We start from the raw sequence: 112,464 nt of genomic DNA on the forward strand, positions 1-112,464 counted from the left end.
AACTGCCGGTGCCGCGCGCCGAGTCGACCGTTCAGGGCCTTACGGCGCCGTGCCGTGCACCGTGCTCGTGGTCGGCACAGCAGGCACCGGAACCGCGAGAACGCACCGGCCGTCACATGAGAGAGGCACCGGCCGGCGCTCCGCTCCGTCCTCGATGAGGAGACAGCCACCGCACGACCATGGGCTCCGGGGGCCCCTGACGACGTCGTCCGGGTGACGTGCGGTCGCCAACCGTACCCGTCTCGACAGGCCGATGGGGAGCCCCGCCGGGCCTTCATGCCCCGGTGGGACTCCCCATCATCCCCGGAGCGCCGCTAGTTGCGGCGCCCGGCGGGATCGTGGGCGACGGAGTCCCGGTCGGTGTCCGAGGCCGGTGCGGAACCCTGCGCGCCGATGACCGCGCCGGCCGCCGTCGCCTCGCCACGGTCCCCGTGCCCGGGCCACCAGGCCGCGTGGCCGATCAGCGCGGTCAGGCTCGGGGTGAAGAACATCGCCATGACGAAGGCGGCCACGGCGATGCCGAACGACACCGCGAAACCCATCTCCGTGAGCAGCGAGTTGCCCGCCAGCATCATCGTGGCGAAGGTCGCCGCCAGGATGAAGCCGGCCGCGGCGACCGTCGGACCGGCGTGCCGCAGCGCCATGCCGGCCGCCTCGCGCGGATCGCGTCCCTCACGGGCCTCCTCGCGCAGCCGGGCGATCATGAGGATGTTGTAGTCGGTGCCGATGGCGACCACGAACAGATACATGATCACCGGGAGCATGAACATGAGCCCGGAATGTCCCTGCCCCTTCTGGAAGATCCACACGGTGGCGCCGAGCGTGGCGCCGAAACCGAGGCCCACCGAGGCCATCAGGTACCAGGGGGCGACCACGCTGCGCAGCAGCAGGCCCAGGATGAGCATGATCAGGACCGCGGCCACCGGGAACACCGTCTTGTAGTCGTGGGTCACAGCGGTGTTGATGTCCTTGTAGATCGAGGACATACCGCCGACGACCGCTTCGGTGCCCTCGGGCGCGTCGGCGTGGGCGACGTCGCGCACCCGGCCCACGGTGTCGATCGCCTTGTCCGTCGACGCCTCGTACTTGAGCGTGACGGTGAAGTCCGCGGTGGTGCCGTCCTGGTTCAGCTGCGTCATCCGGGCGCTCGCGACGCCGTCCACGGCACCGAGCCGCCGCGCGTACGTGCCGAAGTCGGCCTTGTCCAGCGGCTTGCCGTCGGTGCTGGACAGGTACACGTCGGTGGGTGCCGCGGCGCCCGCCGAGTACGCCTTCTGCATCTGGTCCTGGACGACCATGGACTCCTTGGTCTTCGGCATGGAGCCCGACGCCAGGTCGAACGTCGCGTTGTAGCCGAAGATGCCGACCGACAGCGCGAGCAGGACGAGACCGGACAGCGCGGCGGTCAGCGCCGGGCGGCGCCGCACTCCGCGGCCGAGGGCGGCGAAGCGGGCGTTCTCCGGCTCCTTCTGCCACGACTTGGAGGGCCAGAACACCTTCGGCCCGATGAGCGAGACGACCGCCGGGATCAGGGTCAGGCCCGCGACGAGCGTGACGGCGACCGCGATGGCGAGCGCCGGGCCCATCTGCTTGAGGAAGCCCAGCGTGGACAGGACCAGCGCGAGGAAGGCGATGATCACTGCGCCGGCCGCGGAGGCGATGGCCTCACCGACCCGGCCGACCGCGTTGACCATCGCCTCCTTGGGTTCGTCACCGGCACGCAGGCGTTCGCGGTAACGGAACATCAGGAAGAGGAAATAGTCCGTGCCCACGCCGAAGAGCACGACGATCAGGATCGACGAGATCGAGCTGTTGGCCTGCAGGTCGAACAGCTTGGTGGCGTACGCGATCAGGCCGTTGGCGATGGCCGACACCAGGCCGATCAGCACCAGGGGCAGTACGGCCAGGATGGGCGCCCGGAAGATGATCAGCAGGGTCACCAGGATGATCACGAAGGTGCCGATGCCGATCAGCGCCTGTCCGCGCTTGGACGAGTCCTGCTGGTCGAGGGCCTGCGCGGCGGACCCGCCGAGCTTGACGTCGAGATGCGTGCCCTTGGCCAGCGCCTTGATGTCGTCGCGCAGCACCTTGGCCGCGTCCGCCTGTTTGGGCTGACCGGCGTTCTTGCTGTCCATCTGCACCAGGGTCAGGTCATACCTGCCGTCCTTGGACGGCAGGCCGGGGACGACCTTCTGCACCTGGTCGATGTGCTTCTTGCCCAGTTCGGTGGTGATCCGGGCGACGTCCTGCTGGTCGGCGGCGGTCAGCTTGCCGCCGTCCGTGCGCTGGTACAGCGCGATGGCGGACGGGGTGAAAGCGCTGGGGAACGCCTTCTGCTGGAGATCCGCCGCCTTGATGGACTCGTAACTCTTGGGTAGGAAGCTGCTCTCGTCACTGTTCGAGGGCAGACTCGGAGCAGTGGCGACGATCGCCACCGCGGCGATCAGCCATGCCACGATCGTCCACACGGGATGTCGGACGACTGTGTTGCCAATACGTCGGAACATGCGGAAGGTCCTCCTGGACAGGAAGATCACCGCAGCCCGGGGAGCGGTCCCTGGCATCGGCGACCCCGAACGGCACGTGGTCAACGGGCCGGTCGAATGGTTGTCTTGCGGCCACATGGTAGTGACCGATTGCGAAGATCATCTCATTGACTGGTCTGGATTCGGCCGACGCCCGAGTGCCCTGGGGAGATCGACGCACGCGGCCGCGGCACGACTGCCGCACGGCTCAGTCGAGGACGAACGGCAGCCTGGCGGCGATGTCGCCCAGCTCGGCCTCCTCCACGTCGGTCGGCGCACGGCGCCCGGTGCCGACGAGCAGCGTGTCCTCGTCGGAGAACGAGGCGGGGAACGGAGCGCCCGCGATCTTCTCCAGTGACACGCGCGCGCCGCGAGGGTCTCGGCGGGCGGCCCTGCGGCCGACGCCGGGGGCACGTGGGCGATCAGTTCGAGGTGGTGCAGGGTCCACTCGACCACGTACGCGGACAGGTAGTCACCGACGGTCAGGACTTCGTCGCGGGTGCCGACCCGGGCGGCCGGGTCTGCGAGCCCGGCGGCGCGGCCCGCCGCGGAACCGACGTCGTGCAGGTGGAACTTCAGCCACCGCGGCTCGCCGCAGGCGGCGGCCAGCCGGGGGATCAGGGCATCGAGCGGATCCTCTCCGGCCGGAGGCTCGACGAGGTTCCAGTAGGTGACGTCGTCCACGGTGGGTTCCATGTCGGCGGGCGTGACCAGGGTGATGAGCACGTCCTGGGCGTCGACGACCAGGTGGCGGACCAGGTCCCGCACCAGCCGGCCGGCACAGCCGGACGGCCGCTCGAACTCCTCGTCCGGGAGTTCCTCGACCGCCGTACGCAACGCCGTCCACGAGCGTGAGAAGAGATCCACCGCGGCAAGGTAGTTCGGGAGCGGAGTGCCGGACAAGCGAATTCGGCCGTGTCGAAAGCCGAAGGGGTGGCATCCGGCGGCCGGCTCCCGTCAGGTGCCGCTGTCAGCGGCTGCGCCGGCTCAGTGCGCGGACGGTGAGAGCCGGTAGGACGGGGCGAGGTCGCGCACCTCCACCGAGAGGAACGCCTGCTCCTCGGTGTCGTCCACCAGCAGATGCTTGGCGAGCAGCGCCAGCACGCTCTCGGACAGCCGCGCCTTCTGCGCGTCGGGACGGCCGGGCATGAGCCCGACTTCCACATGGACGAAGAGGGCCTCACCCCTCGGCTCGTGCCCGGCATACGTCTCCGCCGGGCGGAGGAGCGTCTTGCACACGCCCGAGGAACCGGATTCCCCGACCACGAGCGGATGCAACTCCTTCACCAGGGCACGGGCGTCGAAAGCTCCGGCCAGGCGGGAGGAGTAGTCGATGGTGAGGTGGGGCATGGAGGGCCTTTCACGCGATCCCCGCAGTTGTTTCTTCAGGCAACCATTTTTCCTCATGCCACCGCCCGGCTCCACCGCGCCCCCCTCGCCGGGAAGCGTGGCCGTCGCAGCGGATCCGTGGCCGGTTCGACGGCCGTGTGCGCCAGGGCGATCGGGCCGCCCAGGACCGTCCGGCCGGCTCCGGGACCGGTGCCGCGAGGGGCGCACGGCTCCGTGTGGTGCGGGGCGCCTCGGGTGTCGTGACCACGGCTGCCGGAGAGGCAGGCCCGTGCGGTCCGGCAATCAAGCGCCGACCCTGACCGAACCCTACGCCGTGAACGAGGAGTTGGCGGACACGATCGCCCGCGTCCGCGAGCAGCGCCAGGGCCCGTGTACGCGCGGTGGGAGATCGCCCGGTTCCTGCAGTCCACGTACGACTGGGGCCGGCCGGGGTCGCGGCGGCGTGACCTGTACCCGGTGCACGGCATGGCGGCGCAGCGGCCGGCCGTGTGGGCCGGACTCATCGCGGGCCCATCCCGACAGGTGAGGCAGACCGCGTTCGTGCTGGTGCGGCGGGAGATCCTCCGGCGGCCGGCCGACGAGCCGCCCCTCACGGCCGTCCACAACAGCCTGCTCGTGGCGGCGGGTGAGCTCGACGGCGGGCTCGCCATCCTCTTCGTGGGCGCACCGCCACGCGCGCTGACCGGCCAGACCCGGCGTACCCACGTCCTGACCGAGTTCGAGGACGGGATCATGTCCGCACTGGCCGAGCGCTTCGCCGAGCACGACCCCGAGGAGCGGGCGCAGCGCCGGGCCCTGCGCGCCTCCGTCCTCGCCAGGGCATCCCTCGCCGCCGTGCGCAGCGCCCTCATCATGTACACACAGGGCGACGAGGAAGCCGGTTCGCGCAGGATCGAGGACTTCCCGGCCTTGCTGGACGAGGCGTTCGCGGTGCTGCGGACGCCGGGCGGCGTGTAGGGAGGCGGGCTTTCGGCTCAGCGGCGCGCGTCCATGCGCTGCGTGCCGACGACCGGCAGCGGCCGTGGACGCCTCCTCGGACGGCGTGCCGGGGACGGCGGTGCCGAACACGACCTGCCGGTCGCGATCGGCGAGTTCGAGGGCGTGGCAGTCGGCCGTGACCGGTCCGACGAGCGGGTGCCGGAAGGTCGTGCGGAGCGCCGGTTCCCCGTCCACGTCGTGGGAGTCCCTCGACCGGGCCCGAACTCCTCGCTGCCGGAAAGGAGTTCGTGCATCATCCCGGTCACCCCGGGAGCGTTCGGGGCAGCGGGCTGCGGCCGTGCGCAGCCGGCGTTCCGCGTGACGGGCGAACGCGCCGGCGTCGGACATCCCGTACAGCCGCCGCCCCCTCGCACGGCCCGGGGGTGGCGCGGCGAGCGAGGTTGCGGTCGCGGCGCGGGAGGGCCGAGAAGTCCTCCATGAGCGCGGCGGCGGGCTCGTTCCAGGCGAGCGCCTCCAGCGCGGCCGAGATGCTCCGGCGCACCTCGCACGGGGTCCGGGCGGCGGGGCCGGGCGGGGCGCCCGTCAGGAGGCGTACCGGCTGGACGGGGCGGACCGTGCCGCGGTGGACGCCTTCTTCGCGGACTCGGGACCCGTCGACGTGACCGGCACGGTGCTCCAGGTCGACGGCGGCGCACGAGCCTGCCCCAGGGCCGCCGGTACCCGGTCAGCCGAGGCCGAGGACGCTCATGGTGCGCTCGGCCATGCGCTGCTCGCCGAGCGCGTTGGGGTGGACCGGGACGATGTTCCGCCCGAACAGGAGCGGTTCGATCCAGCGGGTTCCGACGGCCTGGCACGCGTCGTGGCCCTCGGACGCCTGGGCGAAGTCCACGTACGTGGCCCCGGTCTCCTCGGCGGCGCGCTGGACGACGGCGTTGAGATGGGCCTGCAGGGCGTGCAGGTACGGCACGTCGCCGGAGGCGATCGGCAGTTGTGCGAAACAGGACGGGTCGGCCTTGGCCGGTGTGATCCACGGGTAACCGAGCACCGCCACGCGGGCGCCCGGCGCCTTGGCCCGGACGCTGCGCAGCGCGCCCTTCAGCGCGGGGTAGGTGTTCGCGTCGATGGCGTCGTCGAAGGAGGATCCGTAGATGTCCTTGCACGGACTGCCCTGGCCTGCGCTGAGGATGCCCGCGCTGCCGCAGGCGAGCATGGCGTCGACGAAGGTGCCGTTGTCGTTGCCGCCGATCGTCAGGGTCACCAGGCCGGTGTCCGCGGTGACCGCGTCCGTCTGCGGGGCGACTCCGGGGTACTGCGACTCGGTGAAGTCCTTGGTCTGGGCCGCGCCACAGGTGACGTCGGTGAGCCGGGCGCCGGTGCGGGCGGCGACGACGTGGGGGTAGTTGGCCGTGGAGCGCAGGCAGATCAGGTTGCTCGCGTCGACGGGCAGGACGCCCGAGGCGGCGCTGTAACTGTCGCCGAGGGCGGCGTAGTTCAGGGTGGGGGCTGCGTGGGCGGGTGCGGTGGTGAGGCCGAGGGCCAGCGCCCCGGCGAGCGCGGAGGTCGAAGCGATGGCACGGCGCAGTGCGGACATGGACATGTGCTCCCTCTTCTCGGACGGGGACACCGGACAGGCGGGCACGGCGGGGCCCGACCGTGTGCCGGTGCGCGAGAATGCGGCGGCTCAGAGCGTGGGGAAAAGTACGGGCCGCCGGGGCGTGGACGCAGGGGCGCACGCAGGACGACGGCCGTGAAGTGCCTGTTCAGAGGATTACCGCTGGGTTTACTGATAGGTAATGTGAGGGCGCCGTACCGCGGAGTCAACGTTGTTGACAGAGATTCTTGAAACGCTCACACATCGCAGTGCGTCGCCGCCGCGCATCGCCGTGCCCACGGCGGAGCCCTGACGGGCGTTCAGCTCTTACGGAGTCGTGACGTACCGGACGCGTCGCCCGGTCGCGGTGGTGGCCGCGTCTAGCGTGACCCTATGCGTGTACTGGTCACCGGCGGTGCCGGGTTCATCGGGTCCCATGTCGTCGAGGCGCTGCGGGAGAGCGGGCACGAGCCGCTCGTGTACGACCTCCGCGCGGATCCCGGCGCGGACGTACGCGCCCCGGCGGCGGTCGCCCGGGCGCTGGCCGGAGTGGACGCCGTCTGCCATCAGGCGGCGATGGTCGGTCTCGGCAACGGTGTCGCCGACGCGGCTGAGTACGTCTCGCGCAATGACCTCGGCACGGCGGTGCTGGTGGCGGCCATGGCGGAGGCGGGGGTGCGGCGCCTGGTGCTCGCGGGGTCGATGGTGGTGTACGGCGAGGGCCGCTACGCGTGCCCGCGGCACGGGGTCGTACGCCCCGGTCCCCGGACGGTCGCCGATCTCGACGCGGGCCGGTTCGAGCCGTCGTGCCCGCGGTGCGGGGCGGAGTTGAGCCCCGGGCTCGTGAGTGAGGAGGCTCCGGCGGATCCCCGGAACGTGTACGCGGCGACCAAACTGGCCCAGGAGCACCTGGCCGCCGCCTGGGCCCGCAGCACGGGCGGGTCGGCGGTGTCCTTGCGCTACCACAACGTGTACGGGCCCCGGATGCCGCGCGACACCCCGTACGCCGGGGTCGCGTCCTTCTTCCGCTCGGCGCTGGCCCGCGGCGAGGCCCCCAGGGTGTTCGAGGACGGACGGCAGCGGCGCGACTTCGTCCACGTCCGGGACGTGGCGGCAGCGAACGTGGCGGCACTGGAGGCGGAGGCCGCTGCGGGTGTCCTCACGCCGTACAACACCGGCAGCGGTGAGCCGCGCACCGTCGGCGAACTGGCCCGGGCGCTGGCGGCGGCGTGCGGTGGACCGGAGCCGGTGGTCACCGGCGAGTACCGGCTGGGCGACGTACGGCACATCACCGCGGACTCCTCCCGCCTGCGCGCCGCGCTGGGCTGGAAGCCGCAGGTCGGGTTCGCTGAGGGCATGCGGGAGTTCGCCCGGGCCGCACCGCGCGAAGGCTGAACCGGAGCCGGGGCGTGGCTCCTCGAGGCCTCGGGCGGGTGCGGCGTCTGCCACCTCCCGCCGGTGCGGCCGCTGTGCCCATCGGACCGCCGGCGGCGCCACGATTCCCACGCACAGGAGGATTCCGCCCGTCAGCAGCCGGCCGAGCCCGCCGGCGTCGAGGCGGAGCAGCGCCAGTACCGAGGGTGCGACGACGGGCGGCTCTGTTCGCGGGTATCCCGGAGGCGAGGCCGATGAGAGCGGTCCCGGCCAGGCAGGCGTAGCCGGCCCGGCGCCAGGCGCGTGCCGCGGCGGTCTCGGTGTCGACGCCCCGCCCGACCCTGACCTGCAGGAAGAACACCATGAGCGCGGTTCAGGACGTCGGAACAGGCAGAGTCACCTCGAAACGGCACCCCCCGGGAATATTGCGCACACTGGCCCGCCCCTGGTGTGCCTCCACGATGCCCCGGACGATGGCCAGGCCGAGGCCCGCACCAGCCGGTGGCGTGCGGGCGTCGGTGCCGCGCCAGCCGGTGTCGAAGACGCGCGGCAGATCGTCCTCGGGGATGCCCCCGCAGCCGTCGGTGACCGAGAGGACCACTCCGTCGTCCGTGCGCTCGGCGGCGATGGCGACCGTGCCGTCGGGCGGGGTCCGGCGGATGGCGTTGACCAGGAGGTTGCCGATCACCCGGGTCATCTCCTTGCCGTCCACCTCGACCGGCACGGCTTCGACCCGGTCGCCCACCAGGCGTACCCCGTGTTCCCGGGCGAGCGGGTCGGCACCCGCCAGCGCGTCGCCGATCAGGTCGTACAGGGAGACGCGGGAGGGGTTCAGCGGGAGGGTGCCCGCGTGGATGCGGGAGAGTTCGAACAGGTCGCCGACCATCTCGTTGAGCCGCTCGACCTCGGTGCGCATCTGCTTGAAGTAGCGGTCGGGGTCGGCGGCCACGCCGTCCTCCAGCGCCTCCGACATGGCGCGCAGTCCGGCCAGCGGGGTGCGCAGGTCGTGCGAGATCCAGGCGACCAGCTCGCGCCGGGACTTCTCCAACGTCCGCTCGCGCTCCCGGGATTCGGCGAGCCGCGCGCTGGTGGCGGCCAACTCGCGGCTGACTGCCTCCAGTTCGGCGGTGGCGGGGCCGTGCGGGGCGTCGAAGGCGCCCTCGTCACCGAACGAGCGGGCGGCTTCGGCGAGTGCGCGGCTGCGGGCGCCGACCCAGCGCCCGAGGAGCAGCGCTGTGGCCAGGGAGACGACGGCCGCCATGGCGACGACGGTGGTGACCACCCTCAGGTCGTGCGAGGACAGGAACATCGCCCAGGCGACGGCGAGCGTGCCGGCGAACATGGCGCCGACGCCGACCGCCGCGACCACGGCGATGGACGCGGTGAGCGAGCGGCGCCGGATCAGTCGCAGCGCGCCCGCTCCCGCGGCCCCCGCGGCGGCGGCGCCGGCGAAGGCGTAGAGCGCGATGAGGAGGGTGTCCCGCATGGTCAGTGCACCGCCTCGCCCGGTTCGAAGCGGTAGCCGACGCCCCAGACCGTCTGGATGAGGCGGGGCCGGGCCGGGTCGTCCTCGACCTTGCCGCGCAGCCGGCGGACGTGGACGGTGACGGTCGACAGGTCGCCGAAGTCCCAGCCCCAGACCTCGCGCATCAGGTCCTCGCGGCTGTAGGCCCGGCCGGGGTGCCGCAGGAAGAAGGTGAGCAGGTCGAACTCCCGGATCGTGAGCGACAGTTCGCTGCCGTTCTTGGTGGCCCGGCGGGCGTCCGGGTCGATTCGGAGGCCGGCCGCGGCGAGCCGGTGTCCGGTGGGCGCGGGGCGGCTGCGGCGCAGCACGGACTCCACCCGCAGGACCAGTTCACGGGGGCTGAAGGGCTTGGTGACGTAGTCGTCGGCGCCCACCTCCAGGCCCAGGATGCGGTCGTCCTCGTCACCGCGGGCGGTGAGCATGATGACCGGTACGGGACCGCGGGCGCGCATCCGCCGGCACACCTCCAGGCCGTCCATGCCGGGCAGCATCAGATCGAGCACCACGAGGTCGGGCCGGTGCGCGGCGGCGCGGGTGAGGGCGGTCGGGCCGTCGTCTGCGCGGTCGACCACATAGCCGGCCCGGTGCAGATATCCGGTGACGACCTCGGCGACGGTCGGGTCGTCGTCCACGACCAGGATCCGGGCCGTCTCACCTGCGGCCTCGGCCCCTTGGGGCTCGTACAGCGATTGCATGTCCCCAGCCTCGCACCGCGCGACCGCCGTCGGCGCGCCCCGGGCCGGGCGTCCGCGTTTCGTAAGGACCATGGGTCCGATTTGCCCGATTCGAGTTCGTAGGGTGAACCCGTGACGACCACTTCAACGGACGTCGACGTGGTGCTGCCCTGCCTGGACGAGGCCGAGGCCCTGCCCTGGGTGCTCGGCCGGATCCCGGCCGGCTGGCGCGCCCTCGTCGTCGACAACGGTTCCACCGACGGCTCGCCCGACATCGCCCGCGCGCTCGGCGCCACCGTCGTGCGTGAGCCGCGGCGCGGCTTCGGCGCCGCCTGCCACGCCGGACTGACCGCGGCCACGAGCGACATCGTCTGCTTCTGCGACTGCGACGCCTCCCTGGATCCCGCGCTGCTCGTCCCCTTCGTGCGGGAGATCCGGGACGGCGCGGCCGACCTTGTCCTCGGCCGCCGGCGTCCCGAGGGCCGGGGTGCCTGGCCGGTGCACGCCCGCGCCGGCAATCTCGCGCTGGCGCGGATGCTGCGCCGTCGCACCGGACTGCGCCTGCACGACGTGGGCCCGCTGCGCGCCACCCGCCGCGAGCCGCTGCTCGCCCTCGGCCTCACCGACCGGCGCAGCGGTTATCCGCTGCAGATGGTCGTGCGCGCGGCCGACGCCGGCTGGCGCATCGCCGAACACGATGTGCCCTACCGGCCCCGCACCGGCGCCTCCAAGGTGACGGGCACCTGGCGCGGCACCTGGCAGGCCGTGCGGGACATGAGCCGCGTGCTGGCCGAGACGCCGGCCGGCGGGGGGCTCGTACGGTGACCACGCTGCTCGTCATCGCCAAGGAGCCGCTGCCGGGGCGGGTCAAGACCCGGCTCGTCCCGCCGTTCACGCCGCGGCAGGCCGCCCAGCTCGCGGAAGCGGCACTCGCCGACACCCTGCACGCCGTGGCGACCACCCCCGCGACCCGGCGGGTCCTCGTCCTCGACGGGACGCCGGGAGCGTGGTTGCCGCCCGGCTTCGAGGTGCTGCCGCAGTGCGCGGGCGGGCTGGACGAACGGCTGGCGGACGCCTTCGCGCACTGCTCCGGCCCTGCGCTGCTCATCGGCATGGACACCCCTCAGGTGACGCCGGAACTGCTCACCGTGGACTTCGCGGACTACGACGCCTGCTTCGGACCGGCCGAGGACGGCGGCTTCTGGGCCCTGGGTCTGGCCGAGCCCGATCCCGGGCTGCTGCGGGGCGTGCCCATGTCGACGCCCGAGACCGGGGCCGTACAGCGGGAGCGGCTGCTGGCGGCCGGGCTGCGGGTGCGGGAGATGCCCCGGCTGCGGGACGTCGACACCGCCGCCGACGCCCTGGCGGTCGCCGCGCTGGCGCCGCGCGGCCGGTTCGCCGCCCGGCTGGCCCGCTGCACGCCGGTCACCCGGTGATGGCCGGCTCTGTCGCCTGGTCGGCCGCCGAACCCTACGCCACCGCCTTGCGCACCGGCCGTGGCCCGCTGTTCCTGCGCCGCACCGACGGCTGGCTGCTGCCACTGGAGGTGGAGCGCTGGTGCGCCGGCGCGGACGCCGTGGACCGGGCGGTGCTGGACCGCTGCGAGGGCGCGGTGCTCGACGTCGGCTGCGGGCCGGGCCGGCTGGTCGCGGAGCTCGCCGCCCGCGGCCGTACCGTGCTCGGCATCGACGTCAGCGGGGCCGCCGTCGACCACACGATCCGGCTCGGTGGGCTCGCGCTGCGGCGCTCGGTCTTCGAGCCGCTGCCCGGCGAGGGCCGCTGGGACACGGTGCTGCTCATGGACGGCAACATCGGCATCGGCGGCGAGCCGTCCGTGCTGCTGGAGCGGGTGGCCGCGCTGCTGCGGCCCGGCGGCCTGCTGATCGCCGAAACCGTGCGGGGGCGGGTCGACGAACGCGCCCGGGTCCAGGTGGTCGACACCATCGACGCCGCGCGGACGACCGGCACTCCCTTCCCCTGGGCGCGGCTCGGCACCCCGGCCCTGCTGCGGTACGCGCGCAGGGCCGGGTGGCGGTCCGTCGCTCAGTGGGACGCGGGCGGCCGCTGCTTCGCCGCCCTGCGCACCCGCCAGGCGAGCAGCAGCGCCGACCCGGCGAAGAGGGCGGCGGTGATCAGCAGCCAGCGGGTGAGTAAGCCGTCCGGGGAGAGTCCGGTGAGCGACCGGTGACGCCGGTCCACCGCCGGGACGCGCACAACAGCGACCGGCCGAACCCAGAAGGCCCTCACCTGTGCGAGCACCCCGCACGCGTGTCACCAAGGGTGCCGGGACCGCACACCTGGCTAGGCCCTGTCGTCAATCTCCCGTCGTCCGCCCGGCGGGCGGGCCTCGCGGCGCCGGGTGCGTGCGACGAGAGTGCGTGCGTGGCGTCGCGGGGCAGGCGGGAGTTCGACGACAGGGCCTAGCGTTCGGCTGTGACCCGATCTCTCCGTCGCGACCTGTACGCCGCCGGTGCCGCCGCCCTGCTCGTGACGGTGGCCGTCCTCATCGGCCGGCACATCCAGGACACCCGCCATACCCTGTTCGTGCACTGGCCACCACTGTTCGCCGACTGGGACCCGCACGTCGGCCCCGGCACCCCCGCGGCCCTCGCGGTCGCGTCGGCCACCGTGGCGTACGGGCCCTCCGTCGCGGTCCGGCTGCCCTGGCGCGTGCTGCTCGCGGCGGCCTGGGCGAGCGCGCTGGCCTGGATCCTGTCGCTCGCCCTGATCGACGGCTGGCACCAGGGCATCGCGGTGCGGCTGACCACCCGCAACGAGTACCTCACCGTCATCGGCCGCTTCCGCGACATCCCGGCCACCCTGCGCGACTTCACCCACCACATCGTCAGCGGCACGCCCGACCCCTGGCCGGCCCACATCGCCGGCCATCCGCCGGCCGCCACGCTGACCTTCGTGCTGCTGGACCGGATCGGGCTGCGGGGCGGCGGCTGGGCCGGGATGTGGTGCGTCACCGTGGGGGCGACGGGTTGCGTGGCCGTGCTGGTCGCGCTCCGCGCGCTGGCCGACGAGGCACTCGCGCGCCGGGCCGCGCCGTTCCTGGTGCTGGCCCCGGCCGCGGTGTGGCAGGGCACCTCCGCCGACGGCTACTTCGCGGCGGTCGCCGCCTGGTCCGTGGCGCTGCTCGCCCTGGCACTGACCTGCCGGTCCCACGGGTGTGCGGCGGCCTCGGGCCTCCTGTTCGGTCTGACGTGCTACCTCTCCTACGGCCTCCTGCTGTTCGCCCTGATCGGCGCGGCGGTCGTCGCGCTCGCGCGTCGCGAACTGCGCGCACGCCCCGCCCCGTTGTTGTCCCTGCTCGCCGGACTGGCCGTGTTCCCCGTGGTGTTCACGCTGGCCGGCTTCGACTGGTGGCAGGCCTACCACCTCCTCGTCACCCGCTACTACCAGGGTGTCGGCGGTACCCGGCCCTACGGCTACTGGGTCTGGGCCGATCTCGCCTGCGCCGCCGTCATCACCGGCCCGGCCACGGCGGCGGGTCTGCGGCGGACGACCACTGCACTGCTCGGCAGGACGGGCCGCGCGGACACCCGGCTCGCGCTCCTTGTCACCGCCGCGCTGCTCGCCCTGCTGGTCGCCGACATGTCCGGCATGAGCAAGGCGGAGACGGAACGCATCTGGCTGCCCTTCGCGCTCTGGCTCCTCCCCGCCTGCGCCCTCCTCCCGCGCCCCCGGGCCTGGCTCACCGCCCAGGCGGCACTGGCCCTGCTCCTCAACCATCTGCTGCTGACGGGCTGGTGACCCGGCGGCCGGGCGCCCGGCCTCCCGCACCCGGGCGGCATTTCGCCACGCACCGCGTCACCGTGTGCGGCAACCCGCACCGGAACCATGGCCACGGCCGTGACCCGCCGCAGCGTGTGGGGCACATTTCCGCCGCGAGGAGGTGTTGCTGCCCACGCTGCTCGGCCGGACCGAGCCGACAGCTTCCCGGCGGGCCGTGGCGGTTGGCGGACGGGCCCCGGGACGACCGCGGGGCCGCCTTGGTCGCCGGACGGCAGCGGCTGACCTCCTCCTCCGAACGCGGTGGCCACGCCACGACCGGCGCCTCGTACGGGCGTCGCCGGCGGCCGGCCGCGGCAACTCACCGCTGGGGATTTCGGGGACTTCGATCCGGCCTGGTCGCCGGACGGGCGCTCACCGGTGCGCGTGCGGGCCGCCCACACCCCGCGCGGCGGCAACGACGGCGGCCCGCCGCCGGTCCGGGTAACGGCCGGTCGGCCGTCAGGCGCCCTCGGCCTCGCCCTCGGTCGCGGTGCGGCCGGCCAGCCGTTCGTAGCGCTGCCGGGCGGCCTGCGGTGTGCCGAGGCCGAGGCCGAAGGCGATCTCGGGCCAGGTCATGCCCCGGCCGCGGGCCATCCGCAGGAGCGAAACCTCCAGTTCGTCCCACTCCGCCCGGACCAGCGGGACGAGGCTCAACGCGGCCGTGACGTCGGCATGGTCCACCTCCGGTTCCCCCTCGTCCGGCAGCGCGGCGCCGCTCAGCAGGAAGGTCACGAGCCGGACTGCCTCGTGCGGCGCGAGGACCGACGGATGGGTCTGCCGACTCCGTTGCCCGTCGGTCGCGGCATGGCGCTCGGCGATGCGGAACAGCGAGGGATACACCCGTTGCGCACGTGCCTGCTCCGGCCGCGGGGGCGTGAAGGGGTCGGTGTGGTCAGCGGTCGATGACATGAGAGCAGCATGGGACCACACACGACATGACGGCAACTGATTATTGTGAACAGTCTGTTCACAGGCTGGTTCAGGGCGCCGGCGCGGTGATCTCCCGCTTGAGGATCTTGCCGCTCGGGCCCATGGGCAGCGCGTCCGCCAGCCAGAGCCGGCGCGGGTACTTGTACGCGGCGACCCGGTCCCGGACGAACCGCCGCAGCTCCTCGGTGTCCGCCTCGGCTCCCGGGCGCAGCACCACCGCGGCCGCCACCTCCTCGCCGAGCCGCTCGTCGGGCACGCCGAGGACCGCGGCGAGGGCGACGGCGGGGTGCTCGTGCAGCACCTCCTCGATCTCGCGCGGATAGACGTTGTAGCCACCGCGGATGATGAGGTCCTTCTTGCGGTCGACGATGTACAGATAGCCGTCCTCGTCCTGGCGGGCGAGGTCGCCGGTGCGCAGCCAGCCGTCGGGGATGGCGGCGGCCGTCTCCTCGGGCCGGTGCCAGTACTCCTTCATCACGTTCGGCCCGCGTACGGCCAGTTCACCGACCTCCCCCGGTGCGACGTCCCGGCCGGCGTCGTCGAGCAGCCGGACCTCCACATCGCGGATGGGGGTGCCGATGGAGCCGGGCTTGCGCGGGCGGTCGGGATGGTTGAAGGAGACGACCGGGCTGGTCTCGGACATGCCGAAGCCCTCCAGCACCATGCACCCGAAGCGCCGCTCGAACCCGTGCAGGACCTCCACCGGCAGCGAGGCGCCGCCCGAGACACACATGCGCAGACTGGACACGTCGGCCGCGGCGGCGCCCGGGTGCTGGAGCAACGCCGCGTACATGGTGGGGACGCCCTCGAAGACGGTCGCCCGGTCGCGGGCGATGGCGTCGAGCACGGCCTGCGGCTCGAAGCGGGGGACGAGAGTGAGGGACGCCCCGCTGCGGACGGCGACGTTCATGGTGCAGGTCTGCCCGAAGATGTGGAACAGCGGCAGACAGCCGACGATCACGTCGTCGGACGTCAGCCGCTGCACCTCGGTGACGTTGACCTCGGTGTTGTGGCGCAGCCCGGCGTGGGTGAGCGCGGCGCCCTTGGGACGGCCGGTGGTGCCGGAGGTGTACAGCAGCACGGCCGTGTCGTCCGCGGCGGCGGACGTCACCTCGGACGCCGGATCGAGGCGCGCCAGTTCGGCGGTGAACGCGGCCGGTTCGACCGTCAGGTGCCGCACCCCGGCGGCGGCCGCGCCGGCGGCGCCCTCGCCGGGCGCCAGGTGCCACTCGAAGAGCAGGACCGCGCCGGAGTCCCGCAGGTGGTACTCGGTCTCGCGCTCCTTCAGCAGCGGGTTCATCGGCACCACGATGCCGCCGGCGCGCAGGACGGCGTAGTACAGGACGACGAACTCGGGCACGTTCGGGAGCATCAGCGCGACCCGGTCACCGGTGCGCAGGCCCTCGGTCCGCAGCAGCGTGGCGGCCTGGGCGCTCAGCCGGTCCAGCTCGGCGTAGGTGGTGACCGTCGTTGCGAGCCGCAGCGCCGGGCGTTCCGGCAGCCGCCGCGCCGTGTCCACCAGGAATTCCGCCAGATTGGCCATGATGCCTCCTCGCACGCATGCTCCCGCCACGCTCGCGGGTCCCCGCCGCGGGCGCTCACGGCATGGTCGCGTGCGCGGTCGGGGGCGTCCATGGTGGCGCCTACAGTTCACCCGCGCCGAAGTTGTTCCCGGGGACAAACAGGGCGCCGTACGCTGCGGCTATGAGTCTGTCGAACGTGGGCGCGGCGTTGCGTGGGCGCCTTCCGGAGCTGGGCGAGCGGATGGCCGAACGCATCCGTGCGGAGGTCGAGTCGTACGCGGACGACTCGCTCATCCCCGTCGCGTCGCTCAAGGAGTCCTGCGAGGGCAACGCCGATCTGCTCCTCGGACGATTCGCCTACGGCGCCGAACCCGACGTGGGTGCCGCGCAGCACACCGGACGGCTGCGTGCCGAGCAGGGTGTGCCGCTGGCGGACACGCTGCACGCCTACCGGGTGGGTTTCGAGCTGCTCTGGTCGGAGATGGTCGAGGAGGCCCGCAGGCACCCGGACGTGACGGACGCCGAGCTGGTGGCCGGCTCCTCGGAGATCTGGGCCCTGTTCGGCCGGTACGCGGAGGCCGTGGCCGCCGCCTATCGCGAGGCCAGCGCCGAGCTGGCGCTGCAACGCGAGTCCCGCCGTTCGGCCCTGGCCGAGGCGCTGTTCACGGGCGCGCTCGCGGATCGTACGACGCCGTGGGAGGCGGCCCGGCAGCTCGGTCTGCCGGAGCGCGGGCCGTACGCGGTGGTGGCCGCGTCGGTGCCGGATCCCGGCCAGGAGCCGCTGCCCGGGATCGAGGCGGCGTTGCGCCGCTCCGGTGTGCCGTCGGTGTGGCGGCTGCTGCCGGACCAGCAGATCGGGCTGGTCTCGCTCGGGCACCGGGACGCGGAGTCGGTGAGCCTGCGGGTGCTGCGCCGCCGGCGCGCCAGGGTCGGCGTCAGCCCGCGGTTCGACTCACTGCGGGAGACCCCGCAGGCGCTGCGTTTCGCCCGGCTGGCCCTGGCGGGGCTGCCCGGCGAGGGCCCCGGGGTCACCCGGTTCGACGACAGCCCGCTGGCCATGCTGGTCGCGGCCGCGCCGGCGGAGGCGAGCCGGCTGGTGGAGGTCGCCCTGGGCCCGCTCCTCGAACTGCCGGAGGCGGAACGGGCACGGCTGCTGCAGACGCTCGGGCACTGGTTCGGCTCGGGCGGCGTGGCCACCGGGGCCGCGGAGCGGCTGTTCGTCCACCCCAACACCGTGCGTTACCGGCTGCGCCGCGTGGAGGAGTTGACGGGGCGGTCGCTGACCGACCCGATCACCGTCGCCGACCTGGGCGCCGCGCTGTACGCCCTGCGCCTGCTGCCTTCCTGAGCGTGGGTGACAGCGGTCCGCGACGGCGTGGCCGGGAGACCGGTCGAGCCGGCCGGGCATCCGCTGGATCCCCGGGGCCGCCGCCTGGACCCCGGGCCGCTGGGACGCGCCGGGCGCCCGAGCCGCCCGGCGCACGTGCTCCACCGCAAGGCCCTCTCGCCGAACTCCCGCCCGCCCCGCGACGACAGGGCCTAGCCGGGCTGTCCCGGCAGCCGGTACACCGAGACATGGGAACGGGACTCGGCGGTGAACTCGGCGCCCTCCCAGTCCGCGTGCCTGGATTCCAGCTCGAAGCCGGCCAGTCGGGCCATGAGGTCGAGCTCGGACGGCCAGATGTAGCGGTGCGGGCTGCGGTACACCCGGGCCTCCTCGGTACCGTCGAAGTGGACGTGGTGCGACACGACGCGCTGCTCGAGGACGTCGTAGGTGTCCAGCCCGATGTAACCGGGGTCGGCGCGCCACACGGTGGCCTCCTTGCCCGGGGGTAGCGTGCGCAGCTCGGGCACCCACAGCTCGATCACGAACCGGCCGCCCGGCGTGAGATGGCGGGCGGCGTTGCGGAAGCACTCGACCTGCTCGGCCTGAGTGAGCAGATTGGAGATCGTGTTGTAGACGAGGTAGACGAGGCTGTACGTCCCTGGGGCGAGCGTCGTCGCCATGTCGCCCATGACCACGGCGATCGTGGCTTCGTCGGCCTTGGTCCGGAGCTGCTCGACCATGGGACCGGACAGCTCGATGCCGGTGACGTGGACTCCGCGCTCGGCCAGCGGGACGCCGACGCGACCGGTCCCGATCGCGAACTCCAGCGCCGCTCCGCCGTCCGCCAGCTCGGCGAGGCGCTCCACCGTCGGCATCAGAACCTCCGGCGCGAACATGCCGCAGCCGGGCGTGTCGTAGCGCTGGGCGACGGCGGTGTCCCAGATCTTCTCCTGCTCCATCGCATCAACGCTGGCCGCCTGTGGAGGAGTTGTCCAGCGAATTACCCCCGCGTGCAGCGGACTCCCCCGTGCCATCGACACCTCCGCAGCACGGCAACCGACGCCACCGGCAACGGCAGGACGGCGACACCGGCGGGCGGGCCGCGGGCCGTGTCGGCGGAGCCGTGGCCCTCGACGGCGTGGACGGCCGTGTCACCGGGCGGCGGGCACGGTCGCCTGCGAGGCCGGGGGAACTCCGCCGCCGTCCTGCACCGTTGACGCACCTGCGCGCGGCCCGCCCCGCGGGCGGTGCGCCACGTCCACCGACGGCGCGGCCACGAGTGACACCTCGCCGCCGCCCTCAGGAGTCCGGATCCGAGCGCGCGCCCCCGCTCCGCAGGTGATCGGCCCGTTCGACACACCACACGGCGAGAACGGGAGCCCGACCGGCTACCCGCTCGGGGGCGTCGGCCGGTACCGCCGGCGCTTCCACCCGCCGCCGGGCTCCGGCGGCCCCGGCGCGTCGCGCTGCGCTTCGTCGGCGCTTCTCGGTGCCGGGTCCACGGGAGGGGCGGTACCCCGGAACCCGGCGTACGTGACCGGTCGGTCCCGCTAGAGGTCGCCGCCGCCCACCAACAGACCCAGGACCTCGCCGAGTTGGCGACGGGTCTCGGGATCGGTGATGACGCCGTCCGCGCCGAGCGTGTCCCGCCCCACCGGAATCCGCACGCAGGCCGGCTCCACGACGTGTGCGCCCGTGTATCCCAGAACCGTCCGCAGCGTGGTCTCCGCGCCCTGACCGCGACCAGGGGCGGCCGCGTTGACCCATGCCGCCGGCTTGTCGCAGATCTCCGTGCCGCCGACCGTCCAGTCCAGCAGGTTCTTGAACGAGCCCGGCAGCGTGCCCGCGTACTCGGGGGTGCAGATCAGGATCCCGTCGGCACGGTCCAGCGCCGCCCGCAGCCCGGCGACCGGATCCGGCAGCGGGTCGGTGTCGTCGTCGGGGTTGAAATGCGGAAGCCGGGCCAGATCCTCGTACAGGACGGTGCCCACACCCACGGTCGGCGCCACGGCCTGCGCGGTGCGCAGCACGGCCTCGTTCGTGGAGCCTTTGCGCAGGCTCCCGGAGAGCAACAGGATCATCGGCGTGGACGTCATCGTCTCAACCTATTCGACACCGGTCACGGACCAAAAGGAAACCGGCCTGGCGGTTTGGTAAAGAGCGTCAGCTCAAGACTGTGGCGAGGCCAACGACGCTACCGGCCCGAGCCGTTGGACCCGGACAGGGCCGCCGCCTTCTGCCGTACCTCCGCGATCACCCTGACTCCCCTGTCCGGCGCGGTGTCGAGGCGGACGAGGACTGCCGGAGCGGCGATCGCGGGGAGGAGATGGGTGAAGAGCGCCGACATACGGTGGTCGAGGTCGGCCCAGTTGGCCACCGCCTGCGAGACGAACTGCACGCCGATCCACGCGCCGAGGAAGACCTCCGCGGTCTCCTCGGGCACCACGTGCGGGAGCACCTCGCCGCGCTCCTTGGCCTCCGTCAGGACGGCCCCGGTCAGCTCGGCCCAGGCCGGCCACGCGCTGCCGAAGACGTCGCGACCCTGCAGGTCCGCCGAGAGCCGGACCCCCGCGAGCAGCATCGGCTCCCGGGGCAGCCGCTCGGCCAGGGTCATGCCCGCGTCCACCCACTCCTGCAGCTTCAGCTCCCGGGGGACGTGGTACTCACCGGTTATCTGCTCGCGCAGGACGCCTTGGGCGAGGGCGGCCTTGGAGTCGAAGTGGAAGTACAGGGCGCCCTTGGTGACGCCGGCCCTGTTGAGGATCTCGGCGATGGTGGCGGCGGCGTAACCGCGCTCGGCGAAGACCGCCGCGGCGGCTTCCAGAACAGCACGTCGGGTCCGGACAGCTCGCTCCTGCTGAGCCATGGACCCTCCTCAAGCTCAAAATTAAACCAAACAGCTCGTACCTTACCGCAGCGCCTGTCAACGCAAAGGTGCTCTGGGGCAGTTGCGGCGCACCTCGATTTTGAACGTGTTCAAAAGTGGGGCTACGCTGTCCCCACCGAACCGAGGGGGCTCGATGAAGGTGGTTCTGCCCGGAGGAACCGGACAGATCGGCACGATCCTCGATCGTGCGCTGACGGCAGCCGGTCATGAGGTGACGGCGCTGACGCGGCATCCGGTGCAGGCACGGCAGGTCGCCTGGGACGGGGCGACGCTCGGCCGCTGGGCCGAGGTCGTGGACGGCAGCGATGTCGTGATCAATCTGGCCGGGCGCAGCGTCTCCTGCCGCTACACCGCCGGGAACCTGCGGGCCATGATGGACTCGCGCGTGGATTCGGCGCGGGTGGTCGGGGAGGCGATCGCCGGCGCCGCGCGGCCCCCGCGGGTGTGGCTGCAGATGAGTACGGCGACGATCTACGCCCATCGCTTCGACGCCGCCAACGACGAGGCGACGGGGGTGACCGGTGGCTCGGAGGCCGGGGTTCCCGCCTACTGGACCTACAGCGTCGACATCGCGAGGAACTGGGAGCGCGCGCAGAGAGAGGCACCGACGCCGGCGACGCGGAAGGTGGCGCTGCGCTCGGCGATGGTGATGAGCCCGGACCGGGGCGGGGTCTTCGACGTCCTGTCGGGGCTGGCCAGGCTGGGGCTGGGTGGACCGGTGGCCGGCGGTGCGCAGTACGTCTCCTGGATCCACGACGAGGACTTCGTACGCGCGGTGGAGTTCCTGATCGACCGCGACGACATGGACGGACCGGTGAACCTCGCGTCCCCCGACCCGCTCCCGCAGCGGGACTTCATGCGGGCGCTGCGCGCGGCGTGGGGCGTCCCGGTGGGACTGCCCGCGACGCGGTGGATGGCCGAGCTGGGGGCGTTCGCGCTGCGCACGGACACGGAGTTGCTGCTCAAGAGCCGCCGGGTGGTCCCCGGCCGGCTGACGGAGGCGGGGTTCGGCTTCGGGTACCGGGAGTGGGAGTCGGCGGCCTCGGACCTCGTACGGCGGGTCAGGTCGTCCCGGACAGCCCGGTTTACTTGAACTCGCAAGCAAGGGCGGCCGTCTACCAGCGGGAGATCCTCGAGGGCCTGTACCGGCTGCCACGGCGACACCGGCCGACGGATCGTCGGCGAGAGCGAGCCCGCCGGGGGACGACGTGCGCTCCGCCTGCGTCGACCGGGAGGCGACCGCCGCCCCGGCTCGGCTCGCCGCGGCATCGGGATGGTGCACCCGCGCACCGCCCTGGTCGTCTCCGCGGGGGCGGCGCCTTCGGGTGGCTGCTCCCGCTGTTCCGCGTCGGCCTCGGCGGCCGGCTCGGCTCCGGAGAGCAGTACGGGCCGTTCACCTCACGCACCACTTCGCGGCGCCCCGCTTCGCCCTCGGCACCGACGAACTCTCCGGGCCCGTGAACCTCACAGTCCCCCGAACCGCTCACGCACCGCGAGGTGACCCGGGAACCGAGCCGCGCCCTGCACCGTCCGGCGTTCGCCGCCGTCCCGCGGCGAGTTCGCGGCGAGCATCACGTGCAGCGCGCGCGCCGTACCGGCCGCCCCGCACCAGGCGGGCTTCGCCTCCGCTCACCCGACGATCGAAGCAGCGCTCGATTCGGTACGCCGACCGGCCGGTTGAGAAGAGCGCTCGGCCGCAGCGGGGGACGCGGGGAACAGGTCCGGATTTCGTCCGTGGCGCGAGTGCGCCGGCGCCCGGCGCGCGGGACCATGGTCGTCCGGACGGGGCGCCGGACGACGGAGCTCGACGGAAGACGGGTGACGAGGAGAACGCCGTGTGCCGACTGTTCGGGCTGATCAGCTCCCCGCTCCGCACGCACGCCACGTTCTGGCTGCTGGACGCCCCCGACAGCCTCAGTGCGCAGAGCCACCGCGAACCCGACGGCACCGGGCTCGGGTACTTCGACGCGGCCGGCACGCCGGAGGTGCACAAGGCACCGATCGCGGCCTACGAGGACCGCCTCTTCGCCCGAGAGGCCCGGGACGTCGAGTCGGCCACCTTCCTCGCGCACATCCGGTACGCCTCGACCGGTGGGCTGGACGTGCGCAACACACACCCGTTCGAGCAGGAGGGGAGGCTGTTCGCGCACAACGGCGTGATCGAGGGGCTGGACAGGCTCGACGGCCACCTGGGCGAGGACCGTTCGCTGGTGCACGGCGACACGGACTCCGAGCGCTTCTTCGCTCTGGTCACGCGGGAGACCGCGGCGCACGGCGGAGACGTGAGCGCCGGCCTGGTGTCCGCGGCGCGCTGGGTCGCCGCGAATCTGCCCCTGTACGCCCTCAACGTCGTCCTAGTCACCGCCCAGGAGCTGTGGGCCCTGCGCTATCCCGGTACCCACGAGCTGTACGTCCTGCGGCGCCCGGCAGGCGGCCGTCACGGTTCGCGGCACCTCGACCACACCGGCCGGTACGGTCACCTGAGGGTGCGCTCGGCGCATCTGGGCGATCGTCCGTCCGTCGTCGTGGCCAGCGAGCGCATGGACGAGAGCCCGCACTGGCAGCTCATGGCGCCCGGCGAGCTGCTCCACGTCGGCCCCGACCTGCGGGTGACCTCCCGTGTCGCCCTGCCCGATCCGCCGGCCCACCCGCTGACCCTGGCCGACCTGCGCCCCGAAGCGGCGGCCTCCCAGCGGCCCGAGTAGCCGGGCGCGCGCCCTTGCCCGCACCGGGTGGGGAGGGAACGTTCCCCACGCCCTGCGGCGGTACGGTGCCGTCGAGGCGTAGTCGTGGTCGTCAATGGGCTGAGCTCCGCCGCGCGGACCCCGAGCCGTGCGCAGGTCGTCGCGGCGGTAGGCCGCCTGTTCGGCCCTGAGTCGGTGACGAGCGCCGCGGAACGCAGGTACATCAAGAGGGAACCGAGGTGACGCCGGGCGCCCCAGTGATCCGGCTCACGAGCTCGAGACTTGCGCAACCCTTAAACTCTCGGCCGTGGAGAGTACCGAAGCGACGGGTTGGGAGACCGCTGTGCTCGACGGCGGGCCGGCGGACGGACTGCGAATGAAGGTCTCCGACCGGCCACGCGTGATACAGGTCACGTACCCCTGCCAGGTCGAGGCCGCACCGCCCGGCGGCGTACGCGCGGAGGTGGTGTATCTGTACCGACGCGACTACGCCGTCACGACCGAGCCCCTGCGGTACGGCTACGACATCGCCAGCCCCTGACCGGCGTACCGCTGGTTACTCGGCCGTCCTGGTCCTGCGCAACCGTACAACTGGCGAGTGCCCCTCGCCGCCGGTCAGGCGTCCGAGTCGGGCTTGCCCCGCGCCGCCGCGTACGCCTGGGACGGTGTCATCGCGACACCGTTGAGGTTGACCGTCTTGTAGGGGCTGACCTTGGCACAGGTCTTCGCCTGGTCGGCGGTGGAGGCGTGGGCTCCGCCGACGGCGGCCTGGGTGTCGACGGGCGCCGGTGCGGAGCTGCCGCCCGGGTAGCTGGTGCCGCCGGGCCAGTCGCTGCCGATCACCAGGGTCAGGCCGGTGCCGGTGCCCTGCTTGAGGTGCGAGGTGGGCAGTCCGAGCGCCTTGGCGACCGTCTTGGCCTCCGCCTGCTGGTCCGAGCCGTAGGTGAGGGTGCTCGTCGTCGCCGGGCTCGGCGCGTTGGCCGTGGTGGTGGCGGAGCTGAAGCCCTGGTCGGTCAGGGTCGTGGCGATGGCCGAGGCACGGCCGGCGACCGTGGTGCCGTTCTCGACGGTGACGGCGATCTGCGACGCGGGGACGGCCGAAGCGGTCGCCTTGGCGGTGGCCGAGACCGCCGCGGACTTCTTGCCTGAGCCGGTGGTCAGCGACTGGTCGTTGGCGATGGTGGCGAACAGCGACTTGGCGCCCTGGCCCACGACCACCCGCTCCTTGTTGTTCGGGTCGGGGGCCGTCTGCATCGTCGTGAACGTCATCCGCTTGGTCGGCACCTTGTTCACGTCCGACGCCAGCGAGATCAGCTTATTCACACTGCCCAGGCCGTCGTCCACGGTCAGCGCCTTGGTGGCGGCGTCCGCGAGGCCGTAGACCGCCGTGGGGTCGGTGAGCGTGCCCGCGCTCTTGAACTTGCGGATCATCGCGCTGAGGAAGATGTGCTGCGAGATCGTACGGCCGAGGTCGCTGCCGTCGCCGAAACCGTGCCGGGAGCGGACGAACTCCAGAGCCGCGTCGCCCTTGAGGGTGTGGGTGCCCTTGGACAGCTTCAGGTGTGAGTAGGTGTCGTACACGTCGTCGCTGACACAGACGGATACACCGCCGATCGCGTCCGACATCTTCACGACGCCGGAGAAGTCGAGCTTGACGAAGTGGTCGATCGGGATGCCGGTGAGCTCGTGCACGGTGGCCACCTGGCAGGTGGGGCCGTACTGCAGGGCGCTGTTGATCTGGCCGTAGTAGCCGGACGTGGACTGGCCCGTCTCACTGTCCTTGCAGGCCGGGACCTGGGTCATGGTGTCGCGCGGGATGCTCATCACCGTCGCGTTGGAGCGGTCGGCGGATATGTGCACCACCATCTCCACGTCCGCGTTGCTGCCGGTCTGCACCCCGGTCTTCGAGCAGCCGCCGCCGAGCTTGCAGTCGGCCTGGCTGGTGCGGCCGTCCGAGCCCATGACCAGGATGTTGATCGGGGTGCGGCCGAACGCGTCGGCCTTCTCGGTGCCGCCCTTGCCGTCGAGCGCGACGCTGTGGATGTTGCCGTTCAGGTGCTCGTAGAACCACCAGCCCGCACCGGCCGTGACCACGATGACGACCGACAGGCCCACGCCGAGGATCTTCAGGAGCTTCCTGCCCCGGCCCACCGGACGGGCCCGGCGCCCCCTCCTGCCGCCACGCGAGCGGGCCGCCGCCCGGGCCGCCGCCCGCCCGCCCGGCGGCCGCGCCCCGTCGGGCTCGGCCGACCGCTGTCCGGGCACCCGCGCGCTACGGCTGCGCGTGGCCTGGCCGGCGGGCCCGTCCCACGGGTCGCTCATCTCCCACTCCCACGAACGGTCGGGCCCGACGGGCCGGGCCGCGGGGTGTACGGCACGGCCCGCGCGGCGATGTACGGGCGGGCGAAGCGCGCCGCTCCACCCTTGCTTGCGTAGTTGCGCAATCTAACAAATCTGTGGCCCGAACAGCACAGATACACACAGGATTCACAGGTGAGGCATCTCATGGAACCGCCGTGCGGACCGAGGCCGTACGGGAGCCGGAGTCTACGCGCCTTATATAAGAGCGCCATATGGAAATGACCGGGAGCCGCTCTCAGACACCGGTCCGCCGCCGGCGCTGAGCGGGGACGGAGCCATGCTGCGAGCGTGCGGTCAGCTGACCCACCATCACCCGCACCAGCGTCACGACGTCGGGATCGTCGATGAAGTACACCTGGCGTCGACCCTCGCGACGGGAGCGGACCAGACCGGCGAGCTTCAGCTTCGCCAGGTGCTGACTGACCGCCGGAAGCGCGCCGCCCACCCGGCCGGCGAGGTGCGTGACATCGCTCTCGCCCTGCGACAGGGCCCACATCAGGTGCAACCGGGCGGAGGAGGCGAGCAGACCGAACGCCGCGGCGGCCTCGGCCAGCACCTCGGCGGGCGGATCCCCGAAGCCGGCGGTGCGCTCCGTCACAGTTCCCTTCCCTCCCCGCCCCGTCACAGCAGACGCACATGCGCCCACCCAGTGTAGGCGTCCGGCTCCGGCGGCCGGGCGCCTTCCGGAGCAGCCGGTGCCGCCGTCGCCGGGACCGGCGCGGGCTTGCGCGGCGGCCGGGGAGGTCCGTCCTCGTACGGGAGGCTCAGTCCTCGTAGAAGTTGTTGATCTCGACGTCCGGCTCGTCGTCGTCGAACGCCTCGTTGAGCAGCGCGCCGCCGATGAGGCCGGCCGCACCGGCACCGATGAGCGCACCCGCGCCGAAGCGACGCCCGCCGCCCTGCTGGTGGTGGTCGTGGTCCACGTACGGCTGGCCGTACCCCTGCTGGGGGTAGCCCTGCTGCGGATAACCCTGCTGCGGATAGCCCTGCGGCACGGGCTGCGGATAGCCCTGCTGGGGCGGGGTGTAGAAGGGCGGTGCCGTGGTCTGCACCCGCTGCGCACACGCGCCGCAGGTCTGGACGGGCCGGGGCACGCCCCACTGCGGGGACCAGGTCACGGTCGCTGTGCCCGGGCCGTGGTTGGGGTCGAAGAAGCAGGTCACGGTGGAACTCCCGGTAGGTTGCGGGGATGTGGTGAATGCCGGGGCCGGCGGGGCGGCGACCGGCGGCTCGAGCGGGACGGGTGGCACCTGCGCGTCCGGATGCGTCCGCGGTGCGGTGAGCGGGGTCGCGGCCGGGTCCGGCGTCCGGCCCCCAGAGGTCTCCTTCAGCACGGAGACGCCGTAGTCGGCGGCGATGCCGGCGAGTCCCGAGGCATAACCCTGGCCGACCGCACGGAACTTCCAGTCGGCCCCGTGCCGGTACAGCTCGCCGAAGACCAGCGCAGTCTCGGCCGACAGACTGCCGCCCGCGAGGTCGTAGCGAGCCAGTTCGGTGCCGTCGTCCTGGTCGAGCACGCGGATGTGCGCCCGCTGCACCTGGCCGAAGGTCTGTCCACGGCTCGCGCCCCCGTCGAGGGACACCGTGAAGACGATCTTCTCCGCCCGGTCCGGGACTCTGGTCAGGTCGATCCGGATCCGCTGGGCGTCGCCGTCGACCGGACCGCCGCCGCAGTGGCTGACCGATCCCTCGGGGCTGCTCAGGTTGTCGAAGAAGACGAAGTGCTCCTCGGACAGCACCTTGCCCGACAGGTCGCACACCAACGCGCCGGCGTCCAGGTCGTCTCCGCCGTTCGCCTGCCAGCCCAGCCCGACCGTCACAGCAGTCAGACCGGGGGCCTGCTTGCTCAGCGACACATTGCCGCCCTTGGTCAGGGACACACTCATCCACGTCCTCCGCAGCCGCTCACACTTTCCGCGTCCATCTTGATCAACGTCTCCGGATCCCTCTTGGTTCCCCGGTTGCGCAATGTCCTCATCATGTAGCAGAACCTCGACGGGTCGCCTCCAGAGGCCAACGCCCCTTGCCAGGCCGTCTCTACCGCCCCCTAGGCTTGCGCAAACAGGCAAACCACATGTTCGGGGCCGACGCACGCGGATCCCGACCCGACTGGAGGACAACACCGTGGGCATCATCGGCTGGATCATCCTCGGCCTGCTCGCCGGAGCCATCGCCAAGGTGCTGCTGCCCGGCCGCGACCCGGGCGGCCTGATCGGCACCACCCTCATCGGCATCGCGGGCGCCTTCGTCGGCGGCTGGCTCTCCGCCCGCTTCCTCGACCGCCCGGTGGAGAAGCACTTCTTCGACCTCTACACGTGGGGCGCGGCGATCGCCGGCTCCCTGGTGCTGCTCATCGGCTACCGCGTCCTGTTCGGCAACTCCCGCGACTGACCCCGCTCCACCGCCCCTCGGGGCATGCGATCCAGAAGTGGACGGCCCGGACTCGGACGGCCCTGCCGACAGGCCGCTCACGGGTCCCCCGGGCCTTGGTGTGCTGGAGTCCGACCTGATGTTCCGGGCGACCGGGCCGGCCTTTCCGGCGCTGCGGTGGTCCGGTTCCAGCAGTGCGGGCAGGTCGTACCTTGCCGGGAAGTCCGGGTCCCCATCGCCCTGTTCGCCCTACGGGCGTGCGGCTGCCGGCGGGGGGGCGGGCGCCGGAGCGTGCCGTCGGCCGTGGGCTCCCCCGGACCGCCGGCGCCGTCGTGCCACGGGTTCCGGCGCCCGCCCCTCGTCGGTCGACGGCTCGCGCGGGCGGGCCGTCGAGCCTTACGGCAGTTTCACGAACGGTGCGAGGAAGGCCCGGGCGCCGGGGGTGTCGAGACGGTAGGCGACGTTCGTCGCGTAGCAGGGCGTGTCGCCGGTGATGGTGGTGGCGGCGAGGACGTTCCTGCCGTCGAGGACCGCGAAGTCGGGACCGCCGGAGTCGCCGTAGCAGGCGCCGCCGTTGCCCTGGGGAGCCGTCATGCCGAGGCGCACCCAGGCCTTGTTGAGCGCGTTGAAGGTCACGGGTGCCTTCATGCGCACCCCTCCGCCCGGGTGGGTCTGGCCGCCGGGGCCGTTGGCGGCCTCCTGGGTGCCGTACCCGGCGACGAACCAGTCGGTGGAGTTCAGGCCCTGCGGAGCGAGTGCGTCCAGTTCGTTCTCGGTCGGCAGGGTGGCCGGAGTGAAGGACCAGCGGGCGGCGACCTTCGCGGCGGGCAGTTCGACGACCGCGATGTCGTGCGGGTCGGCGGCGGGGCCCGGATAGTCGGGGTGGGTGTGCGCGGTGCCTTCGACGGCGACGGCGTTCGCCTCGGCGGCCGGGTCGCCCGGGAACTTCCGCGCGGCGGCGTCGAGTCCGGCCTGGACGTCCTGGTCGAGCGACACGTAGAACCGGACGCCGGCCGGCCAGTCGCTGGTGCAGTGCGCCGCGGTCAGGAAGGTGTCCGCGTCGATCATCGTGCCCGAACACACCCAGTCGACGCGGTCCGGGGTCGCCGGGTCGCCATCGTCGTCCCAGGTGGCCACGAGCGCCCCGACCTCGGTGCGTTCGGGTGCGGGCGTGGCGTTGTAGGAGTTGATCGCGGAGGAGGGCAGCGCGGCGGCGAGCACGGTGGCGCACGCCGCGGCGGTGACGGAGGTGACGCGCAGAGCGGTCAAGAAGAACCCCTTCACTGGGTTGTGGGACAGGTGTTCTCCTGTGGGAGGTAGGAGCATTCAAGGGGACCGGGACGTCCGGGACAAGGCCTGCCGCGTCGCGGGGTCGGCCGGCAGGAACGCCTCCAGTCTCAGCTCGGCGAGGTGACGTCGACGGCGGTGGCGAAGGTCGTCACGGTCGTCATCAGCCGCAGCTCGCCGTAGGCGGTGCGCAGGGTCAGCGGGACCGCGAAGCCGAGATGCCCGGCGGACGGCTCGAACTCCGGGAGACAGGCGATGAGTTCCTCCCGCAGCTCGGGCAGGTGGCCGAGGCGGGCGGCCAAAATGTGCCGGGCCCATTCGGCGAGATTGCCGATGCGCGGGGCCAGACCCCGTGGATGCGGTGCGAGACGGTAGACGTTCCTGCCGGGGCCGACGAGTCCCGGGTCCGCGCCCTCGGTGAGCGCCTCGAACGCCTGGTTCGCGGCGACGAGGTCCCCGAACCGGTCCACGACCGGCGCCGGACGACGGCTGGTTGCCGTACCCGCCGACCCGGCCGACTACGCCTCGGGCCTGCTGCGCGTTCGCTCGGCAGCGGTCGCCGCCGGGCGCCGCGCGCAGGACGTCACGCCGGCGCTGTTCGTCTCCGTGCGGGTCGACGAGGACGTCGAGCGCGGCCGGTACGGCCTGGACGCGTACGCGCGGGCCGTCCACGGAATGCCTCTGGCGGAGCCGGCGCGGATCCAGGCGGTCGTCACCGGCTCCGCCGAGCAGGTGGGCGAGCGACTCGCCCGGTTCGCGGCGGCCGGGGCCCGGCACGTCGTCGTGCGCCTCGGCGCCCTGGACCTGTCCTCTCAGCGCGACCAGCTCGAACGGGTCGCCGAGCTGATCCCCGCGCTGAAGGCGTCGGCGTCCGCCGCCGCGCCGGCCGTCGGGCGCGTGCAGCAGGAGACGGTGGACTGACCAGCGTGCTCTTGCATCCCTCCGAGAGACTGTGGGGCAACCACGCCGCTTTCATCCCTACGAGTGAACCCACGGATGGATGTCCGGACTCCTCCCCCTCTGCGGGGTGTGCTGAGCCGGCCGGCTCCGACGCCGTCAACTGGGCCCCGCCGTACCAGGACTGGGGGATCGGGACGTATGAGTGTCTTCGTTCTGTGCGCTTGGCTGCTGACCGCCGGACTCGGCGCGTACCTCGCCACGGTGTGGGTCCGGCACGCCGGGCTGCGGCAGCGCACGCCCGGTGTGACGCGCCTGCCGCTGTGGCTCGTGCTCGGCCATGTGGCCCTCAACGTGGCCGGACTGGGCGCCTGGACCGCCTATGTCGTGGGAGGCGTGCGAAGTTCGGCCTGGGCCGCGTGCGCGGTGGCGCTGATCGTGGCCGCGTTCGGCTTCATGATGCTGCTGCGCTGGCTGCCCAGCTCCGGACGCCACTCCCACGGAGGCGCCACGGCCGAGCGGCACTTCCCGGTCAGGGCCGTGGTCGCGCACGGTACGACCGCCGGCGCCACCGTGCTGCTGGTGCTCCTCGTCGTGCTGCACAAGGCATGAGCGGCCGTGCCGCGCAGCGGCCTGAGCGGGAGCCCGGTTCACCGCACGGCGGTCCGGCGGCGCACGGCCGCCAGCACCAGCCCGCCGACCGCCGTGGCGGCCACCGCACCCGCGGCCAGGATCGGCATGCCGTTGCCGCCCGTGGCGGCGAGGCTGCCACGGGTGCCGGCGGATCCGCCGGCACCCGACGCCTCCGACGTCGAGCCGGAGACGCCTGACGCGCCCGGGGTGCTCGTCGTGCCGGACGTGCCCGAGGTGCCTGCCGTGCCGGTCGTACCCGTGGCACCGTTCGTTCCTGTGGTGCCCGAGCCGCCGGTCGACCGGCCGTGCGGATCGTCGCCCTGACCGCCCGTACCGGCGCCGCCCTCGGAGCTCCCGCCGTCCGTGGTGCCGCCGGAGCTCGTGCCGGGGTCGCCGTCACGGGTCACGTCGACGTTCAGGTACGCGGTGTCGTCGGCCAAGTTCGTGTCGAACGCAGGATGGATGCCGTACACGGAACTGGCCGTGACCTCACCCCGGGTGTCCTGTGCCGTGCTGCCGATCCGCAGGACGAAGGTGTAGTCGAGGGACTGGCCGACCTCGATGGTGTGGTCGCCGGGCGCGCAGACGTAGGCGGAGTGGCCCGGCTCCGACGGGCCGGTCGGACCGTCGATTCCGAACGGCTCGCAGTCCTTGGGTACTTGGACGGCGGCGGTGCTCTGCGGGATCCGTACCATCAGGGCCGGCTGGTCGTCGCTCTCCTGGTTCTGGATCCAGCCGGGGCCGTCGTTGCGCAGCGTCGCGGTGACGGTCACCTCACTGCCGGGGGCGCCCTCGGTCAGGTCGCCCTGCGCCAGGAGGTCGGCCGTGCTGTCCGCGGTCAGGGTCAGCCGCCGGTAGCTGTCGTCGAAGCCCTCGCCGGGCGCGTCGCCGGTGGGGCTCGTGCCGTACTCGACGGACTCCATCAGCGCCTGGGGCAGCGCCTTGAACCGCACGGGCACGGTGAGGGAGGCGCCGGGCTGGACGACCGTGTCCAGCTCGCACAGCGCCTGCCTGATCCGGTCGCCGACGGTCGAGTAGGTGCACCCGTCGACGTGCGCCGGAAAGTCGAGGCCACGGGTCAGCCGGATCCGGAAGGCCACTCCGTCAGCGGCCGCCGTGCCCTTGTTGGTGACGGTGACGGACTGGTCGTACATCTCGCCCGGCTTGGGAGCGGCCGTCGGCAGGGTCGAGACCACCAGATCGGGGGTGGCTTCCTCGGCGTGCGCCATGGGCGCGACGAGCACGGGGAAGCCGAGGCCGATCGCGGTGGCGGCCACGCAGGTCGCCGCGGGACGAAGGGCTGAGCGCACGATGGGAATCTCCTCCGAGGTACAGCGCATGGGCCGGCCTGCCGGCCGGCTGATCATGTACTGGACATCCGGAGGGCCCCAGGGGTTGTGGATGCTCGCTCGCATGCAGCACCGCGGGGAACCGTCAATGTCCCCGGTGGGCCTGGTCCGGGCCGGAGTACGACCCCGGATGGCCGCGCGGCCTGGTGGGGCGGCGGTTTCCGTGGTGTGCTGGTAGTGGCGGGAAGGACCGAGAGCAGACGCGGGGAAGCGGCCGGGAGCCGTGCACCGCGCAATCCGGATCCGCGAGAAGTGGATGGCCCTTCCCGCCCTCCTGTCTCGCCCCCTCCCCCCGCCTTCTCCGCTCGCGCGCCTGTCGTCGTCCGCCCTCGTCCCTGGCCGCCGGGCCGCGCGGCGTCTTATGTGACGGGCGGCGAGCGGCTACCCGCCCGCGTGCCCTGGTTGGGCTGTGGCCGTGCCGGTGCGGTGTGTTCAGCCTCGTCCGCCGCTGAGGTTTCCCCAGCGGGGGCCGATCTGCTTCCATTCCTCGTCCCACTCAGCCATGCGCCGCCGGATCAGCCGGGTGCGGACCACCCATCCCGCGCCCCAGACCGCCGCACCGGCCGACGGGGCGACCAGGGCTCCGGTGAGAGCGGCCTGCAGGTCCGCCGCGGCGCCGGTGACGGGCGCGGAGACGACGCGGCCCGCGCGACTGGTCCAGACCGTCACCTGGGATCCGGCGGGAGCGCCCGGCTGGACCTTCGCCCGGTCGGTGTGCACGGCGCCGTGCGCGTCCGTCCAGCGCACCGTCGCCCAGACCCGCCCGTCGTCGTAGCCGCTGCCGGAGGCCGGGGTCGCCGCCGCGCCGTCGGTGAGCACGGCGGAGACGGCGTGCACCTGAGCCTGACGGGCGGAGAACGCCGAGCCGGCGGTCTGTGCCGCGGCGAGACCGGCGACGGCCCCGCCGAGGACGGCGAGCGCCCAGGTCACCAGCACGATCCAGGCCTCGACGACGTCGCTGTGCCGCCTGAGCGGATTGCGTCGCCAGCGCCACAGGCGTACGTGGGTGACCGTCGTGGGAGGTGTCCGGTTCATCGTCACCGCCTCCTCTCGCCCACCGGCGGCCTCGCCCCACCCACTCCACGTACCCTCGCCGGGCAGGATCGCCCCGTGCGGGCGGCGTGCGGGCTCGGGGCGGTATCCCGGACCCGGCCGTCGAGTGTCACCACACCATCGTGCACCTCAATCCGGCTGATGGCGGTCTGAGTGCGGTGGCGGAGCACGACCACTTGGCACCGGGCCCCGGGTCGACCGGCGGAACCGGGACGTCCGGCCCGGGGTGGAGGGCCGAAGGGCACTGTGCGGGCGCCTCTGGACGGAGGACAGTCGGATTCAGGAGCGGCACCGCTTCCCCCGCGGTGTCGCTCCGCTCCGGGCGCACGGCGGCGTGCCGCGCCTGAGCCGGCGAGGAGAGAGCCACGCGACCCGCGAAGAAGTCAGTCATGATCCGTAACGGCGAGCCGGCGCACCGCCGCATCGACCTGGACCCCGTCAAGGCACTGCGACTGCTGGGCAGCGTGTCGCTGGGCAGGATCGTCTTCACCCGCCAGGCGCTGCCCACCGTCCGCCCGGTCAACCACGTGCTGGACGGCGGCGACATCGTCATCCGCACCCACGAGGGCACGGCACTGACCACGCGAACGCGACAGGGCGGCGACACGGGCGTGGTGGTCGCCTATGAGGCCGACGCGATCGACCCGGACACCCACCTCGGCTGGAGTGTCGTGGTGACCGGCTACGCCCGGCTCGTCACGGACGCCACGGACCTGGCACGGGTGCGGACGCTGCTCGCGCCCTGCGAGCCGCAGGAGGGCATGGACCACGCCGTCCGCATCCGTCCGTCCCTGGTCACGGGTGTGCTGCTCACCGACACGCCCCCCGTGCCGACGAGGGGCCGCGGGCGCTGAACGACGGACCGCGCCCGCTCGCCGGAGTCGGCCGGGTACGAAGGCCTAGGACGGGGTGAGCGGCAGGTCGTCGGTGTAGGCGTTCACCGGCTGGGCGATGGGGCGGGTGTTCCGGACGTCGAGGGCCGCCCGGGCGGTTCTCGTCCCGAGGGCGCCCCGGGGGTGCCAGGTGCCGGTCACGGCGAGCCAGGTGTTCTCGGGTGGCGCCGCGGAGCCGTACACGCGGATCTTCACGGTCTGCGAGTCCGCCGCGCAGCACGTGAAGATGATGCGGGTCAGGTACCACCCGACGTGGTCCTCGGCCGGGGTGACGAAGCCCGTGAGCTGGACGATCCGGTCCTTGACGGCCCGGCTGGGGTCCTGCTGGACGCGCTCGGTGAACTCGGTGAGGGTCAGGGGCAGCGGTGAGGTCGAGGGCAGCGGAGCGAACCGCTTCTGCACCGCGACGGGCTTGGTGTTCGAGCGTGCCGCGGTGTACGCGCCCAGGGCGGGCGGAGCGTAGAAGAGCAGGCTGGTCGCCGGGAGGAACAGCAGCCAGGCGATGCGCGGGGCGCCGGAGTGGTCGTGACCGTGCTCGTGGTCGTCGTGGGCGGCGTGCCGCGGTTCGCCACGGACGGCCGCGGCGGCCAGGCCGAGCAGCAGCAGGACGACGCCGGAGACGATCAGCGGCGGTCGCAGACCGGCCTTGACGTAACGCAGGTACGTGTCGGTGAACAGGGCCGTGTGCAGCAGGCCGGTCCCGGTCAGGGTCAGGAGCAGGATCTGGACGGGGCGTCTCACAGCAGGGCGCCTCCGATCAGGACGCTCGCGGCGACCGCCACGACCGTGGTGGCCGTGCAGAACCGCCAGGCGAAGGCCCGCCCGAACGTGCCCGCCTGAAGGGCGATCAGCTTCAGGTCCACCATCGGGCCGACCACCATGAACGCGAGCCGCGCGGTCGGGGAGAACCCGGCGAGCGAGGCGGCGACGAACGCGTCGGCCTCCGAGCAGACCGCCAGCAGCACGGCGAGCCCGGCCAGGAAGAGCACCGAGAGCCAGGGTGAGCCGGAGAACGTGTCGAGGACGGGGCGTGGCACCGCGACGTTGAAGGTGGCGGCGGCCATGGCGCCGAGCACGAGGAAGCCGCCGGCGTGCAGGAAGTCGTGCTGGAAGCCGAGCCGGAACTCGTGCCGGCGGCTGCGGCCGTGCTGGTGGCCGGTGTGCCGGTGCCGCAGGGCCGGCCGCAGCCACTTCTCCTTGCCCAGCCAGAGCCACAGCCAGCCCATCGCGGACGCCGTGGCGAGGGAGGCCAGCAGCCGGGCGGCGACCATCGCGGGGTTGCCCGGGAAGGCGACGGCGGTGGCGGTCAGCACGACGGGGTTGATGGCCGGCGCCGAGAGCAGGAAGGCGAAGGCGGCGGCGGGGGTGACACCGCGCCGGATCAGGCTGTTGGCGACCGGGACGGAGGCGCACTCGCAGCCCGGCAGCACCGCGCCCGCGACCCCCGCGACCGGCACGGCGAGGGCGGCCCGCCTGGGCAGCACCCTGGTGAACAGCTCGGCCGGCACGAACGCGTTGATGGCGCCGGACAGGGCGGTGCCGAGGAGCAGGAAGGGGAGCGCCTGGACGGTGATGGCGAGGCACACCGTGCGCCAGGCCTGGACGGCCGGCCGGTCCAGCCACTGGGCGCCGCCGACGAGGGACACGGCTGCTGCGCCCGCCGCGATCGCGAGAGCGGCGCAGAGCGGCCACGGCCGGATACGGCGCACGGGCGGCGAACCGACGCGGGCGACCGCCACCCCCTCGGCCACACCAACCAGTTCATCCGTTTTTTCCATCATCACTCCGGATGTCGGTGTCTGGCCGACGATAGGCGAGGCCCCTGATCCGGCCGCGCGTACACGCCGCCGCATGACCGACCCGGGTGTGGCAATGCATCCCATTGGTGGCGTCGGTGGCTCTTCTCACAATTCGCCATGAAAAGCCTCGAACGTGACCGCCGCCACGTCGCTCGAAGCACGTTTTGTCTACGTTCGGGCCCATGCCGTCTCACCCCTCCCCCACCGCCGCACGCACGCGGGCCGGCGCTCTCCTGGCCTCCGTCGCGGCTCTCGTCTCCCTGGGCGCACTGCACCCGGCACCGGCCGCGGCAGCCTCCGCACCGGCCGCCTCCCCGCACGCCACGGCCGCCGTGCTCGATCTGGACGGAGCCGGCCGCACCCCTGTCGTGCAGGGGGAGGACAGCGCGTACGACACCGCCAGCATCGTCAAGGTCGACATCCTCGCGGCGCTGCTGCTCCAGGCGCAGGACGCCGGGCGGCAGCTGACCGCCGACGAGCGCGGCCACGCCGAGCCGATGATCGAACGCAGCGACAACACGGCGGCCGACGCGCTGTGGCGGCAGATCGGCCAGGCCTCCGGGCTGGCGGCGGCCAACAAGCGGCTCGGACTGACCTCGACGACGGGCGGTCCCGGCGTCAAGTGGGGGCTGACACGGACGACGGCGAGCGACCAGATACGGCTGCTGCGGGCCGTCTTCGACGGTGACGCGAGCGCGGCCTCCGGCTCCCCCGCGCTGACCGCCGGCTCCCGGTCCTACATCCGCTCCCTCATGGGCCAGGTCATCCCCGAGCAGACCTGGGGGGTCTCGGCGGCCGGCGGGGCGGACGCGCCGCGGGTGCTGAAGAACGGCTGGCTGCAGCGCAACACCTCGGGCCTGTGGGACGTCAACAGCGTCGGCCAGATCACCGTGAAGGGACATCGCTACCTGATCGCCGTCCTGTCGAACGGCAGCGCCTCGATGAGCGACGGGATCTCGCTGGTGGAACGGACCGCGCGCCAGGCCCTCGCGTGAGCCCGGCTCCTCGTCATCCGCCAGGCGGACGACGAGGGCGGACCGTGGTGGTGACGGTGAGCGCCGCCAGAGCGGCCAGACAGAGCCAGGGGCCGGTGACCGAGACGACCTGGAGGAGGGGCAGGTCCGCGTGCTGGGTGACGGCCAGGGAGCCGTAGGCCGTACCGAACGGGGACAGCCGCGTGATCAGGAACTCGGCGGCGGCGACACCGGCCGGGAAGACCAGGGTGGCCGGCGTGGCCGCAGCCGGTGCGCCAGCAGTCGGTCGGCGAGGGGGGGGCAGGGTCTGCAGGGCGGCCAGGACGAGGGCATTGGCGAGCACCACGGCGTTGAGCCGATCGCCGATTCCTGGGCCCGGAAGACGGCGGCCCCGAGATGGGCCGGCCAGATCCAGAGCGCGCCGGACCGGGCGCGGCTGAGCCGGGTGAAGCGCAGCAGCAGGACGGGGAAGATCCAGGCGGCGGCCGCGATGTCCCACCGGCCGCCGACCGCGAAGAGCATGGCGCCGGTGCCGAACACCAGCAGGGGCCAGGCGTGCCGATGGGCGCGGGGCGGCCGCGCGGGCGTCGGCACCGTCGGGTGGGGCGGTGCGGGTACGGCTGTGTTCGTCATGCTCGGGACGCTAGGGCGGTGCGTTCTCGACCTCGATCGTGAGGCACGCGTCGTCCCCGCGTACGGCGACCCGCACGCCGACCGGACTGGCGTGCTTGACCACGTTGGTCAGCGCCTGCCGGCCCCGGCACCGGAGCCCGCGACGCTCACCGAGCGCGAGATCCAGGTCCTCGTACTGGTCGCGCGGGGGCTGTCCAACGCACGGATCGCGACGGACCTCGGGCTCAGCGACGCGACCGTGAAGAGCCGCGTCAACCGGATCCTCACCCGGCTGGGGCTCGAAAACCGGGTCCAGGCCGCCCTGTTCGCCCACCGGGCCGGACTGGTCACGGATCCCGGCGGGGGTCCTGGGCCGGCGGTGGATTGACCCCTTCGCCGTTCCCCGTGACACGCCTGTGAGCAGGGCTGGTTCTCTGGACATCCCGACCGGGAGCCGGGCCGCTGGGCTGGGGTCACGATCGGTTGGCCGTACCGGCCGTACCGGCCGTTCCGGTGGCGGTTCCGACCGAGGGGTCCACCGCGGCGGCACGATCCCGCACGGCCGGGTGCGGGCCGTACCCCCGCACGGCCACCCCGACTCGCCGTTCCAGGCCGCACCGACACCGGGCCGACGCGCCGGCCGCGTGGAGCCGGCGGAGAAGGGAGCAGCCCACGGGTTGAGACCCGTGGGCTGCTCCGCCGGGCGCCGAGGTCGCGTGGGCCCGTTTGCGTAGTGGCCGGTCAGCCCACGGTCAGGGCGAACGGTCCGGCCAGGACCGAGTAGCCGTCGTTGGCGAGGTAGTACACGTCGTACGTACCCGCGCCGCTGAGTTTGCCGGTCGAGAAGGTCAGGGCGCCGCTGGCGTTCGGAGCGTAGGACCAGGCGAGCGAGGACTGCTTGCCGGGGGTGACGCCCGCCGGGTAGATGCCGATCCAGTTCTTGGAGTTCACCTGGGACGCCGACGGCACCGAGTAGCGGAGGGTGACGTTGCCGCCGTTCGCGACGGCGTTCAGATCGCCGGTGAGCGTCGGGACGGTGGCGGTGGACGGCGCGAACGCGGCGTTGAGCGGGGTCGCGTAGGTGTCGTTGGCGGTGAGGCCGGGCAGGCCGAGGGCGGCTTCGATGGTGCGGCCGATGCCGTAGTGGTCGTAGTGGAGCGGGCTGCTGGTGCCGGCCGGAACGGTGCCCTGGGAACCGACGAGCGTGGTGACGATGTGGTTGTAGGCCTCGCCCTGGCTCTCGTCCCAGGTCAGGATCAGCAGCGAGCGCTGCTGGGTCCAGGCGGGAGAGGCGAGGACCGGCGCCAGGGTCTGCTTCAGCCAGCCGTCCTGGGTCTTGAGGCTGGTGGCGTTGCCGTTGCCGGAGGCCTCTCCGTCGTAGTAGTCGTCGGCCGCGATCCAGGAGAAGTTCGGGGTGGTGGCCGCGGACTTCAGGTCGGTGGTCAGCTGCGTGGTGTCGAACAGGTGGGCCGCGCAGCGGGAGGCGTTGCCGCTGATGTCGGTGTAGTTGATGAAGGGAGCGTCGTCGGGCTCGTAGTAACTGTCGTTGTCGTTCTTGGTGTTGCAGGGGGTACCCATGCCCTGCTCGTAGGCCTTCCAGGTCTTGCCGGCCGTCTCCAGGGTGTCACCCAGGTTGCGCTCGGGCGAGTTGATGTCGGGGAAGTACGTGGCGCCCTTGGCGTACGTGTCACCGCCGGCGACGGCGAGGTAGTTCTCGTCGCTGGGGTGGTAGACGCCACGGAAGTCGGTGAGCGTGGCGCCCTGGCTCATGAGGCCGTGCATGTACGGAGTGTCCGCCGGGTCGTTCATGACCTCGGAGTAGTCCGTGTTCTCCATCATGACCGTGAACACGTGGTCGTAGCCGGGGACCTTGGAGACCGGCGGGGCGAGCGGGGCGGGTGCGCTGACGGGCGTGTCCAGGGTGAGGGAGAGGTTGTCGAGGTAGCCGGCCTCGCTGCTCGTCGACAGGAACTGCACCTCCACCTGGATGGAGCGGGTGCCGGCCGGGACCGCGCCGGTGGTGCTGCGCGAGAGGAACTTGGTGGCAAGGCCCCGGTCGCTCGCTGACACGGTGGGCAGCTTGGCGGTGGCGCCGATCGGGCGGCCGCCGCCGTCGTGGAAGTGCAGGCTCACCGCGACATAGCCGCCGTACGTGGTCCAGCCGCCGAGCCAGCCGGAGAGGTTGTAGTGCACTGCGCCGCCGTCGATGGCCGATGCGCCGGAGGAGACGTCTACGGTCTGGGTCATCGCGCCGTCGCCGAAGTTTCCGGGCCCGAAGAAGGCCTTGCCCGGGGTCCCGCCGTCGCTGGGCAGCCCGAAGGAGGCGACGGAGTGGCACATGACGTTCGGACCGCCGGCCTCGGTGGTCCAGCCGGGGACCGTGGTGGCGGCGGCCCAGTCGCCGGTGCAGTAACCGCCGCTCTCCGCATCGCCGTTGACGATCAGGTTGCCGCTGCTCCCGGCCGCCTGGGCGGGGGCGGGAGCGGAGACGATCAGTGCGCCGAGGAGGGCGAGGAGCCCGCCGAGGGATCTCCAGCGCAGTCGCATACGTGGTACCTCGTCCCGTTGGTGAGGATGCCGTGAAGGTGACGCCCGCACGGCCTGACTGTGCGCAACGAACGGGACATGAGTACTGTTCGTCGCTGTCGAGCGGAAGAACCACGGCCAAACTTGACCAGACAAGTTCGCGGCGGACGCGGCCTGGTCCACGGCACGGGCCGTGGCGGGCTTTTCGGCCGCCGCGGAAGGGGCACGCGGTCGGGGTACGACTTCCGAGCGGAGGGCGGTATCACCATGACCGAGTACGAATGGTCCCGCACGATGCCCGCACAGCCCGAGCAGGTCTTCGACCAGGCGGCCAACATGGGCCAGCTCGACGCGTGGCTCCCGGACGCCCTGCACGTGGATGCGGGGGACCCGCCCGCCGTCACGGTGCACGAGGAGCGCCTGGGCCAGGACATGCCCGCCCTGCTGCGGGCCGAGCCCGACCAGATGCGCCTGGAGTGGGGCACGCGGGAGCAGGGCAGCTACACCGGCTGGCTCCAGGTGTCCGGCATCGGCAGCGGGGCCAGCGAGGTGACCGTGCACCTGTCGTTCTTCGAGGCCGGACACGATCCCGGCGAGGAGGCGGTGTTCAACGCGCTGGACGGCAGTCTGCGCCGCCTGGAGCAGCAGGTCCGGATGCGCGTCGACAACGCGGCCGGTTGAGATGCCGGACCTGGTGATCTGGTATCCGCTGCGCCTGACCACGCCGGTCAAACAGCACGTCTTCGGCGGGCGCGCCCTCGCCGGCCGACTGGGCCGCACCGGTCTGCCGGAGGGCCGCATCGCCGAGACGTGGGAGGTCAGCGATGTCGACGGCGAGGGCGCGACGGTCGCCGAGGGCCCACTCGCCGGGCGCAGCCTGCGTGCGCTCATGGCGGAACACGCGGACGGCCTGCTGGGCGACCGCCGGCACGGACCTCGGTTCCCGCTGCTGACCAAGTTCATCGACGCCGCACGGCCCCTGCCGGTGCACCTGCACGCCGACGACGACACGGCCCGACGCGTCGAGGGCGAGCTTCACGGCAAGACCGAGGCCTGGCACGTCCTGGACGCCGTGGCCGGAGCCACCGCGCTGGTCGGCACCCGGCCCGGGGTCGACCGGCAGGTCCTGCGCCAGGCGCTGCTCGCGCAGGAATTCGACTCGGTCCTGCGCCGCCTTCCGGTACGCGCCGGGCAGACCGTCTACGTCCCCGGCGGGACCCTGCACAGCTTCGGGCCGGGGACGCTGGTGTACGAGATCGAGCAGACCTCCGACATCCAGCAGCACGCCATGCCCTGGCGGCTGGAGGACGGCGCGCCCCTGGACGAACGGGAGCGCGAGGCGAACATCGAACGGCTGCTGGAGGAGTGGCGGCCCGATCCCCGTCCGGAGTTCCAGCCGGGGCTGAGCCGCACACACGGCGACTCGGTGGTGTGCACGGTCCTGTGCGCGGGACCGTATTTCGCCCTGGAACGCTGGACCGCGGGCGCCGGCGCCCCCCTGACCCGCTCGTTCTCCACGGCGCAGATTCTCAGTAACGTCGGCGCCCCGGTCGCCGTCGCCGCGGGCGGCTGGACGGGCCGCCTGGACCGGGCCCGGACCCTGCTGCTGCCGGCTGCCCTCGGGGAGGTGCGGGTGGACGGGCCCGCCGATGTCCTGTTCGGTTACGTCCCCGACCTGGAGGCCGACGTCCGTGCACCCCTGACGGCCGCGGGGCACGGCGCCGCCGCGATCGCCGCGCTCGGAGAGGGCCTGGGGTGACGCACGGGCTCGGCCGGCGGTGAGCGCCTGCGGCGCAGGCTCCTCGGTCGCGAGGCGAGCAGTCGTGCGCCGCGGTTCGCCAGGTGGCGGACCGGATGCGGGTCCCGCTCGCCCGGTCCTGTGCGGCGGGGACGAGCGTCTCCCCGTGGACGGAAGGGCCGCGACCGGCTTCGGCGCGTCGGCCGACGGCTTGAGCGGCCTGGGCCGGCACGGTGGCGAACGGTCCTGGTGACGGGTGGTCCGGCGGCCGGACGGATCGAGGCCGTCCTGGTGGCCCACGTCGGCCCGAGTACCGGTGGTGGTCACGGCGAAAGGGCGGCCGGCAGCGCCGAACCGTATCGCAGGCGCCGACGGCGCGCCCCGGCCGCCCGTCAGTAGCCGGAGCCCAACGTCTGGGTCGTGTAGGCACACTCGGTGTAGATGTAGCCCGGGCGCAGCTTGGCCGTGTCGGAAGCCGGTGTCGCGGTGCTGCCGCCGTTCGGCTTGTGCACGAAGTAGGTGGTGCCCACGGGGAGGCTGATGGTGCGCTGCGGGTAGTGCCTGCCGCTGTCGGTGCACGGCTTGAAGCCGACCATCAGGGTGTCGGCGAGCGTGTACGCCTTGCAGTCGCCGCAGCCCTTGAGGGTGAAACTGCCGGTGACCGGTCCCGTGTACAGCACGGTGATGTCGTGCGGGCTGTCGTTCTTCACCGTGACGGAGATGCTGCCGCCGGAGGCGGTGGTGGGCAGCTGCTTGCCGGCCTTCGGGAGCGTCTGGGCGACCTCGGCGGCGATGGCGATCTTCTGGGCGCGGGCCCGGTTCCTGTCGTTCCTGCCGTCGGAGACGAACTGCTCCATGGTCTTCTGCGCGGCGTCGAAGTCGCCCTTCTTGTACTCGTCCACTCCGCAGGCGTACTCCCCCGCGTCGCCGCTCCTGCCGGCGCGCGCGGCGGCCTTGGCCAGCGTGCCGTCCGCGTCGCCCGTGGACTTCGACAGTCCGCCGATCCGCGTGTCCAGGTCGCGCAACCGCTCCACGGCCGTGCAGGGGTCGTGTCCGCCGACGGCGTTCTCCGCCCGCTGCACGGCGGCGTCGACGGCCGGGGAGACCTTCGTCGCCGCCGCGGACCGCGGGAAGGTGTTCAGCAGGTCACCGAAGCGCGCGTCCCAGTCCGTCCCGCCGCCCGTGAGGTGCTGGGCCCCGCACTCGTAGAGCGAGGTCGCGAGCCGGTCGTCGGGCCAGCGGGCCAGCGCTCCGAGCTGCCCCTTGGGCATGGTGTCGGGCACGGTGCGCAGATACTTCAGCGGTTCGACGGCGCCGCAGTAGTCCTGATGGCCGTACGCCGCTCCGACGGTCGTGTAGTAGGTCCGCAGGCTGTCGGGGACCCGCCGCGCCGCGCGGGAGGCGGAGTGGTGCCGGGCGAGGTCGCGGTAGACCTCCAGGGCCGCCCGGTAGTCCGACTCGGCCGCGGTGAAGGACCGGCTGCCGCTCGCCGCCACCAGGTGGTCGGCCTTGTCCAGGCGGTCGAGCAGTGCCTGTTCCACGGCCTCGTCGTGGGCGTCCTGGTACCAGAGCGCGCCGCCCGTCGGCACGGCCAGCAGCAGCACGCCCAGCAGCAGGGCGAGGGGTGCTCTGGCCGGCCAGGACAGGCGGGTGCGCAGCCCGACGACGCCGCCGTGGAGGGCGGCCGCCAGCAGGAGGGCGGCGTAGCCGACGAGCGCGGCTCCCGGGACACCGGCGGCGTCCGCGGGCAGCGCCACGAGCAGCAGCACCGCGGTCGCCACCCAGCATGCCGCCATGAGCACCCAGCGCCGCAGCAAGGCGTACCCCAGGCCGAGACCGCTCAGGTTGAGCAGGGCGACCGCGGCGGCGCGCCAAGCGTCCGGCGGCGCGGGCGGCGGGCTCGTCGGCATGGGTGGCACCGGCGGCATCCCGAAAACCTGGCTCGGACCGTACGGACCTCCGGACATGACCGCTCCCCCCGTCAGCAGCGCCCCCATGGCTGCGGACCCGCAGTGTACGGGGTGGAAGGCCGACCTGACAGAGGCTCGAACTCGGCTCCGCCTGTGGCGACTTGAACAGGCCACTGCACAACGCGGCCCAGGGCACCGCTTCCGTGCCGGGCGACGGCGGCGCACGCCTGTGCCGTCCTCGCGTCACGGCGCCCCTGCGGGGACACGGGCCGGTGCGGACATCCCCACGCGGACGTCACCCTCGGCAGCCTGTTCGTGGTCGGACTCACCCCGCCGACCGTGTCCTCGCCGTGCGCGGCGTGTGTCTGCCGGGCGAGTCGGAGGCGCGGATCGGCGGTGACTCGTACGAGGCGCTGCGCACGCCCTACGGCAGGTGGATCGTGTTCGGCGGCGTACGGGGCCAGGCCCTGTCGTCGTCGAACTCCCGTCGCCCGAACGGAGGGCGGGCCTCGCGGCGTCAGGTGCGTGCTCTCGGCGTGCCGGGCCCCGGCCCTCCTGCTCTTCCGTGAACTGGCGTACCGCGAGCCGCCGTTGTCGGCGTCGGCGGCGCAACTGGACGAGTGTGCGCGGCGGCACGTCACGGCGCTGGACGGCGCACCGGATGCGCACGGGCCCACGGTCCCCGCCCCTGCGCCCTGTTCAGGGAGCCGTTCGCGACGGCGCTGCCGGTGCGGTTCCCGCCCGGCGGGTCCGCGGCCCGGATCGTGCACTGCGGCCACCACGAGCCGTATGCCGTGGACGCGGGCGAGGTGCCGTCGTTCGAGCCCGATCAGCCCGGCGCACCGCTCGGCCTGGGCGACCTGCCGGCTGCGGGCGGCGATTGCGATCGACGAGGAGCCAACCGGCGGAGTATGAGGACCAGTTCGTGACCTTGTGACGGCGCCTGATCCGGCTGCTCGGCCGCCTCGGCGTCGACGGCGCCACGTCACCGGACACGACCGGTACGCTCCCACCGGCCACCGCCGCTCAGCCAGGCGGGTTCCCGCGTTGCGTGCGAAGGCTCGTCCCGGACGCGGGGAGGCGTCTTTCATCCGGGATGCGGGCACCTCGCCCCCGAGCGGGAGCGGTCGAACTCCCGTGTCCCGGCACCGCCCTCCCGGCGGGCGGCGCCTCGGCGGAGCGGGACGGGACACCGGCCCACCAGGGCTACGGCGCGACCGCCGGGGTCAGTGCTTCACCCCGTTCGCGCCGAGCTTCTCGACCAGGTCCTGCGCCTTGTCGACGGCCGTGTCGATCGTGTCGGTGTGTTCGCCCTCGGTCCTGTCGTCGACGAAGTCGCCGGCCTTCTCCAGGCCGTCGGAGATGGTGTCGCCGTGGGTCTCGGCGATGTCCTCGGCCTGCTCCTTCAGGTTCTTCAGGGCGTCGAACATGTCGGGTTCCCCTCCTTCACCCGCCTGAGCGGCCCCCGACCATGATCCCCGCAGGTGCCGGGGCACGGAAGGCGGCAGCCGGCGGCGCGCGAAGCACCGGGGGCGGGCGGGGCGCACAGCGGCGACCGACCGGCCACTCCTCGGTCGAGCCGCGCGCCGGCACCGGCTCGCCGTCCCCTGACCGGCGCAATGGCGGTGGGCCGGAGGGGCGAGAAGCCGTGACGGGTGTGACCGTGGTGGAAGGAGTGTGCGAGTGGAACGGTGATGAGGAGGCGGCGTGTCGGAGGGACCCGGCGAGGGCAGTGTGGCACTCGCTCCTGTGACGGACAGCGTGTCGTGCGATGCCTTCGAGGACATCGGCGCGGTCGCCGACGCCGTGCTCTACGAGGGCTACCTGCTCTACCCGTACCGCCGCTCCTCGTCGAAGAACCGGGTGCGCTGGCAGTTCGGCGTGCTGCTGCCCCGCGACTGGACGGAGCGGGACGGGCCGGTCACACCGGGGATCTCCGGCTCCGCGGACTCCTGGTACCAGCAGACCGAGTGCCTGCTGCGGGCACCGCGCCGCGACGCGGTCGTACGGGTGCGGGTGCGGTATCTGCAGATGCAGGAGAAACAGGTCGAGGCGGACGACGGAGACGGACGGCACCGCCCTGTGGAGTCGTTGCGGGCGGTCGACGGCACCACACACCTGTCGTTCGAGGAGGCGGTGCCGCGCGAGACCGAGCTGGTGGTGCCGCTGGAGGAGCTGGTCCGCGGAGGCCGTACCACCCTGGTGGGGGCGGCCGCCGGCGCGGAGTCCGAGCCCCTGCCGGGCGGTGCGGGACGAACCGTGCGGCGGCGCCGCGACGTGCGCGCCGCGACGACGGTCGTGGCCGAGCCGCTCGCGCCGGAGCTGTACCGGTTGCGGGTGCGCACCGAGAACACCGGCGACGCAACCGACCCTCGGGCCCCCCGCCATGAGGCACTGCGGCAGGCGCTGATCGCCACGCACACTCTCCTCGGCGGGGACGGCGTGGAGTTCGTCTCCCTCATCGATCCACCCGAAGGGCTGGCGGAGGAGGTGAGGGGCTGCCGGAACGCGTTCACGTTTCCCGTCCTCGGCGGTCCACCCGGGGACGGCACGACGGGCACCGTCATGCTCTCCGCTCCGATCATCCTCCCCGACCGGCCCCGGGTGGCGCCGGAGAGCCCGGGCGATCTGCACGACGCCGCGGAGATCGACGAGATCCTCACCCTGCGCACCATGCTGCTGACCGACGAGGAGAAGGCGGAGGCCCGGGCCACCGATCCCCGGGCCGCGCGGATCCTCGACCGGGTGGACACCATGCCGAGCGAGGTGTTCTCCCGGCTGCACGGCGCCATCCGTTCCCTGACACCGGTGCCCGCGCCCACCGGACGGGCCGCCTGGTGGCAGGAGGGCGGCGACGACGGGCTCTCCCCGACGACCGACGCCGTGCTCGTCGACGGGGTGCCCGTCGGCGGCGGCAGCCGCGTGCGGCTGCGCCCGCGCGGCCGGGGTGCCGACGCGCAGGACATGTTCCTGGCCGGGCGGACCGCACGGGTCGGCGCGGTCTTCCACGACGTGGACGGCAGCGTCCACCTGGCGGTCACGGTCGACGACGATCCGGCCGCCGAACTCCACGGCTGGTACGGCCGTTTCCACTACTTCCGGCCCGACGAGGTCGAACCACTCGGCCACACGGACCCGCAGGAGCCGACCGGCCCGGCGAAGTCCCCCGGGCCGCGGTCCCCACGGCCGCAGCGTCCGGCCGACCGGCCACGTGAGGGACGGTCCGATGGATGTCCTTGAGCCGCCGGCCCGCGACCACCGCACGGCCGAGCAGCTGTCGCGTGACGACGCGGCAGTCCACGCCCCACTCCGAGACCGGCAACGACGGAGGTCGCAGCAATGACCACACAGAGCGGTACCACCGATGTCCGCGGCGAGCCCAGCAGGGCCGAGGCGCGGGAGGGATTCGACGAGATCACCATCCTCTGGATCTCGGAGGGCATGAGCTGCGACGGCGACACCGTGTCGCTGACCGCCGCCGGCCAGCCGTCCATCGAGGACGTCGTGCTGGGCCTCATCCCGGGCCTGCCGAAGGTGAACCTCGTCAACAAGGTGCTTTCGCCGAGCCTGGGCGGCGAGGACTTCCTGGCCCCGTACCGGGCGGCTGCCCGGGGGGAGCTGGAGCCCTTCATCCTCGTGATCGAGGGTTCGGTCCCCAACCAGAACATCATCGAGGGCGACGGCTACTGGACGTCGTTCGGCAACGATCCCGACACCGGCGAGCCGCAGACGCTGAACTGGTGGATCGACCAGCTCGCGCCGAAGGCCTGGGCGGTGGTGGCAGCCGGGACCTGCGCCACCTTCGGCGGCATCCACGCCATGGCCGGCAACCCGACGGGCTGCATGGGCCTCGCGGACTACCTGGGGTGGGAGTTCAAGGCGCGCTCCGGGCTGCCGGTGGTCAACGTGCCCGGGTGTCCCATCCAGCCCGAGAACTTCATGGAGACCCTCGTCTGGGTCCTCCAGCACGCGGCCGGTGCCGCTCCCCCGCCGCCGCTGGACCACATGCTGCGTCCGCAGTGGCTGTTCGGGAAGACCGTGCACGAGGGCTGCGACCGGGCCGCCTACTACGAGCAGGCCGACTTCTCGAAGGACTACAACTCCCCCAAGTGCCAGGTGAAGGTGGGCTGCTGGGGGCCGGTCGTCAACTGCAACGTGCCCAAGCGCGGCTGGATGGCCGGCATCGGCGGCTGCCCGAACGTCGGCGGCATCTGCATCGGCTGCACGATGCCCAGCTTCCCGGACGCCTTCATGCCGTTCATGGACGAACCCCCGGGCGGCACGTTGTCGACCATGCTCGTCAAGCCGTACGGAGCCGTCATCCGCCGCCTGCGCGGCCTGACCAACGACGTGGTGAACCACGAGCCCAAGTGGCGCCACAACAAGCGCAAGCTGACCAGCGGCTACGACCCGCACTGGCGTGCCTGACGCCGTCCTCCCCCATCCGTCCACCGACCCGCCCGACCCGAAGCGAGGGGCAGCACCGCCAATGACCACCACCGAGTCCCGGCCCACACAACGCAAGCCGGCCCAGATCGTCGACATGTCCTGGGATCCGATCACCCGGATCATCGGCAACCTCGGCATCTACACGAAGATCGACTTCGCCAACCAGGAAGTCGTCGAGTGCCACAGCACCTCGTCGCTGTTCCGCGGCTATTCGGTGTTCATGAAGGGCAAGGACCCGCGTGACGCCGGGTTCATCACCTCGCGGATCTGCGGGATCTGCGGCGACAACCACACCACCTGCTCCAACTACGCGCAGCAGATGGCCTACGGCGTCAAGCCGCCCAAGCTGGCCGAGCACATCACCAACCTGGGCGAGGCGGCGGAGTACATCTTCGACCACACGATCTTCCAGGACAACCTGGTCTTCGTGGACTTCTGCGAGGCGATGGTGAAGGCCACCAACCCCGGTGTCCTGGCCCGCGCCGAGCGCACCGACGCGCCCCGCGGGGACGTCCACGGCTACCGGACCATCGCCGAGATCATGAAGGCCTTCAACCCCTTCGAGGGCGAGGTCTACAAGGAGGCGCTGAAGGTCAGCCGGATCACCCGGGAGATGTTCTGCCTGATGGAGGGGCGGCATGTGCACCCCTCCACGCTGTACCCGGGCGGGGTCGGCACGATGCCGCAGCCGAACACCTTCACCGACTACCTCAGCCGTCTGATGCGGGTCATCGACTTCGTGAAGAAGGCGGTGGCGATGAACGACGACGTCTTCGACTTCTTCTACGAGGCCCTGCCCGGCTACGAGGAGGTCGGCAAGCGCCGCATCATGCTGGGCTGCTGGGGCGCCTTCCAGAACCCGGACGTCGTCGACTACCGCTACGCCACGATGAACGAGTGGGGCCGGGCGATGTACGTCACCCCCGGCATCGTCGTGGACGGCAAGCTGGTCACCAACAACCTGATCGACATCAACCTCGGGCTGCGCATCATGCTGGGCAGCTCCTTCTACGAGGACTGGGTGAACGAGGATCCGTTCGTCACCCATGACCCGCTGGGCAACCCGATCGACATGCGCCACCCGTGGAACCAGACGACGGTACCGGTGCCGCAGAAGCGGGACTTCGAGGGCAACTACAGCTGGGTGATGAGCCCGCGCTGGTACCACCCGGACACCGGCGAGCACCTCGCCCTGGACACGGGCGGCGGGCCGCTGGCGCGGCTGTGGTCGACCGCGCTGAGCGGCATCGTCGACACGCCGTACGTCAAGGCGACCGGCGGCGCCATCCGCATCACCCTGCCCAAGGGCGAGAAGCTGCCGGAGACCACCCTGGAGTGGCGCATCCCGAAGTGGAGCAACACCCTCGAACGGGACCGCGCCCGGCCTTACTTCATCGCCTACGCCGCCGCCATGGCCCTGCAGTTCCTGGAGGAGGCCATGGGGATGCTCAGGAGCGGTGACACCAAGGTGTACGAGAACTTCGAGGTGCCGGACGAGTCGATCGGCTGCGGCTTCCACGAGGCGGTGCGCGGGGTCCTCTCCCACCACCTGGTGATCCGGGACCAGAAGATCGCCAACTACCATCCGTACCCGCCGACCCCGTGGAACGCCAGCCCCCGGGACATCTACGGCACCCCCGGCCCGTACGAGGACGCCGTCCAGGGGCAGCCGATCTTCGAGGAGAACGGGCCCGACGACTTCAAGGGCGTCGACATCATGCGCACGGTGCGCAGCTTCGACCCCTGTCTGCCGTGTGGCGTCCACATGTACATGGGCAAGGGCAAGACGCTCACCACGGTGCACTCGCCGACGTACGGAGCGAGTCATGCCTGACGCCGCCGTGCGGCTGGCGGACCCGGCGGTGGAGGCACGCCTCGCACATCTGGACGAGGTGCTGGCCGGGCTGGAGTCCGCTCCGGGCCCGGCGCTGGAGGCGGTGCGGCTGCTGACCGAGGTCTACGGCGAGGCCCTCGCCCGGGTCCTCGACGACGCGGACGAGCGGCAGTGGGAGCGGCTCGCCGACGACGAACTGCTCGGCCATCTCCTGGTCCTGCACGGGATCCATCCGGAGTCCCCGGAGCGCAGGGCCGCCCGCGCGGTGGAGAAGCTGCGGCCGGCGGTGCGCGAGCGCGGCGGTGACCTGGAGTGGGCCGGCGTCGACGGGCAGGTGGCGCGGGTGCGGCTGACCTCCGGCGGCGGGTGCGGTTCCGGGTGCGGCGGCGGCTCCTCGGACGTCACCGAGGCGGTTCGGGCGGCGGTGCTGGCCGTCGCTCCCGAGCTGACGTCGGTCGAGACCGTACAGGACACCGCCGGACGGCGAACGGCCCCCGCGTTCGTACCGCTGAGCACGATCAAGCGCAGGGTCGTGCCCGAGGAGGCGCGGTGAGGGTGGACGGAGCGCTCGCCCGGGTCATCCGCTCCGCGGGCCACCGTGCGGCGACGGCCGAGGCCGAGGTCTGCGAGCTGTGCGCCGCCCGCCTGGCCGTCGAACACCCCCACCTGTACGACACGGGTGCCGCGGAGGTGCGGTGCGTGTGCGGGCCCTGCTCGGTGCTGTTCGCCGACGACGGGGCGGGCGAGGGCCGCTACCGGCTCGTGCCCCGGCGCCGGCTGCGGCTGCCGCCCGTCGACACGGCGGTGCTGGGCGTCCCGGTGGGTCTGGTGTTCTTCGTGCCGCGTTCCGACGGCACGGTCACCGCGCAGGGGCCGAGTCCGGCCGGGGCCATGCGGTGGGAGGTGGACGCGGAGGCCTGGCAGCGGCTGGCCGCCGCGGTTCCGCAGCTCGCCGGCATGGCACCCGACGTGGAGGCGTTGCTCGTGAACACCGTGCGCGGGCTCGACGAGCACTGGATCGTGCCGGTCGACCACTGCTACCGGATGATCGCCCTGGTCCGCCGCGAGTGGCGGGGCCTCTCCGGTGGCGGACGGGTCTGGCCGGCCGTAGAACAGTTCTTCAGGGAGCTGACCGAGCGGTCGTAAGACCTGGAAGGAGAACCGACATGGGCACCATCCGAGTGGGCCGCCCCCAGGCGAAGCCCGACACACCGAGCCACGTGCCAGGACTGCACCAGGGGAACAGAGGCCCTTACAAGCACCAGACCGGACACCACAAGGACGGCAGCTCCGACGCGCGCCGATCCACCGGTATCCACTGGAAGCGGCATGACGCCCTGGTGAAGGACATGCCGAACATCTCACCGGGATGAGGGAGCAGAAAGTGACCGCAATGAACATTGGCATGCGGAGAAGGACCGGACGAGCGGGGGTGTCGGGACGCCAGCTGCTCGTGGCACAGGGCACGGTGGTCGGCAGCGTGCTCGCGGCCCTGTTCGTCAAGGAGCTCCCGGGCATCATGCGCGAGCTGCGCATCTACCGGATGACCGGTGGCCTGCGCGCGAACCGCCGCTACCCCTGATCCGCTGCCGTGCACGAGTTGTCGATCGCGACCGCCATCGTGGAGCAGGCCGAGGAGATCGCCCGCGCGGACGGGGCCGACGGTGTCTCGTCGGTGACCGTGCGCGTGGGCGAGCTGGCGGGTGTGGTGCCCGACGCGCTGGACTTCGCCTTCGAGGTGGTCCGGGAGGGCACGGTGCTCGCCGGGGCCCGGCTGGTCGTCGAGCAGGTGCCGGCGCAGGCCTACTGCGCACCGTGCGCCGAGGAGTTCGCGGTGGGCATGCCGCCGTTCTTCTGGTGCCCGCGCTGCGACCGGCCGTCGCAGGAGCTGCGCAGCGGGCGGGAACTGGAGATCACCGACGTCGCACCGGCCCCGCACTGAGCACGGGGCCGGGTCGGCGAGCCACATTCAGCAGATGCGGGGCAGTTGCTCGCCCAGCGGCAGGTCCACCACCCGGGTGCCCCCGAGTCCGGTCGCGGCGACGACCATCCCCGGGTGCTCCGCCACGCACTCGCCGATGCGGGCCGCGCCGCTGCCCTGCGGATGTGCCCGCATCGCGGCCAGGACCGCCTCGGCGTGCTCGGGCGGTACGAAGGCGACGAGCCGGCCCTCATTGGCGACGTACAGCGGATCCAGGCCGAGGAATCCGCAGGCGTTCGCGACCTCGTCCGGGACCGGGACGGCCCGTTCCTGCAGCCGGACTCCGGTGCCGGAGGCGCGGGCGATCTCGTTCAGGGAGGCGCCGAGGCCGCCCCGGGTCGGATCGCGCAGGACGTGGATGTCCTTCGTGACCGCCAGCATCGCCGACACGAGACCGGCCAGCGGCGCGGTGTCGGAGGCGATCTCGACGCCGAACTCCAGGCCCTCGCGCACGCTCATGACGGCCACGCCGTGCAGCCCGATGGGGCCGCTGACGAGGACGGCGTCACCCGGCCTGGCCCGCTGCGGGCGGATGTCGACCGCGTCCGGTACGAGACCGACGCCGGCGGTGGTGACGTAGACACCGTCGCCGTGCCCGGACTCGACCACCTTGGTGTCACCCGTGGCGACGGTGACGTCCGCGGCCTCGGCCGCCGCGCCGATGGCACGCGCGATCCGGCCGACGACGTCCAGTGGCACGCCCTCCTCCAGGACGAAGGCCGTGGACAGGTAGGCGGGCCGGGCTCCGCTCATCGCCAGGTCGTTCACCGTGCCGTTGACGGCGAGATCACCGAGGCTGCCGCCGGGGAAGAACAGCGGCCGCACGACGTAGGAGTCGGTGGAGAAGGCCAGCCGGGCGCCGCCCAGCTCCAGGACGGCCGAGTCGGTGAGGGCGGCCAGGGTGGGGTTGCCGTAGGCGGGTGCGAAGACCTGCTCGATCAGTTCCGCGGACAGGGCGCCGCCTCCGCCGTGTCCCATGACGACGACCGGCTGGTCGCGCAGGGGGGCGGGGCAGGTCCAGTTCGCGGGGTCAGCCGCTTCGGTAGCCAGGTCAGCCAACGGTGTTCAGCTCCTCCCGCGCGATGCGCGATCCCTGCTGCGCCGGGCCGTCGGTCATCCGGCGGTACAGGTAGTAGGCCGCGCAGGCCCCCTCGTTGGACACCATGGTGGCGCCGAGCGGGGTGCGCGGGGTGCAGGCCTTGCCGAAGGCCTCGCACTCGGTCGGCTTGATCAGCCCCTGCAGCACCTCGCCGGCGCGGCACACGGCGGGCTCCTCGGTGCGGATGCCGGCGACGTCGAAGCGGTGTTCGGCGTCGTGGGCCCGGAACGCGTCGGACAGGCGCCAGCCGCTGGCCGGGATGCGACCGATGCCGCGCCAGTTGCGGTCGGTGACCTCGAAGACCTCCTCCAGCATGCGCAGGGCCGCCGGGTTGCCCTGTTCGCGCACGGCGCGCGGATAGGCGTTCTCCACCCGGTGCTCGCCGCGCTCCAGCTGGTGGACGGCCCGGCGGATGCCCTCCAGGATGTCCAGCGGCTCGAAGCCGGTCACGACGATCGGCACCCGGTGCCGGTCGGCCAGCTCGGGGTACTCGGCGGTGCCCATCACGCTGCACACATGCCCGGCGGCGAGGAAGCCCTGCACCCGGCATTGCGGTGCCGTCATGATGGCCTCGATCGCGGGTGGGACCCGGACGTGGGAGACGAGCAGGCTGAAGTTGCCGAGGCCCAGACGGCGGGCCTGGTGGACGGCCATGGCGTTGGCCGGGGCGGTCGTCTCGAACCCGATGGCGAAGAACACGACCTCACGGTCGGGGTTCTTGCGGGCGAGGTCGAGCGCGTCCAGCGGCGAGTACACCACGCGTACGTCACCGCCCTCGCCCTTGACCCGGAACAGGTCCCGGTCGGTGCCGGGCACCCGCAGCATGTCCCCGAAGGAGCAGAAGATCACCTCGGGGCGGGCGGCGATCTCCAGCGCCTTGTCGATGACCTCGAGCGGAGTGACGCACACCGGGCAGCCGGGGCCGTGGATCAACTCGACCTCGTCCGGGAGGAGTTGATCGATGCCGTGCCGGATGATGGAGTGGGTCTGGCCCCCGCACACCTCCATCAGCGCCCAGGGGCGGGTGACCGTGGCACGGATCTCGTCCAGCAACCGGCGGGCCAGATCGGGATCGTTGAACTCGTCGATGTACTTCACCGGGCCTCACTTCCCGTCTCCTGCCGGGCCGCCTGCTCCCAGGCGTCCCCGAACTCCTCTTCCAGCAACCCCAGTTGCTCGAACAGCTCCAGGGACGCGCGGGCCGACGCCTCGTCCAGGCGCTGCAGGGCGAAGCCGACGTGGACGATGACGTACTCCCCCACCCGGACGTCGGGCAGGTACTCCAGGCACGCCTGTTTGCGTACTCCGCCGAAGTCGATCAGCCCGGTCAGGGGGTCGGCGCGATGGTCGATGGACACGACCTTGCCGGGCACTGCCAGACACATGGCTCACTCCGTCTCGTGGTTGTTCGCTGTTCCCGCGACCATGAGCTGGCCGAGTGCCAGCCCGCCGTCGTTCGGGGGGACTTCGCGGTGCCGGAGGACCGTGAAGCCGTCCCTGGCCAGCAGCGCGGTGCACTCCTCCTCCAGCAGGCAGTTGGCGAAGACGCCCCCGGTGAGGGCGACCACGGCCAGGCCGGTGTCCGCGCGGGCGCGGTGACAGATCTCGGCGACGGCCCGGGCGACACCACGGTGGAAACGGGCCGCGAGGACCGGTGCGGGGGTGCCGCGCCGCTGGTCCTCCAGGAGTGCGCGCAAGGTGGGCGCCGGGTCGATGTCGCGCTGCCCGGCGAAGCCGAAGGGGTACGCCACCCCGTCCGCGTCACGGGCCTCGGTCGCCGCAGCCTCCAGCTCCATCGCGGCCTGTGCCTCGTAACCCGCGCGGTGGCAGACGCCGGCCAGCGAGGCCACCGCGTCGAACAGGCGGCCCATGCTGGAGCTCGGGACACAGGCCACCTGCCGGTCCAACTGCTTTCGCAGGACGGCGCGTTCGACGTCCGAGCACGCCCGCACGCTCGGCAGGTCAGGATCCCAGTCCAGCCCTGCCGCCCAGAGCCGGGCCAGCGCCAGCCGGCACGGGTTGGCCACGCCCGCGTCCCCGCCGGGCAGCGGGGCGGGGGCGAGGTGGGCGAAGCGCCGGTAGCCGGCGTAGTCCGCGAGCAGGATCTCGCCGCCCCACACCGTGCCGTCGTCACCGTATCCGGTGCCGTCGAAGGCGACGCCGATCACCGGAGCGGTGCCGTCCAGGCCGTGCTCGGCCATCGCGGAGGCGATGTGGGCGTGGTGGTGCTGGACCAACCGCAGGGCACCGTCCGGCAGTCGAGCGGCGCGGCGCCTGGCCCAGCCGGTCGAGTGGTAGCCCGGGTGCCGGTCGGCGGCGACGAGGGCCGGGGTGACCCCGGTGAGGCGGGCCAGGTGCCGCTCGGCGCGCTCGACGGCCTCCAGCGTGGCCAGCTCGCCCATGTCGCCGATGTGCGGCCCGAACCACGCGTGGTCGCCCTCGCCCAGGCACAGGGCGTTCTTCAGGTCGCCGCCCACCGCGAGCACGGGCGGCACCGCGACGGGGAGCGGCAGCGGTCGGGGGACATGGCCGCGGGAGCGTCTGAGGACCTGTTCGGTGCCGTCCGGGCGGACCCGCAGCAGCGAGTCGTCGCACGGTGAGGCGATGGGCCGGTCGTGGGCGAGCCAGGCGTCGGCCAGTCCGGCGAGCCGGGTCAGGGCCTCGGCGTCGTCGGTGACGATGGGTTCGCCGGTGCGGTTGCCGCTCGTCATCACCAGCACCCGGGGGCCGGGGGGATCGCCGGGGAGCCCGAACAGCAGGGTGTGGACCGGGGTGTAGGGCAGCATCACGCCCACGTGCGGGCTGCCGGGGCAGACCCGGCCGGAGAGGCGGAGGCCGTCCGCCGGTGCCCGCCGGCGCAGCAGCACGACGGGGCGGCGGGCGCTGGTCAGCGCGGCCCGTTCGGCAGCGGAGAGGACCGCGATCCGCTCGGCGGTGGCGAGGTCGGCGCACATCACCGCGAAGGCCTTGCCGCCGCGTGCCTTGCGGTCGCGCAGGGCGGCGACGGCCCGGTCGTCGGTGGCGTCGCAGGCGAGGTGGTAGCCGCCGACGCCCTTGACGGCCACGATCCGCCCCGCGGCCAGCAGCGCTCGTGCCGTGGCGAGGGCGCGCCCGTCCCGGGCCGGGCGGAGCCCGCCGAGGCCCGGGACCAGGCTCAGTCGTGGGCCGCAGTCGGTGCAGGCGACCGGCTGGGCGTGGAAGCGCCGGTCGGCGGGGTCGCCGTACTCGCGGGCGCAGGAGGGGCACATCGGGAAGCCGGCCATCGTCGTGGCCACGCGGTCGTACGGCATCCCGGTGGCGATGGTGAAGCGGGGGCCGCAGTGGGTGCAGGTGACGAACGGGTGCCGGTGCCGGCGGTCGGCCGGATCTGCCAGTTCGCGCAGGCAGTCGGCGCAGGTCGCGGTGTCGGGCGGGAGCTGGGTGCGGCCGTCGGCCCGCTCCGTGGAGCGGATCGCGAACGGGCTCGTGTCGCCGGTGGCGGGCAGCTCCTCGCCCGCGATGGCGCTCACGGTGGCCAAGGGCGGCGGCTGTGCGGCCAGCGCGGCGCAGAAACGGCCGACGTCGTCCGCCGGGCCCTCGACCTCGACGATCACCCCGTCGCCGGTGTTGCCGACGAATCCGGCGAGGCCGAGTCCGGCGGCGAGCCGGTGCACATAGGGCCGGAACCCGACTCCCTGCACCGTTCCGCGCACGGTGAGCCGGCGCCGCACGAGTCCGGTGGCGGTGGCCGTCATACGGCCGGAGCGGCGGCGGAGTGCCCGTGCGGATGCGGGGCGAGGGGCGGCCGGTGCGTGGTGCCGTCCCGGGCGGTGAGGGCGCGGTCCAGGAGGGTGCCGACACCGGACCCGGTACGGGCGCAGGACCGTACGATCTCCACGCCCGGGTTGACCCGGTGCACGTTCGTCCGGAAGGCGGTCTCGTCGAAGCCGGCCGGCTCGGCGAGGTCCGTCTTGGTGATCACGACCAGATGGGCGGAGCCGAACGCGGTCGGGTACTTCAGCGGTTTGTCCTCTCCCTCGGTGACCGCCATCAGCACGACCCGCAGGGTCTCGCCGAGGTCGTACGCGGCCGGGCAGACGAGGTTGCCGACGTTCTCCACGAAGAGCACGGAGGTGTCAGCCGGAAGCCAGCCGGTGAGCCGGTCCCGGACCTGACGGGCCTCCAGGTGGCACAGGCCGTCGGTGAGCAACTGCTGGACGGGGGCGCCGGAGCGGGCCAGCCGGACGGCGTCGTTCTCGGTGGCCAGGTCGGCGGTCAGCGCCGCCACGGGAACGCCCCGCTGCACCGCGCGGGCCAGGACGCGGCCGAGCAGTTCGGTCTTCCCGCTGCCGGGGCTGGACAGCAGGTTGACGACGGTCACGCCCTGCCGGGCGAGGTCGCCGCGCAGATCCGCGGCCAGGTCGTCGTTCTTCGCGAGGACGGCCTGCTTGACGTCGGACCGGCACATGGGCGCTGCTCCTTGGTTGCGGCGGTGGAGCCCCGGCCGCGTCGGTGTGACCCGGGCTCCACCGATCTTCCGCTCAGCCGGCCGCCGTGCCGGGCAGCGCAGCCGGGGGCGGGGGCCCGGATTCCATCGGGCGGCCCAACGGGGGTGCGGGCGCGGTGGGGTCGGCGAGCAGGGCCGGGATCAGCGTGTGCAGGGCGTCCACGGCCGGGGCGACGGCTTCCCGGACCGGTCCGGTGAGCCCCGGGACGAGGTCCTCGTCGCCGGCCGGGAGCAGCTCGGGCTCACAGGCCAGGACGAGGACGCGGGGCAGGGGCTCGTCACCGAGGTGGGCCGCCAGGGCCAGCACCTTCGCCGGGTCCATGCCGTGGGCCTCGGGCACGACGGTGTCGCCGGGCGGTTCGGCCTCGATCAGGGAGAGGGTGCCGGGGGCGTGACCGCGCCGGGCGGTGTCGACCAGGACGGCGGTGTCGTATCCGTCGAGCAGGTCGTAGGCGAGATCCATGCCGCGGATGCCGTAGTCGTGCACCCGCACCTCGGGCGGCAGCGGGCGGTGCGCGAGGGCGCGGATCACTTCGGGGCCGAAGGCGTCGTCGGCGAGGAAGATGTTGCCGACGCCCGCCACCAGGAGGCGCGGCGTCAACGGACATCTCCGACGGGCGCGGCGAGGGGCCGGGGCGAGCCGGACGGTGTCTTGCGCACGAACGCCGAGCGCAGGGCGTGGTAGGGGGCCTGCGGGTCGAAGAAGATGGCGTGCATGCGGGCGAGTTCCGCCTCGCGGTGGGCGGCGAGGGGCCGTTCGCGTTCGTCCGCGGCGCGAGCGACGGCCTTGTGCGCGATCCGCCCGTCCAGGTCGGGTGCGGCGGCGAGTTCGGCCGCGAGCCGCTCGATCTCCGCCGTGAAGTCGCCGGGCGCGGCGGGCACGAGCCGGTCGACGAGTCCCAGCCGCTCGGCGGACGCGGCGCTGACGGGCAGGGCCTCGGTGGTCAGCCGGTCGGCGTGGTCCGCTCCGACGCGGCGCGGCAGGGTGTATGTCCAGTACTCCGAGCCGTACAGGCCCATGCGCCGGTAATGCGGATTGAGGACGACGCCGGTGCGGCACCACACCTCGTCGGCGGCGACGGCGAGCATGGCTCCGCCGGCCGCCGCGTTGCCGGCGAGCGCGGCCACGACCAGGCGGTCTGTGGTGTGCAGCACCGCCTCGACCAGGTCGTCCATGGCGTTGAGGTTGACCCACGACTCCTGCGCGGGGTCGGGGGCGGCCTCGATGACGTTCAGATGGATGCCGTTGGAGAAGAAGTCGCGGTCGCCGCCGAGCACGAGGACGCGGGTGGGGTGCGAGAGCGCGTGCCGGTAGGCGGCGAGCAGCCGGCGGCACCGGTCGGTGCTCATCGCGCCGCCCGGGAAGGAGAAGCCGAGGAAGCCGACGTCGCCGCGCTGCCGGTAGCGGATGTCGGTCCAGGTGCGCCGGTCGGACGGCAGGTTCAGCGGGACGGGGGCTTCCGGCAGGTCGAGGGAGGGTTCCCAGGCGGCGAGCACGGAGGCGGCCGGCCGCCGGAAGGGCGCGGGGTCGCCGGAGTTCCTGCGCGGGCGGAGCTCGGGGATCCAGACCGCGCCGTCGCGGGTGGCGCGGCAGACGGCTCCCGCGCGCCGGGCGAGGAGCTCACCCGGTCGGCCGCGCAGCCGATCCTCGGCATGCCCGCCGTGCAGGAACACCTCCCGGCCCAGGAGTTCGTCCAGGACGCCGGGCTGCGAGTCGGCGCCGCGGAGCTTACGCAGGACCGTTTCGGTGTCGTCCCGTTCCCAGTCGATGCGCCGCCGCTCCCGCCGGAAGGCGTCACGCCACACCACGCTGATCGAGTCGTCCGTCTGCGGCCGGGGCTTGTAGGAGCCTTCGGCGTAGCGCCGTACGGCGGTGAGGACAGCCGTGAGGGCCGCGTCGGAGGCCTCGTTGCGGTACAGGTCGCTCTTGCCGACGGGCGGGACGGGGAACGGCTCCGCCGCCCAGACCGGGCCGGCGTCCATCGCCGCCTCGGCCTGCAGGACCGTCACACCCCACTCTTGCGCTCCCTCGGCGATGGCCCAGTCCAGCGAGGAGGGGCCACGGTCGCCGGGCGGCCCGGGATGCACGATCAGGCAGGTGTGGTCCCGCCACACGTCTTCGGGCACGGCCGTCCTGAGCATCGGCGCGATGACCAGGTCCGGCCGCCGTTCACGCACGGCGGCCCGTACCGGGTCGGCGCCCTGCGAGGCGAGACACACGTCGACGTGGTGCCCGAGGTCCGACAGTTCGGCGTACACGCGCTGGGTGAGGCTGTTGAACGCGCTGGCGACGAGCAAAATGTCCATGACACGGCATGGTCGACCCTGACCGGGTCGCCGTGAAGAACCGCCGCGCCGTTTTGTCCGCCTCCGTCAGGTCTCTTCCTCCATCCGGATCGCATTCCGCAGATCCTCGAAGGCCTGGCTCCGGTCATCCGCGTGACCCTCCAGCAGGGCACGGGCGATCGCGTCGAGCTTGCGCTGGATCGCGTGCTCGGCCCGCATCTCGGCGTTCTTCAGCAGCGCGAGGAGCAGCAGGGTCACGGCGGTCATGGACTCGCCCGCGAGCAGCAGCAGTTCGAGCCGTAGATGCGCGAGGTGCGCGGCCACGAAGAAGCCGACGATGAGCAGGCAGAAGAGGAAGAACACCGGGGAGCTGGTGAAGTTGGAGGCGTACTCCGCGAACTGCTCGAACCGGCCGCGGCCCGCCCCGCCGCGGTGCACGGGATTCTTGAAGGTCATGGCCGGGCCTCACCTCGCGCCGAGCGGAACCGGCCCGCCGGCCATCACCCGCCGCCGGGCCGTCGTACGCCACCCCCGGGCACCGGCCGGATCCGGTCGCGGGCCGCCGCGTCGTCACCTTGCGCACGCATCGCCTGTCTCCTGCCTGCCGTCGCTCGGGCCGGCCACCGCCCGCGGACGGCCCCGGACCAGCTCCGCAGTACCCCGCGCGAGCACGCACGACACCGGTCCGGGCCGACGGAGACCTGCTCAGGCGGCGAGGGCGCGACCCGGTCCCAGCCGGTCCAGCAGCTCGTCCAGGTGGAGCTCGGCCACGGGGGCGAGGAAGTCGGGGTGGCGCAGCAGCGCGGCGGCGCGCCGGTCGCCGTCGTCGGGGGCGAGCAGGCGCCGGAACTCGACCGGCGCGCCGGAGGAGTGCTCGCTCCCGGCGAGTGCGGCGACGGCCTGGCCTGCCAGCTCGGGATCGGTGAGCAGGACGGCCGCCCAGCTGGCCACGACCTCGTCCACCCAGGTCCGCCAGGCCCGCTCGTCGTCCGGTCCGTCCTCGTCGGCCCGCTCGGCACCGGTGATCCAGTCCAGACGAGCGGCGCCGCCGGGGCCTGCCATGGTGACCAGGGCCGCGTCGATCTCCGTCGGATAGCGCAGCCACGCGGCGACGGTCACGGCCTGCCGGGCCTGCGCCTCGCACAGGGCGGAGGCCAGCGCGCCGCCGCTGGCCGGATAGGCGACCGTGAGCCAGCGCGCCGTCGCGGCGATGAGGGAGGACAGATCAGTGAGCACAGCGGGGCCGTCCGGGGTGAAGGGGGGAACAGGGCCTCGACGCAACGGTAGCCCGGCCCCGGCCCCGACCGGGAGGGTGTGCGAACCAGGTCATATGTGGCATCGCCCACGCCTCCCTCGGGGCCAACGTCCGCCTCGTGGTGCGGGAGCCCCTCGGTCACGTGTCGCCCCCTCGGCCCGGGGAACTCGTCGCAGGCCACGCGAGCGCACTCCCGGGAGGTCACGACATGACGACGGACGCCGAACGGTACGAGGACGGCGGCGATGTGCCGCTCGCCGGGTACGCCGTCCTCGCCTCCGTCTTCGGGGCGGGCGTCGGGACCTTCGCGGTGCTGGCCCGGCGCCGCGGTGTCCAGCTGCCGCAGGCCGTGCCGCCGTGGGACGTCGTCCTGATGGGCGCGGCCTCCTACAAGGCGTCCAGGCTGCTGGCCAGGGACAAGATCACGAGCTTTCTGCGGGCGCCGTTCACCCGCCGGGCGGACGAGGGCGAGGCGAGCGAGGTCATCGACGAACCACGCGGGGACGGGATCCGGCGAGCCGTCGGCGACCTGCTGTCCTGCCCGTTCTGCACCTCCGCCTGGGCCGCCGGGACCCTGGTGTGCGCATACGCGGCGGCACCCCGGCTCACGCGCCTGGTCTCCGGGGGCCTAGGCGCGCTGACGGTCGCGGACTGGCTGCAGTACGCCTGGACGTGGACGCAGGCGACCGAGAGCTGAGCGGGCCGGTGCCGACGGCCGTACCCGCACCCGTTCGTCGCGCTATTCGTCATCCGCCGCCGCGCTCACCTCGACGTCGAGCACACCCTCGTCCTGGAACAGCTCCGACGCCAGCCCCGTCGGATCGTCGGTGCCCTCCAGCTCCAGCAGCACCCGGGCCGCGTCGTCCGTGCGGCCGGGCAGTCGTTCGACCTTGACCTGCACGATCCGGAAGCCGCGCCCGGTGCAGGTCTGCATCAGGCGTGGCAGCAGGGCCGCCCCGGTCCGGTAGGTCAGGCGTGCCTCGAAGGCGGCGGCGGCCGCGGCGGGGCTCACCCGCGAGGTGAAGAGCGGATAGCCCCGCACCACCAGGAAGTGCAGGGCTGTCACCGCGAGCGCCAGGATGGGCAGTCCTCCGCCGCACGCCATGCCGACCGCGCAGGTCAGCCATATGGTGGCGGCCGTCGTCAGACCCCGTACGGCGTCCCGGCGTACGAAGATCAGGCCACCGCCGATGAATCCGATGCCGGAGACGATCTGCGCCGCGACGCGGGAGGGGTCGAAGGAGACGTTCTCCAGCCCGAGCACCGCGGTGAACCCGTGCTGGGACACCTCCATCATCAGCGCGCTGGCGATGCCGACCAGCGTGTGCGTGCGCAGTCCGGCGCTCTTCTGCTGCGCCGCCCGCTCCCAGCCGATCAGGCTGGACAACAGCAGAGCCAGCCCCAGCTCGGCCAGCTGCCGCAGCCCCTGGCCGTTGTGGACGTCCCACAACGGCGCCGCCAGCCCCGCTCCCTCCATGCACACCTCACACGTCGCTCCGCCGCCGTCCGGCTTGATCGATGGTCCGCCGCCCACGCCTACCCCGCGACGGGACCGCGACTCCTGCGGCCCGGGTACCGGCCGCGGCGCCGGGTACTCGGCCGGGGCCGCGGGCGACCGGGGCCGATGCCGGTGACGGCGCCGCCGGCCGGGCCTGGGGCTCGGGCCTCGCCCGCGGTGAGGGACGGAGCGCACCGTCAGGACTTCGTGAGGAAGGAACCGGCCTCATGCGGCACGACGAGATGATCGGAAAGGTGCAGGCGCTGGCCCAGCTGCCGGACCGGGGTTCGGCCGAACGCGCCGCGCACGCTGTCGTGAGCACGCTCTCGGAGCGGCTGCCGTCCGGGCTGGCCCGGCATGTGGCGGCCCAGCTGCCGCACGACATGGCGGCGGCGATGCGGGAGGCGGCCGACGCGTCGGCCGGCGCGGACTCCGGTGTGCCGGGCGAGCGGTTCGGGCTGACCGTCTTCGCCGGCCGCGTCGCCGACCGGGCCGGCACCGACGAGGACACGGCCCTGCGGGAGGCCGTCGCCGTGATGGAAGTGCTCGACGCGGCGCTCGCGCCGGAGCTGACCGAGCGGATGGCCGGCGCCCTGCCCTCGGACATCCGTGCCCTGCTGCCGGTGGTCCGGGCGACCGAGACCACCGGTCAGGAGGGCTGAAAGAGCGCGGGCACGGGTGGAGACCGCGAACCGGAGCGGCGGGCCGGGCGAGCGCACGGACGTTCACGCGGTGGGTACGACCGGTGCGGCGTGACGGCGCCGCGGTCAGTTGCTTCAATAAGTGTCGCAAGCGCCCATCGAGGGCAGGCGAAGCAGGGACGCCCCCCACCCCCGCAAAGGTGCTCCATGGTCTTCTTCACCCTCTCCCGGCGGCGGCCGCTGGTCCTGCTCTCCTCGACCGAGCTGGCCGCGGAGTACGACCGGCTGGTGACCGAGAACGAGCAGCTGCGACAGGCCGTGTCCTCGCACGCGGTGATCGACCAGGCCATCGGAGCCGTGGTCGTCCTCGGGCAGATCGCCCCGGAAGAGGCCTGGCGGGCGCTGCGGGACGTCTCCCAGCGCACCAACACCAAGCTGCGGACCGTGGCCGAGCACATCCTGGACTACGCCCAGGGCGGGGCACTGCCCGAACCGGAGCGGATCGAGCTCGGCCAGGCGATCGACCGCTACCGGCGCTGCGCACGCTTGGACGAGGGCACGACGACGGACCGGGGAGAGCCCGCCGGCCACGGGATCAGTGGCGGCCCACCCTCAGACGGCGGTGCCGGTGCGGCCTGGTGCGGCGGGCCGTCGGAGGCCTGAGGATCCATCGGTCCTCGACCTGATCCAGGCCGAAGAGCACGATGCTCAGGACGGGGAGCAGCAGTACGGCGATCGTGATCACTGGAGGATCCCCTCTGCCGGCGACACTCCGCGAGTCCCCTCCCCCGCCCGGGCCACCCGCCGCGGTTGTGAAGGTCCTGTGAGCGCTTGCCGCCGTCGTCGGTCGCCGGCTCGGATCCGTTGCGCGAGGGCCGCTCCACGCCAGTGCCACGACTCCGGTCACATCCGCGGGCCCGCATGCGTCAGTGCGGTGGAAGCGAAGTGCGGAGCGGCCCTGGAGGGCATGGATGGATGTGTACGAGGCGGTGGTGAGCCGGCGGGCGGTGCGCTCCTTCACGGACGAGCCGGTCCCCCGGGCGGCGCTGGAGCGGGTCCTGACCGCCGCCGCCCGCTCACCCTCGGGCGGCAATCTCCAGCCGTGGCACGTCTACGTGCTCACCGGTGCCCGGCTGGCCGAGCTGAAGAAACGCGCCGGTGAACGCGCTGCCGCCGGTGATCCCGGGGACGCTCGGCAGTACCGGATGTATCCACCGGAGCCCGGGTCTCCCTACCGGGAGCGGCGGTCGGCGGCGGCCGCCCAGCGTTTCGCGGCGCAGGGGATCCGTCGGGAGGACGCGCGGGCCCGCCGTGCGGCCGTCGCCGCCAACTGGGAGTGTTTCGGAGCGCCGTGTCTCCTGCTGTGCTACATCGACCGGGACATGGGCGCGGCGCAGTGGGCCGACCTGGGGATGCACCTGCAGACGGTGATGCTGCTTCTGCGCGCGGAAGGACTGCACAGCTGTGCGCAGATGGCCTGGTCGGTGTACCACCGGACCGTTGCGGAGGTCGTCTCGCCGCCGCCGGAGCTGATCCTGTTCGCCGGTGTGTCCGTCGGCTTCGCGGACCCGTCCGCCGCGTTCGTGTGGATCGACCGGGCGCCGATCGGGGAGACCGTCGCGTTCCTCGACGACGGCGACGGGCCGTCTGGGAGTGCCGTGGCGTAGGCCCCTGGTCCTGTGCCGGTGGCCCCGGCAACCGGCCGCCGGGCGAAACGCCGCCGCCCGGGGGAAACCGCGCGCGGGCGCATTCCGCGCGCCCCTGTCGCGGTGTGCGCTTACGGTTCTGTACAGGTGACCGACCGTGATCGGGCCCGACGGAGAGGAGCCGGGATCGGTGGTGGGCGATGCGCGGAGGCGGGTGACCGGGCCTAGCGGCGGGGGGCGCCGCAAGGGCCTGGTGCTGGGCAGCCGGCCGGCGTACTCCGTGCGGCTCCCGTCCGCGTCCCGGACCGAGCCGGCGCCGGTGGCCGAGCGGACGGTGCCGTGGCTGCGGGTCGGGGCGGCCTACGCCTGGCGGCTCATCCTCGTGGGGATCGTCGTCTACGGGATCTTCAGCATCCTCGGCAGCTTCCAGCTCATCGCGGTGGCTCTCTTCCTGGCACTGGTCGTCACCACCGTGCTGCGTCCGCTGACCGACCTGCTCGACCGCGTCCTGCCGCGGCCGCTCTGCGTCGCCGTGGCGCTGGTCGGCAGCATCCTGTTCCTGCTCGCCCTACTGGCCCTGGTGGGCAACGCGGTGGCGGGCGAGTCGACCCGGCTGGCGGGCGAGTTCCGGGGCGGGGTGCATCGCATCGAGGAGTGGCTGCAGCGGCCGCCGTTCCGGCTGAGCCCGGGCCGGCTGTCCCAGCTGGAGAGCCAGCTGACGCACTACCTGACCGCGCACCGGTCCAGCCTGCTGAGCCGCGCCGTCAGCGGGCTGAGCCGGATGGTCGAGCTGGTCACCGGGGGCGCGCTGGCGTTGTTCGCGTCCGTGTTCTTCATCCACTCCGGCGAGCGGCTGTGGGGCTGGGTCCGGGACCAGTTGCTGCCGAGCCGCGCCCGTCCGTCGTGGGACCGGGCCGGGCACGCGGCCTGGCGGGCCTTCGCCGGATACACGCGCGGCATCATCATCGTGGCCGCCACCAACGCCGTGCTGGTCGGTGTCGCGCTGCTCCTGCTGCGGGTGCCGCTCGCGCTGCCGCTGACGCTGCTGGAGTTCTTCGCCGCGTTCGTACCGCTGGTGGGCTCACCGGTCGCGCTCGCCGTCGCGACGGTCGTCGCGCTGGCCGGACGCGGGCCGCTCACGGCGGCGGCCGTGCTCGCGCTGATCGTCGTGATCGGCCAGCTGGAGGGTCATGTGCTGCATCCGCTGGTGATGAGCTGGGCGGTGCGGCTGCATCCGCTCGTGGTGGCGGTGTCGGTGATCGCCGGCAGCATCATCGCGGGAGTGATCGGTGCCGTGGTGGCCGTCCCGCTGGTCTCGGTCGTGTGGGCGGTGCTGCGCGCACTGCGCGCGGTGCCGCCTTGACGGGCCGGCGCCCGCCGTCCTCGGCTGCCGTGTCCGCCAAGCCGTTCACCAGTGCCCCGGACACCGGTTCAGTGGTTCCCCGGGAACCGGCGGTCGCTGCTCGGAAGGCCGACGCCGCGGCAGTGACGGGACCGTACTCACGGTCCGCCTCGTCCGACGCCGCCGGGCGTGTGAAGGAGCGCGGCGCCGTCTCCCGTCCCGAGGGCACCACCGTCGTCGTACCGCTCAGCGCAGCGCCGCCGAGGCGAGCCCGCGCCCCTCCCCCTCCCGCACGCTTCCCATCCGCCGGCCCGCATCCCGGGCAACACCGCCCCGCGGGTCGGCCCGTCCCGGGCGGCGGTGCGGGCGATACCGCGGCACGCCGACCGGACGCCGCGCCTGGCCCGACCTGCCCGGCGAGGGGTTCACCGCTCCTCAGCCGTGGCGTTCCGCCGCCCCGATCCGGCCACCGCCCGAAAGACTGCCGCACCGGCGGGGTTGCTGGTGCTGATCCGCGTCAGCCGGGAGCCGTCCGGACGCGGCGGGTACATCCAGTGGACGAGCGGACCCGCGGCGCATGCCTTCACGCCGCCGTCGTACGGGCCGCCCGGCAGGCCGCCGCCGGCGCTCCCGCAGAACAGCGCGGGCAGCAGGGACGGCACGTCCCGGACCGGTGAGCCGGCTTGTCCCGGGGCTGGGCATGGGGGCGCTCCCCCAAGCCGCTCGCCGCCGACCGTTCGGCCCTGTCCAGCCGTCCGCATCCCCGGTCCACGCCGACCTTCCTGTCCGGTTCCTCTCCAGCGCGCCCGTCGCCCAAGCCGGGACTGCTCCCTGCCGGCCGAGACGGCCGGGCCCGGAGCTGCGGAGTCGTCGTCTGCTGCCGGGGGAGGCGCGAAGGCGAGGCGTAGGGCGCGCGGCGCTGGTCACCCGGGACGCTATGCGAGGTCGGCGGTCGGCGTGGGGAGGTGTCCCGGAGGGCATCCGGGGCGCCGTGCGGGGCATGCGAGTGGCGTGGCGAGCGCTGTGGCGTGAGGTGACGGCCGCGGCACACGGGGCGGCACGGGCCTGGGCGGGACCGTGCCGGGAGCGTGATCTGGCCGTCCAGGCGCTGAAGGCGGCGCTGGCCGCGTGGGTGGCCTGGGCCCTGGCGGGCTGGTGGCTGCATGCACCGGTGGCGTTCGTCGCCCCGTGGGTGGCGGTGGTCCTGGTGGAGTCGACCGTGTACCGGTCCATCGCGCACGGGCTGCAGCAGCTCGCGGCCGTGGCGGCCGGCACGATCGTGGCCACCGCGGTCGCGCCGGCCGTCCACAGCACGGTGGCCGCGATGGCCGTCGTGCTGCCGCTCGCGATGCTGCTCGGACAGTGGCGGCGGCTGGGCAGCCAGGGCATCTACGCGGCCACCGGCGCCCTGTTCGTCCTGACCGGCGGTTCCGTCACGGTGACCACCTCCGCGGCCCGGCTCGCGGAGGCCTTCTTCGGAGCCGCGGTCGGTATCGCCGTCAACGCGCTGGTCAGGCCGCCGCTGTACGTGCGGGACAGCCGGGCCGTGCTGAGGGACGCGACCCAGGAGGCCCACGACATCCTGCGGGCCGTGGCGGAGGGGCTGGCCGAGGGACGCTGGGACGCCGAGGAGGCCGGTGCCCGGCACGAGCGGGCCCTGCGGCTGCACCGGCTGGTGGAGCAGGCCCGTTCGTCGGTCGCGTGGAGCCGGGAGAGCCTGCGCGGCAACCTGCGGCGCCGCCGCACCGGTGCCGTGCCACCGCCCGGCGAGGGGTACGACGACGCGGTCGTGGTGCTGGACTACGCGGCCGTGCACACGGCGGGCGTGACCCGCACGGTGCTGGAAGCCGCCGCGGAGGACCGCGCGGCGCCTCGACCACATCCCGAACTCGCCCGTCGCTACGCCGAGTTCCTGCACCGCACCGCGCACGCGCTACGTCTCTACAGCCACAGCCGGTTCGGCGACGACCGCGGCGACGAGCTGCGCGCGGCGGTGGCGCGGTTGCGCGCGACGCTGGACGAGCTGCGCCGGGACCTGGTCCGCTCCACGAGGGACGACCCCGACGAGGTCGCCACCTACGGCGCCCTGCTCGCCCAGGCGCACCGGCTGGCCGACCAGCTGGTCGTCTCGGGGGCCTGACGGCACAGACCCACGGCCGCGCCCCCGACCGGCCGGTGGCCCGCCTGCCGGACCACTCGCTCTGCCCGCACCCCGCGCATCCTGGGAGTGACAGGACCAGGCAAGGGGCTCGCGGGGCTCCTAGGATCGGGGACATGAGCAGGCCGAACGCGCTCGGGGAGTACCTCCGGGCGCGCCGTGAGCTGACCGACCCGGCGGACGCGGGGCTGACGGTCGTGGGCGTACGCCGTACCCCCGGGCTGCGCCGTGAGGAGGTCGCCACGCTGGCGGGGATCAGCGCCGACTACTACCTCCGCCTGGAGCAGGGCCGCGACCGCAACCCGTCCCCACAGGTGCTGGAGGCCCTGGCGCGGGTGTTCCGGCTGGACGCGGCAGCCACCGAGCACCTGTTGAGCCTGTCCACCGCCCGCCCGGCGGCGTCCAGGCGGCGCCGCGAGGTGGTGCCGGCGGGAATCCGGCAGCTGCTCGACGCGATCAACCTGCCGGCGTTCGTGGAGAGCCGGATGTTCGACGTGCTCGCCGCGAACCGGCTGGCGACCGCCGTGTCCCCCACCATCCGGCCCGGCGTCAACCGGCTGCGCACGCTGTTTCTCGACCCCGAGGAGAGGGAGCTCTACCCGGACTGGGAACAGGCGGTCAGAGGCATGGTCGCCGGGTTCCGCGCGTCCGTGGGCGGCGACGTGGACGATCCGCGCATCGTCCAGCTGGTCGGTGAACTCTCGCTGGCCAGCGACACGTTCCGGCGGCTGTGGGCCCGGCACGACGTCACCGCGCTGGCCGGCGGATCGATGCGGCTGCGCCACCCGCGGCTCGGCATGCTGGAACTGCGCCGGGAGAAACTGCCGATCAGTGACTCCGGCGGCCAGATCCTCGCCGTCTATCACGCCGAACCCGGCTCGGAGACGGCCCGCGCGCTCGAGTCGCTCGTGCCGCCGACGGTCACCGAGGCGGGCCGCGGGGCCGAGCCGACGCCGGAACTCCGTGAGCCCGAGCGGGACCGCGCGGCACCTCGGCGGCCGCGTCGGCGATGAGGAAGCGGGTGAAGGGCAGCCTCTGCGCCTCGTCCACGCCGTCCACGGGCGAGTGCAGGTCGGCATCGGTGCGCCGGGCGTTGCGGCAGGCGGCAGGTGCCACCCGCGCTGGTCAGTCCGGCGGCCAGATGGTGCCCCATCGAGCACGACGGTGTGCAGGGCGGTGATGGTGAGGAAGTGGTCGAAGGCGTCACCGCCGGTGTCGTGGGCGGGCTCGAGGACGCCGGGGGGGACCGCGCGGCCCGACACGGAGCGCGCCGCCGTCGGCAAGACCTCGCCAGCAGGTAGTTACACGTGTAACATCTCGCTGCGCCGACGGTATCGCGCCGCCGGATCAACGCCCCGGCCGACGACGGAAGGCCTCGCCATGACCTCGACAGCGCCCGCCCGGACCGAGACGGACTGGCCGCCGCCCCCGTTCCACGCCCCCACCCCCGCCGTGACCGGCACCGACGGCGTGCGTCGCTTCCACGGGCTGACCTACGCCACTTCGCCCGGGTACCGGCCGCGCCTGCTGGACGTGCACGTACCGCCCGCCGAAGGCCCCGTGCCGGCCGTGGTGTGGATCCACGGCGGCGGATGGCTCGAGGGCGACCGCCGCTATCCGCCGCCGACCGTGCCGGTGGAGCTGTTGCACGGAGCGCTGCTCGGCGCAGGCCTGGCCCTGGTCAGCATCGACTACCGGCACAGCCTCGAGGCGCCGTTCCCCGCCCAGCTGCACGACGTCAAGGCGGCGATCCGGTACGTCCGGCACCACGCCGGCGCCCTCGGCATCGACCGTGAACGGATCGGCGCCTGGGGCGAGTCGGCCGGCGGTCACCTCGCCGCCCTGGCCGGCCTGGTACGCGCAGACACCCACGGCCCCGGCCTCGAAGGGACTGAGGGCGTACGGGAGGAGGACAGCGGGGTGCTGGCCGTCGTCGACTGGTACGGCGTGTCCGACATCGCAGCGATCCTCGGTCAGCCCCTGCCGCCCCTGCCCGGCGAGCCGTCGTACCCGAACCCGATCGAGACACTGCTCGGCGGACCGGAGGCCGAACGCCCGGAGCGGGCGCGTGTCGCGAGCCCCGTGACCTACGCGGTGGACGGCGGCGCGCCCCCGTTCCTGCTGGTCCACGGCCGCGAGGACCAGGTCGTCCCCTACAGCCAGAGCGAGACGCTGGCCCGGGCACTCACCGAAGCGGGCGGTGAGGTCACACTGCGGCCGGTCGAGGGGGCCGACCACATCTTCCTCGGCTCGGCGGAGGTACCCGCGATCGTGGCGCACGGCGTGGACTTCCTGCGGGGGCATCTGACCTCCTGACCGGCGGCGGGGCGGAAGGCGGCGGCCGTCCGGCACGGATCACCACCGCAGGGCAGAGGGCCGCCCGCGTGCCGCCGCCCGCCCGGAGCCGGGCGGCGTCCCGGCGCCCCTGTCGAGCCCCTTCCGGCAGTTGCCGTCAGGCGGACTCCCGGCGTACGAGCACGGGTTGCACCGCCGGCAGCGGAGCCGCGGTCCCGGTCTCGATCAGATCGTGCAGGGCCGCGGCCACCTGCGCGGCGGAGGGCATGTCCAGCCGGATCGTCGTCAGCGCGGGGCGCTGCAGGGCCGCCGTGACCAGGTCGTCGCAGCCGACGACGGCGATGTCGTCGGGCACGTCGACGCCCGCGTCCCGCAGCACGGCCAGTAGCAGCGCCGCGTACTCGTCGTTGTAGGCGAAGACGCCGTCCAGACCGCGTGCCGTCCAGCCGCTCGCCAGCTCGGCGGCGGACGCGTACGTGTACTCCATGTCCACCGGGGTCACCGTGGCCGTCGTCCGGGCGGCCACGCTCAGCGCGCCGGCCAGGCGGGGCTCCGCGAAGGCGGACAGGCCGCGCTCGCGGGGCATGACGACACCGATGCGCCGGCGCCCCTGCGCGACGAGGTGGTCGACCGCGAGCACACCCACCCGCCGGTCGTCGAAGACCACTGTGCACACCCCCTCGATCGGCCTGGGCGCGAGGGCCATCAGCGCCTGGACACCGGCCCGCCGCAGCACGTCCACGCCGGCCGCGCCGAGGCTCGTGCCGTCCAGCGCCAGAACCGCGCCGGGGCGCAGTTCGGCCCAGGCCCGGGCAGCGGAGCCGGGATCGGCGAACCGGCCGGCGTGCAGGACGGCCGTGTAGCCGTACCGTTCCAGCTCCGAGTGCAGGTCGTCGATCCAGCCGCTGACCAGGCGGCCGATGGCGGACACGGCCGCCGGGATCAGCACCAGGTTGTTGCGGCCCGCGCGCAGCGAACGGGCCGCGGCGTGCGGGACATAGCCGAGCGCGTCCGCGGCGGCGAGCACCTTCGTGCGGGTCGCGTCGCTCACCCGGTGCGCCTGGGTGTTGTTCAGCACGAAGGAGACGGTGGCCCGCGAGACGCCCGCCAGCCGCGCGACATCGGCACTGGTGACAGCCGCGGCCGCTCTCCTCGCCATGGTTCCCTTCCACTCCCCGGACCTGTGCTCCCGTGCCCACGTTACACGCGTCAAATCAAGAGCCGACGTGCGTGCGCCGGGCGCCGATGACACGAGTCAGCAACGAAGCGACTTCCCTGAAGCAGGAGTCTGTTCAACCCCGTCGGCCGGGTGCTACACAAAGACCCACCGATCCGGTTACTCGTGTAAGCGACCGCGGCAGCCCCCGATCCGGACACCGCGGATCGCCTCTCCGCAGCCGTGCCCCTCCCCCACCCGGCTCGCCCTCTGTCGCTCCCCCTTCTTCTTCCTCCCAGGAGTCGCCATGCCCCTGCCGACCGACGATCTCCGGCCCACCACCGTGCCGACCGCACCCGACTCCCGGCAGCGGGGGCTGATGGCGCTGCTGCTCGTGGCCAACGCCTCGATGTACGCCCTCTACATGGGGGTGGGCTCCGTGCTGCTGCCCACCCAGGTCGCCGCGATCGACCCCCACCACAAGGTGGCGCTGCTGGGCCTGGTCGCCGGGGTCAGCTCGGTGTTCGCGACCGCCTGCAATCCGGTCGCCGGCGCGCTCTCCGACCGTTCCGGACGCCGCAACCCCTGGGTGCTCGGCGGTGCGCTCGCCTCGCTGGCCGGTCTCGCGTTCCTGGGCAGCGTGCGCACGGCCCTGCTGGTGGGCATCGGATGGTGCCTGGTCCAGGCGACCATGAACGTCTATCAGGCCGCCGTCACCGCCATCGTGCCCGACCGGATCCCGCCGGCCCGCCGTGGCACGGCCTCCGCCCTGGTGGGGCTCGCCCTGCCGGTCGGCGGCACCCTGGGTGTCGTCATCGCCTCCAGAACCACCGGCCATCTCCGCGTGGGTTGCCTGGCGTTGGGGCTCGTGGCGGCAGCGGCGGCGACCTTGCTGACGGCGCTGTGCCGAGACGTCCCGCGTGACCGGGACGCCGCACCGGCACCGGCCCTGCCCTGGCGCCGACGCGCGTCGGTCTTCCTGTCAGCCCTGAGCAGCCGTGACTTCCGCTGGGCCTTCATCGGCCGCGCCCTGATGGTGCTGGGCTACTTCTCCGTCGTCGGCTACCAGCTCTACATCCTGGAAGACCACATCTCGCTGCCGAAGGGGCTGACCGCGGCGGACGCCATGGCCGTCCTCACTCCGGTGTCGATGGCGGCGATGGCCGTCTCCACACTGGTCGGCGGCCTGCTGTCGGACCGCTGGAACCGGCGCAAGGTGTTCGTCGGTGTCTCGGCCGCGCTCGCCGGTGTCGCCATGGCGGTGCCGGTGCTCGCGCCGACGTGGCCGGGCATGCTCGTCTTCAGCACGCTCGACGGACTGGCGTTCGGCTGCTTCATGGCCGTGGACACCGCCGTCGTCACGCTCGTGCTCCCCCGTGCCGAGGACGCCGCACGCGATCTGGGCGTGCTGAACATCGCCAACGCCGGCCCTCAGATCGTGGCGCCGTTCGTCGCCTCGGCCGTGGTCACCGCGCTCGGCGGCTACACCCCCCTGTTCCTGTTCGGCGGCGCGCTGTCGTTGCTCGGCGCGCTCGCCATCCTGCCGATCCGCGGGGTGCGCTGAGCCGTCGGCACCCCCGCTTCCAAGGAGTTCCCGTGCCTCGCGGACGCTCCGTCGGGTCGGACCGTATCCATGTCTCGCCCGTCGCCCACACCGGTGCCGACACCGCCGGGTGCGGCCCCGTGTACCTCGAACTCAGGGCGCTGGTGGTCGACTTCGGGCTGTGATTTCTCTCCGGGGTCGGTCCGGACACGGCCAGGGCCTCGAGGCCGAGTCTTGTGGGGACATCTGGCCGCCGGTGCGGGAGTCGCCGTCCTCGCCCGCGTGGCGGCCGTGGTCGCGGCCCGCCCCCGGGCGATCGTGACCGTCGTGAGCCAGACCGTCAGGGCTGTCCTGACAGCCGTCGCGGTCCCGGTCCGGACCCTGGGGTGCGGATGCGGTCGCTGAAAAGGAGTTGTCAGGGCAACCGCGCTGCCGTCACGATCGGCCCATGACCTCGCTGATCTCCTTGCTGCCGTCGACCGCCGCCGACCGATCGGTGCGCGACCGGCAGCAGTCCGGCCGATCGCGGAGGCCGACGCCCGTGCACGCGTGACCGCGGCCGTGGTCGCGGGGCTCCTCGCGGGGTACGGCATCGCCGTGCCCGTGGGCGCCGTCGGGACCTATCTCGTGGCCTTGACCGCTCGGACCTCGTGGAAGACCGGTGCCTGCGCCGCGCTCGGGGTCGCGGCGGCCGACGGTGTCTACGCTCTGGTCGCCGTGCTCGGGGGTGCCGCGCTGACGCACGCCGTAGAGCCGGTCACGCACCCCCTGCGCTGGGTCGCCGCCGCGGTGCTCGTCGTGCTGGCGGTCCGCGGCACGGCGACGGCGATCGCCGACCACCGCGCACCGCGGGCGGCCTCACGGACCGAGGGGGCCCCGCTCCGCCCCGGCCGGGCCTTCCTGGCGCTGTGGGGCGTCACGATGATGAATCCCCTCACCGTGGTCTACTTCGCGGCCCTTGTGTTCGGCAGCCGGGCCTCGACGGATCCCCCTCCGCTCGAACGGGCCGTGTTCGTCCTGGCCGCCTTCGCCGCGTCCGCCAGTTGGCAGTTGCTGCTGGCCGGCGGCGGAGCCCTGCTCGGCCGGCTCCTGACCGGCAGCCGCGGACGGCTCGCCACGGCCTTGGCGTCCAGCGCCGTGATGACGGCACTCGCCCTTCGCATGCTCCTCTCGCACCATCCCTAGCACGTGTACGGGACGGCGTGACGACGTTGGTGGCCCCTTGGTGATCCACCACGGCGGCGAAGCGGGGCCGGCCGTCCACCTCGGCCTCCGCTCCGGCGGGCCGGGACCGCAGACCGGGCGGCGAGCAGGCGGCGGACCGTTCATGGCTCATGGAGGTTGAGCCAGGCACGGTCCGGGAGACGGACGACGGTGCCCGCCTCCACGTACGAGTTCGACACGATGAGGTCCGGGCCGGGGCGAAGACGAGGGTCCCTCGGCGTCGAGCGCCCGCGACGGTTCCGTGTGAAGAGGGAGAGGGTCACCCGGCAGTCGGCCACCACCCTTTCTGCCGGGAACCCGTCGGCCGGGTCAGCCCGTCGCGAAGGCCTTCAGGCGGTCCAGGGCCCCGTTGAAGCGGTCGTGGTCCCCGACGGTTTTCCCGGTGGAGGTGTACTGCCACATCGTGTGGTACGACCAGCCCGACGGCAGTGTCCCGGCGGTCGAGGCGTAACGGGCGATCCACAGCGGATTGCCGCCGAAGCCGGAGTAGTTGCCGGTGCACTGGGTCCACCAGTTGGTCGCCGTGTAGATGACGGCGTCGCGGCCGGTGCGGGACTTGTATCGGTTCACGAAGGCCCGGATCCAGCTGACCATGGCGCTCCGGGACTTGCCGTAGCAGCTGTCGCCGTACGGATTCCACTCGATGTCGAGCACCCCGGGCAGGGTCTTGCCGTCCTTGGACCAGCCGCCGCCGTGACGCACGAAGTAGTCGGCCTGAGCGGCACCGCCGGCTGTGTCCGGGGTCGCGAAGTGGTAGGCGCCGCGGATCATGCCCACGTTGTACGGGCCGCTGTACTGCTGGGTGAAGTAGGGATTGGTGTAGTTGGTCCCCTCGGTGGCCTTCGTGTACGCCCATCTGACGCCCTCACCCCACAGGGTCGGCCACTTGACGTCGCCCTGGTAGCTGGAGACGTCGACGCCTTCCGTCTGGGTCGCGCGGGGGTCGTTGGGCGGGGCGTCGGCGTCGACGGCGCGTCCGTCGTGGGCGAGGACACCGATGCCCATGTACGCGCTGCCACGCGGAAGTGTGTCCGACCCCGAGGCGGGATGCGCCGCGGGGCTGGACAGGGAGAGGAGGAGGCCGGTCAGGGCACCCGTGAGAGCCAGGCCTGAGCGGCCGCGAGGGAGGGATACGGAGCTTCGCACAGAACCCATCTGACCCGTGCTCGGGCCGCACCGCACCCCGGGTACCGCCCAACGACACCATCGGGGGCCGGGTTTGGTCCGTACGGGTGGCCGCCGGGTGGCGTACCGGCCGGTCGTGGGAGCAGGCGCGGGGCCGCCTCCCAGGACCGGCCCGCGGTCAGCCGTCGATACGGTGCTGGGTCCAGAAGGAGGTGAGGTCGGTGCTCGTGGCGGCCTGGGCGGCGGCCTTGAACTCGGCCGTGGACGACACGCCGTACCAGTGCGCCGTCGCGTAGTCCTTCAGCAGCTTGGCCATGGCGGTGTCGCCGAGGACGCGCCGCAGGTCGTGCAGGGCGCACTTGCCGTAGCCGTAGACGACGGTGGAGTAGCGGGAGGAGTGCGCGTCCCAGTAGGCCATGGAGTTGGTGATCTTCTCGGCGCCGGAGGCCCAGGAGACGCTGTTCCAGCAGTTGGTGCCGGTCTTGCCGAGGGCGAGGTCGGTGGCGTAGTCGGTGAACGCCTCGTCCAGCCAGGGGCTGTTGTACTCGTCGTCGCCGACGATGCCGTACCACCACTGGTGGCCGATCTCGTGGGTGAGGGCCGTGGAACTGACCACGTCCAGGACGAACCCGGGATACTCCATTCCGCCGAACCAGTAGTTGTCGTCGAGCACGGCGTCCAGCTCGCCGTAGGGATAGGCACCGAAGCGGGCGGCGTGGGCGTCCACGGCGGACTTGGCGGTGCTGAGCATGGACTGGGCGCTGGAGGAGCTGATGCCCGAGACGGAGTAGACGTTCACCGCGACACCGGCCGGGGAGGTGCCGGAGATCTTGGTGAAGGGCCCTGCGGCCCAGGCGAAGTCACGGACCTTGGACGCGGTCGCAGTGGTCACCGTACGACCGCTGGAGCCGGGCGTGTCGGTGGAGGTTCCCGTGGCCGGGACCAGCAGGCCGCTGGGGTGGTCGAGGGTCACCTTGAAGTCGGCGGCCAGGGAGTAGAACGACTCGCCGTTGTTCGTGTACGGATCGAGGTGCCAGCCGGCGCTGTCGCGGACCGCGAGGACGGGCAGGGCGTTGCCGATGAAGCTGTAGGCCCCGTCGTGACCGAAGCGGTCGGCGCCGCTGGGCACGGTGATGCCGAGGTCGAAGCCGAGGGTGGCGCTCTGGCCCTGGGCGAGCGGGGCCGGCAGGTCGATCTTCAGCGCGGTGCAGTCCACGGTGGGCGTGCCCGCGGTGCCGCCGGTGACGTTGCTGACGCGGATCGGCATGGCGTCGCAGGTGCCGTGGTAGTTGTCCCACAGGCGCAGGTAGACCTCGTTCAGCGCGGTGGCGGAGGCGTTGGTGAAGGTCACGCCCTCGTGCCCGGTCCAGACGGTGCCGCTCGCGTCGCTGCTGAGGTTCACGGTGTACGAGGGCGCGGCCGGGGTCCGGGTGGAGTCGGCCGGCGGCGGCGCGGTGCCACCGGAGGTGTCGAGCGCGATGTCGTCGAGGACGAAGCTGGTCTGGAGGCTGGAGTCCTCGGTGCCGGTGAAGGAGAGACTGACGGTCTGGCCCGCGTACGCCGACACGTCGATCGACTTCCGCACGTAGCCGGTCGCCTTGTCGAGGTTCGAATAGGTGGCCAGGGTCGTGCCGCCGATCTTGGCGGTCAGTTTGTCGTACGCGACGGACGAGGTCGTCTCGGCGGTGTCGATGTGCAGCCAGAAGGTCAGGGTGGCCGCGTCGCACCCGGCGGGGATCGTGACGCTCTGGCTGAGGGTGTCGGTATGGGTGCCGCCGACTCCGTCGAGCCAGGCGTAGGAGCTGCCGCCGTGGGCGGTCTGGCCCGAGCGGCTGGTGATGACGGTGGAGGAGGACGTCGACCAGGGCGAAGTCCCGCTCTCGAAGCCGCCGTTGGCGACGACCTGGGCCGGAGTGCAGGCGGCGGGTACTGTGGCCTGCCGGGCCGCGGCGGGCGTGCCGGGGAGCACGAGGGCGGCCACCGCGGCGACGGTGAGCGCACCGGCGCCGAGGGCCTTGTGGGGGGTCGATCTCACACGCTACTCCTTTGCGGCGGCCGGGATTCCCGGCCTGCTCGGTGGCCGTCGGCCGGCTGGGGTACGCCGGGGCGGCCGCTGACAGGGCTTGCGCGATCGCTGTACCGAGAGCTGCGCCACGCCCTCATGGGGTCGGGGCGTGGGCTGCCGAAAGAGTGACAGATTTGACCGGACCATGCCAGATGGATGAGCGTGCGGAACCGGCTGCCGGTCAGGCGGAGCGCAGCGTCACGAAGACCGCCGTCAGCGGGGCACCCTGTGGGTCCTGCCAGCCGCGCGCCACATGTCCGTACGCTCCCTCGGGGCACAACGGCGGGTTCTCGGGGACGGGGTTCAGGATCCGGTGCAGGTGCAGCACCATGCCGCGCGGCACGGGAACCCGGGTGCCCTCCTGGTCGTCGGCCGGTTCGGGGGCGAACCCGTCCAGGGTGAAGGTGGCGGTGGTGCAGGAGCGGATCACCTCGGGGTCGAGGGCGCCGTCGATGCTCTGGGAGTGTGCCGGCACCCGGCCCTCGATCAGCGAGAGCAACTCTGCGACCAGCACCGGGTCGTGGGCGCCGTCGTACACCCAGCGCCTGCCCAGCACGCCGTGCTCCATCGTGCCGACGAGCGCGTGCTCCGCCGCCTCCAGGGGAGCGCCGCGATAGGTCAACGGCACGAGATAGGCGGTCGGTTCCGGGGTGGAGGTGTCCGTGGCCACCATGAACTCGATGCCGACCTCACCCTCCGGGTCGTCCAGCCGGAAGCCGCCGGACCTGGTCAGCACCGGGGCCTCCGGGCCACCGCGGTACCAAGGGCGCGAGGGCAGCCATTCGGTGAGCAGTTCGAGCTTCGTGGGCTTGAGCGTGGTGTCGTGGATGACGGCCATGCCTGCGGTTCTCCTCCGTGGTACGGATGCTGACCCCCGCAGCTTCGCACAACGTTCCCGCAGGTCAAACACCCGGTGCGGCCCGCGTCGGGTCAACTCCCACGGCGGGTCGGGCGGTTCGTCTCGTCACCGGGCCGCAGACCCCGGCACCGCGTTCGTGCGGCGGGGGACCCTACGGCGAGCGGAACGAATGCCCCGGGGACGCCGCCCACCAGACGGCAGAACCGGACCGGCGGATGCCGCCGGACCGGCCCGGTGAACGCCGACACGCAGGTGGACCAGTGGCCCTCGAAGGCGGCGGTCAGGTCGGCGAACCGGCGTACCCCGGCGCCGGGTGGCCGCCCGGGATGAGCACGACCGTGCCCGCACCCAGCCGCCGTGTCTCCCGTGCCGGCCGGCGGCGGGCCCGCCCGGGGCGGCGGTTTGACCTACCTGGAGGGCACGTCGCCGTGTGCGCCGCGGGAGCAGCCGGCCCGTACGAGCCGGACCTGCTCGACCTTGGCCAGGCGTCGCACTCGGCGATGCGGTCCGTGCCGGAGAAGTGCAGTTGGCCGAGGCGGGCGGCGAGGGCGAGCAGCCAGTCCGGGAAGGCCGGGCGTCAAAGCCCGCGGCAGGCGTGAGGTCGACACCGACCGTGGCGAGGGCCCGGCCGTCGATGGATCAGGCGACGTGGACGCCCGCACGCCGGTCCGCCTCGGTGCCTTCGCGCCGGCCGGCCCGGCGCCGTCCGCACAGTACGGGCGCGTCGGCGACCGCCGCCACCGGGACACCGCGCTCCGAGAGCCAGGACGTCTTGTGTCCGCAACCCGTGATCGTCTCCTGTACCGGTTCCGCTGCTTCGTCGCAGGCGACCGGGCCGGGGAAACCTCAGGGCACGGCACGAGCGGCGCCAACGGCGGTGGCGTCGCGCGCCGCCGGGGGGCCGGCACCCGTGCTGCCCAGAGGCCGGCACCGCGATGCTGCTCCGGGTGCGCGGGCCATGGGCAGCGGCGGGGCACGGGTCACGCGTGGCCGGCAGCGACGCGGGTCACGTCGAGATCGCCGGGGGCATGGGGATCGGCGATGCGGGTATTCGCGCTGCGACTTGCCCCGTCGGCGACACGCCAGGCGATACGACACGCGACACATCAGGGAGGCGGAAAGCATGCTGATGGCACACCCTGCGGTTCTTGAGGACCTCATCTCCCAGTACGAGGCCCTCACGGTGCTCGGGGCCGAGGAGAGCACTCCGCAGGCACGGCAGCGGCTGGCGGACGTCTCCTACACGCTGTGCGTGGCCACCGGCACCAAGGACGTCGACATGGCCCTCATCGCGGCACGCCACCGACTGTCCGGAGCCCGCCCCGAGGACGACTCCCTGCTCCAGGCGGCAGGCCCCGCGTAACCGGCGTCCGGGATCTGACGGCAGGCACACCGGGGCACGGCTCCACCGAACGGGGCCGTGTCCCGGCGCACGTGCCCGCTCACTCCCCCGAACTCGTTGCTTCCCGCTTCTGGTCGCCGGGACCTACCGGACGGTATACAGACCCAGTCGAACGCGCGAGAGCCGCCCCCGGGTGCGGGCACCGTGCGACGAACCGGCCTCAGGGGGAGGATCCATGGCGAACGGCACAGGTGCGGTGGGCGGGGCGAGAGGCCGGCGGGGAGCCGCCGTACTCGGGGCGGCACTGGGCGGTTGCGTTCTTGTCGCCGCCGCCACGGCGCCGGCCTCCGCGCATTCTGCGGTACACGGTCACGGCGTCGACTACGTCGCCCTCGGTGACTCCTACACCTCGGGCCCCGGCATCCCCCGGCAGGTGGACGCCAACTGCGCCCGCTCCAACCACGATTACCCCTCGCTGGTGGCGGCCCAACACCAGGTGACCACCTTCGAGGACGTCAGCTGTGCCGGGGCGACGACCGCCGAGATGTGGCAGGCGCAGGGCACCAACGCGCCCCAGCTCGACGCCGTGCGCCGGGACACGGACCTGGTGACGGTGCAGATCGGCGGCAACGACGTCGGCTTCGGCCCGATCATCAGCACCTGCGCCCGCCTGGCCGCGCAGGACCCGACGGGCAACCCCTGTGAGCGCTCGTACCAGGCGCCCGGGTACGACGAGCTGGCCCTCGCGATCGCCAAGGCCGCCCCCAAGGTCGACCGGGTGCTCAGGGCGGTGCACGCCCGGGCGCCGCACGCGCGCGTGGTCGTGGTCGGCTACCCGGACCTGCTGCCCGAGGACGGCAGTGGCTGCTTCCCCCAAGTGCCCTTCGCCCAGAAGGACTTCCCCTACCTGCGGGACACCGAGAAGCGGCTGAACCTGATGCTGCGCCTGGTGGCCGGGGTGAACCGGGCCGAGTACGTCGACACGTACGGCCCCACGGTCGGCCACGACATGTGCAAGACACCCGCGGACCGCTGGATCGAACCGCTCCAGCCCACCGCCCCCGCCGCCCCCGCGCACCCCAACGCCAAGGGAGAGGCAGCCATGGCGCAGGCCGTGCTGGAGCGGCTGGAGCAGGGACGCGGACGCGGCTGAGCCGGCCGGGGCGGCTTCGTGGGGGGCCTCCGCGCCGGCGCCGTCCCGCGCGGAGGCGAACCGCTGATCCGTCAGCCGCCCAGCGCGCCCAGCACCACGGCCTGGGCCTCCTCCTGCACCCGGGCAAGGTGGTCGGCGCCGAGGAAGGACTCGGCGTAGACCTTGTAGACGTCCTCGGTGCCCGACGGGCGGGCCGCGAACCAGGCGTTCTCGGTGGTGACCTTGATCCCGCCGATGGCGGCGCCGTTGCCGGGCGCCTCGGTGAGGACGGCCGCGACGGGCTCTCCGGCGAGCGTGTCCGCGCGGACCTGAGCCGGTGACAACTTGCCGAGCAGGGCCTTCTGTTCGCGGGTCGCGGGCGCGTCGACACGGGCGTAGGAGGGTTCGCCGAAGCGGGCGGTCAGGCCGGCGTAGTGCTCCGACGGGGTCCGGTCCGTGACGGCCGTGATCTCGGAGGCCAGCAGCGCCAGGATGATGCCGTCCTTGTCCGTGGTCCACACGGAGCCGTCTCGGCGCAGGAAGGAGGCGCCGGCCGACTCCTCGCCGCCGAACCCGAGGCTGCCGCCGATCAGTCCGTCCACGAACCACTTGAACCCGACCGGCACCTCGACCAGTTGCCGGCCGAGGCCGGCGGCGACCCGGTCGATCATGGTGGAGGAGACGAGCGTCTTGCCGATGCCGGCGTCAGCGGGCCACCGGTCGCGGTGCCGGTAGAGGTAGGAGATGGCGACCGCGAGGTAGTGGTTGGGGTTCATCAGGCCGGCGTCCGGGGTGACGATGCCGTGCCGGTCGGCGTCGGCGTCGTTGCCGGTGGCGATGCGGAACCGGTCGCGCCGCTCGATGAGGGAGGCCATCGCGTACGGCGAGGAACAGTCCATGCGGATCTGCCCGTCCCAGTCCAGCGTCATGAACCGCCAGGTCGGGTCGGTGTGCGGATTGACCACGGTGAGGTCGATGCCGTGCTGTTCGGCGATGCGTCCCCAGTAGGCGACAGAGGCCCCGCCGAGCGGGTCTGCGCCGATGCGCACGCCGGCCGCGCGGACGGCGTCCAGGTCCAGGACGCTCGGCAGGTCGCCGACGTAGGCACCGAGGAAGTCGTACCGCCCGGTCGTCCCCGCGGCGAGCGCCTGCGCGTAGGGCACCCGGCGTACGTCCTTCAGGCCTCCGGTGATGATCTCGTTGGCCCGGTCCTGGATCCAGGAGGTGGCGTCGGAGGCCGCCGGGCCGCCGCTCGGCGGGTTGTACTTGAAGCCGCCGTCGGCGGGCGGGTTGTGGGAGGGAGTGACGACCACGCCGTCGGCGAGGCCGGAGGTGCGGTCCCGGTTGTGGGTGAGGATCGCGTGGGAGACGGCGGGGGTGGGGGTGTAGCCGTCGGCGCTGTCGATGAGCACGGTGACGCCGTTGGCCGCGAAGACCTCCAGCGCGGTGACCTTCGCGGGCTCGGACAGGGCGTGGGTGTCGGCGCCCAGGAAGAGGGGGCCGTCGGTGCCCTGGTTCGCGCGGTACTCGCAGATGGCCTGGCTGGTGGCGGCGATGTGGTCCTCGTTGAAGGCGGTCGCCAGGGACGAACCCCGGTGCCCTGAGGTACCGAACGCCACCCGCTGTGCCGGGTCGGCCGGGTCCGGGTGCAGTGCGTAGTAGGCCGTGACCAGCCGGGCCACGTCGACAAGGTCCTCGGGACCGGCCGGCCGGCCGGCTCGCTCGTGCGGCATGAGTCCGTTCCTCCGCGTCGTCGGATCGCTCGCTCACCGCCCATCTTTCCTCGTCAGGGCCCTGACATGCGAGTGCGCCCCGCCCTATGATCCGGTGCTCCGATCTTCGCGCCGTGCTGCCTTCCGTGCCGCACGCCTTCCACAGACAGGTCTGCCACCGTGACCGGTTCCGTCGTCAGGGCTCCTTGGTTCCTCGCGCGTTGCGCTCAGTTGGCCGTGCCGGCCGCGGCCGGTGCCGAGTTGGTCCGGGCGCTGAAGGTCCGCGCTCACCTGCTGCATCCGTCGACGTCCACGGCCGCCGAGTCCGCCCGGGTGTCGATGCTCTTCGTGAACGTGATGACGGCGACGGTCGTGCTGTTCCTCCTGTGGTTCGCCCGCTGCCGGCGCAACGCCGAAGTGCTGTCTCCCGGCAGGGTGCCCGGTTCCGCCGCCTGGGCCGTCCTCGCCTGGCTGATCCCCGTGGTCAACCTCTGGGTGCCGCGCGGGCTCGTGCTGGACGTCCATCGCGCGAGCGCCCCCGCCGACGCGGACGAGGACCGCGGGAACCTCCTCGTGAACGTGTGGTGGGCCGCCTGGGTCGGGCACGCGGCACTGAACCTGGCCGCCATGAACCTGGGCTACGGCACCTCGTTGCCGCCGCTGGTGGCGGCGGAAGCCCTGAACCTGCTCGCCGCCGTCCTGGCGACCGTCCTGATCCAGCGCATCACGGTGCGGCAGGCCGCCAGGCTCGGCGCGGGGCCGCAGGTGCCCACGCCCGTCGACCTGCCGCACGCCTCGTGACACCGGTGGGTCAGCCGATGTGGTAACTGTCCCCGTACACCTTCCAGTCGAGCGGCGTGTTCAGGTCGAGGTTGCCCTTGCGCAGGAAGACCCGCTGCTCGGTGTCGACACGGCTGGTGTCGCTGTGCGCCTCCTCCTGCTTCATGGCCCACACCCGGGCGTCGAGGAACGCGTTGAGGTACGTCGTCTCGTCGCCGCCCTGCGCCGGCGGCTTGGCACTGCGCAGCGCGCGCTTGCGGATGTTGCGGAAGCTGGTCGGGTCGTCGCCGTCGCCGTGCATGACGATGGCGTCGTAGTAGCAGAACTGGCCGAGGGTGCGCAGGCCGTCGGCCTTGCCCTGGGCGACGGCGGGGTTGAAGTAGACGCGGTCCCGCTCGTCGTTCTGGCACTGCTGGAACACGGTGTCCTGGGCGGCCTTGCGCCAGTCCTTGGGGTAGTTGGGGTCGAGGCCGCTGTGGGAGTCGGTGCCGTTGACCTTGCGCAGGGCGGGCAGGTACTTGGCGAGGACGTTGCCGGGCTCGCGGTCGGCGTAGAGCTGGACCAGGTCGAGCATGTCGCCGGTGCCGGAACAGAAGCCGATGATGCCGGCGGTGTAGCCGCGGCCGTCGCCGATGTCCTCGATGTACTTGTACTGGGCCTTCCAGTCGAGCGAGGAGTTCTCCGCGCTCGACACCAGTTGCATGGCGATCTCCTTCTTCGCCGGGTCGTCGAGGCCCGACGCGGCCGCGGGTGCCGCGAGGGCGCGCTGGGTTCCGATCAGCGCGCCCGAAGCGACGGCGCCGAGCACGGCGACGACGGTCCGGCGGGAGAGACGGGTGGGGGCTGTGTCGCGGTCTGCGTGCACCACGGGGACTCCAAATCGAAGCGGGGGGTGGGGAGTTGAACCTGCGTCGCACTGGTAGGAAAGTTTCCTATCAAAAGTGCGGGAGGTCGGTCACCCCGCACGCGTGAAGTTCGTAGGATCGAACGACTGCTCCCCCGCCACACCGCTGCTCCGCCATTGGCTCCCGCCCCGCCGGCTCAGCCGCGGTGCGGAATCTGCCCGGGCTCCCGCTCCTGCTCCCGGGCGAAGGCGTACAGCTCCTTCGAAGCGAGGATCAGATCGCGCCGTTCCTCACGCGAACCCACCATGGGCCGCGAGCCCTTGAGCGGCACCTGGGCGCTCTCGGGGAGGAACCTGACGGTCAGCAGGCCGATGACGCCCGCCAGCATCAGGTAGTAGGCGGGCATCAGGTCGTCGCCGGTGGCGTCGACCAGGGCGGCGGTGACCAGCGGCGTGGTGCCACCGAAGGCGGCCACGGCGAAGTTGAAGCCGATGCCCATCGCCGCGTAGCGGACGGCGGTCGGGAACAGCGCGGGCAGCGTGGCCGCGCTCGGCGCGGCGAAACAGGCCAGCAGGGTGGACAGCAGCAGGACCCCGAGGATCGGCGGCCAGGTGCCGTGCGCCTTGACCAGCAGAAAGGCGGGCACGGCCAGCACGATCATCGCGGCGGCGGCGACACCGTAGACCGGCCGCCGGCCGACACGGTCGCTGAGCCGGCCGAGGAAGGTGATCAGCACGACGATCCACAGCATGCCGACGAGCACCAGGACGTCCGCGGAGCCGCTGGAGCGGTTCAGGGTCTCGGTCTGATAGGTCGGCAGATAGCCGGTGACCATGTAGTTGGTGACGTTGTACAGCAGCACCAGACCCATGCAGATCAGCAGCGGCCGCCAGTGGTTCCGGACGATGTCCTTGAACTCGCTGCCCGCCGACTCCTGCGCGAGACTCTTCTCGTGTTCGTCCAGCTGCTGCTGGAAGGCCGGGGACTCCTCCAGCCTCAGCCGCATGTAGAGGCCGATCACGCCGAGCGGTCCGGCGATCAGGAACGGGACGCGCCAGCCCCACGACAGCATCTGATCGCCCGACAGGGCGAGGTTGAGCACGGTGACCAGGGCCGAGCCGAGGGCATAGCCGACGAAGGTGCCGAAGTCGAGCCAGCTGGAGAGGAAACCGCGCCTGCGGTCCGGCGAGTACTCGGCGACGAAGGTGGTCGCGCCGCCGTACTCCCCGCCGGTGGAGAAGCCCTGGACCATACGGACGAGCAGGAGCAGCACGGGCGCGGCGATGCCGATCGTGCCGTAGCCGGGGATGACACCGATGGCGAAGGTACCCACCGCCATCATGATCATGGTGGTGGCCAGCACCTTCTGCCGGCCGATCCGGTCGCCGAGCGGCCCGAAGACCAGGCCGCCGAGCGGCCTGACGACGAAGGCGGCGGCGAAGGTGGCGAAGGAGGAGACGACCTGGGCGGCCGGGGAGGCGCCCGGGAAGAACACCTTCCCGATGGTGGCGGCGAGGTAGCTGTAGACGCCGAAGTCGAACCACTCCATGCAGTTGCCGAGTGCGGAGGCACCCACGGCGCGCCGGAGCAGCGGGGGCTCGACGACCTGGACGTCATCCCTGCCGAAGGCCCGCCGGCTGCCCCTGAGCCGGCGGATGAGCTCCTCGCGGACCTGGCGGGGCAGGCCGGCCAAGGCCTGCGGCGCACGCGGCCCGTTCCGGCCCCGCTGATGCCCGTCCGGCTTCCCCTCGCTCACGAGCGCCCCCTTGCTCCTTGCCCTTTGCTCCCACTGCGCTGATCACCGCCTGCCCCCCTGACCGATTCAGAAACGGAACCGCTCAATCCCATCCGGGACGGCGGTTGGACTTGCGCGGCGCACGGGCGCAGGGTGGACGGGCCCGTCCGCACACGGAGGGGCACCCCTACGGCACCACCCGGAGAAGACCCGATGACCCACGTCGCGGACCCCGCACGCTACGACGGCACCATGCGCTACCGGCGCACCGGCCGCTCGGGGCTGGACCTGCCCGTCCTGTCCCTGGGCTACTGGCACAACTTCGGCGACGACCGCCCCTTCGAGACCCAGCGCGAGATCGCGCTGCGCGCCTTCGACCTCGGCATCACGCACCACGACCTGGCCAACAATTACGGTCCGCCGTACGGCGCGGCCGAGCTGAACTTCGGCAGGCTGCTGAAGCGGGACCTGGCGCCGTACCGGGACGAGCTGGTGATCTCCACCAAGGCCGGCTGGGACATGTGGCCGGGGCCCTACGGGCAGGGCGGCGGCTCCCGGAAGTACGTGCTGGCCTCACTGGACCAGTCGCTGCGCCGGATGGGCGTGGACTACGTGGACATCTTCTACTCCCACCGGCTGGACGCGACCACGCCGCTGGAGGAGACGATGGGCGCGCTCGACACCGCCGTGCGCCAGGGCAAGGCGCTGTACGTCGGCATCTCCTCCTACGACGCCGAGCGCACCCGGCAGGCGGCGGCGATCCTGCGGGACCTGGGCACTCCGCTGCTGATCCACCAGCCGTCGTACAGCATGCTCAACCGCTGGATCGAGACCGACGGCCTGCTGGACGTGGCCCAGGAGGAGGGTTTCGGAGTCATCGGTTTCACGGCGCTCGCCCAGGGCATGCTGACGGGCCGCTATCTGGAGGGGGTGCCGCAGGACTCTCGCGCCGCGCGCGGCACGTCGTTCGACGCCTCCTGGCTGACGGACGACATGCTGCGGCGCCTGCGCGCCCTGAACGACGTCGCGGCCCGGCGTGGGCAGACGCTGGCGCAGCTCGCGCTGGCCTGGGCGCTGCGCGACGAGCGGGTGACGTCCCTCGTGATCGGCGCCTCCCGGACCGAGCAGCTGGAGCAGAACGTCGCCGCGCTGGAGAATCTCGAGTTCGACGCGGAGGAACTGGCCGAGATCGACACGTACGCCACCGAGGGCGGCGTGGACCTGTGGCGTGAGGCCCGGCTGGGCCAGCTGGGGTGACCGGCCCGGTGAGGCTCGCGAGAACGACGGCTTTTTGTGACATGCGTCACAGACAGAAGGAATAAAGCAGACATAATGGAAGTTGCGCTGACACCGTTGTCACGGTGGCGCGACAGCCTCTTTCACGTTCTCACGCGACTTCCAAGGAGCCGCTCAGCCTATGGCACACGGAGCCCAGCGCAGCCCTCTCCTGCCGCCCCGCCCCGACCTGGGCCTCGCCCGCGACTGCGAGGTGTGCCTCGGCTGGGGCACCGTCGTCCGCCGCGACGGGGAGCACGAACTGTGCCACATGTGCCAGGGCGGCCCCGGTGACGACGAGGACGTCATCCGCTACGGCTCGTAGCATCGCGGTTCCGGCCGGGCGGCGGTGAGCCACGCGGGTCGGGCACCGGCCCGCTGATCGCGGCGACGTACCGTGGAGGCATGGCCGCCCCTCCGCTCCCGGGTCCGCTGGCACATCTGGCGCCGCTGCTCGGCCATTACGGCTACTGGGCCGTGGGGGCCGTGATCCTGGTCGAGGACTTCGGGGTACCGGCGCCGGGCGAGACGATCCTGCTGGCCGCGGGGGTGTACGCGGGCTCGGGGCGGCTGAACGTCGTGGCGGTGGCGGTCATCGCGTTCGCGGCTGCCGTCCTCGGGGACAACATCGGCTACCTGATCGGCCGGGTCGGCGGCCGGGCCCTGGTACACCGGTGGGGGCGGTACGTCTTCCTGACCCCGAAGCGGTTCGAGGCCGCCGAGGAGTTCTTCGGCCGGCACGGCGGCAAGATCGTGACCGTGGCCCGGTTCGTAGAGGGCCTGCGTCAGGCCAACGGCATCGTCGCCGGCACCACGGGCATGCACTGGCGCCGCTTCCTCGCCTTCAACGCGCTCGGCGCGGCCCTCTGGGTGGGCGTGTGGACGACCCTCGCCTATCTGGTGGGCAGCCACATCACGACCGTCTACGACGAGGTCGCGCGTTATCAGCTCTACATCCTCGTCGCCGCCGCCGTGCTCGTCGCGGCCTTCGTCGTACGGCACTTCGTACGACGGCGGCACGAGCGCTGACCCGTCCCGCGCCCCCCGGTGCCCCGCGCGTGCGCGTCCTCCACCGCGGTGCGCCCGTACCGGGAACGCCACGCCGCCAGGTCCTGGGCCGTCGGCCGGGTGCTCCCCCGGTTCGGAAGAGTCCGGGAGGTGGCTTCGACCCGTCCGGAAATCCGGTTCGCGCTCGCTCCTGCCGTCAGGACGAGGCGCGCGTGGGCCGGGGCTTCGCCGTGCGGTCCGGGCCGGCCTGCCGGGTGTCGTCGTCGGAGCGCTCGTGGCCGCCGCGCAGGGCGGAGGCGAGCGCGGACACCAGGGCCATGCCGGCGGCCACGCTAAAGACGATGGTCAGGCCGTGGTGGAAGGGTCCGGCGACCAGCTCCGGGAAGAAGCTGTGGCCGGTCAGGGTGGCGCGCTGGGCGGCGGTCAGGTGGTCCAGGGTGCCGCTGCCGCCGAGCAGATGGCCGATGGGGTTGTTGCCGAGGAACGTGGCGAAGAGGGTGCTGACCGGCGGCAGCGAGGCCACCTCGTGCGCGGTCCCGGCGGGCACGCCGTGCGCCTGCAGTCCGCTGCTGAGCGTGCGCGGCAGGGTGCTCGCGAGTCCGGAGACCATCAGCGAGAAGAAGACACCGATGGACAGGGCCGTGCCGGAGTTCTGGAAGGTGGAGCGCATCCCGGAGGCCGCACCCCGGTAGCGGGCGGGCACGCTGCCCATGATGGAGGAGGTGTTGGGCGAGGAGAACATGCCTTGGCCGAGGCCGTTGAGCACCAGCAGTGTCGCGAAGACGCCGTAGTCGAAGTTCACGGGCAGGGCCAGCAGGCCGAGGAAGGACCCGGCCACGACGACCAGCCCGGCGGTGGAGAAGAGGCGGGCGCCGAAGCGGTCGGACAGATAGCCGGAGACCGGCCCGGCGACGAGGAAGCCGAGGGTGAGCGGCAGCATGAAGATGCCGGCCCACAGCGGAGTGTCCTCGAAGTCGTAGCCGTGCAGCGGCAGCCAGATCCCCTGCAGCCAGATGATCAGCATGAACTGCAGTCCGCCGCGGGCGATCGCGGTCAGCAGGGCGGCCAGGTTCCCGGCGGCGAACGCCCGCACCCGGAACAGCGACAGCCGGAACATCGGCTCGGCGACCCGCGTCTCGACGAGGCAGAACACCAGGAGCAGGAACACGCCGCCGATCAGGCCCGTGAGCACCCAGGGGCTGGTCCAGCCGGTGGGGTGGCCACCGTAGGGCTGGATGCCGTAGGTGATGCCCGCGAGCAGGATGCCGGCGCCGGTGGCGAAGGTGAGGTTGCCGAGCCAGTCGATGGGGCCGCGTCCGCCCGCCGAGGTCTCGCGCAGGCTCAGGTACGACCAGACGGTGCCGGTGACGCTGACCGGGACGCTCACCCAGAACACCGCCCGCCAGTCGACGGCGGCGAGCAGGCCGCCGGCGAGCAGGCCGAGGAACTGCCCGGCGAGCGCGGTGATCTGGTTGATGCCGAGGGCCATGCCGCGCTGCCGGGCGGGGAAGGCGTCGGTGAGGATGGCGGCGGAGTTGGCGGTGAGCATGGAGCCGCCGAAGGCCTGCACGACGCGCCACAGGATCAGCCACAGCGCGCCCGCGCCCGCCCGGAACGGATCGAGGGACAGGGCGACGGAGGCGCAGGCGAAGACCAGGAAACCCAGGTTGTAGATGCGGACCCGGCCGAACATGTCCCCGAGCCGGCCCAGCACGACCACCAGCACGGCCGAGACCAGCAGATAGCCGAGGATCATCCACAGCAGATAACCGATGTTGCCGGCCGCCAGCGGGTCGAGGCCGATGCCGCGGAAGATCGCCGGCAGCGAGATGATCACGATGGAGGCGTCCATCGTGGCGATCAGGACGCCGAGCGTGGTGTTGGACAGCGCGACCCACTTGTAGCCGGGGCCCGGTGGCGTGTCCCTGAGGCGGGCCGAGCGGGCGAGGAGCCGGCCGCGTATGCCCGCGGCGGGCGCGGGGCCGGTCACAGTCGTTCCGCCAGTCGGTCGAGCAGGGGCAGTACGTCGTGCAGGGCCTGCCGTTCCTGCGGGGTGAACTCGTCGAGTGCGTGGGCGAGGCGGCTCACGGACTCGGACCGGCGCTGTTCCAGCATGGTCCGTCCCTCGTCGGTGATCGAGACGATGGCCCGGCGGCCGTCGGTCGCGTCGGCGGTACGGCTGACCAGTCCGCGTTGCTCGAGTCCGGCGAGGGTGCTGGCCATCGCCTGGGGCCGGACGCGTTCCAGCTCGGCGAGCGAGCCGGGCGAGTCCGGACCGGTACGGGCCAGCCGGGCCAGCACCGAGACGCCGGACAACGTCACGTCCCCGACCGCGTGCGCCTGTCGCAGTCGGCGGACGGTCCGGCCCATGGCCAGCCGCAGGGCGGCGGCGAGAGCAACCGTATCCACGGTTACTAACAATAGGTTTATCAGCCTGAGCTGTTCAACCAAGGGTAAGTAATCGGACTTCCATACCGGGATGACCGTAATTTCCTGTTTGGAAGCCCGGTTCACTGGCAAGCCGAGTGGGGACCGAACCCCGCACAACGTTGGGAGTGACACCCGATGGCTGGCAACCAGAAGGCGAAGGGCAAGAAGGAGCAGGCCAAGGGCAGGGCCAAGGAGGCCATCGGCCGCGCCGTCGGCAACGAGCGGCTGGAGGCCGAGGGCCGTATGGAAGGCGCGCGCGGCGATGCCCGGCAGGCCAAGGAGAAGGCCAAGGACACGTTCAAGCACTGAGCCGGGCAGGCCCAGCGGCTCTCCGATCGCGAACGGGCCCGGCGTCCAGCGCACGCTGGTTTCCCGGGCCCGTTCCGCCGCACGCACCGGGTCCGCGGCTTGTGACCAGGGGCTCGTGTGCAACCGGAGGATTCCCGGCGGGCGTCCCTTTGATCGGGGGCCCAGCGGGTATCCGAGCAGCGACGGGACGAGCCCGTACACGGAGGAAGGGACCCCGGCGCCGGAGGAAGAGGGCAACGACCTATGGACATCCCGCTCGGGACGCACACCAGGACGCAGACCCGCCCCGCGCCCCTGCGCTACAGCCGCACCTGGGACGACGCGGTGGCCGGCATCTGCGAGGCCAGAGACGCCGTCGCCGCCCTGCTCGCGCGGGTGCGGCCCGCACCCGCGCGACGCTCGGTGCAGGACGCCCAGCTCGTCGTCGGCGAACTCGTCACCAACGTGGCCCGGCACGCCCCCGGCCCGTGCACCATGAGCCTGGAGATGGGGCCCGACGCCGGCGCCCTGCGCATCACCGTGTCGGACACCTCCACCGACCCGCCCGTGCGGCGCCCTCCTGACCCCCGGCGGGTCGGCGGGCACGGTCTCCACCTGGTCGCGATGCTCTCCCGCGCCCTCGAGGTGACCTGGCTGCCCCACGGCAAGCGGGTCACGGCCACCGTACCGCTGACCGCCGAGCAGGCCTGCTGAGGAGTCAGGCGACCCTGATCCCGACGATGCAGGTGTCGTCGTCCGTGTCCGACCTGCTGTAGGTGAGCAGCCGGTCGAGCTGCTGGTCCAGGGTCCGGGGACCCGAGCGTGCCGTCTTCAGCAGGTGGGACAGGGATTCCTCCACCGAACGGTCCCGGCGCTCGATGAGCCCGTCGGTGTACATCAGGAGGGTGTCGCCCGCGGCCAGTGGTACCTCCGTCTCCTCGTACACCGCATCCGGGACGGCGCCCAGCAACAGCCCCTTGAGCGTCGGCAGGGCGGTGGCGTCGGCCTCGCGCACCAGGACCGGCGGCAGATGACCCGCCCGCGCCCAGCGCAGGGTACGGCGCTCGCCGTCGTACAGGCCGCACACGGCGGTCGCGGTGACCGCGCCCGTCAGATGGTGGGCGACGATGTTCAACCAGGACAGCAACTGCGCCGGGCCGGCTCCGGTGACGGCGAGACCGCGCAGCGCGTTCCGCAGCACGACCATGCTGGTGGCCGCCTCGATCCCGTGTCCGGCGACGTCCCCGACGCACAGCAGCACCAGCCCCGAGGGCAGGACGACGGCGTCGTACCAGTCGCCGCCGACCAGGTGCTCCGTCTCGGCCGGCCGGTAGCGCACCGCCACCTGCAGACCCGGCACGCGCAGCGGCGCCTGGGCGGGCGGCATGATCGCGTGCTGGAGCTGGAGAGTGAGCCGATTGCGCTCGACAGCCTGCTGCTCGGTGTGGGCGAGCTGGTCGCGGGTCGCGGCGAGGGCCACCTCCGTCCAGTGCTGGGCGGAGATGTCCTGGTAGGCGCCGCGCACCCCCAGCAGCTGGCCCCCGGTGTCGAGGACCGGTTCCGCCACCACGCGCATGTGCCGGGTCACTCCGTCCGGGCGCTGCAGCCGGAAGGCGGCCGACGCCGGCCTGCGGTGGTGCAGCAGCGTGCGCAGGAACCGCCCGATCGACACGGCGTCGTCCGGGTGTGAGTAGGCGGGCAGGTCCTCGAGGGCCACCGGGGGGCTGGTGGGCGGACGGCCGTAGAGGTCGAACAGCTGGCCGTTCCAGGTGATCTCACCGGTCAGCAGGTTCTCCTCGAAGCCGCCGATCCGGCCGAGCCGCTGAGCGTGCTGGAGCAGACTGGCCAGGCGGGCGGTCTCGTCCTCGATGCGCCAGATGAGCAGCACGCTGGTGCCGTGGCGGCTGATGCTGATGTCGGCGACCGCGGAGAGCGGAACCTGGTCGACCAGCGCGGTCAGCCGCATGCGCTGGGCACGGAACGGCTCTCCGGTGGCGTAGACCCGCTCCACGCGCTGGTAGAGCTCGCTGTCGCCGGCGGCCATCGGGTAGGCCTCCAGCAGCAGGGCCCCGCCGACCACGGCGCGTGGCCGGCCCGCCGGGTCGAGGAAGCGGCCGTTGACGTGCTGGATGCGGAAGTCGACGAGCCGCCCGGCGTCGTCGAGGTGCGGCAGGAGCACGAGGGCCGGGTCGTGCAGGCCGTCGGCCAGGTCCATCAGCTCCGCCACGTCCGGCAGCACCCGGGGTTCCTGGAAGGGCCCGGCCGAGGGGACGAAGTCCTCCAGGGTGTGCGCGCACAGCTCGGCGAGGGCCTCCACCTGCCGCACCACCGGGCGCGGCAGCGCGCCCTCGGGCTTCGGCCAGGCGATCTCCAGGACCCCGTGGATGCGACCGCCCGCACCGGCGGGTACGGCGATCCGGGCACCGTCGGTGTAGTCCCGCCGGCCGATCGTGGGCAGCCCGGAGGCGGCGAGCGAGGGCAGCCACTGCCCCTCGGGCCCGGTCAGGCCGCGCCGGGCCACCGTCGCCACATCGGGCGGGACATAGCGCCAGCGGGCCGCCTCGGCCGCAGGGAAACCGGCGCTCCCGGCGAGGGTGAGCGAGCCGTCCGAGGCCGCCGCCCAGATCGCCACGGCGACGGCGCCGAGCGGGCGCAGGGCGTGGTCGAGCAGCGAGTCGGCCATCGCCTGGGCGTCGTGCGCGGCAAGGACGCCGCTCTCGGCCGCGCGCAGCCGCACTGCGGCGGACTCCTCGACCGGGCCGGAGCCGTCCGCGGTGGCGGACAGGAACGCCTCGGTCACCTCCGCGACGCGGTCCTTGGCCGCCTGGTTGATGACATCCACCGCGAGCTCCAGTGGTGTCACCTGCGCCTGCTCGGTCAGTTCGGCGAGCTGCCGGGCGGCCTGGGTGGGCCCACAGCCCAGCCGCTCGACCAGGATGCCCTTGGCCAGCTCGATCAGCGCCCGGCCCTCGGCCTCCGCCTGGGCGGTCCGCACCTCCCGGCGCAACCGCTCCACCGTGGCGGCGAGCCTGCCCACCGGCGTGGTCTCGGGCGCAGCGGCGGGCACGGCCACGGCGGACGGCGGCGGGACGGGCACAGCGGTCGGCGCGTCCGGTTCTGCGGGCGGTTCGTGCGTGTTCACCGGATGGGTACTCCTCGGCCTGCGACGGGGCGGACGCGCGGTGTCGTGGCCGCCCTCATGCGGGCAGCCAGCGTCGGACGCAGGCGATGAGGTCACGGGTGTCCACCGGTTTCGTCACGTAGTCGCTGGCACCGGAGGCGAGGCTCTTCTCCCGGTCGCCCTGCATCGCCTTGGCCGTCACGGCGATCACCGGCAGGTCCGCGTACTGCGGCAAGCGGCGAATCTCGGCGGTGGCCGCGTATCCGTCCATCTCAGGCATCATCACGTCCATCAGGACGAGTTCGACGTCCGGATTGTTCATCAGCGTCTCGATGCCCTTGCGGCCGTTCTCCGCGTGCAGCACGCGGAAGCCGTGCAGTTCGAGGATGCCGCTGAGTGCGAACAGGTTCCGGGCGTCGTCGTCGACGACCAGGACGGTACGGCCGCGGGTGCGCTCGTCGGCCAGGTCCGGCGGGGGGTGCGGGAGTTCCTCGGTGCGGACCAGGGTGAGCACCTCGCCGGGCTCCTCGGCGGACAGGTGCAGGGCGATCCGTTCCCGCAGCTCGTCCAGGCTGGTCAGGTACTCCGGCGAGCCGCCCGGCTCCGCGTCCGGTTGCCCGGCGCGGTGGGAGCCGTGCACCAGGACGGGGACGCCCGCGAGCGCCGAGTCGCCGCGCAGCGCCTCCAGGAACCGGGCCGACTCCCCGTCGGGACCGCCCTGTTCCACGACGACGCAGTGGCAGGCCTCGGCGGCGAGGGCGCCGGCGGCTTCCTGGGCGCCGATCGCCGTGATGATGTCCACGGGCACGTCGTCGGCGTGGGCGTGTTCCAGGTCGCCGACGACGCTCTCCGCGACCAGGGTGAGCAGGCCGCGCGGCCGTTCCTCCACGACGAGCAGCCTGCGCGCGCGCTGCCCCTTCGTGAGGCCGCGGGGTACCCTCTCCGTCCGCTCGTGCCCGATCGCCCCCTCCCTGCGCTCCTGTTCGGCCGATTTGGCGATGACGCGGGCTCCACGCAGGTGTTCGTCGAAGTCGGGCCGGGCCACGGGCAGGAACAGCGTGAAGGTGCTGCCCTTGCCCGGTGTGCTGTCGACGGTGACGGCGCCACCGAGCAGATGGGCGATCTCCCGGGTGATGGACAGGCCGAGCCCGGTGCCGCCGTACTTGCGGCTGGTGGTGCCGTCCGCCTGCTGGAACGCGCCGAAGATGGTCTCCAGTTGCTGCTCCGGGATGCCGATGCCGGTGTCCGTGACCCGGAACGCGACCACCGCGCCGCCGCGTACCACGTCCTGGGGCACCTCGTCGTCGGCGGCGGGTTCGACGCGCAGTTCCACCCCGCCCTGTTCGGTGAACTTCACCGCGTTGGACAGCAGGTTGCGCAGGATCTGCCGGAGCCGGGAGTCGTCGGTGAGCAGGTCGACCGGGGCGCCGGCCGAGGTGGTGACGGTGAACTGGAGGCTCTTCTGCGAGGTCATCGGCCGGAAGGTGGCCTCGACGTACTCGATGAGCTGCCGCAGCGAAACCCGCTCCGGCGTCACGTCCATCTTGCCGGCCTCCACCTTGGACAGGTCGAGGATGTCGTTGATCAGCTGGAGCAGGTCCGAGCCCGCCGAGTGGATGATGCCCGCGTACTCGACCTGTTTCGGGGTGAGGTTGCGGGACGGGTTCTGGGCGAGCAACTGGGCCAGGATGAGCAGGCTGTTGAGCGGAGTGCGCAGCTCGTGGCTCATGTTGGCGAGGAACTCGGACTTGTACTTCGAGGCGAGCGACAACTGCTGGGCCCGCGCCTCCAGCTCCTGCCGGGCCTGCTCGATCTGCAGGTTCTTCGCCTCGATGTCGCGGTTCTGGTCGGCGAGCAGCGAGGCCTTCTCCTCCAGCTCGGCATTGGACTGCTGCAGCTCCTCCTGCCGGGCCTGCAACTCGGCGGAGCGGGCCCGCAGTTCGCTGGTGAGGCGCTGGGACTCCTCGAGGAGCTCGTCCGTGCGGGCGTTGGCGACGATCGTGTTGACGTTGACGCCGATGGTGTCCACGAGCTGCTGGAGGAAGTCCCGCTGGATCGCGGTGAACCGGGTGACGGAGGCGAGCTCGATCACGCCGAGGACCTGCTCCTCGAAGAGGATGGGCAGCAGCAACAGCGCGCTGGGCTCGATCCGTCCGAGCCCGGAGGAGATGGTGACGTACCCGGGCGGCAGTTCGTCCACGGCGATCGTACGGCGGCTGCGCGCGGCCTGGCCGACCAGGGACCGGCCGAACGGGATCCGGTCGGGACGCTCGTCCTCCTCGGGGCGGCCGTAGGAGCCGACGAGCCTCAGCTCGGGCCCCGTCGTGCCGTCCTCGGCGAGGTAGAACGCGCCGTACTGCGCGGACACCTGGGGCACCAGCTCGTCCATGATCAGCTCGGCCACGACGGGCAGGTCGCGGTGGCCCTGCATGAGGCCGGAGATCCGGGCGAGGTTGGTCTTGAGCCAGTCCTGTTCCTGGTTGGCCCGGGTGGTCTCGCGCAGGGACTCCACCATGGAGTTGATGTTGTCCTTGAGGTCGGCGACCTCGCCGGAGGCGTCGACGGTGATGGACCGGGTCAGGTCGCCCTCGGCGACGGCGCTGGCCACGTCGGCGATGGCGCGGACCTGCCGGGTCAGGTTCCCGGCGAGTTCGTTGACGTTCTCGGTGAGCCGCTTCCAGGTGCCGGACACGCCCTCGACCTCGGCCTGTCCGCCGAGCCGGCCCTCGGTACCGACCTCGCGGGCCACCCGGGTCACCTCGTCCGCGAACGCCGACAGCTGATCCACCATCGTGTTGATGGTCGTCTTCAGTTCGAGGATCTCGCCGCGAGCGTCGACGTCGATCTTCTTGGACAGATCGCCCTTGGCCACGGCCGTCGTCACCAGGGCGATGTTGCGGACCTGGCCGGTGAGGTTGTTGGCCATGGAGTTGACGTTGTCGGTGAGGTCCTTCCAGGTGCCGGCCACGTTGGGCACGTGGGCCTGACCGCCCAGCCGCCCCTCGGTACCGACCTCGCGGGCCACGCGGGTGACCTCGTCGGCGAACGCCGACAGGGTGTCGACCATGGTGTTGATCACGTCGGCGAGCGCGGCCACCTCGCCCTTGGCCTCGACGGTGATCTTCTGCGAGAGGTCGCCCTTGGCGACGGCCGTGGCGACCTGGGCGATGGAGCGCACCTGACCGGTGAGATTGGAGGCCATCACGTTGACGTTGTCGGTGAGGTCCTTCCAGGTGCCGGCGACCCCGCGCACCTGCGCCTGTCCGCCGAGCCGGCCCTCGGTGCCCACCTCGCGGGCCACCCGGGTCACCTCGTCCGCGAACGCGGACAGCTGATCCACCATCGTGTTGATGGTGTTCTTCAGCTCCAGGATCTCGCCCCGGGCGTCCACCGTGATCTTCTGCGAGAGATCACCCTGCGCCACCGCCGTGGCCACCTGGGCGACGTTGCGCACCTGGGCGGTGAGATTGCCGCCCATGAAATTGACCGAATCCGTCAGGTCACGCCAGGTGCCCTTGACGCCCTTCACGTCCGCCTGTCCGCCGAGCCGGCCCTCGGTGCCCACCTCGCGGGCCACCCGGGTCACCTCGTCCGCGAACGCCGACAGCTGATCCACCATCGTGTTGATGGTGTTCTTCAGCTCCAGGATCTCGCCCCGGGCGTCCACCGTGATCTTCTGCGAGAGATCACCCTGCGCCACCGCCGTCGTCACCTGGGCGACGTTGCGCACCTGGGCGGTGAGGTTGCCGGCCATGAAATTGACCGAATCCGTCAGGTCACGCCAGACACCGGCGACGCCCGGCACCTGGGCCTGTCCGCCGAGCCGGCCCTCGGTGCCCACCTCACGGGCCACCCGGGTCACCTCGTCCGCGAAGGCGGAGAGCTGGTCGACCATCGTGTTGACGGTCTCCTTCAGCTGGAGGATCTCGCCGCGCGCGGGCACGTCGATCTTCTGCGACAGGTCGCCCTTGGCCACGGCGGTGGCCACCTGGGCGATGTCGCGGACCTGTGTGGTGAGGTTGCCCGCCATCGCGTTGACGGAGTCGGTCAGGTCGGCCCAGGTACCGGAGACCCCCGGCACCTGCGCCTGGCCGCCGAGGGTGCCCTCGGTGCCCACCTCTCGCGCCACCCGGGTGACTTCGGAGGTGAACACGGACAACTGGTCGACCATCCCGTTGAAGACGGTGGCGATGTCACCCATGAGCCCCGTGGAGTCGTCCGGCAGCCGGGTGCCGAAGTCTCCGTCGCGCACCGCGGTCAGCCCCGCGAGCAGTCTTCTCAGTTCCTCACCCGGGACCGCGTCGGTCCCGGTCGCCTTGCCGGCCATGTGCACCCTCGTTCCGCTCCCCAGGAGCCCTCGTGCGGAGGACTCGGAACCAGCGCCGGGCACGCGGCCTGACCCGGCGAATGGTGAGTGCATTTCCGCAGTTCACGGATTTGCTCGATGAGAAAATACGCCGCAGGGTAACCCGGCTCGGAGGGCTTGCACAAAGCGATCGGCCGAGCTTCGCCTGTGACGGGATTCATCGGTGGCCGAGAAGCATGCAGGCGCTTCAGTCGGGTACCCGAAGGGTTTGCGCCGCGGATGCGCGTGGGCGCCTCTCCGTACGGCCCGAAGCCGCCGGTCGGGCGGCCCACTCCGGCGGGATCTCCCCGTCCACCACGAACTCCAGTACCACCGGGCCGGGTTGGCGGAGCACGTCCGACCGCACCGAGGCGACGTGCCGGGGACGGTCGCAGCGTACGGCCGGCAGGCCCGCGAGCCGCGCCCACTCGGCGTACGGCATGGCGGGGACCTCGGCGGACTGCGGGACCAGCGGGTCGCCGGCCGCGGCCCGGCGCTGCCAGGTGAGCCGGTTCAGGTCGCCGTTGTTCAACACGCAGAACACCAGCGGCGGAAGGCCCGCCAGCCGGTCCAGATGGCGGCGGACCGTGATCAGTTCGTTCAGGCCACCGGACTGGAAGGCGCCGTCACCGACGAGGGCGACGACCGGCCGGTCGGGGGGGCGAACCGGGCGGCCACGGCGTAGGGCACGGCGGCGCCGGGCAGCCCGAGGTGGCCGGACAGCAGCGAGCGCATGCCGTTGCGGAGCCGGAGATGGCGGATCCACCAGTCCAGCGAGGTCCCCGCGTCGGTGACGACGGCGGACCGGTCCGGCAGCCGCTCGGACAGCTCGGCGACGACCGAACGCGGGTTGACGGACGTACCGAAGTAGCGGCTCGCCCTCGTCTGGCCCTCGGCCCGCCAGGAGCGCACCGTGCTCTCGCCCCGCGCGCGCCACGGCCGGTCGGTGGCGCGCCGCAGCAGCGGGATGAGCGTTTCGAGGGCCGCGGTGGCGTCGCCGTGCAAGCGGCTTCCGGCAGCAGGGCCGGATCGAGGTCCTCCGCACCCACGAGGAGCAGCGTGTCGCACTCCCGCAGGAGCGCCGCCCTCCGCCTCGCTGCCGAAGGGGCCCACCACTCCCGTGACGCAGGACAGGTCGTCGGGGAGGGCGTCGCGGGCCAGGGCCGTCGTGGCGACACCCAGGAGCGACGCCACCCCGACCGCCTGCCCGCAAGCCGCACGCCCGGCATTGCCCACGACCACGGCCGGCCTCCCGGCGCCGTCCAGCACCTCGGCCGCCCGCCGGACGTCCCGTTCGTCCGGGGGACGCACCGGCGGCCAGAGGCCCACCTGTACGGAGTCGCCCAGCCCGGGAGGCGCCGTTGCGGCGAGGACGTGGCGGGGGACGACGAGGCTCGCGACACCCCGGTCGGTGAGCGCGGCCCGTGTGGCACGGTTCAGGGCGTCGCCCATCAGTTCCGGTCCGGAGACCTGCTCGCGGAACACCGAGACCTCGGCCAGATGACGCACCACACGTCCGCCGTCCGGCCGGACGGTCGTTTCCTCGCCCACGACGGCGAGCACCGGTGCCCGGTCCGCCGCCGCGTCGTAGAGCCCGCCCAGCAGCCGGAGGGCACCCGCGCCGGGCGGAGCGAGGCAGCAGCCGAGACGGCCGGTGAGCTTGGCGTCGGCGCACGCCATGAGGGCGGCGGACTCAGCGCCGCGCGCCTGGACGAACCACGGCACCCCCGGCCCGCCGCCCAGGACGCCGGCCAGCGGGTCGACCTCCAGTCCCGGCACACCGTAGACCCGTTTTCACCCCGCAGGCCCCCAGCCGGGCCGCGACGGCCTCGGACACGTTCACCACGCCCACCTCCTCGCACCCGCACCTGTCCGCCGCGCCGGGTAGCCGGGCGCCGCACCGGCAAACGAGCCCGGCCGCCGTTTCGGGCGCGCGGAGCCGGGGCACCCGTGCCACGCTCGAGAGGGAGCACCGAGAGTGAGGGACTAAGCACTGGCGGAAGGCGAGCACGCGGTGGCGGAGTCCGAGGAGCGGCGGTCGGCCCGGGGCGGGGGACGGGGTGAGCGCCTGGTGTCGGCGCTGGACCAGCGGCTGCCGGTCTCCTCGGCCGGCAAGGAGTTCCTGCGCAAGTCGTTCCCGGACCACTGGTCGTTCCTGCTGGGCGAGTTGGCGCTGTACAGCCTGATGGTGCTGGTGCTGACGGGTGTCTGGCTGACGTTCCTCTTCCACCCGGACATGACGGAACGCCCGTACACCGGCTCGTACGCGCCACTGCGCGGCACGATGACCACCGAGGCGTACGCCTCGGTGCTGCACATCAGCTTCGACGTCCGCGGTGGGCTGCCGATGCGGCAGATGCGCCACTGGGCCGCCCTGGTGTTCGTCGCGGCGATCGGCGTGCACCTGCTGCGGGTCTTCTTCACCGGGGCGTTCCGGCGGCCGAGGGAGGTCACCTGGACGGTCGGTGTGACGCTGTTCCTGTTCTCCCTGCTGGAGGGCTTCTGCGGCTACTCGCTCCCCGACGAGACGACGGCCGAGGTGCGCCGCACCGCGGGCGGCGGTTACGAGGAGGCGCACACCCTGCTCTCCCGTGAGGACGCCTACCGCATCCTCGTGCGCGACACGCCCCGGCCGCGCGGGGAGGGCACGCAGGTCTGGCGCTGGTTCCACCGGCACCGGCTGCGCAACGCCCTGAGCCGCTGGTACTTCGGCCGGAGCGTGGAGATGCCGGCGACCGCCTGGCAGAAACGCCGGGTGGAGTTCGTGCGGGCGGCGCCGGGCGAGGTACCCGAGGGGGGCGAGGAATCGTGAGCAAGGAGGTACGGCGATGAGGGACGGCGCCGAGGTAGGCGGAAACCCGCTGTACGGCCCGCAGCCGGACGTGGCCGGCGCCTCCGGCTATCCGGACGCCCCGCCGCGGATGGGCTTCTTCACCGACACCTCGGTGTGCATCGGCTGCAAGGCGTGCGAGGTGGCGTGCAAGGAGTGGAACGCCATCCCGGAGGACGGTCTCGTATGGACCGGCATGTCGTACGACAACACCCAGGGGCTGGGCGCCGACACCTGGCGGCATGTCGCCTTCATCGAGCAGCGCAAGCCGTTCGGCGGGCAGGAGCCGGGGGTGGCACACGACGACGTCGACGTGTTCGCCGCCGCCGCGCAGCTCGGCACCGACGCGGCCTCTCCCGGCCCGGGAGCCACCACTCCCCCGCCCGGGCAGGCGCCCACAGGCGCTCCCGCCGGGCAGATCTCCCCCGTCTCCCCGGACGGCCGCACCGAACTGCGCTGGCTGATGGCCTCCGACGTGTGCAAGCACTGCACGCACGCGGCCTGCCTGGACGTGTGCCCCACCGGGGCGTTGTTCCGCACCGAGTTCGGCACGGTCGTCGTCCAGGAGGACGTCTGCAACGGCTGCGGCTACTGCGTGCCCGCCTGTCCCTACGGCGTCATCGACCAGCGCGAGGAAGACGGCCGGGTCTGGAAGTGCACGCTGTGCTACGACCGGCTGGGCGTCGGCATGGAGCCCGCCTGCGCCAAGTCCTGCCCCACGGACTCCATCCAGTTCGGCCCGCTCGAGGAGCTGCGGGAGCGGGCGCGGACGCGGGTGGCGCAGCTCCACGCGGCCGGCGTGGCCGACGCGCGGCTGTACGGCGAGAGCCCGGACGACGGGGTCGGCGGCGACGGCGCGTTCTTCCTGCTGCTGGACGAGCCCGAGGTCTACGGTCTTCCGCCCGACCCGGTGGTCACCACCCGGGACCTGCCGGACATGTGGCGGCACGCGGCGCTGGCCGCCGGCTCGCTGATGGCCCTGGCCCTGGGCAGCTTCGTGAGGAGGCCGCGATGAGCGAGTCCGACGTCACCCGGGACGGTGTCCAGGGCGCACGGCCCGGCCGGGAGGCCCCGACCGGTGCCCGCGCGGGCCGCCGCAGAGGACGGCGCGGGCGCGGCGAACGGCCGATGGTGCCCGAGGCGGAGTTCTCCTCGTACTACGGCAAACCCGTGCTGAACAAGCCGACGTGGAGGGCGCCGGACATCGCCGGATATCTGTATCTCGGTGGCCTGGCGGGAGCGTCCTCGCTGCTCGCGGCGGGGGGCCAGGTCACCGGGCGGCCGGGGCTCGCGGCTCCCGCGAAGCTCGGGGCGGCCGGCGCGATCTCCCTGTCGCTGGCCGCGCTCGTCCACGACCTGGGCAGGCCGGGCCGGTTCCTGAACATGCTGCGCGTCTTCAAGCCCACGTCCCCGATGAGCGTGGGCTCGTGGCTGCTGGCGGGGTACGCCCCGCTCACGCTGGCCGCCGCGGCGACCGAGGTGGCGGGCCGGTACCGGCTGCTGGGCTCGGCCGCCACCGCGGCTGCCGCCGTGCTCGGCCCGGCGGTGGCGACCTACACGGCGGTACTGCTCTCGGACACGGCGGTGCCGTCCTGGCACGAGGGATACCGCGAGCTGCCGTTCGTCTTCGCGGGCTCCGCCGCCACCGCTGCCTCCGGTCTGGCCCTGGCCGCGGCGCCGACCGCTCAGGCCGGGCCGGCCCGTCGGCTGGCCGTGCTCGGGGCGGCCCTGGAGCTGAGCGCGTTCCAGGCGATGAGGCGGCGCATGGGCCTGGCCGCGGAGCCCTTCGAGCACGGCAGGCCGCACCTGCTGGTGCGCGCGGCGGAGGTGCTGACGGCGGGCGGCGCGGCCCTCGCCCTGTTCGGCGGGCGGGACCGGCGCCTGGCCCTGGCGGCCGGAGCCGCCTTGCTCACTGGCTCGGCGGCCCTGCGCTTCGGCGTGTTCCACGCCGGGGTTGTCTCCGCCGAGGACCCGAAGTACACGGTCGTGCCGCAGCGGGAGCGACTGCTCAGGGGTTGACGTGGATCCGGTACGCGAGAGCGGTGACCCGGAGGTCGCCGAAGTCGACCCACTGCGGGAACTTCAGCGTCTTGTGGCTGGTCGCCGCGGGCGGGGTGACGTCCAGGTAGGCGGCGTGGACCGCGCCCGAGGTGCCGGTGTTGGCGTGCGTCCACGATATGACCGCCTCGGCGCTCTGGCCCTTGCGGAGCGTCAGGGTGGTCTTGGCAGGGCTCTTCGCGTACCAGGTGTCGCCCCAGTGGGTGGTCGAGTGGAGCGTGCGGTGCGAGGCGTTCTCCAGGCCGAGGCCGGGGTAGCCCCGCAGCAGGCAGGTGTGCGCGCTGGTGTTCTTCAGCTTCACCACCACCCCCTGGTGGTTCATGCCGCCGGCCAGGGTCTCTCCGAACGAGGCGGTCAGCCCCGAGACGGCGCAGGTGGGTGTGCCGGCCACGGCACCGGATCCGGAGGCCTGTGCCACCCCGGCGCCGGCGATCCCCAGTCCGGCGACGGTGGTCGCGGCGAGCGTGGCGCGTACGAAGTGCTGACGAATCATGACGGGTGTGCGTCCCTTCGTTCCCGACTGTGCAAGTTGCCTTCCATCCGGATGTGATGCGTGCACGGGGGGAAAAGTTCGCGGTCGCGAGACTTTCGGCCGGCGGGCGGGCCGCACCCGATGACGGTCGCCGCCGGACCGGCGCCCTCCCGGGCGGGCCCCGGCCGGAGCGGTCAGGGCACGGCGTGGTCGGCGCAAGAGTCGGCCACGGCGGCGAGGAGCGCCGCTCACGTGGCCGCGACGCGGGCCGCGAGGTCCGGCAGCGCGGTGACGGTCAGGTCGGCGGGGCGGGCTGTCGCGGGGTACGGGCGGGCCGTTAGCCGCAGCCAGGCGGTGGCCAGGCCCACCCGGGCGGCGCCGTCGATGTCCCAGGGATGCACGGAGATCAGCAGTGCCGCACCGGCCGGCACACCCGTGGCGTCCAGTGCGTGGACGTAGGCCACGCGAGCGGGCTTCCAGCGGCCCGGGCCCGTGACGTCCAGCTGTGTGTCGAAGCAGTCGTTCGGTCCGGCCCGGTCGAGCACCGCACGGGTGGTGTCTGCGGAGCCGTTCGTCAGGGTGGCGAGCCGGAACCCGGCAGCGCGCAGGGCTCGTACTCCGCCGGGCACGTCGGAGTGCAGGGGCGACTCCGGCAGCGCGGCGAGGACATGTGCCGCGGCCTGTTCCGCGTCGGTGGCGCCCGCTTCGTCCGCTGCGAGCGCCCTCAGCCCGTCCCCGGCGACGGCCGCGGAGGACGCGTGGCCCCCGGCGAGCGTCAGGGCCACGCCGTCGCGCAGCACCCCGGCGAACCAGGCGGCCGGCAGGCGGCCGGGGAGACCGACCTCTTCCAGGCGGCCGGCGAGCGGAGACATGTCGGTGAGCGTTTCGTTGACGTCGAACAGCAGGATGCGGGGGCGGCCAGCGGGCCAGGGGATCGCCTCCCGGCGCGGGCCTCGGGCCGGTCGGACACCTCGGTCCGCCGCCGTACCAGGACCCGGGCGAGCAGGCCGAGGATCACCAGGAACACGCAGCCCGCGACGATCGATTCCACTGTGAAGACGGTCCCGAAGATGTGACGCTGCCTCACCGCGCCGCCGCCTTCTCCCCGACGCCCATGACGCTCGTGCGATCACTCCCGTCACCTTGCTCGGGGCCGTGACCACCCGGACCCTACGGCCACCCCGGCACGGTCCGTAGGCCGACACCCCGCAGCGGCGGAGTCCCCCGGATCGGGGTCCCCACACCTGCCGGGTCCGTTTGGCCGCGCCCGGCCGGGGTACTCCGCGGCTCACCGGGGCGGGAGATGCCGTGGCCGCACACATGCGGGAAAATCGAGGGACCGAGCGGAAGGAGCGGCTGTGGGCGTGCGCACCTGGATCGACTCGTGGCCGGTCTACCGCCAGCTGAGGGGCACCGATCCGCTGGGCCGGGGCGCCGCGGCGAAGAGCCGGCAGAGCGGGCGGCTGGAGCCCCGGGTGGCCACGGCGGACCGGGTGGTGAAGTCCGTCTGCCCGTACTGTGCGGTGGGTTGCGGCCAGAACGTGTACGTCCAGGACGAGAAGGTCACCCAGATCGAGGGCGACCCGGACTCCCCGATCTCGCGCGGGCGGCTGTGCCCCAAGGGCGCGGCCAGCCTGCAGCTGACCACCGGGGACGCCCGTGAGTACCAGGTCCTCTACCGGCGCCCGCACGGCACCGAGTGGGAGCGGCTGGACCTGGACACGGCGATGGACATGATCGCCGACCGGGTGATCGAGGCGCGCCGGGCGGGCTGGGAGTGGGAGGTCGACGAGACCCGCACCCGGCGCACCCGGGGCATCGCGAGTCTGGGCGGGGCCACGCTCGACAACGAGGAGAACTACCTCATCAAGAAGTTGTTCACGGCGCTGGGAGCGATCCAGATCGAGAACCAGGCGCGTGTTTGACACTCCTCCACCGTTCCCAGTCTGGGAACCTCGTTCGGACGCGGCGGCGCGACCACCTTCCAGCAGGACCTGCAGCACGCGGACTGCATCGTCATCGAGGGCTCGAACATGGCCGAGTGCCATCCGGTCGGGTTCCAGTGGGTGATGGAGGCGAAGGCGCGGGGCGCGAAGGTGATCCACGTCGATCCGCGGTTCACCCGCACCAGTGCGCTGGCCGACGTGCACGTTCCGCTGCGCGCGGGCACGGACATCGCCTTCCTCGGCGGGATCATCAACTACGTGCTGGAGCACGAGAAGTACTTCCGCGACTACATCGTGGCCTACAGCAACGCCCCGGTGATCCTGCGCGAGGACTTCCACGACACCGAGGACCTGGCAGGTGTCTTCTCCGGCCTCGACACCGACAACCGCTCCTACGACAACAGCAGTTGGCAGTACGAGGGCAGTGAGATCCAGGCGGCGTCCGGGGAGCGCGACCAGGAGTACGAGGAGCGCACCGGCGGCGGCAGTTCGGTGACCGAGGCGGCACGCGGCGAGGCGCACGGCGCCGGCGGCGCGGTGATCGGCGAGGGCGAGCCGGAGCGGGACGAGTCGCTGACCGATCCGCGCTGTGTGTTCCAGGTGCTCAAGCGGCACTACGCCCGCTACACGCCGGAGATGGTGGAGCAGGTCTGCGGAGTGCCGCAGGACCTGTTCCTGCAGGTGTGCCGGCTGGTCACGGAGAACTCGGGACGCGAGCGGACGACGGCGTTCGCGTACGCGGTCGGCTGGACGCAGCACACGGTCGGAGTGCAGTACATCCGGGCCGCCTGCATCCTGCAGACCCTGCTGGGCAACATGGGCCGTCCGGGCGGCGGCATCCTGGCGCTGCGCGGGCACGCCTCCATCCAGGGTTCCACGGACATCCCGACCCTGTTCAACCTGCTGCCGGGCTACATCCCGATGCCGCACGCCCACCAGAAACAGGGCCTGGACGCGTTCGTGCAGGCAGAGGCGGCCCACAAGGGCTACTGGGGCAACATGCGCTCGTACCTGGTGAGCCTGCTCAAGGCGTACTGGGGTGACGCGGCGACGGCCGAGAACGACTTCTGCTTCGACTACCTGCCCCGGCTGACCGGCAGCCACTCGGCGTACGAGACGGCCATGGCCCAGCTGGAGGGCACCTGCAAGGGCTACTTCCTGTACGGCGAGAACCCGGCGGTCGGCAACGCCAACTCCAAGGTGATGCGGCTCGGCATGGCGAACCTGGACTGGATGGTCGTGCGCGACTTCTCGCTGATCGAGTCGGCGACCTGGTGGAAGGACGGGCCCGAGATCGAGACCGGCGAGCTGCGCACCGAGGACATCCGCACCGAGGTGTTCTTCCTGCCGGCCGCCGCGCACACCGAGAAGGACGGCAGCTTCACCAACACACAGCGGCTGCTGCAGTGGCACCACATGGCGGTCGAGCCGCCCGGCGAGGCACGCAGCGATCTGTGGTTCACCTACCACCTGGGCCGGATCATCCGGGAGAAGCTCGCCGGGTCGGCCGACGAGATGGACCGGCCGGTGCTCGACCTGACCTGGGACTATCCGACGAGGGGCCGGCACGCCGAACCGAGCGCGGAGGCCGTGCTCGCCGAGGTCAACGGCCATGACGCGGAGGGCGCCCCGCTCTCCTCGTACGAGGAGCTCAAGCCCGACGGCTCCACCGCCTGCGGCTGCTGGATCTACTGCGGTGTGTACGCCGACGGCGTCAACCAGGCGGCCCGCCGCACACCGGGCCGGGAGCAGGACTGGGTGGCGGCCGAGTGGGCGTGGGCCTGGCCCGCCAACCGGCGGATCCTGTACAACCGCGCCTCCGCCGACCCCGAGGGCAGGCCGTGGAGCGAGCGGAAGGCACTGGTGTGGTGGGACCCGGACAAGGGCGAGTGGGCCGGGCACGATGTACCGGACTTCAAGAAGGACAAGTCACCCGACCACGAGCCGCCCGAGGGCGCGACCGGCCCGGAGGCACTGTCCGGCACCGACCCGTTCATCATGCAGGCCGACGGCAAGGCCTGGCTGTACGTGCCGTCCGGACTGACCGACGGACCGCTGCCGGCCCACTACGAGCCGCAGGACTCGCCGTTCCCGAACCTGCTCTACGCCCAGCAGCGCAACCCGGTGCGGCAGTTGATCACGCCGATCCCCGACAACCGCTACCAGCCGAGCGGCGACGAGCCCGGCTCACAGGTGTTCCCGTTCGTGGCCACCACCTACCGGCTCACCGAGCACCACACGGCGGGTGGCATGTCCCGCTGGCAGCCGTATCTGGCCGAGCTGCAACCGGAGTTCTTCTGCGAGGTCTCCCCGGAGCTCGCGGCCGAGCGTGGCCTGGAACACGCCGGGTGGGCGACGATCGTCAGCGCTCGCGGGGTGATCGAGGCCCGGGTGCTGGTGACGGACCGGATGGCGCCGCTGACGGTGCAGGGGCGCCGGCTCCACCAGGTGGGGCTGCCGTACCACTGGGGGCCCAACGGCTACAGCACCGGGGACGCGGCCAACGAGTTGCTGCATCTGTCCCTGGACCCGAACACGCACATCCAGGAGTCGAAGGCGTTCGCCGTGGACATCCGCCCGGGCCGCCGGCCGCGGGGTCCGGCCTCGGTGGAGCTGGTGCGCGGCTACCGGGCCCGGGCGGGCATCGACCAGCACACGGGTACCGAACCCTGAGTGCTACCTGAGCACGAGGGAGTGGGGGCCGCGCGGTACGAGCTCCCCCACCACCGGCGCCCCGGGCACCTCGCCGACGACCAGCAGCCCGCCGGAGGTCTGCGCGTCGGCCAACAGCAGCCGGGTGTCGGCGTCGGTGTCCCCGAAGTCGGTGTGCGGGGCGACCCATTCGAGGTTGCGCCGGGTGCCGCCGCTGACGTACCCGTCCCGTACGGCCTCCCGGGCGCCGTCCAGATACGGGACGGCGGCGGTGTCGACCACGGCGCTCACGCCGGAGGCGCGGGCCAGCTTGTGGAGATGGCCGAGGAAACCGAACCCCGTGACGTCGGTGGCACAGGTGGCCCCGGCGGCAAGGGCGGCCTGCGAGGCGTCCCGGTTGAGCGCCGTCATCGTGGCGACGGCCTGTTCGAACCGCTCGCCGGTGACCTTGTGCCGGTTGTTCAGCACGCCCACGCCGAGCGGCTTGGTCAGCGACAGCGGCTGCCCGGGCCGTCCGGCGTCGTTGCGCAGCAGCCGCTCGGGATCGGCAAGGCCGGTGACGGCCATGCCGTACTTCGGTTCCGGGTCGTCGACGCTGTGCCCGCCGCCGACGTGGCAGCCGGCCTCGGTGGCGATGTCCAGGCCTCCGCGCAGCACCTCGCGGGCCAGGTCGAAGGGGAGCCGGTCGCGCGGCCACGCCAGCAGGTTCAGGGCGAGGACCGGCCGGCCGCCCATCGCGTACACGTCGGACAGGGCGTTGGCGGCGGCGATACGTCCCCAGTCGTAGGGGTCGTCCACGACCGGGGTGAAGAAGTCGGCCGTGCAGACGACCGCCGTGCCCCGGTGTGTGACCACCGCGGCGTCGTCGCCGGTGGCGAGCCCGACGAGCAGCGGGGTGTCACCCCCGGCGAGCGCCGGCACGGTCAGCCCGGCGACCACCTCCTCCAGCTCTCCCGGCGGGATCTTGCAGGCGCAGCCGCCGCCGTGGGCGTACTGGGTGAGCCGGACGGGCGCCTCACGGACGGATGGGGATGTCGATGTCATATCCGCGGTCTCCTGGGGCAGTAGCCTGACGAGCGGTGGAGGCGTGTGGGTGCCTGGTGGCCCTCCCGGTCTTCAAAACCGAGGGGCCCGAGGATCTCGGGCCGGCGGGTTCGATTCCCGTCCGCCTCCGTGCAGCGCGTCGCCGCGGCAGCGCCGGCGCTGGTCGTCGACCCGCTCGGTGTGGCCGCGGGCGTCCAGGAACTCCAGCAGCGGTACGGCCACCCGGCGGGTGGTGTCCAGCGCGCGCCGGGCCTCTTGAAGCGTGAACGGCTGGGGCAGGGTGCGCAGCACGGCGGCGGCATCGGTGTCGGCGCCGGGCAGCAGCACGATCCCGTCGGCGATCCGCAGCAGCGCGCCGGAGGCGACGGCGGCCGCCAACGCCCTTCGGTCCAGGCCCAGTTCGGCGAGCCGGCCGGCCTCCGGGGCGCGGAAGGGCGCATGGCCGAGGTCCTTGCGCAGCGCGTCCACGGCGGCCTGGACGGGCGGGGGCAGGGCGGGCCGGAGCCTGCCGGCCGCGTACAACCGCCCCTGCCGGCCCCGGAGTCGGGGTACGGCCTCGACCAGGGCGTCGACGAGGGCCCGGTCCGGCAGGCCGAGCAGCCGGCGGGCCGCCTCGGCGGGCAGGCCCGGCTCCAGCGGGTGTTCCTTCGCGTACCGCTCCACCTCGCCGGCCAGCCGGTCCTTCAGTCCGGTCCAGTGCGCGTCGTCCGCCAGCCAGTCCCCCGCGACGGGCTCGGCGGGGGCCGGGACGCCCATCGCGAGGAGGTCGGCGCGCCGGATCAGCTTGCGGCGGCGCAGTTCGGCGGTGCCGTCGGGGCGGCCGGTCAGGGCGGCGAGTTCGGCGGCGCGGGCCCGGCCGGCGCCGCGCCGGGTCAGCCGGGGCGGCCGTATGTCGAGGACGGTGACCCCGCAGGGCGTGCGGCTGCCGCCCGGTTCGCGCAGCACCGCGCGGTCACCGACCCGCAGCGGCAGGCCCCGGGCCAGGGCGAGCCGGGCGGTGTCCTCACCGAGCGGGCGGACGGTGACGGGGACGGCGGCGGTGCCGATGTGCAGGGTGACCTGACGGGGCAGCTCGGCCACCGGCTCGCCGGTGACCCGTACGTCGAGCACCTCGCCGCGCAGCCAGCGGTCCGGGGTCAGCAGCACCTGGCCCCGGCGCAGCCGGTCGTCGCCAGGTCCGTGCACGTTGACCGCCACGCGGGCCACTCCGCTGACCGCCGTCCGTTCCTCCTGCAGACTCTGCAGGCCGCGCACCCGGAGCACGGTGGAGCCGTCCCCGGTGACCAGCCGGTCGCCGACGCGCAGGGTCCCCGCGGCAAGGGTGCCGGTGACCACGGTGCCGTGCCCGCGTACGGTGAACGCCCGGTCGAGCCACAGCCGTACGTCGGCACCGGGATCGGGATCGGTCAACTCGCCTGCCAGTCGCGTCAGTTCCCCGCGCAGCTCGTCGAGTCCGGCACCGGTGACGGCGCTCACGGCGACCGCGGGCACCTTGCCGAGGGAGGTCCGGGCCAGCCGGTCGACGGCGTCGATGCGTACGGGTTCGGGGTCCGCGAGGTCGCTGCGGGTCACCGCGAGAACGGCGTGCCGGACGCCGAGCGCGTGGAGGACGGCCAGGTGCTCCTCGGACTGGGGCTGCCAGCCCTGGTCGGCGGCGACCACGAACAGTACGGCGGGCACCGGCCCCACACCGGCCAGCATGGTCGGCACGAAGCGTTCGTGCCCGGGCACGTCGACGAAGGCGAGCTGCTCCCCGTCCGGACCGAGCCGCGTCCACACGAAGCCCAGGTCGAGGGTGAGTCCCCGGCGGCGCTCCTCCGCATAGCGGTCCGGTTCCATGCCGGTGAGGGCCCGTACCAGGGCGGACTTGCCGTGGTCGACGTGGCCGGCGGTGGCCAGCACCCGCATCACGCCCGCCCTTCCCGGGCCGGCCGGGCCGACCGCACCGCTGCGGCCAGCCGTTCGTCGTCCTGCTCGGGCACCGCGCGCAGATCCAGCAGGCAGCGGCCCGCCTCCAGCCGTCCGACGACGGGGTCGGGGCCCGTACGCAGGGCGGCTGCGTACGGCTCGGGCAGGGAGAGCGCCGCGCTGGACAGGGTCACTCCGGGGGCGCCTCCGCCGCCGACGGTCGCGGCGGACCCGACGACCCGTACGTCGATCCCGTCGGCGGCGAGGACGGCGGCGAGCCGGTCTGCGCGAGCGTGGAGACCGGCCGGGTCGGCGGTGAGGGCGCGGGCCGTCGGGGTGGGCGGGCCGGTGAGGGTGGCCTCCAGGGCGGCCAGGGTCAGCTTGTCGACGCGCAGGGCGCGGGCCAGCGGATGCCGGGCGAGGGAACGGACCAGGTCCCCGTCGCCGAGCAGCAGTCCGCACTGGGGCCCGCCGAGGAGTTTGTCGCCGCTCGCGGTGACCAGCGAGGCACCGGCAAGCAGCTGCGTCTCGGCGTCGGGTTCCTCGGGCAGCGCGGGATGCGGGGCGAACAGTCCGGAGCCGATGTCGACGACGACCGGGACGCCGAGACCGGTGAGCTCGCCGATCTCGGCCGAGCGGGTGAAGCCGGTGATGCGGAAGTTGGACGGATGCACCTTGAGCACGAACCCGGTGTCGGGGCCGAGCGCGGCCGCGTAGTCGGCGGCGGTCGTGCGGTTGGTCGTGCCGACCTCGCGGAGCCGGGCGCCGGTCGAGACGAGCAGGTCGGGCAGGCGGAAGCCGTCGCCGATCTCCACCATCTCGCCCCGGCTGACGACGATCTCCCGGCCGGCCGCGAGGGCGGTGGCCGCGAGGACGAGTGCGGCGGCGCCGTTGTTGACGACATGTGCGTCCCCGGCGGACGGCACGCGCTCGCGCAGGGCGGCGAGGGCGCTGCGGCCGCGGCGGGCACGCGCGCCGGTCGCCAGGTCGAGCTCCACGTCCGTGGGCCCGGCGGCCTCCTGGACGGCCTGCCGGGCGGCACCCGACAGTGGGGCCCGGCCGAGGTTGGTGTGCAGCAGCACCCCGGT

At 72.8% G+C, this 112,464-nt stretch carries 100 protein-coding genes, 1 tRNA gene and 6 pseudogenes (1 of these 107 running past the window's edge); 51 read left to right on the forward strand and 56 right to left on the reverse strand.

What is annotated here, in order from left to right; all coding sequences use genetic code 11:
• Positions 1 to 314 precede the first annotated feature (314 nt).
• From AB0L59_RS22850 to AB0L59_RS22860, 3 genes and pseudogenes are all read right to left on the reverse strand, one after another.
• Entirely contained in the window at positions 315 to 2,507 is a 2,193-nt protein-coding gene (locus AB0L59_RS22850; RefSeq protein ID WP_365586537.1) for an MMPL family transporter, read from the reverse strand.
• Between the two features lie 226 nt (positions 2,508 to 2,733).
• A pseudogene (locus AB0L59_RS22855) lies at positions 2,734 to 3,392 on the reverse strand (maleylpyruvate isomerase N-terminal domain-containing protein).
• A gap of 120 nt (positions 3,393 to 3,512) precedes the next feature.
• On the reverse strand, positions 3,513 to 3,875 hold the full coding sequence (locus AB0L59_RS22860) for a 5-carboxymethyl-2-hydroxymuconate delta isomerase (protein WP_365586540.1): 363 nt from the start codon (positions 3,873 to 3,875) through the stop codon (positions 3,513 to 3,515).
• Positions 3,876 to 4,244: 369 nt separating this feature from the next.
• Between AB0L59_RS22860 and AB0L59_RS22865 the strand changes: the two genes are divergently transcribed.
• A complete protein-coding gene (locus AB0L59_RS22865) occupies positions 4,245 to 4,832 on the forward strand; it encodes a hypothetical protein (RefSeq protein WP_365586875.1) in 588 nt (195 codons plus the stop codon).
• 129 nt (positions 4,833 to 4,961) lie between these two features.
• Here AB0L59_RS22865 and AB0L59_RS22870 read toward each other — a convergent pair.
• The 3 genes and pseudogenes from AB0L59_RS22870 to AB0L59_RS22880 all read right to left on the reverse strand — a co-directional run.
• Positions 4,962 to 5,201 (reverse strand): annotated as a pseudogene (locus AB0L59_RS22870) (transcriptional regulator); the annotation flags it as partial.
• A complete protein-coding gene (locus AB0L59_RS22875) occupies positions 5,116 to 5,292 on the reverse strand; it encodes a hypothetical protein (protein ID WP_365586852.1) in 177 nt (58 codons plus the stop codon). The pseudogene AB0L59_RS22870 and the gene AB0L59_RS22875, both read right to left, overlap by 86 nt.
• A gap of 246 nt (positions 5,293 to 5,538) precedes the next feature.
• Positions 5,539 to 6,411 carry an SGNH/GDSL hydrolase family protein gene (locus AB0L59_RS22880; protein WP_365586543.1) on the reverse strand — a complete coding sequence of 291 codons (873 nt, stop codon included), beginning with the start codon at positions 6,409 to 6,411 and terminating at the stop codon, positions 5,539 to 5,541.
• A gap of 387 nt (positions 6,412 to 6,798) precedes the next feature.
• Between AB0L59_RS22880 and AB0L59_RS22885 the strand changes: the two genes are divergently transcribed.
• A complete protein-coding gene (locus AB0L59_RS22885; RefSeq protein WP_365586546.1) occupies positions 6,799 to 7,800 on the forward strand; it encodes an NAD-dependent epimerase/dehydratase family protein in 1,002 nt (333 codons plus the stop codon).
• Positions 7,801 to 8,152: 352 nt separating this feature from the next.
• On the opposite strand, the gene AB0L59_RS22890 is transcribed toward AB0L59_RS22885, so the two are convergent.
• A complete protein-coding gene (locus tag AB0L59_RS22890; protein ID WP_365586548.1) occupies positions 8,153 to 9,265 on the reverse strand; it encodes a HAMP domain-containing sensor histidine kinase in 1,113 nt (370 codons plus the stop codon).
• 2 nt (positions 9,266 to 9,267) lie between these two features.
• Positions 9,268 to 9,999 (reverse strand): response regulator transcription factor, encoded by a 732-nt coding sequence (locus tag AB0L59_RS22895; RefSeq protein ID WP_365586551.1) that lies wholly within the window; start codon positions 9,997 to 9,999, stop codon positions 9,268 to 9,270.
• Between the two features lie 111 nt (positions 10,000 to 10,110).
• On the opposite strand from AB0L59_RS22895, the gene AB0L59_RS22900 reads away from it, so the two are divergent.
• From AB0L59_RS22900 to AB0L59_RS22915, 4 genes are all read left to right on the forward strand, one after another.
• Complete coding sequence (locus AB0L59_RS22900) at positions 10,111 to 10,803, forward strand: glycosyltransferase family 2 protein (protein ID WP_365586554.1); 693 nt, start codon at positions 10,111 to 10,113, stop codon at positions 10,801 to 10,803.
• Complete coding sequence (locus tag AB0L59_RS22905) at positions 10,800 to 11,414, forward strand: DUF2064 domain-containing protein (protein ID WP_365586555.1); 615 nt, start codon at positions 10,800 to 10,802, stop codon at positions 11,412 to 11,414. The genes AB0L59_RS22900 and AB0L59_RS22905 overlap by 4 nt, the downstream gene beginning before the upstream one ends.
• Positions 11,414 to 12,166, forward strand: coding sequence for a methyltransferase domain-containing protein (locus AB0L59_RS22910; RefSeq protein WP_365586557.1), 753 nt, complete (start codon positions 11,414 to 11,416; stop codon positions 12,164 to 12,166). The genes AB0L59_RS22905 and AB0L59_RS22910 overlap by 1 nt, the downstream gene beginning before the upstream one ends.
• 245 nt (positions 12,167 to 12,411) lie before the next feature.
• Positions 12,412 to 13,737 carry a hypothetical protein gene (locus AB0L59_RS22915; protein ID WP_365586559.1) on the forward strand — a complete coding sequence of 442 codons (1,326 nt, stop codon included), beginning with the start codon at positions 12,412 to 12,414 and terminating at the stop codon, positions 13,735 to 13,737.
• A 480-nt stretch (positions 13,738 to 14,217) separates the two neighbouring features.
• Here the strand turns inward: AB0L59_RS22915 and AB0L59_RS22920 are convergent, their stop codons facing one another.
• A complete protein-coding gene (locus tag AB0L59_RS22920) occupies positions 14,218 to 14,667 on the reverse strand; it encodes a DNA-binding protein (protein WP_365586562.1) in 450 nt (149 codons plus the stop codon).
• Positions 14,668 to 14,737: 70 nt separating this feature from the next.
• Positions 14,738 to 16,231: a long-chain fatty acid--CoA ligase gene (locus AB0L59_RS22925; RefSeq protein WP_365586564.1), complete on the reverse strand. Its 1,494-nt coding sequence runs from the start codon at positions 16,229 to 16,231 to the stop codon at positions 14,738 to 14,740.
• Positions 16,232 to 16,392: 161 nt separating this feature from the next.
• Between AB0L59_RS22925 and AB0L59_RS22930 the strand changes: the two genes are divergently transcribed.
• On the forward strand, positions 16,393 to 17,559 hold the full coding sequence (locus AB0L59_RS22930; RefSeq protein WP_365586566.1) for a helix-turn-helix domain-containing protein: 1,167 nt from the start codon (positions 16,393 to 16,395) through the stop codon (positions 17,557 to 17,559).
• Positions 17,560 to 17,750: 191 nt separating this feature from the next.
• On the opposite strand, the gene AB0L59_RS22935 is transcribed toward AB0L59_RS22930, so the two are convergent.
• From AB0L59_RS22935 to AB0L59_RS22945, 3 genes are all read right to left on the reverse strand, one after another.
• On the reverse strand, positions 17,751 to 18,497 hold the full coding sequence (locus AB0L59_RS22935) for a class I SAM-dependent methyltransferase (protein ID WP_365586569.1): 747 nt from the start codon (positions 18,495 to 18,497) through the stop codon (positions 17,751 to 17,753).
• Between the two features lie 591 nt (positions 18,498 to 19,088).
• A complete protein-coding gene (locus AB0L59_RS22940) occupies positions 19,089 to 19,634 on the reverse strand; it encodes an NADPH-dependent FMN reductase (protein WP_365586571.1) in 546 nt (181 codons plus the stop codon).
• Between the two features lie 98 nt (positions 19,635 to 19,732).
• On the reverse strand, positions 19,733 to 20,404 hold the full coding sequence (locus AB0L59_RS22945; RefSeq protein ID WP_365586574.1) for a ScbR family autoregulator-binding transcription factor: 672 nt from the start codon (positions 20,402 to 20,404) through the stop codon (positions 19,733 to 19,735).
• 154 nt (positions 20,405 to 20,558) lie between these two features.
• Between AB0L59_RS22945 and AB0L59_RS22950 the strand changes: the two genes are divergently transcribed.
• The 4 genes and pseudogenes from AB0L59_RS22950 (at position 20,559) to AB0L59_RS22965 (ending at position 23,650) form a co-directional block, all read left to right on the forward strand.
• Positions 20,559 to 21,518: a TIGR01777 family oxidoreductase gene (locus AB0L59_RS22950; protein ID WP_365586577.1), complete on the forward strand. Its 960-nt coding sequence runs from the start codon at positions 20,559 to 20,561 to the stop codon at positions 21,516 to 21,518.
• A gap of 471 nt (positions 21,519 to 21,989) precedes the next feature.
• Positions 21,990 to 22,106: pseudogene (locus tag AB0L59_RS22955) on the forward strand (DUF1731 domain-containing protein); the annotation flags it as partial.
• A gap of 154 nt (positions 22,107 to 22,260) precedes the next feature.
• Positions 22,261 to 23,130, forward strand: coding sequence for a class II glutamine amidotransferase (locus AB0L59_RS22960; protein WP_365586578.1), 870 nt, complete (start codon positions 22,261 to 22,263; stop codon positions 23,128 to 23,130).
• A 286-nt stretch (positions 23,131 to 23,416) separates the two neighbouring features.
• Positions 23,417 to 23,650, forward strand: a complete 234-nt coding sequence (locus tag AB0L59_RS22965) for a hypothetical protein (RefSeq protein WP_365586580.1) — start codon at positions 23,417 to 23,419, stop codon at positions 23,648 to 23,650.
• A 74-nt stretch (positions 23,651 to 23,724) separates the two neighbouring features.
• Here the strand turns inward: AB0L59_RS22965 and AB0L59_RS22970 are convergent, their stop codons facing one another.
• From AB0L59_RS22970 to AB0L59_RS22980, 3 genes are all read right to left on the reverse strand, one after another.
• Positions 23,725 to 25,431, reverse strand: coding sequence for an LCP family protein (locus tag AB0L59_RS22970; RefSeq protein WP_365586581.1), 1,707 nt, complete (start codon positions 25,429 to 25,431; stop codon positions 23,725 to 23,727).
• A gap of 274 nt (positions 25,432 to 25,705) precedes the next feature.
• The gene (locus AB0L59_RS22975) at positions 25,706 to 26,068 is read right to left on the reverse strand and encodes a metalloregulator ArsR/SmtB family transcription factor (protein WP_365586583.1); all 363 of its coding nucleotides are present in this window, start codon (positions 26,066 to 26,068) and stop codon (positions 25,706 to 25,708) included.
• Between the two features lie 166 nt (positions 26,069 to 26,234).
• Entirely contained in the window at positions 26,235 to 27,356 is a 1,122-nt protein-coding gene (locus AB0L59_RS22980) for a TerD family protein (RefSeq protein ID WP_365586585.1), read from the reverse strand.
• A gap of 238 nt (positions 27,357 to 27,594) precedes the next feature.
• Here AB0L59_RS22980 and AB0L59_RS22985 point away from each other — a divergent pair, with 238 nt between their 5' ends.
• Positions 27,595 to 27,861 (forward strand): GlsB/YeaQ/YmgE family stress response membrane protein, encoded by a 267-nt coding sequence (locus tag AB0L59_RS22985; RefSeq protein WP_365586588.1) that lies wholly within the window; start codon positions 27,595 to 27,597, stop codon positions 27,859 to 27,861.
• A 375-nt stretch (positions 27,862 to 28,236) separates the two neighbouring features.
• On the opposite strand, the gene AB0L59_RS22990 is transcribed toward AB0L59_RS22985, so the two are convergent.
• Complete coding sequence (locus AB0L59_RS22990; RefSeq protein ID WP_365586591.1) at positions 28,237 to 29,109, reverse strand: trypsin-like serine protease; 873 nt, start codon at positions 29,107 to 29,109, stop codon at positions 28,237 to 28,239.
• Positions 29,110 to 29,166: 57 nt separating this feature from the next.
• Positions 29,167 to 29,609, reverse strand: a pseudogene (locus AB0L59_RS22995) (transcriptional regulator); the annotation flags it as partial.
• Between AB0L59_RS22995 and AB0L59_RS23000 the strand changes: the two are divergent.
• Together AB0L59_RS23000 and AB0L59_RS23005 are read left to right on the forward strand one after the other, a co-directional pair.
• On the forward strand, positions 29,545 to 30,048 hold the full coding sequence (locus AB0L59_RS23000; protein ID WP_365586592.1) for a hypothetical protein: 504 nt from the start codon (positions 29,545 to 29,547) through the stop codon (positions 30,046 to 30,048). The pseudogene AB0L59_RS22995 and the gene AB0L59_RS23000 sit on opposite strands and share 65 nt — an antisense overlap.
• Positions 30,049 to 30,225: 177 nt before the next feature.
• Complete coding sequence (locus tag AB0L59_RS23005) at positions 30,226 to 30,636, forward strand: hypothetical protein (RefSeq protein ID WP_365586595.1); 411 nt, start codon at positions 30,226 to 30,228, stop codon at positions 30,634 to 30,636.
• 38 nt (positions 30,637 to 30,674) lie between these two features.
• On the opposite strand, the gene AB0L59_RS23010 is transcribed toward AB0L59_RS23005, so the two are convergent.
• Together AB0L59_RS23010 and AB0L59_RS23015 are read right to left on the reverse strand one after the other, a co-directional pair.
• Positions 30,675 to 31,967 carry a hypothetical protein gene (locus tag AB0L59_RS23010; RefSeq protein WP_365586596.1) on the reverse strand — a complete coding sequence of 431 codons (1,293 nt, stop codon included), beginning with the start codon at positions 31,965 to 31,967 and terminating at the stop codon, positions 30,675 to 30,677.
• Positions 31,968 to 32,438: 471 nt separating this feature from the next.
• Positions 32,439 to 33,041, reverse strand: a complete 603-nt coding sequence (locus tag AB0L59_RS23015; RefSeq protein WP_365586597.1) for a hypothetical protein — start codon at positions 33,039 to 33,041, stop codon at positions 32,439 to 32,441.
• 407 nt (positions 33,042 to 33,448) lie between these two features.
• On the opposite strand from AB0L59_RS23015, the gene AB0L59_RS23020 reads away from it, so the two are divergent.
• Positions 33,449 to 33,913 (forward strand): pyridoxamine 5'-phosphate oxidase family protein, encoded by a 465-nt coding sequence (locus AB0L59_RS23020; RefSeq protein WP_365586599.1) that lies wholly within the window; start codon positions 33,449 to 33,451, stop codon positions 33,911 to 33,913.
• A 45-nt stretch (positions 33,914 to 33,958) separates the two neighbouring features.
• Here AB0L59_RS23020 and AB0L59_RS23025 read toward each other — a convergent pair whose 3' ends face one another.
• Positions 33,959 to 34,693: a TIGR03943 family protein gene (locus tag AB0L59_RS23025; RefSeq protein ID WP_365586602.1), complete on the reverse strand. Its 735-nt coding sequence runs from the start codon at positions 34,691 to 34,693 to the stop codon at positions 33,959 to 33,961.
• Positions 34,690 to 35,730, reverse strand: a complete 1,041-nt coding sequence (locus AB0L59_RS23030; protein WP_365586604.1) for a permease — start codon at positions 35,728 to 35,730, stop codon at positions 34,690 to 34,692. The genes AB0L59_RS23025 and AB0L59_RS23030 overlap by 4 nt, the downstream gene beginning before the upstream one ends.
• Positions 35,731 to 35,933: 203 nt before the next feature.
• On the opposite strand from AB0L59_RS23030, the gene AB0L59_RS23035 reads away from it, so the two are divergent.
• Positions 35,934 to 36,746: a serine hydrolase gene (locus AB0L59_RS23035; protein WP_365586607.1), complete on the forward strand. Its 813-nt coding sequence runs from the start codon at positions 35,934 to 35,936 to the stop codon at positions 36,744 to 36,746.
• 13 nt (positions 36,747 to 36,759) lie between these two features.
• Here the strand turns inward: AB0L59_RS23035 and AB0L59_RS23040 are convergent, their stop codons facing one another.
• Complete coding sequence (locus tag AB0L59_RS23040; RefSeq protein WP_365586610.1) at positions 36,760 to 37,071, reverse strand: hypothetical protein; 312 nt, start codon at positions 37,069 to 37,071, stop codon at positions 36,760 to 36,762.
• Positions 37,072 to 37,170: 99 nt separating this feature from the next.
• Between AB0L59_RS23040 and AB0L59_RS23045 the strand changes: the two genes are divergently transcribed.
• Complete coding sequence (locus AB0L59_RS23045; protein ID WP_365586612.1) at positions 37,171 to 37,725, forward strand: response regulator transcription factor; 555 nt, start codon at positions 37,171 to 37,173, stop codon at positions 37,723 to 37,725.
• 353 nt (positions 37,726 to 38,078) lie between these two features.
• Here AB0L59_RS23045 and AB0L59_RS23050 read toward each other — a convergent pair whose 3' ends face one another.
• Positions 38,079 to 39,884, reverse strand: coding sequence for an alkaline phosphatase family protein (locus tag AB0L59_RS23050; RefSeq protein ID WP_365586615.1), 1,806 nt, complete (start codon positions 39,882 to 39,884; stop codon positions 38,079 to 38,081).
• Between the two features lie 246 nt (positions 39,885 to 40,130).
• Between AB0L59_RS23050 and AB0L59_RS23055 the strand changes: the two genes are divergently transcribed.
• On the forward strand, positions 40,131 to 40,544 hold the full coding sequence (locus tag AB0L59_RS23055) for an SRPBCC family protein (protein WP_365586617.1): 414 nt from the start codon (positions 40,131 to 40,133) through the stop codon (positions 40,542 to 40,544).
• Between the two features lies 1 nt (position 40,545).
• Positions 40,546 to 41,622: a type I phosphomannose isomerase catalytic subunit gene (locus tag AB0L59_RS23060; RefSeq protein ID WP_365586620.1), complete on the forward strand. Its 1,077-nt coding sequence runs from the start codon at positions 40,546 to 40,548 to the stop codon at positions 41,620 to 41,622.
• Between the two features lie 371 nt (positions 41,623 to 41,993).
• On the opposite strand, the gene AB0L59_RS23065 is transcribed toward AB0L59_RS23060, so the two are convergent.
• Both AB0L59_RS23065 and AB0L59_RS23070 read right to left on the reverse strand, forming a co-directional pair.
• Positions 41,994 to 43,529, reverse strand: a complete 1,536-nt coding sequence (locus AB0L59_RS23065) for a hypothetical protein (protein ID WP_365586854.1) — start codon at positions 43,527 to 43,529, stop codon at positions 41,994 to 41,996.
• A gap of 1,208 nt (positions 43,530 to 44,737) precedes the next feature.
• Positions 44,738 to 44,941 carry an antitoxin gene (locus AB0L59_RS23070; protein WP_365586623.1) on the reverse strand — a complete coding sequence of 68 codons (204 nt, stop codon included), beginning with the start codon at positions 44,939 to 44,941 and terminating at the stop codon, positions 44,738 to 44,740.
• 304 nt (positions 44,942 to 45,245) lie between these two features.
• Between AB0L59_RS23070 and AB0L59_RS23075 the strand changes: the two genes are divergently transcribed.
• The 8 genes from AB0L59_RS23075 to hypA all read left to right on the forward strand — a co-directional run bounded on the left by AB0L59_RS23075 (position 45,246) and on the right by hypA (position 51,736).
• The gene (locus AB0L59_RS23075) at positions 45,246 to 46,751 is read left to right on the forward strand and encodes a hypothetical protein (protein WP_365586857.1); all 1,506 of its coding nucleotides are present in this window, start codon (positions 45,246 to 45,248) and stop codon (positions 46,749 to 46,751) included.
• Positions 46,752 to 46,850: 99 nt separating this feature from the next.
• Positions 46,851 to 47,939, forward strand: coding sequence for a hydrogenase expression protein HypE (locus AB0L59_RS23080; RefSeq protein WP_365586626.1), 1,089 nt, complete (start codon positions 46,851 to 46,853; stop codon positions 47,937 to 47,939).
• A gap of 61 nt (positions 47,940 to 48,000) precedes the next feature.
• Positions 48,001 to 49,794, forward strand: a complete 1,794-nt coding sequence (locus AB0L59_RS23085) for a nickel-dependent hydrogenase large subunit (RefSeq protein ID WP_365586628.1) — start codon at positions 48,001 to 48,003, stop codon at positions 49,792 to 49,794.
• Positions 49,787 to 50,347, forward strand: coding sequence for a NifU family protein (locus tag AB0L59_RS23090; protein WP_365586631.1), 561 nt, complete (start codon positions 49,787 to 49,789; stop codon positions 50,345 to 50,347). Before AB0L59_RS23085 ends, AB0L59_RS23090 begins: the two co-directional genes overlap by 8 nt.
• Entirely contained in the window at positions 50,344 to 50,940 is a 597-nt protein-coding gene (locus AB0L59_RS23095; RefSeq protein ID WP_365586633.1) for a DUF5947 family protein, read from the forward strand. Before AB0L59_RS23090 ends, AB0L59_RS23095 begins: the two co-directional genes overlap by 4 nt.
• 20 nt (positions 50,941 to 50,960) lie before the next feature.
• Positions 50,961 to 51,167, forward strand: coding sequence for a hypothetical protein (locus tag AB0L59_RS23100; protein WP_365586635.1), 207 nt, complete (start codon positions 50,961 to 50,963; stop codon positions 51,165 to 51,167).
• Between the two features lie 59 nt (positions 51,168 to 51,226).
• Positions 51,227 to 51,376: a hypothetical protein gene (locus AB0L59_RS23105; RefSeq protein WP_365586637.1), complete on the forward strand. Its 150-nt coding sequence runs from the start codon at positions 51,227 to 51,229 to the stop codon at positions 51,374 to 51,376.
• A gap of 9 nt (positions 51,377 to 51,385) precedes the next feature.
• Complete coding sequence (gene hypA / locus AB0L59_RS23110; RefSeq protein WP_365586640.1) at positions 51,386 to 51,736, forward strand: hydrogenase maturation nickel metallochaperone HypA; 351 nt, start codon at positions 51,386 to 51,388, stop codon at positions 51,734 to 51,736.
• Between the two features lie 27 nt (positions 51,737 to 51,763).
• Here the strand turns inward: hypA and hypE are convergent, their stop codons facing one another.
• The 9 genes from hypE to AB0L59_RS23155 all read right to left on the reverse strand — a co-directional run bounded on the left by hypE (position 51,764) and on the right by AB0L59_RS23155 (position 60,882).
• Complete coding sequence (gene hypE, locus AB0L59_RS23115; protein ID WP_365586643.1) at positions 51,764 to 52,834, reverse strand: hydrogenase expression/formation protein HypE; 1,071 nt, start codon at positions 52,832 to 52,834, stop codon at positions 51,764 to 51,766.
• Positions 52,827 to 53,972 carry a hydrogenase formation protein HypD gene (gene hypD, locus AB0L59_RS23120; protein ID WP_365586644.1) on the reverse strand — a complete coding sequence of 382 codons (1,146 nt, stop codon included), beginning with the start codon at positions 53,970 to 53,972 and terminating at the stop codon, positions 52,827 to 52,829. Before hypD ends, hypE begins: the two co-directional genes overlap by 8 nt.
• Positions 53,969 to 54,259, reverse strand: coding sequence for a HypC/HybG/HupF family hydrogenase formation chaperone (locus tag AB0L59_RS23125; RefSeq protein ID WP_362115505.1), 291 nt, complete (start codon positions 54,257 to 54,259; stop codon positions 53,969 to 53,971). Before AB0L59_RS23125 ends, hypD begins: the two co-directional genes overlap by 4 nt.
• A 3-nt stretch (positions 54,260 to 54,262) precedes the next feature.
• Entirely contained in the window at positions 54,263 to 56,608 is a 2,346-nt protein-coding gene (gene hypF, locus AB0L59_RS23130; RefSeq protein WP_365586647.1) for a carbamoyltransferase HypF, read from the reverse strand.
• Complete coding sequence (hypB, locus tag AB0L59_RS23135; RefSeq protein WP_365586649.1) at positions 56,605 to 57,321, reverse strand: hydrogenase nickel incorporation protein HypB; 717 nt, start codon at positions 57,319 to 57,321, stop codon at positions 56,605 to 56,607. Before hypB ends, hypF begins: the two co-directional genes overlap by 4 nt.
• A gap of 73 nt (positions 57,322 to 57,394) precedes the next feature.
• Positions 57,395 to 57,961 carry a hydrogenase maturation protease gene (locus tag AB0L59_RS23140; RefSeq protein WP_365586652.1) on the reverse strand — a complete coding sequence of 189 codons (567 nt, stop codon included), beginning with the start codon at positions 57,959 to 57,961 and terminating at the stop codon, positions 57,395 to 57,397.
• Positions 57,958 to 59,667 (reverse strand): enoyl-CoA hydratase-related protein, encoded by a 1,710-nt coding sequence (locus tag AB0L59_RS23145; RefSeq protein ID WP_365586655.1) that lies wholly within the window; start codon positions 59,665 to 59,667, stop codon positions 57,958 to 57,960. The genes AB0L59_RS23140 and AB0L59_RS23145 overlap by 4 nt, the downstream gene beginning before the upstream one ends.
• 66 nt (positions 59,668 to 59,733) lie before the next feature.
• On the reverse strand, positions 59,734 to 60,102 hold the full coding sequence (locus tag AB0L59_RS23150; RefSeq protein WP_365586656.1) for a low affinity iron permease family protein: 369 nt from the start codon (positions 60,100 to 60,102) through the stop codon (positions 59,734 to 59,736).
• A gap of 249 nt (positions 60,103 to 60,351) precedes the next feature.
• The gene (locus AB0L59_RS23155) at positions 60,352 to 60,882 is read right to left on the reverse strand and encodes a hypothetical protein (RefSeq protein WP_365586659.1); all 531 of its coding nucleotides are present in this window, start codon (positions 60,880 to 60,882) and stop codon (positions 60,352 to 60,354) included.
• A gap of 227 nt (positions 60,883 to 61,109) precedes the next feature.
• Between AB0L59_RS23155 and AB0L59_RS23160 the strand changes: the two genes are divergently transcribed.
• Positions 61,110 to 61,598: a DUF1360 domain-containing protein gene (locus AB0L59_RS23160; protein ID WP_365586662.1), complete on the forward strand. Its 489-nt coding sequence runs from the start codon at positions 61,110 to 61,112 to the stop codon at positions 61,596 to 61,598.
• Positions 61,599 to 61,640: 42 nt separating this feature from the next.
• On the opposite strand, the gene AB0L59_RS23165 is transcribed toward AB0L59_RS23160, so the two are convergent.
• Positions 61,641 to 62,378 (reverse strand): MgtC/SapB family protein, encoded by a 738-nt coding sequence (locus tag AB0L59_RS23165; RefSeq protein ID WP_365586664.1) that lies wholly within the window; start codon positions 62,376 to 62,378, stop codon positions 61,641 to 61,643.
• A 248-nt stretch (positions 62,379 to 62,626) separates the two neighbouring features.
• Between AB0L59_RS23165 and AB0L59_RS23170 the strand changes: the two genes are divergently transcribed.
• From AB0L59_RS23170 to AB0L59_RS23185, 4 genes are all read left to right on the forward strand, one after another.
• Positions 62,627 to 63,061: a DUF2267 domain-containing protein gene (locus AB0L59_RS23170; RefSeq protein ID WP_365586667.1), complete on the forward strand. Its 435-nt coding sequence runs from the start codon at positions 62,627 to 62,629 to the stop codon at positions 63,059 to 63,061.
• A 186-nt stretch (positions 63,062 to 63,247) separates the two neighbouring features.
• The gene (locus AB0L59_RS23175) at positions 63,248 to 63,703 is read left to right on the forward strand and encodes an ANTAR domain-containing protein (protein WP_365586669.1); all 456 of its coding nucleotides are present in this window, start codon (positions 63,248 to 63,250) and stop codon (positions 63,701 to 63,703) included.
• A 308-nt stretch (positions 63,704 to 64,011) separates the two neighbouring features.
• Positions 64,012 to 64,707, forward strand: coding sequence for a nitroreductase (locus tag AB0L59_RS23180; protein ID WP_365586672.1), 696 nt, complete (start codon positions 64,012 to 64,014; stop codon positions 64,705 to 64,707).
• 193 nt (positions 64,708 to 64,900) lie between these two features.
• Positions 64,901 to 66,049 carry an AI-2E family transporter gene (locus AB0L59_RS23185; protein WP_365586675.1) on the forward strand — a complete coding sequence of 383 codons (1,149 nt, stop codon included), beginning with the start codon at positions 64,901 to 64,903 and terminating at the stop codon, positions 66,047 to 66,049.
• A 404-nt stretch (positions 66,050 to 66,453) separates the two neighbouring features.
• Here the strand turns inward: AB0L59_RS23185 and AB0L59_RS23190 are convergent, their stop codons facing one another.
• Entirely contained in the window at positions 66,454 to 66,690 is a 237-nt protein-coding gene (locus AB0L59_RS23190; protein WP_365586678.1) for a hypothetical protein, read from the reverse strand.
• A gap of 338 nt (positions 66,691 to 67,028) precedes the next feature.
• Between AB0L59_RS23190 and AB0L59_RS23195 the strand changes: the two genes are divergently transcribed.
• The 3 genes from AB0L59_RS23195 (at position 67,029) to AB0L59_RS23205 (ending at position 70,502) form a co-directional block, all read left to right on the forward strand.
• Positions 67,029 to 68,168: an aromatic acid exporter family protein gene (locus AB0L59_RS23195; protein WP_365586681.1), complete on the forward strand. Its 1,140-nt coding sequence runs from the start codon at positions 67,029 to 67,031 to the stop codon at positions 68,166 to 68,168.
• A 134-nt stretch (positions 68,169 to 68,302) separates the two neighbouring features.
• Complete coding sequence (locus AB0L59_RS23200) at positions 68,303 to 69,199, forward strand: helix-turn-helix transcriptional regulator (RefSeq protein ID WP_365586683.1); 897 nt, start codon at positions 68,303 to 68,305, stop codon at positions 69,197 to 69,199.
• Between the two features lie 367 nt (positions 69,200 to 69,566).
• The gene (locus AB0L59_RS23205; RefSeq protein WP_365586686.1) at positions 69,567 to 70,502 is read left to right on the forward strand and encodes an alpha/beta hydrolase; all 936 of its coding nucleotides are present in this window, start codon (positions 69,567 to 69,569) and stop codon (positions 70,500 to 70,502) included.
• Positions 70,503 to 70,638: 136 nt separating this feature from the next.
• Here AB0L59_RS23205 and AB0L59_RS23210 read toward each other — a convergent pair whose 3' ends face one another.
• Positions 70,639 to 71,640, reverse strand: a complete 1,002-nt coding sequence (locus AB0L59_RS23210; RefSeq protein ID WP_365586689.1) for a LacI family DNA-binding transcriptional regulator — start codon at positions 71,638 to 71,640, stop codon at positions 70,639 to 70,641.
• Positions 71,641 to 71,944: 304 nt separating this feature from the next.
• Here AB0L59_RS23210 and AB0L59_RS23215 point away from each other — a divergent pair, with 304 nt between their 5' ends.
• The 3 genes from AB0L59_RS23215 to AB0L59_RS23225 all read left to right on the forward strand — a co-directional run bounded on the left by AB0L59_RS23215 (position 71,945) and on the right by AB0L59_RS23225 (position 74,365).
• Positions 71,945 to 73,201 carry an MFS transporter gene (locus AB0L59_RS23215; RefSeq protein WP_365586691.1) on the forward strand — a complete coding sequence of 419 codons (1,257 nt, stop codon included), beginning with the start codon at positions 71,945 to 71,947 and terminating at the stop codon, positions 73,199 to 73,201.
• 32 nt (positions 73,202 to 73,233) lie between these two features.
• Positions 73,234 to 73,365, forward strand: a complete 132-nt coding sequence (locus tag AB0L59_RS23220) for a hypothetical protein (protein ID WP_365586694.1) — start codon at positions 73,234 to 73,236, stop codon at positions 73,363 to 73,365.
• Positions 73,366 to 73,729: 364 nt separating this feature from the next.
• Positions 73,730 to 74,365 carry a LysE family transporter gene (locus tag AB0L59_RS23225; RefSeq protein ID WP_365586696.1) on the forward strand — a complete coding sequence of 212 codons (636 nt, stop codon included), beginning with the start codon at positions 73,730 to 73,732 and terminating at the stop codon, positions 74,363 to 74,365.
• Positions 74,366 to 74,713: 348 nt separating this feature from the next.
• Here AB0L59_RS23225 and AB0L59_RS23230 read toward each other — a convergent pair whose 3' ends face one another.
• The 4 genes and pseudogenes from AB0L59_RS23230 to AB0L59_RS23245 all read right to left on the reverse strand — a co-directional run.
• Positions 74,714 to 75,559 carry a lysozyme gene (locus AB0L59_RS23230; protein WP_365586697.1) on the reverse strand — a complete coding sequence of 282 codons (846 nt, stop codon included), beginning with the start codon at positions 75,557 to 75,559 and terminating at the stop codon, positions 74,714 to 74,716.
• Between the two features lie 148 nt (positions 75,560 to 75,707).
• Entirely contained in the window at positions 75,708 to 77,564 is a 1,857-nt protein-coding gene (locus AB0L59_RS23235; RefSeq protein ID WP_365586699.1) for a M1 family aminopeptidase, read from the reverse strand.
• 211 nt (positions 77,565 to 77,775) lie between these two features.
• Positions 77,776 to 78,432, reverse strand: coding sequence for a 1,4-alpha-glucan branching protein (locus tag AB0L59_RS23240; protein WP_365586702.1), 657 nt, complete (start codon positions 78,430 to 78,432; stop codon positions 77,776 to 77,778).
• Between the two features lie 64 nt (positions 78,433 to 78,496).
• Positions 78,497 to 78,811 (reverse strand): annotated as a pseudogene (locus tag AB0L59_RS23245) (hypothetical protein); the annotation flags it as partial.
• A gap of 765 nt (positions 78,812 to 79,576) precedes the next feature.
• Between AB0L59_RS23245 and AB0L59_RS23250 the strand changes: the two are divergent.
• Positions 79,577 to 79,816 carry a DUF5133 domain-containing protein gene (locus AB0L59_RS23250; RefSeq protein WP_365586705.1) on the forward strand — a complete coding sequence of 80 codons (240 nt, stop codon included), beginning with the start codon at positions 79,577 to 79,579 and terminating at the stop codon, positions 79,814 to 79,816.
• Between the two features lie 214 nt (positions 79,817 to 80,030).
• On the forward strand, positions 80,031 to 80,948 hold the full coding sequence (locus AB0L59_RS23255; protein ID WP_365586708.1) for an SGNH/GDSL hydrolase family protein: 918 nt from the start codon (positions 80,031 to 80,033) through the stop codon (positions 80,946 to 80,948).
• A 71-nt stretch (positions 80,949 to 81,019) separates the two neighbouring features.
• Here the strand turns inward: AB0L59_RS23255 and pgm are convergent, their stop codons facing one another.
• The gene (gene pgm / locus AB0L59_RS23260; protein ID WP_365586709.1) at positions 81,020 to 82,660 is read right to left on the reverse strand and encodes a phosphoglucomutase (alpha-D-glucose-1,6-bisphosphate-dependent); all 1,641 of its coding nucleotides are present in this window, start codon (positions 82,658 to 82,660) and stop codon (positions 81,020 to 81,022) included.
• Between the two features lie 159 nt (positions 82,661 to 82,819).
• On the opposite strand from pgm, the gene AB0L59_RS23265 reads away from it, so the two are divergent.
• Positions 82,820 to 83,440 carry a DUF4328 domain-containing protein gene (locus tag AB0L59_RS23265; RefSeq protein WP_365586712.1) on the forward strand — a complete coding sequence of 207 codons (621 nt, stop codon included), beginning with the start codon at positions 82,820 to 82,822 and terminating at the stop codon, positions 83,438 to 83,440.
• Between the two features lie 10 nt (positions 83,441 to 83,450).
• Here the strand turns inward: AB0L59_RS23265 and AB0L59_RS23270 are convergent, their stop codons facing one another.
• Entirely contained in the window at positions 83,451 to 84,287 is an 837-nt protein-coding gene (locus AB0L59_RS23270) for a chitosanase (RefSeq protein WP_365586714.1), read from the reverse strand.
• Between the two features lie 173 nt (positions 84,288 to 84,460).
• Positions 84,461 to 86,020, reverse strand: a complete 1,560-nt coding sequence (locus AB0L59_RS23275; RefSeq protein WP_365586715.1) for an MFS transporter — start codon at positions 86,018 to 86,020, stop codon at positions 84,461 to 84,463.
• Positions 86,021 to 86,212: 192 nt separating this feature from the next.
• Here AB0L59_RS23275 and mgrA point away from each other — a divergent pair, with 192 nt between their 5' ends.
• The 3 genes from mgrA to AB0L59_RS23290 all read left to right on the forward strand — a co-directional run bounded on the left by mgrA (position 86,213) and on the right by AB0L59_RS23290 (position 88,303).
• A complete protein-coding gene (gene mgrA / locus AB0L59_RS23280; protein ID WP_365586718.1) occupies positions 86,213 to 87,256 on the forward strand; it encodes an L-glyceraldehyde 3-phosphate reductase in 1,044 nt (347 codons plus the stop codon).
• A 160-nt stretch (positions 87,257 to 87,416) separates the two neighbouring features.
• The gene (locus AB0L59_RS23285) at positions 87,417 to 87,599 is read left to right on the forward strand and encodes a hypothetical protein (protein ID WP_365586721.1); all 183 of its coding nucleotides are present in this window, start codon (positions 87,417 to 87,419) and stop codon (positions 87,597 to 87,599) included.
• A gap of 80 nt (positions 87,600 to 87,679) precedes the next feature.
• A complete protein-coding gene (locus AB0L59_RS23290) occupies positions 87,680 to 88,303 on the forward strand; it encodes a DedA family protein (protein ID WP_365586723.1) in 624 nt (207 codons plus the stop codon).
• A 175-nt stretch (positions 88,304 to 88,478) separates the two neighbouring features.
• On the opposite strand, the gene AB0L59_RS23295 is transcribed toward AB0L59_RS23290, so the two are convergent.
• A complete protein-coding gene (locus AB0L59_RS23295; protein ID WP_365586858.1) occupies positions 88,479 to 90,245 on the reverse strand; it encodes an MFS transporter in 1,767 nt (588 codons plus the stop codon).
• A 23-nt stretch (positions 90,246 to 90,268) separates the two neighbouring features.
• Complete coding sequence (locus tag AB0L59_RS23300) at positions 90,269 to 90,691, reverse strand: MarR family transcriptional regulator (RefSeq protein WP_365586725.1); 423 nt, start codon at positions 90,689 to 90,691, stop codon at positions 90,269 to 90,271.
• Positions 90,692 to 90,847: 156 nt separating this feature from the next.
• Between AB0L59_RS23300 and AB0L59_RS23305 the strand changes: the two genes are divergently transcribed.
• Together AB0L59_RS23305 and AB0L59_RS23310 are read left to right on the forward strand one after the other, a co-directional pair.
• Positions 90,848 to 91,021, forward strand: coding sequence for a CsbD family protein (locus tag AB0L59_RS23305; protein WP_365586728.1), 174 nt, complete (start codon positions 90,848 to 90,850; stop codon positions 91,019 to 91,021).
• A gap of 243 nt (positions 91,022 to 91,264) precedes the next feature.
• Positions 91,265 to 91,714 (forward strand): ATP-binding protein, encoded by a 450-nt coding sequence (locus AB0L59_RS23310; RefSeq protein ID WP_365586730.1) that lies wholly within the window; start codon positions 91,265 to 91,267, stop codon positions 91,712 to 91,714.
• A gap of 4 nt (positions 91,715 to 91,718) precedes the next feature.
• On the opposite strand, the gene AB0L59_RS23315 is transcribed toward AB0L59_RS23310, so the two are convergent.
• The 4 genes from AB0L59_RS23315 to AB0L59_RS23330 form a co-directional block, all read right to left on the reverse strand.
• Positions 91,719 to 94,073, reverse strand: coding sequence for a SpoIIE family protein phosphatase (locus AB0L59_RS23315; protein WP_365586861.1), 2,355 nt, complete (start codon positions 94,071 to 94,073; stop codon positions 91,719 to 91,721).
• A gap of 124 nt (positions 94,074 to 94,197) precedes the next feature.
• Positions 94,198 to 98,448, reverse strand: a complete 4,251-nt coding sequence (locus AB0L59_RS23320) for a HAMP domain-containing protein (protein WP_365586731.1) — start codon at positions 98,446 to 98,448, stop codon at positions 94,198 to 94,200.
• 226 nt (positions 98,449 to 98,674) lie between these two features.
• Entirely contained in the window at positions 98,675 to 99,070 is a 396-nt protein-coding gene (locus AB0L59_RS23325; RefSeq protein ID WP_365586863.1) for a hypothetical protein, read from the reverse strand.
• The gene (locus AB0L59_RS23330) at positions 99,067 to 100,245 is read right to left on the reverse strand and encodes a thiamine pyrophosphate-binding protein (protein WP_365586734.1); all 1,179 of its coding nucleotides are present in this window, start codon (positions 100,243 to 100,245) and stop codon (positions 99,067 to 99,069) included. Before AB0L59_RS23330 ends, AB0L59_RS23325 begins: the two co-directional genes overlap by 4 nt.
• 235 nt (positions 100,246 to 100,480) lie before the next feature.
• On the opposite strand from AB0L59_RS23330, the gene AB0L59_RS23335 reads away from it, so the two are divergent.
• The 3 genes from AB0L59_RS23335 to nrfD are packed head-to-tail and all read left to right on the forward strand — an operon-like array spanning position 100,481 to position 103,315.
• Positions 100,481 to 101,278 carry a cytochrome b N-terminal domain-containing protein gene (locus AB0L59_RS23335; protein ID WP_365586737.1) on the forward strand — a complete coding sequence of 266 codons (798 nt, stop codon included), beginning with the start codon at positions 100,481 to 100,483 and terminating at the stop codon, positions 101,276 to 101,278.
• A 16-nt stretch (positions 101,279 to 101,294) separates the two neighbouring features.
• The gene (locus AB0L59_RS23340; RefSeq protein ID WP_365586740.1) at positions 101,295 to 102,311 is read left to right on the forward strand and encodes a 4Fe-4S dicluster domain-containing protein; all 1,017 of its coding nucleotides are present in this window, start codon (positions 101,295 to 101,297) and stop codon (positions 102,309 to 102,311) included.
• The gene (nrfD, locus tag AB0L59_RS23345) at positions 102,308 to 103,315 is read left to right on the forward strand and encodes an NrfD/PsrC family molybdoenzyme membrane anchor subunit (protein WP_365586743.1); all 1,008 of its coding nucleotides are present in this window, start codon (positions 102,308 to 102,310) and stop codon (positions 103,313 to 103,315) included. Before AB0L59_RS23340 ends, nrfD begins: the two co-directional genes overlap by 4 nt.
• On the opposite strand, the gene AB0L59_RS23350 is transcribed toward nrfD, so the two are convergent.
• Together AB0L59_RS23350 and AB0L59_RS23355 are read right to left on the reverse strand one after the other, a co-directional pair.
• Positions 103,305 to 103,847: a DUF4232 domain-containing protein gene (locus AB0L59_RS23350; protein WP_365586745.1), complete on the reverse strand. Its 543-nt coding sequence runs from the start codon at positions 103,845 to 103,847 to the stop codon at positions 103,305 to 103,307. The genes nrfD and AB0L59_RS23350 overlap by 11 nt on opposite strands.
• Positions 103,848 to 104,074: 227 nt before the next feature.
• A complete protein-coding gene (locus AB0L59_RS23355) occupies positions 104,075 to 104,761 on the reverse strand; it encodes a haloacid dehalogenase type II (protein WP_365586865.1) in 687 nt (228 codons plus the stop codon).
• Positions 104,762 to 105,184: 423 nt separating this feature from the next.
• Here AB0L59_RS23355 and fdh point away from each other — a divergent pair, with 423 nt between their 5' ends.
• Entirely contained in the window at positions 105,185 to 108,445 is a 3,261-nt protein-coding gene (gene fdh, locus AB0L59_RS23360) for a formate dehydrogenase (protein WP_365586747.1), read from the forward strand.
• 3 nt (positions 108,446 to 108,448) lie between these two features.
• Here the strand turns inward: fdh and selD are convergent, their stop codons facing one another.
• The gene (gene selD / locus AB0L59_RS23365) at positions 108,449 to 109,468 is read right to left on the reverse strand and encodes a selenide, water dikinase SelD (RefSeq protein ID WP_365586750.1); all 1,020 of its coding nucleotides are present in this window, start codon (positions 109,466 to 109,468) and stop codon (positions 108,449 to 108,451) included.
• Positions 109,469 to 109,505: 37 nt separating this feature from the next.
• Here selD and AB0L59_RS23370 point away from each other — a divergent pair.
• Positions 109,506 to 109,598: transfer RNA gene (locus AB0L59_RS23370), tRNA-Sec, on the forward strand.
• A gap of 35 nt (positions 109,599 to 109,633) precedes the next feature.
• On the opposite strand, the pseudogene AB0L59_RS23375 reads toward AB0L59_RS23370, so the two are convergent.
• Positions 109,634 to 111,376 (reverse strand): annotated as a pseudogene (locus AB0L59_RS23375) (SelB C-terminal domain-containing protein); the annotation flags it as partial.
• Positions 111,376 to 112,464 carry the 3' portion of an L-seryl-tRNA(Sec) selenium transferase gene (selA, locus tag AB0L59_RS23380; RefSeq protein ID WP_365586752.1) on the reverse strand. Its footprint extends 411 nt past the window's final position, so 1,089 of the gene's 1,500 nt are visible here — the last part of the coding sequence; its start codon lies off the right edge, out of view; the stop codon is at positions 111,376 to 111,378. The gene selA and the pseudogene AB0L59_RS23375, both read right to left, overlap by 1 nt.

This window comes from Streptomyces sp. NPDC052109, from assembly GCF_040680195.1.
Classification (GTDB): Bacteria; Actinomycetota; Actinomycetes; order Streptomycetales; family Streptomycetaceae; genus Streptomyces.

Bases quoted from the DNA above. Each gene is read 5' to 3' on its own strand.
- AB0L59_RS23320 (WP_365586731.1), bottom strand. From the start codon at position 98,448: ATGGCCGGCAAGGCGACCGGGACCGACGCGGTCCCGGGTGAGGAACTG.
- AB0L59_RS23165 (WP_365586664.1), bottom strand. From the start codon at position 62,378: ATGGAGGGAGCGGGGCTGGCGGCGCCGTTGTGGGACGTCCACAACGGC.
- AB0L59_RS22925 (WP_365586564.1), bottom strand. From the start codon at position 16,231: ATGGCCAATCTGGCGGAATTCCTGGTGGACACGGCGCGGCGGCTGCCG.
- AB0L59_RS23125 (WP_362115505.1), bottom strand. From the start codon at position 54,259: ATGTGTCTGGCAGTGCCCGGCAAGGTCGTGTCCATCGACCATCGCGCC.
- AB0L59_RS22930 (WP_365586566.1), top strand. From the start codon at position 16,393: ATGAGTCTGTCGAACGTGGGCGCGGCGTTGCGTGGGCGCCTTCCGGAG.
- AB0L59_RS22920 (WP_365586562.1), bottom strand. From the start codon at position 14,667: ATGTCATCGACCGCTGACCACACCGACCCCTTCACGCCCCCGCGGCCG.
- AB0L59_RS23085 (WP_365586628.1), top strand. From the start codon at position 48,001: ATGACCACCACCGAGTCCCGGCCCACACAACGCAAGCCGGCCCAGATC.
- pgm (WP_365586709.1), bottom strand. From the start codon at position 82,660: ATGCCGCACGAGCGAGCCGGCCGGCCGGCCGGTCCCGAGGACCTTGTC.
- AB0L59_RS22935 (WP_365586569.1), bottom strand. From the start codon at position 18,497: ATGGAGCAGGAGAAGATCTGGGACACCGCCGTCGCCCAGCGCTACGAC.
- AB0L59_RS23205 (WP_365586686.1), top strand. From the start codon at position 69,567: ATGACCTCGACAGCGCCCGCCCGGACCGAGACGGACTGGCCGCCGCCC.
- AB0L59_RS22875 (WP_365586852.1), bottom strand. From the start codon at position 5,292: ATGGAGGACTTCTCGGCCCTCCCGCGCCGCGACCGCAACCTCGCTCGC.
- AB0L59_RS23195 (WP_365586681.1), top strand. From the start codon at position 67,029: ATGCGAGTGGCGTGGCGAGCGCTGTGGCGTGAGGTGACGGCCGCGGCA.
- AB0L59_RS22950 (WP_365586577.1), top strand. From the start codon at position 20,559: ATGAAGGTGGTTCTGCCCGGAGGAACCGGACAGATCGGCACGATCCTC.
- AB0L59_RS23255 (WP_365586708.1), top strand. From the start codon at position 80,031: ATGGCGAACGGCACAGGTGCGGTGGGCGGGGCGAGAGGCCGGCGGGGA.
- AB0L59_RS23020 (WP_365586599.1), top strand. From the start codon at position 33,449: ATGATCCGTAACGGCGAGCCGGCGCACCGCCGCATCGACCTGGACCCC.
- AB0L59_RS22970 (WP_365586581.1), bottom strand. From the start codon at position 25,431: ATGAGCGACCCGTGGGACGGGCCCGCCGGCCAGGCCACGCGCAGCCGT.
- AB0L59_RS23065 (WP_365586854.1), bottom strand. From the start codon at position 43,529: ATGCCGCCGGTGCCACCCATGCCGACGAGCCCGCCGCCCGCGCCGCCG.
- AB0L59_RS23250 (WP_365586705.1), top strand. From the start codon at position 79,577: ATGCTGATGGCACACCCTGCGGTTCTTGAGGACCTCATCTCCCAGTAC.
- AB0L59_RS23030 (WP_365586604.1), bottom strand. From the start codon at position 35,730: ATGGAAAAAACGGATGAACTGGTTGGTGTGGCCGAGGGGGTGGCGGTC.
- AB0L59_RS23035 (WP_365586607.1), top strand. From the start codon at position 35,934: ATGCCGTCTCACCCCTCCCCCACCGCCGCACGCACGCGGGCCGGCGCT.
- AB0L59_RS23340 (WP_365586740.1), top strand. From the start codon at position 101,295: ATGAGGGACGGCGCCGAGGTAGGCGGAAACCCGCTGTACGGCCCGCAG.
- AB0L59_RS23200 (WP_365586683.1), top strand. From the start codon at position 68,303: ATGAGCAGGCCGAACGCGCTCGGGGAGTACCTCCGGGCGCGCCGTGAG.
- AB0L59_RS23290 (WP_365586723.1), top strand. From the start codon at position 87,680: ATGGCCGCCCCTCCGCTCCCGGGTCCGCTGGCACATCTGGCGCCGCTG.
- AB0L59_RS23305 (WP_365586728.1), top strand. From the start codon at position 90,848: ATGGCTGGCAACCAGAAGGCGAAGGGCAAGAAGGAGCAGGCCAAGGGC.
- AB0L59_RS23240 (WP_365586702.1), bottom strand. From the start codon at position 78,432: ATGGCCGTCATCCACGACACCACGCTCAAGCCCACGAAGCTCGAACTG.
- AB0L59_RS23015 (WP_365586597.1), bottom strand. From the start codon at position 33,041: ATGAACCGGACACCTCCCACGACGGTCACCCACGTACGCCTGTGGCGC.
- AB0L59_RS23070 (WP_365586623.1), bottom strand. From the start codon at position 44,941: ATGTTCGACGCCCTGAAGAACCTGAAGGAGCAGGCCGAGGACATCGCC.
- AB0L59_RS23055 (WP_365586617.1), top strand. From the start codon at position 40,131: ATGACCGAGTACGAATGGTCCCGCACGATGCCCGCACAGCCCGAGCAG.
- AB0L59_RS23160 (WP_365586662.1), top strand. From the start codon at position 61,110: ATGACGACGGACGCCGAACGGTACGAGGACGGCGGCGATGTGCCGCTC.
- selD (WP_365586750.1), bottom strand. From the start codon at position 109,468: ATGACATCGACATCCCCATCCGTCCGTGAGGCGCCCGTCCGGCTCACC.
- AB0L59_RS23050 (WP_365586615.1), bottom strand. From the start codon at position 39,884: ATGCGACTGCGCTGGAGATCCCTCGGCGGGCTCCTCGCCCTCCTCGGC.
- AB0L59_RS23180 (WP_365586672.1), top strand. From the start codon at position 64,012: ATGGATGTGTACGAGGCGGTGGTGAGCCGGCGGGCGGTGCGCTCCTTC.
- hypB (WP_365586649.1), bottom strand. From the start codon at position 57,321: ATGTGCCGGTCCGACGTCAAGCAGGCCGTCCTCGCGAAGAACGACGAC.
- AB0L59_RS22945 (WP_365586574.1), bottom strand. From the start codon at position 20,404: ATGGCTCAGCAGGAGCGAGCTGTCCGGACCCGACGTGCTGTTCTGGAA.
- mgrA (WP_365586718.1), top strand. From the start codon at position 86,213: ATGACCCACGTCGCGGACCCCGCACGCTACGACGGCACCATGCGCTAC.
- AB0L59_RS22890 (WP_365586548.1), bottom strand. From the start codon at position 9,265: ATGCGGGACACCCTCCTCATCGCGCTCTACGCCTTCGCCGGCGCCGCC.
- nrfD (WP_365586743.1), top strand. From the start codon at position 102,308: ATGAGCGAGTCCGACGTCACCCGGGACGGTGTCCAGGGCGCACGGCCC.
- AB0L59_RS22980 (WP_365586585.1), bottom strand. From the start codon at position 27,356: ATGAGTGTGTCCCTGACCAAGGGCGGCAATGTGTCGCTGAGCAAGCAG.
- AB0L59_RS23005 (WP_365586595.1), top strand. From the start codon at position 30,226: ATGAGTGTCTTCGTTCTGTGCGCTTGGCTGCTGACCGCCGGACTCGGC.
- AB0L59_RS23285 (WP_365586721.1), top strand. From the start codon at position 87,417: ATGGCACACGGAGCCCAGCGCAGCCCTCTCCTGCCGCCCCGCCCCGAC.
- AB0L59_RS22850 (WP_365586537.1), bottom strand. From the start codon at position 2,507: ATGTTCCGACGTATTGGCAACACAGTCGTCCGACATCCCGTGTGGACG.
- AB0L59_RS22880 (WP_365586543.1), bottom strand. From the start codon at position 6,411: ATGTCCATGTCCGCACTGCGCCGTGCCATCGCTTCGACCTCCGCGCTC.
- AB0L59_RS23080 (WP_365586626.1), top strand. From the start codon at position 46,851: ATGACCACACAGAGCGGTACCACCGATGTCCGCGGCGAGCCCAGCAGG.
- AB0L59_RS23310 (WP_365586730.1), top strand. From the start codon at position 91,265: ATGGACATCCCGCTCGGGACGCACACCAGGACGCAGACCCGCCCCGCG.
- AB0L59_RS23230 (WP_365586697.1), bottom strand. From the start codon at position 75,559: ATGGGTTCTGTGCGAAGCTCCGTATCCCTCCCTCGCGGCCGCTCAGGC.
- AB0L59_RS22910 (WP_365586557.1), top strand. From the start codon at position 11,414: ATGGCCGGCTCTGTCGCCTGGTCGGCCGCCGAACCCTACGCCACCGCC.
- AB0L59_RS23215 (WP_365586691.1), top strand. From the start codon at position 71,945: ATGCCCCTGCCGACCGACGATCTCCGGCCCACCACCGTGCCGACCGCA.
- AB0L59_RS23090 (WP_365586631.1), top strand. From the start codon at position 49,787: ATGCCTGACGCCGCCGTGCGGCTGGCGGACCCGGCGGTGGAGGCACGC.
- AB0L59_RS23175 (WP_365586669.1), top strand. From the start codon at position 63,248: ATGGTCTTCTTCACCCTCTCCCGGCGGCGGCCGCTGGTCCTGCTCTCC.
- AB0L59_RS22895 (WP_365586551.1), bottom strand. From the start codon at position 9,999: ATGCAATCGCTGTACGAGCCCCAAGGGGCCGAGGCCGCAGGTGAGACG.
- AB0L59_RS22860 (WP_365586540.1), bottom strand. From the start codon at position 3,875: ATGCCCCACCTCACCATCGACTACTCCTCCCGCCTGGCCGGAGCTTTC.
- AB0L59_RS23350 (WP_365586745.1), bottom strand. From the start codon at position 103,847: ATGATTCGTCAGCACTTCGTACGCGCCACGCTCGCCGCGACCACCGTC.
- hypF (WP_365586647.1), bottom strand. From the start codon at position 56,608: ATGACGGCCACCGCCACCGGACTCGTGCGGCGCCGGCTCACCGTGCGC.
- AB0L59_RS23060 (WP_365586620.1), top strand. From the start codon at position 40,546: ATGCCGGACCTGGTGATCTGGTATCCGCTGCGCCTGACCACGCCGGTC.
- AB0L59_RS23210 (WP_365586689.1), bottom strand. From the start codon at position 71,640: ATGGCGAGGAGAGCGGCCGCGGCTGTCACCAGTGCCGATGTCGCGCGG.
- AB0L59_RS23145 (WP_365586655.1), bottom strand. From the start codon at position 59,667: ATGGACATTTTGCTCGTCGCCAGCGCGTTCAACAGCCTCACCCAGCGC.
- AB0L59_RS23100 (WP_365586635.1), top strand. From the start codon at position 50,961: ATGGGCACCATCCGAGTGGGCCGCCCCCAGGCGAAGCCCGACACACCG.
- AB0L59_RS23150 (WP_365586656.1), bottom strand. From the start codon at position 60,102: ATGACCTTCAAGAATCCCGTGCACCGCGGCGGGGCGGGCCGCGGCCGG.
- AB0L59_RS22940 (WP_365586571.1), bottom strand. From the start codon at position 19,634: ATGACGTCCACGCCGATGATCCTGTTGCTCTCCGGGAGCCTGCGCAAA.
- AB0L59_RS23170 (WP_365586667.1), top strand. From the start codon at position 62,627: ATGCGGCACGACGAGATGATCGGAAAGGTGCAGGCGCTGGCCCAGCTG.
- AB0L59_RS22885 (WP_365586546.1), top strand. From the start codon at position 6,799: ATGCGTGTACTGGTCACCGGCGGTGCCGGGTTCATCGGGTCCCATGTC.